Source organism: Paenibacillus sp. fava2 (assembly GCF_058313675.1).
In genome coordinates this window covers 85,001-200,343 of the sequence record NZ_CM177755.1, presented here as the reverse complement: position 1 = coordinate 200,343, position 115,343 = coordinate 85,001, and the positions used below count along the sequence as shown (strand labels likewise).

The window sequence follows — 115,343 nt, the reverse complement described above, 5'->3', positions numbered from 1 at the left end:
AACCAGCGTTACATTGTTTGGCGGACTGGCTTCATGCGGCTGGAAAACATAGATCTCATTGCTGTCAGGTACCATTGCGGCTACATGCAGCGCGTCACCGTGACCTCCGGCTACTGTACCTCTCGTTCCGTTAGTGCTCCACACAATCGTTCCATCCTGATCGATCGTGATGCCGCCAAGCACAACCTCGTTATAGCCGTCAAAATCCACATCGGCCACCTTAACATTGTGATTACCCTGATTACTGCCAGCGTTCCAGTCAGCCAGTGTAAACGTCCAGATCTCCACTATTTTACCGTCAATAAACTGGTATGCCGCTACATACTGCGGGCCGTAGTGAGCGCGCACCTCAATAACGGTAGGATAAGGCTCTGCGCCATATTCGCCATTCTTCGGCATATAGGCAACGGCTCCGTTAAAGCGGTCGCTGCGGTTATTGTTGTTATCGCCCCAGTTTGAGCTGATGCTGTACGGTGCAAAATAATCAACCGTATCAACCGGCTTCCCGGTTTCCCCGTTAAATACCGTAAAGGTTTCCGGGCCGGATGCGACTCTGCCAAGTGCCGTATTGTTGATCTGGTTATCTTTTGCCGGATTCTGAAGGCCGCCTACCCATACCGCTTCCGGGTCACCCAATACCCAGGCAGGAGTGTCCGTCAGATCATCAATGGTACCGTCCGCTTTAGGGAGATAACCCCTTGTTCCGTCTGCTGTCTTAACTGAAAATTCCGCTTTTCCGTCCTGATCCAGATCATAGAAGTTAAATGCGCTGTGATGGGCGCTGGACACGATATTGATACCCAGGTTGATTCTCCACAGCAATTTTCCTTCAAGCGTATAGGCATCGAAAATCGTTTCGCCGGTATGCCTGTTGGAGAGCCCCGGATCTGTAGCCCCGGACGGATACCATTTTACAAGAATCTCATACTGGCCATCACCGTTAATATCCGCTACAGAGGTATCGTTGGCAGTGTAGGTAATGGGCTCGGCACTGGATGTTGCACCGTAAGCAAGCGCCGGGTTGGGACGGTCCGCCGGTCTCTGCAGCGGAATGTCAATGTAATTATTGGCCCATGCCGTTGCAGGCTTGCTCATCGCACCAGTGTTTATAGTCTCTACTTCGTATCTGTCTCCGGTTTTGCCGCCTGCATCCACATAATCCAGCACAGTAACCGGTAACGTGTTAATCTTGTCGCCGTTTCTATAGACATTAAAGGTTAAGCCTTTATTGTATTCTGAAGACAGCAGACGCCATGTTACAAGCACACCGTCGCCGCTGTTCACCGGAACGGCTACCACGCCTCTGTCCAGCCACTCCATTGAGATCGGCTCCGCAGTAACCTTGTCTTTATGCCGGTTCTCGATGTACAGCTTCGCCTTTAATCCCATTCTGTTAACGGCTACGTCAGGAACACCGGTAAGTGTCCCGGCATAGGAGAATACGCCCTGTTTATCTGCCTTATAAACCAGATCTGCAGCCGCTGTAGACCATGGGGCTTCTGTTAAAGCCCAGGTTACGCCTACCTCGGCAGTAGTGCCGTCCGCAAGCTTAACCTTAACCGTTGCCGGCAGATCAAGCCCTGCCTCATCAGTCACATCCCCGATGTATACGGTCTTGAACCAGCTCTGCAATGTATTGCTGTCTGCTGTTCCCGGAAGTTCCGGCAAGAATGCATACGGCAGCACTTCGACTATTGTGTCCGCTGAAAGCTGCTTAGTAAAGAAGTACAAATTATCAACGCCATTATCCACTACACCCACGTTATTTCCGCCTGCACGCTCACCTGTAAGGACAAACGAGCTGATCTGGCTTCCTTCAAAAGGAATAGTCACCACCGACGGTACAGCTTCGGCAGCATCTCTTGGAGCAAGGGAAACCGTAGCGAGCATTGTATCAAAATCAAACTCTACGCCTACCGTATACCATACATTCACATCGTTATAAGTAAAAGCGTGGTAACGGTCACTGCTCCAGAAGTTAGCCGGATTGGGCCCGGTCGGCCCTGGCAGGCTCCCTGCAAACGCACCTATCGTTCTTGCCCCGTTATAAGTACCTGTTCTTAAGCTAAGCAGAACGTTAGAACCGTCCTGGAAGCTCAGGTTAAACGTGTTCTGCAGGGTGGTAACCGCCGGAACCTTCCAGTCCAGGTTAACATAGACCTTGCTACCGGAAACGGCTTGCGGTAAATCTCCCTTACCTCCGCGGTTGCCTGAACCGGACGCGTCAAATCTGAAATAATTATTCACCTGAGGAGCTTCTTCTCTGGCAAGCGTGTGGTAGGTACCGCCTGCAAATATCCATAGCGGAGCTGCCCCGCCAGCGGCAAAGTTACTCCCGAATTCCTGTGTGTACCCTTCCGCTAACAGTGCAGAAAAGTCCGGAGCCGGCTCAGTAACAGAAGGAACATGTTTTACATGAATCTGCACACTGTCCTTGATAGCCCCGTCCATGGTGGACACAGCCGTAAGAGTGGCCTCGCCTGCACCGACTGCGGTAACGGTTACACTTTTGTCCGGATTTACTGCTATCGCAGCAATCTTCTCGTCACTGATTGACCATGTAAACGTCCGGTCCGTTGCATTAATAGGCATTACAACCGCGCTGAATGTGGCCGAATGCTTATCGGCAAGGGAACCTTCCCCATATTCCAGACTGGCAGCGGAAGCCGGAGATATTGTTAGCTCGCCCGGTTTAATAACCGGTTTAACGCCTCCGGTCGAAGCTGCCCTGAACAGGATATTGTCAACGCGCATGCCATAGGTATCTTCATTCCAGTCAACACCTGTAACCGCGTTAAATCTTGCCCAGTTCTGTCCGCTTGCCCGGCTTGCACCGATGCTCAGGCTGGTCAGTTTATCAGAGCCTATGGCTATCGGCTGAGGCGTGGTATATACCCTTGAACCGCCGTCAGTAACGCTGATTGATGCCACTTGTGCCAGGAGATCAAGGCTCAGGGTCGCTGAAAGTTTGGTCAGTCGCGGCACGCCTGTTAGTGCAGTGACTGACGCCCCTGTTGCCGGGGCATTAGCCGCATTCATATTGCCGGTGTAATAGGATATGGTCGCCGGTGAGTCCGCATTTGTCCCGCCTCCGGCAGTCCGCAGCGTTACCACTTGATCCGTTCCGTCATTAAGACGAATATCAAGCGAATTTGCACTTGGACGGGTAATATCAACCCACCAGTCAAAGGATACCTCAACCTGATCTTTGCCGGTAAGGTCATACTCACCGCTGTTTAAGGGGAGAGTCCACCAGTAGCTGGCTTGTTTGGCCTCATTTGAATCTGTATCAGATGGAGGCTGAACGCGGAGTGCCTTGTTAGATTCATAAACCGCTACCGTAACAGAACCGGAGCCGGTAGTTGCCGGAGCGCCGGTTACAGTACCTGCTAACTCGCCATCTTCAAAATCCAGTACACCGCCCACTTGTGCCAAAGCTGCAGCTGCAGCTGCGTTACCGCCGCCTTCCGGCGCACCCAAAACCGCAGAGGGCATCAGCATAAATGCCATAGAAACTGTGAGAACTACAGACACGTACTTTTTGAGCTTGCTCTTCAATACCTTCACTCCTCGTCGTAAAATCATGAAGCTGCCAAGTCCTGCTTAATTAAGCGCTTTCAATATAAATCAGTAAAATAAAGCGCTTTCTCTCTTCCACCCACCTCACTTCACCAGTAATCTATTAGACCGAATCCAGATCTTCTTGCATCAGCAAAGATATGTCAGATTGTAAGCCTTTACATATTCCCTTGTAAATCATGGCTACTGATTTCTATAGTCATTTTTGATTTTGTATCAAAAGTGAATGTTAAAAGCATAATACAATCAATTTTAACGAATATTCAGGATGCTTTTTGGCGTTGCCCTTGACTGATCCCCCCATAATTACTTACACTGCTGCAAATTATCCTGGGTTGGACTTTTTAGACGAGTTGCTACTATTTTGAATTTCTGTTGAAACTGTTCCGGCACACCAAAAAGCGGTAAGAGTTCTGCCTCCCACCGCTTCTCTAGCATTACTATATTCATATTCACCCCAGCAGAGGATAGGAGCTATGCTCTCAGTCGCCCTTATAAGCCTCTTGTAATGCTGCAATATCGAACTTCTTCATCTGCAAAAAAGCCTTCGTAACCCGCTCCATTTGCTCAGGTGTTCCCTTTTCCAGCAGCTTATCCAGCGCCGAAGGTACAATCTGCCAGGACACACCGAACTTGTCTTTCAGCCAGCCGCACTGCTCAGCTTCGGGAACTGCAGAGAGCCTCTCCCAGTAATGATCAATTTCCTCTTGCGAATCGCATTTTACCATAAAGGAGATAGCCTCGTTGAAACTGAATTTATGCTCATGCGCACTGTCCATTGCGGTGAACCACTGATTCTCCAGCATAAAGTCAGCGAACATAATGGTTCCTTCCTGGTCAGGCTCCAAGCCTTTGGGATAGCGGGCAACCGTTCCCTGCCGCGAGTTCCCGAATACAGATAAATAGAGAGACATAGCCTCTTCCGCCTTACCGCACTGATCACCCACAAACAAAAAGGACGGAATGATCGCCGGACGCTCCTCACCCTCCGGATTTGTAAGCATCAGCTGCCAGGACACGCCAAACTTATCCTGAATCCAGCCGTACCGCTCACTGAACGGATATTTATCAAGCGGCATTAGTGCTTGTCCGCCTTCAGATAATTTGTTCCAGACCTCATCTATTTTCTCAGCTGCATCCTTATCGCGTGACGGATCAAAATTAACGAAGAAAGACACGGACGGATTTAATTTAAAATACGGCCCTGCACTGATCGCCATAAACTTCTGTCCCCATATTTCAAAAGAAACCTGATCACAGTCGCCTGAGGGCGTGTCACGAAGTGTTGTAACACTAGTAACCTTTGATTCCGGGAAAACAGTTGCGTAAAAATTAGCCGCTTCTACCGCTTCTTTGTCATACCATATATGCGGCACAATTGTTTGTTTTGTATTGGTCACAAATCATTCCCCCTCACTGAGACATTCACCTGAAAAGTAACACCGAACCTGTCCTTAACAATCCCATACAACGGGCTCCAATCTGTCTTCTGCAGAGGCATGACCACCTGGCCGCCGTCTCCCAGCGCAGCAAAAATCTCCCGCGCCTCTGCTTCCTCTGTTGGATGAATCGCAATCTGAACCGTATCCCCGTCCGCCTGATGCGCAGTACCCGGAAAAGTATCAGAGAACATGAGATCTGCATTACCGACCTTCAAATGTGCATGCATAATGAGGGACTTCATCTCTTCAGTCAGCGGATGATCCGGATTCTCCGGCAAATCGCCGAACGTCATAATCCCGACCACACTCCCGCGCAGCGCTTTTTCATAAAAATGCAGAGCTTCTCTTGTGTTTCCATTAAAAACAAAATACGGGTTCAAACCGATTGACATCATGCTTCATCCCCTTTGGAACAAGTTGGCCAGTCAGCTTTATTATACACAAAATTTTAGGAAAATAAACGATTTTAACGAACATATGATCGTATTTTTTCACTCATTTTCTAATCACAATGAACCCCTGTCCGAAGATAACGGCACATAAGTTTCTACGAGTGTAGTCACGGATTTGATGTCACCCTAGAAGTTTGCCTTTTAACGAATCGCAATACTAAAATATTGCAGATGATTATATACATATTTTTCATTCAAGTACAATTACAGAAAAAACTAAACAGCCTCAGTTCCAATGAATTCAGAACCAAGGCCGCTTAGCTATCCAGAGAATCAATCTAAGTGCTTAAGACTCTTTAATTACTCAAGATTGAAGTAAAGGTATGAATTGTCATCAGAATCTTCCTTAGCATAGTTTTTGAAATTGACAATTAGATAGTTTTTCATCCCTTTATATACAGGTACGATTACAAGACCTTCTGCCGAATAGCTGTAACTTTCACCCACCTTAAGCTTTTTAAAATCGGTTGCTTCATCAATAGCATCGTCTAAGGAGCCAGTGAAACCAGAATCTGTTACACCGATGATACTTTTTCCGTCTGAAGTTTTAGAACCCCAGAGGCTTGGTACGAGATCAACCGAAACATAAAGACTTTCGTTTTTATCATCAGAGATAAGCTTTCCGTTATTTAAAACGAACTTCACTTTAACCAATTTATACTCAGTCAAGGCGTCTGCTTCAGGTTCTCTGAAACCAAGAGCTGCAATTTCACTTCTTGAAATTGACTTTACTGAACTTACAGAGAAAGTATAGTTTGCTGTGTTCGAAAAACCTTCATAACTAAAAGGATCATCAAATGTAACCGACTTACCAATTGGAATTGCAGAACTAACGGATTTACCATTATTAGCCGAAGAAGTCGTCGTTGCTGGAGGCGGCGTAATTGTTGGAGCCGGGTTAACAGGTTCTTTCGAGGTCGGTGCCGTACTGGCATCTTTATACGGAATACCACTACCACCTGAACCATCAATGGATATAGTTAAAGAGGCTGCATTAAAATCAACTTCTGCTCCAAGAGCTTCTGAAACAGATCTCAAGGGAACATATGTAGAACCGTTATATACCAAAGCGGATAAGTTATTACCCGATTGATCTTTTGGAGTCCATTTGGAACCGTTAAGAACAAACTTGATATCATGGTTCAACTTTGCCTTTATCGCTTCAACACCATTTCCTGCAAATACCCCTACTGAGCCAAACAGTAGACTTGAAACCACAATAGATGAAACAAAAACAGATTTTCTCATTTTAATTAACTTCATTCTTGAAATCCTCCTTCAATCTATTTAATGCTGCATGTACTACCATATCCGTAAGATACTTTACTCTTTACTGCTCACAGACGCTTCTTGTATCAAAATCAAAAATTAATACCTATTTTGTGGGACTGTAGTCTTGATATACCGACAGCCGCCTGGCAACTAAGCTCTATGACCTAACAGGCAGAGCCCTTTGGATTAGCTATGTATGTTTTTATTCCGTAATTCTTTTACCTTCACTATCTATAAACAAACAAAATAGCATACTGCATAGAACTATTTATAATTTTTACCACAATTCTATCTCCCAGTAAAAATATGTATCTCCATATTTATCGGAACAATAGGGAAGAATTGTTAATCATTAACCTAAAATTTTCAAATTCGTCCCAACGGCGAGATATTTCTTGGTGGATGCAGTGGATATGCAAATGAAAACCTCCTACGATCTGGCAATAAAAAGGGAGCATCCGCTCATAGGACGCTCCCTCATTCTTTAGAAATGACTCCCTGATCTGTTAAACCTGTAGCCTTTACATTACATGGTCATTATGTCATGATTCAAATCATGCATGTTCTTTAAAGCTTCAGTGAACTCACTGTATCCTTTAACAGCAAGTTTCAGATTCCACGTCATAACAAGCTTTTTAACCGCTACGTAAAATTCAAAACAACCGCTAAATTGAAAAAAGACACCAATTAAGGTGTCTTCTACTTTACTCCATATGGAGCCGAGGGGAGTCGAACCCCTGTCCGAAGATAACGGCACATAAGTTTCTACGAGTGTAGTCACGGATTTGATGTCACCCGAGTATCGCCCCGTACGACACCATAATACAGAGAAAAGCAGCTTATCGGCAATCCCTTATAAGAAATTCCTTACCTCTTCACATTCTACAGGTTTGCTTATTAAATATCCCTGGACATCATCACACTCCAGTTCACGCAGCAAGTTCAATTGTTCCTCCGTCTCGACTCCTTCCGCCACAACTTTTAAACCGATGCTATGAGCAATGAAAATGATAGCTTTCACAATGGACACATCATTGGATTGGCTCTGAATGTTACGAACGAAGGACTGATCAATTTTAAGGAAATCGATTGGGTAGTTCACAAGATAGTTCAATGAAGAATACCCAGTACCAAAATCATCAATGGAGATCTTAACGCCTAACTTTCTTATCTCCTGTAAAGTGGAGAGTACCTGTTCTCCATTGTTCATACTTATATTTTCAGTAATCTCCAGCTCCAAGTATCGTGGATCAAGCTGGGTCTCGTTCAAAATGCCAGAGATGTTCCGAACCAGATCCTTATCCGTGAATTGCCTTACGGATAGATTAACGGAGACACAGACTGGCTTGTAGCCCTCATTCTGCCAAGCTTTATTTTGCGAACAAGCTGTCCGTAACACCCATTCTCCAATGGGGCTAATTAGACCGTTTTCTTCGGCAATCGGTATAAATTCCGCGGGGCTAATCATACCCTGAACCGGATGGCGCCATCGAATCAGAGCCTCTAGTCCGATAATTTGGCCTGTCTTCAATTCCATCCGGGGCTGATAGAATAGTTCAAACTCATGATTATCTAAAGCTTTATGAAGCATAGTCTCCAAGCTCATTTGGTTTGACAATGACGTATTAAGCTTCCCCTCATAGAAACTGTAACCATTACGCCCTGTCTTTTTAACCATGTACATCGCTTGATCTGCATTCTTAATAAGTTCCATCTCACTGTCTCCATCCCCTGGAAAGAGGCTGATACCGATACTTGGTGTGGTATACACCTCGTGATCACTTAGCGAAATGGGTATCTTAAATGCCGCAAGAAGAGCTTGGGCAATTTGTTCCGATTGTTCGCGGGTCACGTTGGGAAGTAAGACGATGAATTCATCTCCACCCATTCTTGAGAGGATCGCATCCTGACCAAGACATTCTTGAACCCTCACAACTACCAGCTTTAATAACTGATCGCCATTTGTATGACCGAACGTATCATTTACCATCTTAAATCGATCTAGATCGATGAACAGGACTGCGGCTGTGTGACCATGGTCGCCGGCTTCCTCCAAGTAAGCTTGTAATCGTTGATTAAAGTAGACTCTATTGGGCAAGCCGGTCAGGCTGTCGTAATAGGCGAGAAGTTGAATTTCAGCAAACATGCTTTGAAGTCTCGCGGCAGTATCCCTACTGTTAGATATAAGCGTATTAATTTCTTGTATAAAGCTTCCTTTCCAGTTCACGATCTGGTTCTTGGCTATTTTCTCAGGTAAATTGGTGGTTGTGTTGGTTAAAAGCTTAATCGGTCGAACAATGATTCCACTGATTACATTAGAAATAAAAATAAATATCAGTCCACAGGCCAATAAAATACTGAATATTTTTATGTAGTAGCTATATAAGCGGTCACGATAGGGGGCAATCGGTGTCTCGACAATAATACTCCAATCACCCATTTGCGGAATTGTCATGATCTTGAAATAGGAGGATTCTCCCCATCTGATCATTGGATTTTTGATAGCATCCGGGAACCAATAATACAAACCATCAATTATTTCACTTACTTCGCCCCCTTCTGCCCAGTTATACGGGTTCATAACGGCTAGATCATCACGAGTACTCGCAATAACCTTGTCATGCCGATCTACGATTGTGATATTCATTAGTCTATTATTCGCCAGCTTTTTTAACTCCGTTGTAACATAGTTAAGATTTAGAGCACCTACGGCCACCCCTGTAAACTCGCCGCTAATCAGAATAGGGGAGCCTACAACCACAATGGGTTCGTTAACGCCACCTCTTCCAAGAAACACATCGGAAACAACGAATTGGTGTTTTTCTTTCATATATTCAAAGTAAGGCCGATCCGAGAAGCTTAAGCCAATCGTTGACTCTCCTTTGTCATTCAGTAATGGAGAGAACAGCTTTGTAACTCCGTTACTATCAGCAATGTATGAAGTAATAAAATCGGGATATAACGCCAGTAGATAAGCCACATGGCGCTGCAAGGAATCCATCCTTTCCATCCTATTTTCAGCCGCCACCATCGATAAAGTATTCACTGCGGCAACATGAACTTTTCCCCACTCAGTGAGATCATCGCGGATGATAGCGGAATCTCGTTCAGTCTCTGACTTTATTTTTTTATTTATGTTGTGATACTGTTCATGGCCAATCATCACTGTCACCAGAAGCAAAGTTATAAAGGTAAGTGTGACAAATATGTTGAAAAGCACATCATGAAGAGAGCTCGACATTTTGCTTTTTTGGAATGATGGCCATTTAATAAGAGGCAGATACGTAAAGATTAAACTGGAAATTAATACATTTAAAATACCATTTACGGCATCCTTAAGCACAACCAGTAGGGAAGCGGTAAAATTCATATCCAGGGCATAACGATAGAATACCCATATGAGGGGCATCCCTAAAATCATCCAATATAGGCTATCAATAAGAACAATCCTTTTCCCTCTGTAGAAGAAGCCGACAAATAAAGTTTCCAGTACAAAAACAAACATAGCGTAAGGATGATGCCAAAGAAACAACGTGTAACCATTTACAATAGCCGATGCCATTAAAGCCCATTTAAGACCATATATCCGCAATATCAAAAAGGTGAATATACTGCCGAAGATAAAATTGACCCCCAGCAGTAGGGATAGGTTGAGCATATTACCTAGTAGTCCAAAAACAATCAGAGCTATGATTAATACAATCGATTTTTTAAATACACTCAATGTTCTCCCACCTTATGAATCAGGCCCATTGCAACAAAAAACCTCTCCCGAAAAGGAGAGGTTTCCTTGCCTTCGGTAACTGGCTGGCATAACATATCCAAATTTGAAATGTAATAGCCCCTGTAGTTTTGCGACCCCGTTTTTCAACGAGTGTGCCATATTATTATTGAGATTATCTGAAAAACAATACATTATTCGACATTAATCTACAAGCTGACATTAATTATAGTTTATACTTCTGGGTGTTACAACCAATTTCTGCATTTCTGTATGATACCGTTCATCTCAACTTATAACAAGTAGGAGTGCTCAGACTGCAACGATCTCTTCGGTCAATATCGAAGGGCGGATGAAGGGTGTGGAAGGCGAAAGCACACCGAAGGGGGAGCATATTAATCACGGGTTACGTGGAGGCCAAAGCCACCGGTCTCCGTATAGCCTCAGTGAGCCTCATTGTATCTGTTAACAGCACGTCCCAGAAACCGCGTCATTATAGGATTTTTAACCGCCACGTATAATCCAGAACAGTCGCAAAACGAAAAAGACACCTTCAAAGGTGTTTAGGTGTCTTTTGCTTTACTCCATATGGAGCTGAGGGGAGTCGAACCCAGTCCGAAGATAACGGCACATAAGTTTCTACGAGTGTAGTCACAGTTTTGATGTCACCCGAGTATCGCCCCGTAACCGGCTATACGTTGGGTCAGCCTGATTATCTTCTTCTGCTGACCCCAGGCGGAGACCAGACAGCGTATCCCACTACTTGTTAGCCCCTATCCCTGTCACATGGGCGATGCAGGGTAGAAGCACGCGCACAGTTTCTTAGGCTGCGAAAGCATAGTTGTTTTGTTGTTTGCCGTTTAATAGGCTTTAGCGTTGATGAAGCGGACGCGTCCCCAAAGTAGAAAAGTATTAATACTCTTTCTGGTCTGAGTTCCAAAGCTTACTTCAAAATCCCTTTTTATGGTCGGTGTGATCTAGAGTTTGAAACTAATATTTATGATTTATCAATCCATTGAATATAATCGCCATTCTCCTTATATAACTCATACAGTTTTTTAGATAACAAACTTTCCCTGTCTTTTATTGTAATAATCAGTGTATCAATTGCTCTAGTAAGTGGCATTAATGACCATAGACTAACGAATTTATTTTTTCTTTCTTCTTCAGTTTCCAAAATATTCTCATATAAAATATTTTCTATTTCAAATGTTTCATATTTATACTTGATGAATTCATCTAATTCAAGGCAAACAACTGTCCATCCCTCAAGCCCTCTACAAGAATCATATTGTAGGACTCTATGTTCTTTTAGATCAATAGGATATTGGCTCCTTAGTTCTTTGTTTGTCCCATCCCATATTTTTATTCCATTTAATTCAAAATTTGTCATTAATTTAAATGAACTTTTTAATTTCGGCTTTCCATACTTATCTAACACTTTCTCCTTATTAACTAATGAAGGGGGAACTAAAAACAACATTTCGTATGCTGAATTCCCCTGTTTTACTAGATTATCAAATTCACTCTTATGAATTTGATAGTCATAGTCGCCATTAATTATAACTACTTTTCCACCTATCATCTCTTTCTCAGATTCTAAGTCCCAAAGAATATTTGATTTAGATGCATATTGAGTTACAAAATTCAGCAAATTATCTTTTTGCCTTAACGATCTTCTTTCATAGGTCTTTGTTATTTGGTCTTTGCTTAAATCCTGTGCCCAATCACATCTAATCTGACTTCTCACTAATTGATCTATTCCATCTGCAACAATCATTTTCTTATACCCAAATATTTTGTATAATACTTGCTTCTCTTTTAAACTCCAATCCTGTGATTCATCTATTAAAATATAATCCCAAGATAATGTCTCATGAAATTTCTTCATTAAAGATTGAATATCAGAATGGTTTATTAAACCTTTGTCAAGATACTCGTATATTTCATCTAAATAACTTTCATACTTGTTTAGATAATCGTTTTGAAGTTTTTTCTCATTCTCAATCTCAAATCCTATGATTAGTTTGCGAATAAACTTATGTATAGTTTCGATACCAACAGTATGTGTATCAAATCCATCAGAAAAACCAGCTAAAGCTAACATTCTTTTTATGTCACTAGCTAATGCATAATTATAAGTAAGTATTAAACATCGACTAGTTGCTTGATTCGCCAAATCACTTGCTATGCTTAACAACTTTATAGTCTTTCCTGTGCCTGCTCTTCCTGAAATAATAACCAGATTTTCTCCAATTGCTTTTGCATAGTTCTGCTTATTTAATAATTTTTTAGTCATACTCTCAATTTTTTCCTTGTTAGGTCTCCAACCGCTTGAATATTTCTTTCAAAAACATTAAAAACATCTTCAATACTCTTCATATCTACACTCTTCATTGATGAAAATTTACCATAAGTCTCATTTGACTCACTAACATAAGGTAAACATTGATTGCATGCAAGTCTGAATAGTTCAGCCACATCAAAAGAATTAGCTAATAGATTATGGCTACGTAAACCAACTAAATTAGAAATTGTATTTATACTACGGAACCAGATAAAGTTACATATGTAAGGAGATTTTATTTGATTAGTTTCAAAAAAATTTTTCAAAGAATATTTTTGCTTTTCACTTTGACTAGTTACGTCATGAGGTTTACCTTGGTAATTTACAACTAGTGCTAATCCGTCCATTTTAATATCTGCAGCTAGTTGTCTTTTAGTCTCAAATACAAAACAAAAATTTCTCACTGTAATATCTCTACTGGTTGTCGGTAGTTCTTTAAAGCTCTTCCCCTTCTTAGCAGGAACATTTAGTTTCAGTTTATAATTTTCTAAGTAACCAGTCACAACTAAATCTACATCCTTTACTTCTTGACCAAATAATGTTGCATTGCTCATTATTAATATCTTCCCATTAATTCCTTGAGGAATATCTCTCTCAAAAATTAATTTTAAATCTTCTGCATCTGAATATTCTTTCTTCTCTTTATCACCTTTTATTATTATTTCAAGAGTCATATCATGTCTCCTAATTTATGTTTTCTCACTAAATGAATGGTTTGAGTTTCACTATATTTCATCACATAAGAATCCCACTGCAAAAGTCAATTTTCAAATTGTTCAAGAAGGTTGGTGTGAATTTCGTCTAATTCACTGCAATAAAGTGCTCTAAATTAGAACAATGCCTTTAATTGTAGAGCTTAGCTTTTTTTATTAAAAAAAATTATAAATTTTGTAAATATATTATAACTATAAACAGAAAAATCCGAATAATTAAATGAATCAGTTTTAATTATTAAGTTAATAGGAAAGATCCTTTCTTCTATTTTGGAGAATAGATTTATGTAACTAACAATACCACAAGCAATTGGCTCTTCGCTATATTGCGTGGTTAATGATACATTTAATAGGTTTATAGATCGATTTGACATGAAGCCTCTGAAGGCATGAGTACTCGCGAAAGCCGCGAAGCATAAGGACTTTGTGATGCTAACCAGCTTATCATGCCCGCCCCTCCAAATAAATTCGCAATCTATTTCACCCACCCCGAGTAGCGAAGGAGAAATAACTTCCTTATTTAAAGAAGGAAAAATTCCAGTTTATTGTATCCCCCCCCCCTTTTCTCTCGCATGTTCATGGCGGTTCACCCAACACCAGAATAAACCTTATGAGAGAGACTCATGCTATTCATGGCCAGCATTGCTCGTAAACACAGTGTTATCAAGGCTTCCCTACCACAATGCACCCCCTGATTACCTTCTGAAAACATGAAAAAAGACACCGATTAAGGTGTCTTTCACTGATACTCCATATGGAGCCGAGGGGAGTCGAACCCCTGTCCGAAGATAACGGCACATAAGTTTCTACGAGTGTAGTCACGGATTTGATGTCACCCGAGTATCGCCCCGTAACCGGCTATACGTTGGGTCAGCCTGATTATCTTCTTCTGCTGACCCCAGGCGGAGACCAGACAGCGTATCCCACTACTTGTTAGCCCCTATCCCTGTCACATGGGCGATGCAGGGTAGAAGCACGCACACAGGTTATTAAGCTGCGAAAGCGTAGTTGTTGTTTTGTTTGCCGTTTAATAGGCTTTAGCGTTGATGAAGCGGACGCGTCCCCACTACTCGCTGCTCATGTTCGAACTACCCCCGTCGAATCCAAGAACGGCCCCTCATTAAAAAGGGCGCTTCGGATCAAGCGGATCTTCTAAGCAAGAGAGATCCAATCTGCAGCCTCTAACCTGAGGACTGCCACGAAGCAAAAATCTTACTTAAACAGTATAGCACATTTATCAACACTTTAACACGTGGGTTAAAGGAATTGAAGGGGCAATCTGGAATTCCGTCTTCCGGTAACACCCGTTACCAGGTTATCTGGCGATTTTCTGCTTCTCACGCAGCGCGCGCTGGATATCGCGTTGAGCGTCCTTTTTGGCGGCAGAGTCGCGTTTGTCGTATTGCTTCTTACCTTTACCGAGGCCGATCAGCAGCTTGGCATAGCCGTTACGCACATAGATCTTCAGCGGCACTATCGAGTAGCCGTCCTGCTTGGACAAACCGAGCAGCTTGTGGATCTGCACCTTATGCATCAGCAGCTTGCGCGTACGCGTAGGATCGTCAGGATTGGAACGGTTACCCTGCTCAAAAGGGCTGATATGCATGTTGTGGATATGAATCTCACCATTACGGATGGTAGCGAACGCATCACCGATGTTAGCGCGGCCATTACGCAGCGATTTGATCTCTGTACCGGTCAGCACCATACCCGCTTCAAAAGTGTCCTCGATAAAATAATCATGGGAAGCTTTTTTGTTCTGGGCGAGCACTTTCCCGTCTGCTTTTTTACCCATGAAAGTCACTCCTTGAATCGATTTCCCCGCAGGAAGCGGAGTTAGTGTCAGATCTATATTGTATCAAAATGGATCCGGTGAACGCAAGGAAACACGTCTATTGGCATTGCAGGACATCGACTTATTCGCCGGCCTCCATTTTGACAACTGTATGTCAGGTAGTTTGATAAAACGCTATGACAGAGGCCAATATTGTCCCACATTTTAGTAACACATAAGGTCACTGGAGTCCGCAACATGCTGCAGGAGGGTAATATGCTGAGAATCTGAGTCCGTTAGAATCGTTGTGACGTAAGCTCGGCACATCTAAGTACGCCAGATAATTGCGGAAGGCAAACAACAGACAGTATGTACAGATTAAGACATCCGTAGACAACAGGACTTGCAAAAAAGCGCCCGAAGCAGCCATATAAGCTGCTTCGGGCGCCCCTCAGTCTCAGTCTATTCCTGAGACTTCTTCTTCTTTTTCTTGCGGCGCACGGCGTTCTCCGCGTTGCCGCCACCCTGGCCGCCCGGCGTGACAGCCGGGCTGGTGAAGACGCCGCCTTTCTTCTTGCGGCGGCCCTTATCCTTGCCGCTGCTGCTGCCGCGGCTTTCAGCCCCGCGATCCTCCCGGCTCGTGAACCGGGTGTTCGCGTCAACCCCGCGCAGCTCGCCGCTGCCCGCGCCGTCTCCGAGCGGCGCGCCGTAGCCGCCCTTGCCGGAGCCGAAGCTGAAGCTGATGCCGCGCCCTGCGGCATCGCCTCCAGCCGCTCCGCCGCGGCCTCTTCCGCCGCCGCTGCGCTCACGCGGCGCACCACTGCCGCCCGCTTCGCCGTTCAGGGCGGCAAAAGCACGGCGCGCGGCCTCAGCCGGGCCGCCGCCCCCGCGCTTGCCGCGCGCAGGCGCATCCGCCGGCGCGCCGCTGCCAGGCGCCGCTTCGCTGCGCGGCGCCGTCTCCCAGGTGCCGGTGGTCACGGCACCGGCTTTGCGCTTGCTGCCGGCCTTGCCTTTACCGGCAGCACCGCCTTTAGCTGCGCCGCCAGCCTTGCCTTTACCGGCTGCGCCCGGTTTGCCAAAGCCGCCGCGGTCCTTACCGCCGCGGCCGCCTTTACCTCCGGCGAAGCTGCCGCCCTTACCGGAGCGCCCGCCGTAGCTGCGGTGTTCACCCGCTGCACGCGGCTTCATGTCAACCAGCTCGAAGTCGATCGTGTGGTCGTCCATATTCACCTTGGCGACACGGATCTTCACCTCGTCGCCGATGCGGAATACCTTGGAGGTGCGCTCACCGATCAGCGCCATATGGGCTTCGTCGAAGTGGTAGTAATCATCCGTCAGGGCGCTGAGACGGATCAGGCCTTCGACGGTATTTTCAAGCTCGATGAACATCCCGAAGCTGGTCACGCTGCTGACCATTGCCTCGAACTCCTCACCGACCTTATCCTGCATATACTCAGCCTTCTTCAGCTGTTCGGTATCACGCTCAGCTTCAACCGCCACGCGCTCACGCTCCGAGGATTGCTGGGCAATATCCGGCATCCGGCTGGCCAGATACTCATGCCGTTTCTCGGTCAGCGCCCCGCCGTTCTCAAGCACCTCACGCATTACGCGGTGAATGACAAGGTCAGGATAACGGCGGATTGGTGAAGTGAAATGGGAATAGTATTCGGCAGCCAGTCCAAAGTGGCCTGTACTCTCGGCATCATACTTCGCCTGCTTCATCGAGCGCAGCATCATGGTGCTGATTACCGTCTGCTCCTTCGTCCCTTCGATCTGCTCCAGCAGATCCTGCAGGGCACGCGGGTGAATGGAATTTCCCCGGCCTTTGACATGGTAGCCAAAGTTGGCAGCAAAAGCCATAAAGTTCTGCAGCTTCTCCTGATCCGGGTCCTCATGAATCCGGTACAGGAACGGCACCTTCAGCCAGTGGAAATGCTCGGCTACCGTCTCGTTAGCCGCCAGCATAAATTCCTCAATGATCTGTTCCGCCACGGAACGCTCGCGTTTTACGATATCAATCGCTTTGCCTGTCTCATCGACGATAATCTTGCTTTCTTCAAAGTCAAAATCAACCGCGCCGCGCCGCATCCGTGCCCCGCGCAGCTTCATCGCCAGCTCTTTCATCAGACGGAAATCCTCGATCAGCGGGCTGTAGCGCTCCAGAAGCTCCGGATCTTCATCCTCCACAATTTTGCGGACATCAGAATAGGTCATTCTTTCTTTGGTCCGGATAACACTCGTAAAGACATCATGCTTCACGACCTTCATGTGCTCGTTGAACTCCATCTCACAGGACATGGTGAGCCGGTCCACCTTGGGATTAAGACTGCAGATCCCGTTCGACAGGCGGTGCGGCAGCATCGGAATAACCCGGTCTACCAGGTAGACGCTGCATCCCCGGTCATAGGCTTCCTTATCCAGCTCTGAGCCCTCACGCACGTAATAACCGACGTCAGCAATATGAACGCCCAGCTTGTAGTTTCCGTTCTCCAGACGCTGCACATTAACCGCATCATCAAGGTCCTTGGCATCTGCGCCGTCAATGGTCACAATGTTCAGTCCGCGCAGATCGCGACGGCCCTGCTGTACAATCTCTTCTTCCGTAATAGAATCCGGAGCCTGCTCAGCTTCCCGCATTACTTCAGCAGGAAAAGCCTCCGGCAGCTGATGCTTGCGGATAACGGAAAGAATATCAACCCCCGGGTCATCCTTATGCCCGAGAATCTCGATAATTTCGCCCTCTGCCGCTGCCCGGCCCTCCGGATAATTAACGATGCGCACAACAACCTTTTCACCGTCAACCGCACCGCCAAACGACTGCTTCGGAATAAAAATATCACGGTTAATCCGCTTATCATCCGGCAGCACAAATCCGTAAGTCTCCAGGCTCTGGAACACGCCTACAGTCTGCAATACGCCGCGCTTGACGATCCGCACCACTTCACCTTCCATCCGCCCGCCGGACGGACTTTTGGAGGTAATCCGGATCAGCACAATATCGCCATTCATAGCACCTTTGAGATCATTGGCATGAATGTAGACATCAGGATGGTCGCGGTCATCAGGAATCAGGAAAGCGAAGCCCTTAGCATGCGCCTGCAATCGCCCGCGCAAAAGATCCATCCGTTCCGGTACACCATAACGGTTATTCCGGGTCAGTACAATCCGGCCGTCCTGCTCAAGCTCGGAGAGCAAGTCCTCAAACGCCTTAAACGAAGCGCTGTCCTCTATCGCAAAATGGCTGACCAGCTCATCGTAAGTCAGCGGTTTATAAGCGGTTTCCCGCATAAAATCAAGTAATATTTCCTGTGCTATCAAATAAGTCACCTCGGCCCTTTCGCAGCATCGTATGCTGCCGGCAAATATGTACGTCTTGTCCTCTTTGGTTTTTCTTGCATCAAGTAAATTTTACCTCTATATACTTCATACCCTAGTATACACGAAATCAATCCCGCCCATCCCTGTTATGATTATCTCAAGGTTAACGCAGGCTCAAAAATCCAAAAATAAAAAGCCCCCGCCCCATTCCTTACAGAACAGGGCAAAGGCTTTGTGTATGAAGATTTAGTCAACAAAAACGGCAACAATGATTGACATGATGAAGAAACCGGCTGCCAGTCCAACTGTTACACGCTGCAATACGAGTTCCATACCGCGCGCTTTGGTTTTACCGAAGAGATGCTCAGCACCGCCGGAGATGGCACCGGAAAGACCTGCGCTTTTCCCTTTTTGCAGAAGAACGACCGCAATCAGACCGACGGAAAAAATCAGGAGCACAATTTTCAAAAAGATATCCATTCACTTCCACCTCCTACGTCCAAGCATCACTATCTATGGTAATTTAGATTTCACGGATTCATAAACAGCATTCTTATTTTATCATAGCACCAAAGGGATTACAACCTTTGATATGACAAGGCTTACGCCCTCCTTCTTAGCAAGACTAAGGTCAGCAAAATTATAGCGGAGCTGATTATAACAGGCGTTGCAAAAAAGGCATAGGCAATACCTTGCCAGCCCCTAATCACTAAGAAACTGAGCAATAGCAGGACCAATCCACCCGACAGTCCAGTAATTGCTAAATAATAGATAAAACAAAAAAAAGCCTGCCGGAAACCGGCAGGCTCTGTAAAGCTATGTCAAAAGAAATTATCTTTTGAGGTTGTAGAAGGATTTCAGGCCGTTGTATTGAGCCAGTTCACCCAGTTCGTCTTCGATGCGAAGCAATTGGTTGTACTTAGCAACGCGGTCAGTACGGGAAGGAGCACCTGTTTTGATCTGGCCAGCGTTGGTAGCTACAGCGATGTCAGCGATAGTGCTGTCTTCGGACTCACCGGAACGGTGGGAAATAACAGCAGTGTAGCCAGCGCGTTTAGCCATTTCGATTGCATCGAAAGTTTCAGTCAGTGTACCAATCTGGTTAACCTTAACCAGGATGGAGTTACCGATACCTTTTTCGATACCAGTTGCAAGACGCTCAGTGTTAGTAACGAACAGGTCATCACCAACCAATTGAACTTTGTCACCCAATTTTTCAGTGAGCAATTTCCAGCCATCCCAGTCGTCTTCGGACATACCGTCTTCGATTGTGATGATTGGGTACTTCTCAACCCAAGAAGCCAGCAGGTCAACATACTCAGCGGAAGTGTAGGATTTGCCTTCGCCAGCAAGTGTGTACTTACCATCTTTGTAGAACTCAGTGGAAGCAACGTCCATACCCAGGAATACGTCAACGCCTGGTTTGTAACCGGCTTTTTCGATCGCTTCGATGATTGTAGTGATTGCTTCTTCGTTGGAACCAAGGTTAGGAGCGAAGCCGCCTTCGTCACCTACAGCAGTGTTCAGGCCTTTGGACTGAAGTACGGATTTCAGGTTGTGGAAGATTTCAGCACCTGTACGCAGAGCTTCTTTGAAGCTTGGAGCGCCTACTGGCAGAACCATGAACTCTTGAACGTCGATGTTGTTGTCAGCGTGCTCACCACCGTTGATGATGTTCATCATTGGTACTGGCAGTGCCTTAGCGTTGAATCCGCCCAGGTAAACATACAAAGGAATATCCAGAGCTGCTGCAGCTGCGCGGGCTACTGCCATGGATACAGCCAGGATTGCGTTGGCGCCCAGCTTGCCTTTGTTAGGAGTTCCGTCCAGAGTGATCATCAGCTTGTCGATGCCCACTTGGTCAAGAGCGTCCATACCGATTACTTCTGGAGCGATGATTTCGTTTACGTTCTCAACAGCTTTCAGAACGCCTTTGCCCATGTAACGGGATTTGTCGCCGTCACGAAGCTCTACAGCTTCATGAGCGCCAGTGGAAGCGCCAGAAGGAACGATAGCGCGGCCTTTAGCGCCGGATTCCAGGTAAACGTCAACCTCTACAGTAGGGTTACCGCGGGAGTCAAGGACTTCGCGTGCATATACATCAGAAATAATAGTCATGTAAGTTAATCTCCTTTTAACAATGGTTTTTGTTATTGCAAAGCGTTCGTTAGGCTCCTGCTTATTTGCGGCTGGCAATCATGGATTGTCCGGTCATTTCCGCAGGCTGCGGAAGTCCCATCAGATCCAGAATAGTCGGTGCTACATCGGCAAGGATACCGGATTCGCGCAAAACAACATTCTCAGTGGTTACAATGAACGGAACCGGGTTGGTGGTATGAGCGGTGAACGGACGTCCCTGCTCGTCAAATACCATATCGGCATTACCGTGGTCGGCAATGATGATCGCAACGCCGCCCTTGGCAACAACTGCATCTACGACTTTACCCACACATTCATCCGTTACTTCAACCGCCTTAATCGTAGGCTCCAGCATGCCGGAGTGTCCTACCATATCGGGGTTCGCAAAGTTCAGGATAATGGCATCCTGTCTGTCGGCTTCGATTTCCGCTACGCAGGCCGCCGCCACTTCGTATGCGCTCATCTCAGGCTGCAGATCATAGGTTGCCACTTTTGGCGAGTTAATCAGGATACGGGTTTCGCCTGGAAGCTCTTCGTCGCGTCCGCCGCTGAAGAAGAAGGTTACGTGCGGGTACTTTTCAGTTTCCGCAATACGCAGCTGCTTCTTGTTGTTCTGTACAAGCACTTCGCCCAGAGTGTTATCCAGGTTCTTCGGCGAGTAGGCTACATAGCCCTGCACCGTTTCACTGAATGTAGTCAGGCACACGAAGTGCAGATCCTGCGGGAACAAAGGACCACGGTCGAACCCGCGGAAATCGGAGTTCGTGAATACCTGCGACAGCTGGATCGCACGGTCAGGACGGAAGTTCAGGAATACGACGGAATCGCCGCTTTCCACCACTCCTACCGGCTGGTCGTTGCTGTCCACGATTACACTAGGCTCTACGAATTCATCATACACGGAATTCTGGTAGGATGCAGTGATAGCCTGCAGAGCATCGGTATATTTAGGGCCTTCGCCATACACCATTGCCCGGTAAGCCTTCTCTACACGCTCCCAGCGCTTGTCACGGTCCATCGCGTAATAACGTCCGGATACCGTAGCAATTGTACCTACGCCAACTTCTTCGATCTTCGCGATCAGATCCTGAACGAACTTCTGTCCGCTGTCAGGCGCAACGTCGCGTCCGTCCATGAAAGCATGGATATACACTTCGTGCATATCTTCTTTCTTGGCCAGATCGAGCATGGCGAACAGGTGATTGATGTGACTGTGCACGCCGCCGTCGGATACGAGCGCATACAGGTGAAGCTTTTTGCCGGTGGACTTGGCGCTTCTTACAGCTGCAACCAGCGTTTCGTTCTCAAAGAACTCACCGTCACGGATCGACTTGTCAATACGGGTCAGATCCTGGTATACGATCCGGCCTGCGCCGATGTTAAGGTGTCCTACTTCCGAGTTGCCCATTTGTCCTTCAGGCAGACCTACAGCTTCGCCGCAGGCGGTAAGCGTAGTGTTCGGATATTGCTTCAGGTAACGGTCATAATTGGGTTTATTGGCTTGGGCAACCGCGTTGCCTTCATCCGTATTCCTCAATCCGAATCCGTCCATGATGATTAATGCTACAGGTCTTGGAGATGACATCCTTACAATGCCCCCTCAACGAGTGAAACGAAGGAAGCAGGCTGCAGGCTGGCACCGCCGACGAGAGCGCCGTCGATGTCGCTTTGACTCATATACTCCGTTACATTCTCAGGCTTCACGCTGCCGCCGTATTGGATACGGACAGCTTCAGCTGTTGCTTCATCGTACAGGTCTTTTACAAGGGTACGGATGTAAGCAATAACTTCGTTAGCGTCTTGGGAAGTGGAGGATTTACCAGTGCCGATCGCCCAGATTGGCTCATAAGCGATAACAACCTGAGCTGCCTGTTCAGCACTCAGACCGGCAAAAGCACCTTCAGTTTGAACCTTGCAAACTTCCTTGGTCTGGTCAGCTTCGCGCTCTTCAAGCTTTTCGCCGACACATACGATTGGAGTAATGCCGTGACGGAATGCCGCGTGCATTTTTTTGTTTACAATTTCATCCGTTTCGCCGAAATAAGCGCGGCGCTCGGAGTGGCCGATGATAACGTAGTCTACACCCAGATCTTTCAGCATAACGCCGCTGATTTCACCTGTGTAGGCACCGTTGTCTTCGAAGTGCAGGTTCTGTGCACCGATTTTGATGGATGTGCCTTTAACCGCTGCTACCAGTGCAGGCAGGTTGGTGAAAGGAGCGCAAATGACAGTTTCCACGCCTTCTACTTCTGCCTGGCCTTTAACTTCAGCGATAAAGCCTTCTGCTTCCGGAACGGTTTTGAACATTTTCCAGTTGCCGGCGATAATAGGTGTTCTGCTCATAATCTTGTATTGCCTCCTTCTTTGCCTCTTACTTGTCGTTCAGTGCTTCTACGCCAGGAAGTGCCTTACCTTCCATGAACTCCAGGGATGCGCCGCCGCCAGTAGAGATGTGATCCATTTGGTCAGCCAGCTGGAATTTTTCTGCTGCAGCTGCGGAATCGCCGCCGCCGATGACAGTGTAGCCTTCAGTTGTTGCGCAAGCCTGCGCTACAGCCTTGGTTCCTTCAGCAAAGATATCGATTTCGAATACGCCCATAGGTCCGTTCCAAACAACCAGCTTGGAATCTTTGATGATATTGGCGTAGATTTCACGGGTTTTAGGACCGATGTCCAGACCTTCCCAGTCAGCAGGAATTTCAGTAACATCTACAATTTTGGTGTTGGCATCTGCACCGAACTTGTCAGCGACAACAACGTCAACCGGAAGTACGAAGTTTTTGCCCAGTTTTTTAGCCTTCTCGATGAATCCGAGCGCAGCGTCGATTTTATCGTTGTCTACCAGCGATTTGCCGATTTCATAGCCTTGAGCTTTGGTGAATGTATAAGAAAGGCCGCCGCCGATCAGAACATTGTCAGCCAGGTTCAAGAGGTTGTCGATAACGTCGATTTTGTCCTTAACCTTGGAACCGCCGATGATGGCAGTGAAAGGACGCTCAGGGTTCGAAAGAGCTTTGCCCAGTACGGACAATTCCTTCTCCATCAGAAGACCGGATACAGCCGGCAGGAAGTGAGCGATACCTTCAGTAGAAGCATGCGCACGGTGAGCCGCGCCGAACGCGTCATTTACGAACAGGTCAGCCAGTTCAGCGAACTGCTTAGCCAGTTCAGGATCGTTCTTTTCTTCGCCCGGATAGAAACGGACATTCTCAAGTACAAGCACGTCGCCGTCATTCAGCTCAGCGATTTGCGCTTTAACAGCCTCGCCGACAGCTTCATCAGCTTTGGCTACCGGCTTGCCGAGCAGCTCGGACAGGCGCTCTGCAGCAACGGTAAGACGCATGGAATCAACGAATTGGCCCTTTGGACGGCCCATGTGGCTGGCCAGAATGACCTTAGCACCGTTTTCGATCAGGTACTTAATCGTTGGAAGGGTTTCGCGGATACGGGTATCATCAGTGATCTTGCCGTCTTCCACCGGAACGTTAAAATCGACGCGCACGAATACGCGTTTGCCTGCTACTTCTACATCACGGACGCTTTTTTTGTTCATGATTAGTCTTCCTCCACACCCAAATTTAGAAAGAGCGGAAACAAGGAACTTCTGTTTCCGCTCTATAGATGCTGCTTATGTTAAGCCGGTCTTACTTAGCCAGTTTTGCGAAGTGTTCCAAAGTGCGAACCAGCTGTGCAGTGTAGGACATTTCGTTGTCGTACCAAGCAACAGTTTTAACCAGTTGTTTGTCGCCAACAGTCAGGACTTTGGTTTGTGTTGCATCGTACAGGGAACCGAAAGTCATGCCCTTGATGTCGGAAGATACGATTTCATCTTCAGTGTAGCCGTAAGTTTCTGGATCGGAAGCTTCCTTCATTGCTGCGTTGATTTCTTCAACAGTTACGGATTTTTCAAGAACAGTAACCAGCTCAGTCAGGGAACCTGTAGCAACAGGCACGCGTTGTGCTGCTCCGTCAAGTTTGCCTTTCAGTTCTGGAATTACCAGACCGATTGCTTTTGCAGCACCGGTAGTGTTAGGGATGATGTTCTCAGCAGCTGCACGAGCGCGTCTGAAGTCACCTTTAGCGTGTGGAGCATCAAGAGTGTTCTGGTCGCCAGTGTAAGCGTGGATTGTAGTCATCAGGCCTTCAACCACACCGAACTTGTCGTTCAGGACTTTTGCCATTGGAGCCAGGCAGTTGGTTGTGCAAGATGCGCCGGAGATAACTGTTTCGGAACCATCAAGGATGTCATGGTTAACGTTGTAAACAACAGTTTTCATGTCGCCTGTAGCTGGAGCAGAGATAACTACTTTTTTAGCTCCGCCTTTAAGGTGCTTTTCAGCAGCTTCTTTAGTTGTGAAGAAGCCTGTGCACTCCAGAACGATGTCTACGCCGAGGTCGCCCCAAGGCAGTTCTTCTGGGTTACGGTTCGCAAGAACCTTAACTTCTTTACCGTTTACTTTGAAGAATCCGTCATGAACTTCAACGTCTCCCTGGAATTTACCTTGAGTTGTATCATATTTAAGCAAATGAGCAAGCATCTTAGCGTCAGTCAAGTCGTTGATTGCTACCACTTCGATACCTTCTACATTTTGAATACGGCGGAATGCAAGGCGTCCAATACGTCCAAAACCGTTAATACCAACTTTTACACTCATTGAATAGTTCCTCCTAGATTTCGTTTTATTTATTCAAGACAAGCCGTGAAGCTCGTCAAGACAACAATGTTAAGTATAATGCAAAATAACTGCGAAAGCTCCCCATATCCTGGAATCTATAGCACATGCTGCAACTCTGTGTCGATTTCTTTGCCGATTTCGACGGCAGCTGCCTCATCAATAACCAGAATATCCTCTTGCCCGAAGCGCAGCATTGCGTGGATTGCTTTGGCTTTGCGTTTGCCCCCTGCGATCCCGATGACGACCTCTGTACGGAGTATATCCTCTAAACGGAGCCCGATCGTACGCATGGTATGGACAACCTCGCCGGCTTCATTAAAATAGTAACCAAACGACTCGGCAACCGCACCTTCGGCCTGAATCTCCGAGACCGTAGTCTCATCCAGCCTGCGGCGGCGGGTCATTTCCAGGGCATCACCGATCCCATGGACAATGATACGCGATCTGCGGATAATTTGTACAATCTCGCCGATGTTCGAGTCATGCCCCAGCGACTGGTAAGCTTCCTCGCTGAGCAGATCCGGCACATGCAGCAGACGGTAATTAGCTCCGATCCGCTTAGCCATGGTAGAAGCAATCGTATTGGCCTGAATCTCCATGCTCTCTCCAAGCCCTCCGCGTGCAGGGACAACCCATGCATTCTTATAGGAGGCGGATAAAGGCAGGGTCAGCTGATCGGCCATCTCAGCCAGTGTAGAGCCGCCTGTTACGGCAATGGTATCGTCACCGCGCAGTACACCGAGAAAGGCCTTGGCGCCTGCACGTCCCAGCTCACGCTTGGTGAACGGAGATGATTCACAATCCCCAGGCACGATAATAACTTTACTAAGATCATACGTTGAGCGGATCTTCTCTTCCAGATCATCCAGGCCGAACAGGCTCTTGGCGATCGGCTCCAGCAGGTCAAGCGTTCTGCGACCGGCATCGCTAATACGCATGCCGACACTCTCGATCTCAATGAGCCCTTGCGATTTCAGAAGATCCGTCTCGGCACGCAGTACCCGCTCGGTCATATCCAGCGACGCGGCCAGTGTTCTGCGCCCAATAATATCGGACAGCATGATCTGATGTAGAATCGTGTAACGTCTCTTAAGGGTTTCCATGAGATCCGGCAGAAGCTGCTTTTGGATTTCCAATAAATTGCGCATGCTTTCACTCCTGCAACTTCGTCTTTCTCTATTCCCTTGTTCGTGGTCTCAAAATGTCCCGGGTTAACTTTTTAAGTCCCACTCATATTCTAACCAAATATTACGCGGAGTGCAAGTCATCCGAGAGTATAATTCTCAACCGCTTTTCATCTTATACATCTGTCACAGGGTGTAAGAGACGGACATCCCTTTGGGCACAGCCGAAACAGCCTGTCCTCTTCACGGATGAACGGAAACAGAATGTTTGGAGCCTTAAAGTTATTTTCGAGGACATCTTCAATGTTTATTGCAATTTATAAGTTCATGTATTATAATAAATTCTGTTGCGCCCGTGGTCCAATGGATATGACGTAGGCCTCCGAAGCCTGAGATCCAAGTTCGATTCTTGGCGGGCGCGCCATTAATTTCATGTTTGTACATAATTTAGCAGTAGTCCTACTGTTAATTAACCAAAGAGCCGCTTGTCGGCTCTTTTTTTTAAAACTAAGTTTGACTTTCTTTGACTTTTTGTTTGATTTTGTTTATCATGTGGTTAATACGGTAACAGTAAAAATGAACACATTCCGAAGAACCCATTCAAGGAGGTTTTACACGTGAGTTATATTCCTATGGTAGTAGAACAGAGCAACCGCGGCGAACGCGCTTATGACATCTATTCCCGCCTGCTGAAGGACCGCATTATTTTCCTTGGAACGGATGTTAATGACGTTGTAGCCAATTCCATCATCGCACAAATGCTGTTCCTGGCCGCCGAAGACCCGGATAAGGACATTCACCTGTACATCAACAGCCCGGGCGGTTCGATTACAGCCGGTATGGCTATCTTTGATACAATGCAATACATCAAACCGGATGTATCCACGATCTGCGTGGGTATGGCGGCTTCCATGGGAGCATTCCTGCTGAATGCCGGAGCCAAGGGCAAACGCTTCGCGCTGCCTAACAGCGAAATCATGATTCACCAGCCGCTGGGCGGGGCTCAGGGCCAGGCAACGGATATTGAAATCCGCGCCCGCCGCATCCTGAAGCTGCGCGACAAGCTGAACCGCATCCTCTCCGAGCGTACCGGCCAGCCGCTGGAACGCATTGAGAAGGATACAGACCGCGATTACTTCATGAGCGCTGCTGATGCAGCCGAGTACGGTATCGTCGATAAAGTTATCGAGAAGACACTGCCAGCCGGCGTGTAAGCTGAATAACAGCACAGAAGGCTGCCGGGACCCTCAAGGGTCCCGGCAGCCTTCTTTTACATTCTTATATATTCAGTTCCAGACCCGTATAAACTTAACCAAGCCGCCCGTAGCCCAGACCGTTCAGCTTGCCGGCAATAATCCGGTAGCCCCTGCTATTAGGATGGATATGATCAAGAAACAATAAACCGCGCTCATTGCCTGCAAACTCATTGTATATGGAGGCAAACCCGCAGACCCGGCTGCTGTAGCCGGCAGTATACCGGTTGAACTGCCGGACCCATTCCGTGGCTTCATCTATCTGCGGATAGGGATTGTACAGTCCGACAATACGGATGATGTATGGCTTACTCATGCCGGCCTTGAGCTGTGACAGCGTACCCATGATATCACTGATATTCCGTTTGCAGTCCCGCAGAGCCTTCTGCAGCAGCGGTGACAGATCACCGGGACGGCTGCCGGCTGCCTTGGCAGCTTTGATCAGGTCATTCCCGCCGATGGAGATTGTGATCAGGTCAGCCTCCTGTACGGCCAGGCGGAAATTATAATCGCCCTTCAGCCGCTGCTCCAGACCTTCCGTAGTCAGTCCGTTTACACCAAGGTTCGTCAGACGGATTGGCGTTCTCAGGCGGGCCTCCGCCATTCTCCGGTAGACCGGTACGAACCCGTTTCCGGGCAGCGCCCCGAAGCCTGTCGTCAGGGAATCTCCGATCGCTGTGTACTGATAGCTCATCCTTTTCTTCCCCCTTCCTGTTAAGCGGTACTTTCTACAGCTTATGAACAGGAGAGGCACCCCGTAACGGCAGGGCGTCCTTATACACAGATGCGGATACCTTCTAAGAGTAAAGAGCCCTCCGGCTTCCTGTAGGGAAGCGGAAGGGCTCTTATATTCCCAGGCTGTGCCTGCCTTATTTTAACGAAGCGAACGGGCTGCTACCGTCGGGCAGCAGTTCCTTGAAGGTAAAGTCAAACTGCGGGAACCCCGAAGCATATGCGGTGTACTCATACAGCTGGAAGAACACGACAAGCTTGCCTTCTTTTAAATAAAAATATTTCTCTGTGTTCAGTCCGGTAAATCCGCCAAGGTAGCCGCCCTCAGCCTTAATCCGCTTAGACAGCTTGGTGTTGAGCTCTTTTTTATAATTCGGATTGGCCTTCAGCAGATCACCGATCAGCAGGCGTTTACCGTCCTTCAGCGAGAAAGTAAAGGCATTGCGGTAGGTCATTCCGTGTGCTCCGCCTGTATATCCGTACTGTTCTGTAACCAGACTGAGTACCCCGTCCTTATTGTACGTAACCACATATCCGCCCTGAAAATCATAAGGCCGGTCATCCTCCGACCTGTTAGCGATCTGTTTCTCGGCATCTGCCGCATAATTAAGGACTAGCTGCTTGATCGTATCATTGATTGACTTCTGCGCCGCAGCATTAGCCAGCCCGCTCACCTGCGGGTAATCCAGCTTAATCGGAGCATCCTCTGACTCCTTGACGAAGCTCTCGGTAGTAATTGTAATGGCATTCTGCTTCTGCTTCATTACGTTCAGACGGCCGGTAGCTGCGCTCCAGTCGCCCTGGTAGCCCAGATAATCCGTCATCAGGTCAAACGGTATATACAGCCGGTTATTTATATTTTTGGCTTCATAGTCGCCCAGAAAATAATTATTTACAGAAATAGCTGTGCTGTAATCCGAAACCATCAGCTTGGTCAGTGTGTTGCCTTTGCCGATGGAATATATCTTATCCGCTTTATCATAGGTCACGGGCATACCCAGTGAATCCCGCAGAAAGCTGACAGGTATCCATATCTTGCCCCCGCTGAAAATGCCGGTCTGCTGTGTAATGCTGCCGTTCCATTTCAGCACTACCGTTGACTGATCCGACTTAGCCTGTACTGCAGTCGGTGCTGCCTGAGCGGCTCCTGCTGACAGCACTCCACCTCCGAGCAGCAGGCTTGCTGCCATGATTCCCGTTCCCCATTTGCGCGCTTGTTCCTTAATTATAATATTCATGCCGATTTCTCCTTCCGCAGGTACGATGATTGACTTGATGTTCCCCCTAAGACCCGGAAAGCCTGGCCCCCTGGTCCACTCCTCTTATTATAGAGAGTAGGGCTGCCGTGATTGTTACAAATTCCCTTACAGTTTCTTAAGCATTTACAGCATATTTAAAGGGTCTTGTTACCTTTCCTTAAACAAAATGAGAGAATTTCTACCCGAAAGTGTCTGATTAGCTAAAAAAAGAACCCCGCTACGCCATTGACGGCCGAAGCAGGGTTCCGTTATTCCAATTCCTATTTCAATTCATATACTACGCTGAGCTGGGTAGTAACCTTAACCTGGCCCGGTTCAACCGAAGTGCCTCCGGCAGTATCTGCAGCAGCCTTGCTCATTGCCGCATTTTCCATGTAGTACACAGGGTTATTGCCTACATCGTTCTGGGTTACGGTAACAACCTGGCCCAGGCTGCGTTTTGCCGCTTTAGCGATAGCTGCTGCTTTTACATCCGCGTTAGCCATAGCCTTTTCGATAACCTGCGCTTCAAAAGCGGAAGGATCTTCAATTGCAAACTGCGCGCTGCCGATGTTGTTTGCGCCTGCAGCCGAAGCAGCATCGAGCAGTGCTCCAACCTTGGTCAGGTCACGGTAAGCCACCTGCAGTGTGTGCTGTGCGATGTACCCTTTTACCTGCTGTCCGTCTTTTTCACTGTAAGTGTAGTTAGGCTGAACGCTGAACTGGGTGCTTTGGATGTCCTTATCGGCGATGCCCCAGGTTGTTTTGAGCTGTTCTGTCACTTTGGCGATTTTGGCTGCATTGGCCTTCTGCGCTTCCTGCGCCGTTGCGGCGGATGAATTCGCTCCGATCGACAGATAGACGATATCCGGCTTGATCGACAACTCGCCTTTGCCTGTTACGCTGACGATATTGCGGGTGATCTCTTCAGCGGCGTAAGCCTTCTCAGGTCCTTTGAACACACTGCTCAGCCCCATTCCTCCAACAATTAAACTTCCTGCCAGCAGTACCGCTCCAAGTGATTTGCCCCATTTCTTCATGCTTAACTTCCCCTTTCAGATCCTTTATTTGTTTGGTATCCTCTAGACGGGCCTCTTTGGTAAAAGTTGCATTCATATGCGCATTTTATAAACATTTTTTCGTAAAAGTAAAAAAAGCCCCGTTGGGGGCTTTTTGTAACTACATCGTAAGCAAGGCGGAAACCTATTGGTTCTCCAGCTCTTCCTTGCTGACAAGACTTGTCAAAGCGGTTACAGCCTGATCCGCATCGGCGCCATCCGCGCTGATATAAATCTCCGTGCCGGAACTGATCGCCAGGCTCATAATGCCCATGATGCTTTTGGCGTTAACTTTTTTATCGTCTTTTTCCACGAAAATCTCCGACGAAAACTTGTTGGCTTCTTGCACGAACAATGCTGCCGGCCGAGCGTGGAGCCCCGTCTTCAACCGAACAACTACCGGGTGCTTTGTCATGAAACGCTTACCCCCTATTTGAGATCTGCCCAAAAATTTCACATTAATTTTATAATATTATATCATTATAACCGCATCCACACTAGAAAAAAAATAATTAGCCGCCGCGGACTTTCTCCGCCAGCTCATCAATTTTGCGTAAACGGTGGTTTACTCCCGATTTACTGACATTCCCCTTCAGCATCTCACCGACTTCCTTCAGGTTGATGTCCGGGTGTGCCAGCCTGATTTCTGCGACCTCACGCAGCTTATCCGGAAGGCTCTCCAGCCCCACCTCACGCTGCAGCAGCTTGATGTTCTCAATCTGCCGGACAGCGGCACTGATCGTTTTGTTCAGGTTGGCCGTTTCGCAGTTGACGATGCGGTTTACGGAGTTGCGCATGTCACGCATAATCCGCACATCCTCAAATTTGAACAGCGCCTGGTGTGCACCGATCAGGTTCAGGAACTCGATGATCTTCTCGCCTTCCTTAATGTATAGGATAAAGCCTTTTTTGCGCTCTATGCAGCGGGCGTTCAGGTGAAATTCACCAGCCAGATCCACAAGCGCTTTGCAGTGCTCTTCATACATGGAAGCGATTTCCAAATGATAGGACGAGCCCTCGGGATTGTTTACCGACCCGCCGGCCATGAAGGCTCCGCGGAGATAAGCCCGTTTGCAGCAGTTTTTTCTGACGATTTCCTCGTCAATTCCATCATTGAAGATGAAACCCTCGGATACAATCCGCAGGTCCTTCAGGATCTCCTGCACCCGGCTGGGGATTCGGACAATATAGACGTTATTTTTCTTCAAACGCATTTTTTTACGCACGAGCAGCTCGATATGGACCTGGTAATATTTCTTAAGCAAAGAATATACCCGCCTTGCAATCGCGGCGTTCTCCGTCGAGATGTCCAGAACCACCTTTTTGCTTGAAAGCTGCACAGACCCGTTCATCCGGATCAGCGCCGACATCTCTGCCTTCTCGCAGCAGGGCGGGCTCTCCACCATCGTCAGCTCTTTTTTGGTAAGTGCCGCAAAAGACAAGGGGCTCACCTCTTTCATGTTCATTGAAGCTTGTTTATCTGGAAATCCAATCCTTCACCAGCTGGTAAATATGGTGGCTGAGCTTATCCGTATCATGCCTCAAATAGGTCTTGAACAATACCAGCTTATCAGCAATTACCTTATACCCGTTACCGTCAAGCACATCCCGGTCAAGCAGCACGGGGCGTGCGCCCTTCTCAGCATATTTGACCTGAACCTGCTCCGGGATCTCCCCGTCGTTGACAATCACATAATCGAACAAATGCAGCCCGATATGATCATATACGGCCTGGAGATGATCGCTGACGGTATAGTTGTCTGTCTCGCCCGGCTGGGTCATTACATTGCAGACGAAGATTTTGATCGCATCCGATTCTACAACAGCCTCCGCCAGCTTAGGCACCAGCAGGTTGGGCAGGATACTGGTGTACAGGCTGCCCGGACCGCATAGAATGGCGTCAGCGCCACGGATCGCTTCCAGCGCCTCCGGCAGCGGTTCCACATCTGCGGGCTCCAAAAACACCTGTTTGATCCGGCCGCCGGCTTCGGGTATTTTGGACTCCCCCGTAACAATGGTACCGTCAGCCATCTCGGCATGCAGGACCACCGCATCCCCGGCGGCGGGCAATACACGTCCGCGGACAGCGAACAACCGGCTCAGCTCCCGCACCGCAGTCACAAAATCACCCGAGATATCAGTAAGCGCCGCGAGAATGAGATTGCCGAGACTATGCCCGGCAAGTCCTTCTCCGCTGCTGAAGCGGTATCTCATAATCTGAGCCATAAGCGGCTCTACATCCGCCATGGCTGTCAGTACGTTGCGGATATCGCCGGGAGGCGGCATCTGCAGCTCACTGCGCAGAATACCGGAGCTGCCTCCGTCATCTGCCACAGTTACAATTGCTGTAATATCAAGCGGCTTCTCTTTCAAACCGCGGAGCATAACAGAAAGTCCTGTGCCGCCGCCCATTACGACGATCCGCGGACGTTTCTCTTGTTCTTCGGACACTTAGACCCCTTCTCTCGTTAATGCCGGTCACGCTCGGAATCCCGATGGCTGACCGCTACCGTCTCCGTCTCGCTGACTCCCAGCATTTTACCCAGATACTCGGATATGGCGACTGAACGGTGTTTGCCGCCGGTACAGCCGATGCCGATAATAATCTGGGACTTGCCCTCTTTGCGGTACTGGGGAATCAGGAAGTGAAGCATATCCAGCAGCTTAGTCAGAAAAGCCTGCGTTTCGGGCCATTTCATTACATAGTCATATACATCGCTGTCCTGGCCGGTCTTGGGCCGCAGTTGATCCACATAATGCGGATTCGGCAAAAAGCGGACATCAAACACGAGGTCTGCATCAATCGGAATACCATACTTGAATCCAAACGAAGTAATATTAACGGAGAGTGTGCTTTTGCCAAGGTGAGAAAATCTGGAGACAATCTTCTCCTTCAGCTGGGCCGGCTTCATGCTGCTTGTGTCAAGACACAGGGTAGCCGAATTCTTCAGCTCATCCAGCATCTGGCGCTCCAGCCGGATGCCGTCAAGCGGCATCCCCTTGGGGGCCAGCGGATGATGCCGGCGGCTCTCCTTATAACGCTGCACAAGCACGGAGTCCGTAGCATCGAGGAAGAGAATTTCGCAGCCGATCGTTGACTCATTTTTGATGTAGGTCAGCGATTCAGAAAGCGCCGTAAAAAATTCCCGTCCCCGCAAATCAATAACAAGTGCCACTTTGGCGATCTTGCCTTTGGACTGCTCAATCAGTTCAGCAAATTTCGGTATTAGCACCGGCGGCAGATTATCCACACAGAAAAAACCAAGGTCTTCCAAACTCTGAACAGCAATTGTTTTGCCTGCGCCTGACATGCCTGTAATAATGATCAGGGTGGCGCCGGCCGTTTCGGAGTGCTCCAATTCGGTCATGAGAGCGTTCCCTCCCTAAGATTAGTATATGAATAAGTCCCGCTTATTAAGAACGCAGCAAGAGACCCGCCGCACCAATAATGCCGGCATCATTTCCAAGCTCCGCAGGCACGATGGTAACGCCTTTCTGCAGCGGCTCTGGAGCCAGCTTGGCAAACACACGGCGCACCTCATCAAACAGAATGTCGCCTGCCTTGGACACTCCGCCGCCGACGATAAAGACTTCAGGATTCAGCACGGCAGCAACTGCCGCCATGGACTTGCCCAGGTAAAATGCGGCACGGTTAACAATGCGCAGCGCAACTTCGTCGCCGGCTTTTGCAGCATCGAATACTTCCTTCGCTGCAATCTTCTCCACAGCAGAAAGCGAAGTACGGTCTCCGCGTGCTACAGCGTCGTTAGCCATACGGATAATGCCGGTGGCCGAGGATACGGTCTCCAGGCAGCCCATATTGCCGCAGCCGCATTGGATGGCTTCCAGGTCAGGCACAACCGAAATATGGCCCAGCTCTCCGGCCAGACCGCCGAAGCCCTGATATACCTTGCCGTTAATGATAATACCGCCGCCGACACCGGTTCCCAGTGTGTAGCAGACGCAGTTCTCAATGCCGCGGCCTGCGCCGCTCCAGGCTTCACCCAGCGCAGCCACATTGGCATCATTGTCTATTTTGACAGGCTTGTTAAGGCGTCCTTCCAGGATGGAACGGATCGGCACATCTCTAAATCCTATGTTAGGCGCAAGAATGATGATTCCTTCACGAATGTTCGTAAATCCGGCAAGGCCTGCTCCCACACCGGCAAGCTGTTCCCAGGAGTACGGGGATTCTTCCACAATCAGGCGCACATACTTCTCGATGTTATCGATAACGGTATCGACGCCATCTGCAGTCCCCGTAGGTCCCTCGTAAGTATGCAGCAGGGTTCCCTCGGCATTGCAGATTCCAACCTTAATCGTGGTTCCACCTAAATCCACGCCAACGTAGATATTCTCAGACATGTAACAAGCCACCTTTTTCTATGCTAAAATAGTTAATCCTACGTACCCACTATAATAGAAGCCTCCCCTGCGGTCAAGGAAAGGCGGCACACCCGGCTATATACCCTACTCTAAAAACTAGGCTGGATAAAAGGAGGCTGGCAGAGCCGGCGTCGGGGGGTCCTTTTTCGGGCATATTAACGTTGTATGCGTTATCACTATAATCTATGACTTGTACACTGGGACAGGCATCCTCTCAGATGGGTTACAATCAAAAAATAGAATCAAAGGCATTTTTGCCTTTCATTTCGGACATTCCGCCCCGTTGGCGCAAATCAAGGGCATTTTTGCCTTTCATTTCGATCATTCCGCCCTGTTGGCGCATATTAAGGGCATTTTTGCCTCTCATTTCGGACATTCCGCCCCGTTGGCGCAAATTAAGGGCATTTTTGCCTCTCATTTCGGACATTCCGCCCCGCTGGCGCAAATCAAAGGCATTTTTGCCTCTCATTTGGGGTATTTCGCCCCGCTGGCGCAAATCAAAGGCATTTTTGCCTCTCATTTCGATCATTCCGCCCCGTTGGCGCAAATCAAGGGCATTTTTGCCTCTCATTTCGGACATTCCGCCCCGTTGGCGCAAATCAAAGGCATTTTTGCCTCTCATTTCGATCATTCCGCCCCGTTGGCGCAAATCAAAGGCATTTTTGCCTCTCATTTCGGGCATTTCGCCCCGCTGGCGCAAATCAAAGGCATTTATGCCTCTCATTTCGATCATTCCGCCCCGTTGGCGCAAATCAAGGGCATTTTTGCCTCTCATTTCGGACATTCCGCCCCGTTGGCGCAAATCAAAGGCATTTTTGCCTCTCATTTCGGACATTCCGCCCCGTTAGCACAAATCAAAGGCATTTTTGCCTTTCATTTCGGCCTTTGCGCTCCATTGGCCACTTTTGTAGCATCCGCTAGCTCATTAACAACGGACCGGCAGCTATAGCCGCTTAACATTACGATGGCTACACTCTTTAACCAGCAGAAAAAGGCGCAGGCCCTGAGGCCCGCACCTTATGAAGAATTAACTCTATTCCGACAAAATCCGTTTCTGGCCTTCCAGCGCGCGAATCGGGGCGATATTCTGGGTGAACTCCAGCGTTCCCATGTAACGGCCGGCTTCATCCCGGACTGCGAAGTAACGGATATAGATGAACTTATCCTTTATATTAATCCAGAAATCCTCGGCATCCTTGCGTCCTGCCTTGAAGTCTTCCAGCAGCTTCTCCACGACATGCACGCTTTGCGGCGGATGGCAGTTCTGGACGGTACGGCCGATTACCGCTTTGGTCCGGGCAAATATGCGCTCCTTACCGTGCGAGAAATAACGGACAACATCGTTCTCATCGATAAAGGTCAGGTCAACCGGCAGATGGTTCATGATGCTCTCCAACTGGTGCAGCGACAGCAGGCCGGTTTCAAACCGGATAAAGCCCTGCGGGCTTTCGCCTGCCTGCTGCTCCTCAGCAGAGACTGCTGCACCTTCCGGTTCAGGTGAACGTTCCGGTATCCACTCCTGCTCCGGCGCCGTCAGACAGAAGCCGATCTCGTCGCTTTCGCGGGCTATTTTAACCCACTCATCCTCAGTCAGCTTGTCGAGCGCCATCGGCAGCAGAATATTTTCTTCCTTAAAGATCATTTCGTTAACTTCCTGAATAATCTGGGCCAGCTGTTCACCGATCTCTTCCTTGTTGCCCTTGTATGAGCTTAGCTCTGCCTTGGCTGCTTTGATCATCGCCCGGATGCCGTCATCCACACCCCACATAACTTTAGTCGGCCCGTAGATACCGTACTTCTCCAGATAAGGGAACAGCAGATTCTCCTTGCGGCTGTAGTGCTTGTCAAGATCAAGCAGCAGACTCAGATCCTCCAGCAGCTTGAAAATCATTTCGTCGCCGTCATTCTTCAGGAACTTGCCGGCATGCAGCTCCAGACGGAAGTTAACCAGCCGCTCAATTTCACGGTTCTCCAGCTTGAAGGTGTGCACCGGATGACCGGGCTGCTCTTCCGGCTTCGAGGAACGGTGGATCTGCTCGATTGAGCCTTTAAAGATTGCGGTATGGACCGAACACAGCCGCTGGACCTCTTCTACCGGAATACCTTCCTCCGTCATCAGCGAGTGCTCCATTGCAGAAATTTCAGCTACTGTCACATCGCCAACCGCTTCAGCAAAACGGGCTTTGACCTCATCTACACTTTTACCGGCATGCAGCTCTTTAATAATTTCCTTGAGCATCGCCTGGCGGCGGGTCTGTTCAGGTACATCCACTTCACGGTTGTTAATTAATTCACTCATTATACTCTCTCCTTTATATGCGGAATGCTTCTATTCAACAATCTCGAAACCATGACGGACAAAAGTCTGCCTTACTGTTTCAGGATCCATTTTTTTCAGTTTGATTCCCTTCGACAGGGTCATGAACCGGCCTGCGGTCTGCAGCATCCCCGGTTTGGCAATATCCTGAAACCCCAGCTCCACCATAATGCCGGTTACCTCGGGATGCCGGCTCACCAGCTCGAATATGGACTCATCCATCTTCAGCACTTTGTTCATGGACACCATTCCTTTAACCCACTTATTGAGAACTCTTCTCAACATCAGCTTAGCATAGGCCATAACCGCAGATTGTGATTGCAATCACTAAGTTGCGGCTGGTATGTATTTTATTTTTTAAATAAATGAACTGCCGCCTGTGCCTTGCTGTTGCGCGGTTTACCGTCCAGGTTAATCAGCCGTTCCACGCACAAAAAAACCGGTAACCCGCATAAGCGGAATTACCGGCTTGATCCTGTAGTGATACTTCAAACTTTACTTATCGAGGCTTTCGCTCCAGTCATGCACCATTGTGCCTTCCAGATACTTCTCGGCATCCATAGCGGCCATGCAGCCGGTTCCGGCTGCAGAAATCGCCTGCCGGTAACGTGTGTCCTGAACATCGCCGCAGGCAAATACGCCCGGAATGTTCGTCTCCGTGGTACCCGGGTTCACTACAATATACCCGTTAGCATCTGTAGTAATCTGGCCTCCCAGGAAGCCCGTGTTAGGAGTGTGGCCGATTGCCACAAATACGCCGTCTGCTTCAATGAGCTCTTCCTGGCCTGTCTCATTATTGCGGACGGTTAATCCTTTGACTCCCATACCTTCGACTGTCACTGCCAGCGGGGTGCGGTTCAGCGCCCAGGACACCTTGCTGTTGTCGCGTGCCCGGTCCTGCATGATCTTGGAAGCACGCAGTTCCTCACGGCGGTGAACCAGCGTTACGCTGGAAGCAAAGCGGGTCAGGAAGCTGGCTTCCTCCATAGCGGAGTCTCCGCCTCCGACAACAATAATCTTTTTGCCGCGGAAAAAGAATCCGTCACAGGTGGCGCATGTGCTTACTCCGCGCCCTACATTCTCCTGCTCGCCCGGAATTCCCAGATACCGCGCGGAAGCGCCGGTTGAAATGATGACCGATTCCGCCTCAAGCACACCCAGCCCATCCACCTTCACTTTGAACGGACGCTGTGAGAAATCAACCGATTCCACCCAGCCGTTCTTGAACTGTGCACCGAAGCGCTCAGCCTGCTTGCGCATATTCTCCATCAGATCAGGACCGAGAATTCCCTCAGGAAAGCCAGGAAAGTTCTCCACTTCTGTCGTCGTTGTCAGTTGTCCGCCCGGCTGCAAGCCTTCAATTACGAGCGGGCTGAGATTGGCGCGGGCTAAATAAATAGCGGCAGTCAGCCCTGCCGGGCCTGTTCCGATTACAATCGTTTTGTACATCACTATGGCCTCCTTACGAGTAGGTAATGATTTATAAGAAGAAACAGCGGTGGGGCTTCAGAAGAAACCCTCTCACTGTTTCGCGTAAACAATATAAGGATGCAGAATCCCGCTTCATTTATACCTGCTTGCTTATATTACCTTGCCGGGGTTATACCTTCTCTGTTGAAGAAGGCAAATCCCCCTGCGCCATTTCCTGCTCTTCTGCCGAAACAGGATTTTCCTTCAGGCTGCTTCCGATCAGCCGCTGCAGGCTGATCAGCGCCGCTTCCTGCAACTTCTCCTCCTGGAGCGGTTCCTGCTGCAGCAATTCTCCGAGCACCTCGGACATCTCCTCGTCCTCAATCCAGCGGAGCGCCTCGGTAACCTGCACTCTGGTCCCGGAATCGCCGTAGCGCAGCGCCCAGAAGAAGGAGGCCCGCAGCAGCGGATTGCTGCGTACTTCAGCTGTGAAGCTGCTGGCATTGTTCTTCCACTGCTTCAGCTGCTCCTGAAAAGGCAGTTGATAATTATAGCTGACCGGCGACATTGCCGGGCCCTCTGCCAGCGCCTGCTGCAGCTGGGCGAGGAAAAAAGCCGGTACGGGCGATGCCGGATCAAGCTTGGCGGCCTGCCGCCAGCAGCGCAAGGCGTCGCTGTGCAATCCGCTGTTGCTCGCAGCAGCAGCGCAATAATGGAACAGGCTCGCGTCTGCGCCAACCTCTTCATCCTTCAGCAGGCGGCGGAAGTGACTATAGGCTGTCTTGTGCCGGCCCAGAATGCCCATCGTGGTGGCCATTTTGAACACATGCTCCTTATGGAAAGGCACGGTGGCCTCAAGCCTTGCAAGCAGCGTATCCAGCTGTTCACGATCCCCGGCATACTGCAGGAAAATAGCCATATTGCACAGGGCATGCAGATTTCCCGGGTCCTGCTCAAGCACCTCTCCGAGACATTCCTTCGCTCTTGCAAAACGGCCCATATAGAAATAGGCCAGTGCCAGATTGTTATGGGCTGCCAGAAAGTCCGGAGTTGCCTTGACGATCTCCTCCAGCAAATCCACCGCCTGGGGAAACTTTCCTTCCTCCAGCAGGGCCCGGGCACGGTCGTGCTCCACAACCCCTTCACGGCTGCGGATCTTGATCAGCGGAGCCGGACGGTCCAGCTCATACTGCAGCAGCTCCATCAGCTCCTCGGACTCCGCCAGATACTCACCGGCGGCATCCTGCTCCAGATACGTCATCAGCGAGCGCTCTGCCTCCTCGAAGCTCTCCATATTGGCATAATTGTTAGCCATGTAGAAGTGGCATTCGGTCATCGCCGGGTCGATCTTTTCCAGCACATGGGTCAGAATATCGTTGGATGCTTTATAATTACCCATCTCCGATAAGATGCCTGCCATGTTACAATGATTTACCGGATTCTCCGGCTCATATTCAACAGCTTTGCGAAAATTCTTTAATGCCTTATCATATTGAAAGCGGTCCAGCGACCGAACGGCTCTTTCAAAGAAAAAATTGGCATCCAGAGTCACCGGAATGACATTGCTTAACTCCGTCTCATCTGAAGTTCTCTCAATCATGGAAGCAAGGCACCTCCCTTTGTAAGCTTCCTTATCCTCACGCAAAAATAGGAGAGTTGTGCCGAAAGGGCACTCCGGGCTCCTATCCTAAAGCAGTCTATCGTTTCCATCTCTGTGCTTAGCTGCTTCACACAGTATAACACAAGTGAGCGGAGGATTCTCAAGCTAAGGGAAGGTGGCACCTAAGGAAAATAGATGAAGCGGCTTCTGCACCGCCGCTGGCACAGCAAAAAACGCGGGAATCAAATTCCCGCGTCTCTGAACAATTTATCAATAGATCCGCCTTCAATGATAATGCGTGTGGCTTCTGCCAGCATCGGTGCAACGGACAGCACTTTATAGCGGGTAGAGTGGTCGTCAGGCAGCGCAATCGAGTCAGTGACAACAATCTCATCAATATTGTCATGATCCATGCGTGTCAGCGCATCACCGGAGAACAGCCCGTGTGTCGCACAGACAATACTGTTGCCGGCTCCCCGCTCCTTCAGGCCCTCAACCACATTCACAATTGTCGTGCCGGTATCGATCAGATCCTCGATGATGATTGGCGTTCTTCCCTCAACATCTCCTATCACATGCGTGATGACAGATTCATTATGTGCCGGACGTTTCTTGATCATAATTGCAAACGGTGAATCCAGACGGCTGGCCAGCTTCTCGGCCATGGAGGCACGTCCTGCATCCGGGGAAACCACCACAGGGTTCGAGATATTCTTAACCTTCAGGTAACCGCTGATCAGATCAAGCGCAGTCAGATGATCCACCGGAATGTTGAAGAAGCCCTGAATGGCGGCCGCATGCAGATCAATGGTAATGACCCGGGTCGCCCCTGCGGTGGTCAGCACATCGGCAACCATTTTGGCCGAGATCGGCTCGCGGGGTGCAGATTTACGCTCCTGCCGGGCATAGCCGTAGTAAGGAACGATAATATTCACCGTTCTTGCCGAGGCGCGTTTGGCGGCATCAATCATCACAAGCAGCTCTACGAACAGCTCATTAATAGGATGAGCGAGGGATTGCACCAAAAATACGTCGCAGTTCCGGATGCTCTCCTCATAATGCACATAAATCTCACCGCTCTTGAAACGGGTCAGCTTAATCGGGCTGAGGGGTGCACCAAGACGCTCCGCAATATCTGCGGCCAGCTTCGGATTTGACGAACCGGAAAAAATACGCAATTGATGATGCTGCATAATACCCTCCTGGGATCATAATTTAGATCATAATTTAAGCTCAAACGGTACCGATGAACGGCGCCGGCCTTCAAACACCGCCAGCTCGCGGAAGCCGGTATTCCATAGCAGGCTGCGGGCTTCCTGCAGCCCGTCACCCAGCTTGGCCGGGTCGTGGGCATCAGAGCCGAGTGTAAGCGGAATGCCCAGCGTAAACGCCTCCTGCAATACATGCTCCGCCGGGAACATTTCGGCACAGGGCTTGGTCAGGCCGGAAGCATTCAGCTCCATGGCAATCCCGCTTGAGGCGATCGCCTTCAGCGCGCTAAGCTCCAGTTCCCTGGCTTCAGCCTTCTCCTCCGGAGTCTGCGGGCCGTAGCCAAACCGTTTGATCACATCCATATGTCCTATAATATCATATAATCCCGATAACGCCGACTTCCGTACGGCATCATAATAACGGCGGTATACCTCCATTACATCCTTGCCTTCCCAGCCGCCGGTCTGCCGGTGATCCGTAATATCCCACTCCCCGAGAAAATGCACAGAGCCGATCAGATAATCCCACGGATAGGGTGACAAAAGCTCACGGATCTGCTCCTCATAGCCTTCAATATAATCCGCCTCCAGCCCTACACGCAGATCAATGATTCCGCGGTAGCGCTCCTTCAGTGTCAGGCATTCCTCGACGTACCGCGGAAGCTCGGACAGCGGCATTGCCATTTCAGGGTAGTAGCTGTCCGGATCCACATGAATCAGCGGCAGATGATCGGACAGGCCCAGCTGCTGCAGGCCCAGCTCAATCCCGCGCTGCACATACTCCTCCAGCTTCCCTACCGCATGACCGCAGCGCTCATGATGGGTATGATAGTCGATATGCATCCTTCTACCTCCTCCTAGTCGCGGCGCGGACGTTCGTGGCGGGCGCTCAGCTCGTCCAGAATCTCATCCAGCGGCAGCTTGCGCTCCTGCAGGAGCACCAGCAGGTGATAGATCAGATCACTCACTTCGAGGCGGAGCTCGGCATTGTCTTTATTTTTGGCGGCGATAATCGTCTCGGAAGCTTCCTCGCCCACCTTTTTAAGGATCTTGTCTACACCTTTATCAAACAGATAGGTGGTATAAGCACCCTCCGGACGCTCGGCTTCCCGCTCCGCAATCACCCGCTCCAGCTCGCCCAGTACGGCAAAACGCCCTTCATCTGCACCTGCGGTGCGCTGAGGCGCAGCTGCCGCCTGACCGGTAAGCGGGATTTCGCGGTAAAAGCATGTATTTTCACCTGTATGGCAGGCAGGTCCCTCTGGAACCACCTTCACCAGCAGTGTATCACTGTCACAGTCGTAATGAATGGAAGTAATCGCCTGGGTGTTGCCCGAGGTTCCGCCCTTGTGCCACAACTCACTGCGGGAACGGCTCCAGAACCAGGTCTGGCCGCTCTCAAGCGAGAGCCGCAGCGACTCCGGATTCATGTAGGCGAACATCAGCACCTCCAGCGTACGTGCATCCTGAACAACAGCAGGCAGCAGCCCGGATTCGTTCCAGCGGATATTTTCAATAATGGCTTCTTGTTCTTGGCTCATCGGATTTCTACCCCTTTAGACTTCAAGTCTGCCTTCAGATCATGAATTGCAATTTCTTTATAATGAAAAATAGTAGCGGCAAGCCCTGCATCGGCCTTACCTTCGGTAAATACATCGTAGAAGTCACCGATCTTCCCGGCGCCGCCGGAAGCGATGACAGGAATGCCTACCAGGCTGCTCACCGCCGCTGTCAGCTTCAGGTCGAATCCGTCCTTGGTTCCGTCGGCGTCCATGCTGGTGAGCAGAATCTCGCCGGCGCCCATCCGTTCAGCCTCTTTCGCCCAGGCCAGCGCCCGGATACCGGTTGGCTTGCGCCCGCCGTGCGTGTACACTTCCCATTCGCCCCAAGCCTCATTATATTTGGCATCCATTGCCACTACAATACACTGGGAGCCAAAGCGGCGCGCCCCTTCAAGAATAAGCTGGGGATTGTTGACTGCGGCCGTATTGATGCCGATTTTATCGGCACCGGCGCGCAGAATCCGCTTCATATCGTCCGGAGTCGAGATGCCGCCGCCGACCGTAAAAGGAATCGCGATCTCCCCGGCGGTCTGGCGGACAACCTCCACCATGGTCGCCCTCCCTTCCACTGAGGCGGAAATATCCAGGAACACCAGCTCGTCAGCACCTTCACGGTCATAAATCGCCGCCAGCTCCACCGGATCCCCGGCATCGCGAAGATTAACAAAATTCACACCCTTGACTACCCGCCCGTCCTTTACGTCCAGGCAGGGAATGATACGTTTGGCTAACATGCGGCATCCCTCCAAAAGTAAAACCTTACCGTGTAAAATTTTCAGTAAAAATACTTAAAATCAAAAAAATTCGATCAAACCAACCAAACCTAGAGGCTTTTTCGATTAATAAAAGACTGGACCTTTAAGGCTTTTTTGATCAATAAAAGACTGGACCCTTAAGACATTTTCGATCCCCCTAAATCCCCCTTAGCCAAGGGGGACCCCAAGGGCCCCGGCCCTCTGGACACCCGGATAGCTGTCTTAGGAGAAACCGAGGCGCACCCGGCAACAAGGAGCATGCAGCGTAGCCCCTGCGGGGCCGCTCAAACAATAGGTGCTCCTGCCAATTTGCAAAACAGCAAAAACGAAGATTGGAAACTGCAAAACTGCAAAGCTGCAAAGCTGCAAAACCCTTTAAATTCTACTTGCTTCTATCTCTGCCCAAGCGCCGAAAGCGCTTCGGTCAAATTGATATTGCCGGTGTACAGCGCCTTGCCGACGATGGCCCCGCCGATTCCGCTTCCGCTATGTAAGTTAAGACGCAGCAGGTCATCCAAGACGGTAACGCCGCCGGAAGCAATGACTGTCCGTCCGCTGGCAGCAGCCATGGAGAGGATACCTTCAATGTTCGGGCCCTGCATCATGCCGTCGCGCGAGATGTCGGTGTAGATGAACGTTTCCGCCCCCTTGCCCGCGAGCTCTTTTGCCAGGTCCTCGGCACGCACTTCCGAAGTGTTGAGCCAGCCGTGGGTTGCCACATATCCGTTCCGGGCATCGATCCCGATAGCTACCTTATCCCCATACTTAGCCAGCACAGCTTCCGTAAAGGCATGGTCATTGATGGCTGCCGTTCCGATAATCACCCGGCTGACGCCGAGCCCGAGCAGCTTCTCCACATCAGCCAGCGAGCGCAATCCGCCGCCGACCTGTACAGGAACATTCGCGTTTTTGGCGATAGCGCCGATGATAACATCATTTACCGGATGGCCGGCTTTGGCACCGTCCAGATCAACGAGGTGGATGAATTTCCCGCCTTGCTCTTCCCACGATTTTGCCACCTCAACCGGACTGTCGTTGTAAATCGTCTCTTGGGCATAATCCCCCTGCTGCAGTCTTACACACTTTCCATCCCGGATATCAATTGCCGGATATACGATAAAAGAAGACATCTGGCGCCCCTGCTTTCCCTATAATAGATTAATAGCGTGCTTACGCCCGCTTCTGCCCGTTCTTGATCTGCAAAAAATTGCCCAGCAGCTTCATGCCCAGCTCCCCGCTTTTCTCCGGGTGAAACTGCATGCCGTACACGTTATCCCGTCCGACTACTGCCGTTACCGGATGCCCGTAATCTGTGACAGCAATCAGGTCACTTTCCTGCTCCACCTGTGCATGATAGGAGTGGACAAAATACACATGCCCTTCTTCAAGCCCCTCAAGCAGCGGACTTTGCGGCTGGCGGAAGCTTAAGCGGTTCCAGCCCATATGCGGCACCTTGAAGCCTTCACGTGCAGCGAAGCGGACGACTGCTCCAGGAAGCATATCCAGTCCGGTATGCTCTCCGTGCTCCACGCTGCTGCTGAACAGCAGCTGCATGCCCAGGCAGATGCCGAGTACCGGCTGGCCGCCGGCGGCAGCCTGCTTCACGATCCCGTCGAGACCGCTTGCCCGCAGCTGCTCCATTGCATCGCCAAACGCACCGACTCCCGGCAGGATGACGCTGTCCGCTGCAAAAATCTCTTCAGCCTTGCCTGTCACCAGACTTTCGTAGCCCAGCCGCTCCACAGCTTTGCTGACACTGTGCAGGTTGCCCATGCCATAATCGACGATTGCAACGGTCATGCTACAGCACTCCCTTCGTAGAAGGCACACCCTTTACTCGCGGATCGATCAGTGTCGCCTCATCCAGCGCCCGGCCCAGCGCTTTGAATACTGCCTCAATCATGTGGTGGGTATTGGAGCCGTAGTGCACAATAACGTGCAGTGTAATCCGTGCCTCCAGCGCGAACTTCCAGAGGAACTCATGTACAAGCTCCGTAGAGAAGCTGCCCACCTGCTGTGACGGATACTCGGCGCGGTACTCAAAATGCGGCCGGTTACTGATATCGATCACAACCTGCGCCAGTGCCTCATCCATCGGAACAAACACGCTGGCATAACGTTTGATTCCTTTTTTATCCCCCAGCGCCTCACGCAGCGCCTGTCCCAGACAAATGCCGATATCCTCGACAGTGTGGTGGTCATCAATATCAATGTCACCGCGGGCCTGCACCGACAGGTCGAACTGGCCGTGCTTGGCGAACAGATCCAGCATATGATTCAGAAAAGGCACATCTGTTTCCAGCTCGGCAACACCGCTGCCATCAACGCCAAGCGACAGCTTAATGTCCGTTTCATTTGTTGTGCGGCTAAGGCCGGCCTTGCGTTCCGCCAGCTCCTTATTGTTATTCTCCATCTTCTGCTCCACCCTTCGCTTCGTTCTCCAGTCTGATTTGAATTGCCCTTGCATGGCCCTCCAGACCTTCACGTCTGGCCAGCTCCATAATCGTCTCCCCGTCACGCAGGAGCGCTTCCTTACTATAGTAGATCAGGCTTGATTTTTTTATAAAATCGTCCACATCAACCGGCGAAGCAAACCGCGCCGTACCGTTGGTCGGTATAATGTGGTTCGGTCCGGCAAAATAATCGCCCACCGGCTCCGAGCTGTACGGGCCGAGGAAAATCGCCCCGGCATTCTCGATGCTGCCCAGCAGGCCCATCGGATCAGCCGCCACAACCTCCAGGTGCTCCGGTGCCAGCCGGTTGACTACCTCAATGCCTTCCTGCAGCGAGTCCACGACGATAATCGCGCCGTGGTTCTCGACGCAGGCGCGCGCCACTGCCTCGCGCGGCAGCTCCTTAAGCTGCCGCTCCACCTCGGCAGCCACGCTGTCCGCCAGGCTCTGCGATGGCGTCACCAGAATGGCCGAGGCCATTGCATCATGCTCGGCCTGGGAGAGCAGGTCGGCCGCGACGTAGGCCGGCTCGGCGGTATCGTCGGCGAGCACGACGATTTCACTCGGTCCGGCGATGCTGTCGATATCGACAGCGCCGTAGACCTCGCGTTTGGCGAGGGCAACATAGATGTTGCCCGGCCCGCAGATCTTATCGACCGGCACGATGCTCTCTGTGCCGAAGGCCAGGGCGGCGATGGCCTGGGCGCCGCCTACCCGGTAAATCTCGTTTACGCCCGCTTCAGCGGCGGCAACGAGAATGTAAGGGTCAATCCCCGCCTTGCCGCCCGTGGCCGGCGGGGTGACCATGACGATCTCCGGCACACCGGCAATCTGTGCCGGAATGACATTCATCAGCACGGACGACGGATAAGCCGCCGTGCCTCCGGGAACATAGACGCCCACCCGCTTCAGCGGGCGGATGATCTGGCCGAGGATCGTGCCGTCCGGCTGCAGATCCATCCAGGAATTTCGCTTCTGGCGGGCGTGGAACGCCCGGATGTTAGCCGCTGCTGCGCGGATCGCGGTAACGAATGAATCCTCCACCTGGCTGTACGCAGCCTGCAGTTCCTCAGGTGTCACCCGCAGCTCGGCTGCAGTCAGCACCGTGCGGTCAAACTGCTCCGTGTACCGGAGCAGCGCGGCATCGCCTTCTTTTTTTATAGTAGCTACGATTTGTTTTACGGTCTCGTTCTGCTCCGGCGTTCCGTACTCCACATCCCGCTGCAGCTTAAATTCCTTGCTCGACTTCACCTTCACCGCCGCTTCCCCCTTTTGCACATGTAAAGCTTTGTTCCTGTATCCCAGCGCCTTCTATCTTCGTGAGGCTGGCTGTTGCTTAGCTTCCCGTTATTATTTCAGCTGTAGCCCCGGCTCGCCGATAACGGCCTGCAGACGGTCGCACAACTGCTGGATTTCATTATTTTTCATCCGGTAGCTTACCCGGTTAGCCACTAGGCGGCTCGTAATTTCGAAAATGCTCTTCATCTCGACCAGCCCGTTATCCTTCAGTGTCTGGCCCGTCTCCACCATATCGACGATGCGGTCTGCCAGACCGATCAGCGGCGCAAGCTCAATGGAGCCGTTCAGCTTCACAACCTCTACCTGCTGGCCCTGCTCCCGGAAATAACGTGAAGCGACATTCGGATATTTGGTGGCTACCCGCTGCTGAATGCCCGGCTGCCAGTTAGGCAGGCCGATAATCGACATCCGGCAGCGTGCAATGCCCAGATCAAGCAGCTCATACACATCGCGATCCTCTTCCAGCAGGACATCCTTTCCGACGATTCCAATGTCCGCTACGCCATATTCCACATAGGTAGGCACATCAACGGGCTTGGCCAGAATAAATTCCATCCCTGCTTCAGGCAATGATATGACCAGCTTGCGCGACTCCTCCCCGTCCGGGGGAATCGGCAGGCCCGCCTGGCGGAACATCTCCGCCGCTTTATTGTAAATCCGGCCTTTCGGCATGGCTACCTTCAATATCTGCCCCATGTCACTTGCCTCCGTTTCTTATCACTCTTTACTACTGTATAAGTTCATCCGATCCTCTTCAGCTCAGCCATGCTCGCTTACAAAAGACACGAAGGTATAGATCTCACCGTACTGCCCGCCATCTGCCAGAACCCGCTCCGGGTCAAGCCGTTTTACGGTCTTCAGATCCTCCGGGCCTGCGGCAAGTCGGGTCACCACCATGTGCCCCTCGGACCGCAGCCTTGCGGCTTCCGCAAGTCCTTCTGACCGCCGCTGCGCGTCATACTGGATCAGAACCGGCAGCTCCTCTTCCTCCTGCATACCCGTCACCCCGTCCAGAATCCGGTTCGTTTTCAGGGAGAAGCCTGTTGACGGAACCGCCCGGCCGAACTGCTGCAGCAGGTTGTCGTAACGCCCCCCGCTGCATACCGGGAAGCCAAGCTCAGACGCATAGCCCTCAAATGTCATTCCGGTATAATAGGAGAAATCACCGATCATGGTCAGGTCGATCAGCACATGCTCCGACACTCCATAGGACACGAGCACTTCCCACACCTTGCACAAATGCTCGATGGAGGTACGTGCCAGCGGATGGCTGCTGAGCTCCAGCGCCTGCCCGCAGATTTCCTTGCCGCCGCGCAGGCGCAGCAGTCCGTACAGCTCATTCTTCTGGGCATCCGTCAGGTCCAGCCGCCGCAGCGTATCTCTGAAGGCTACATAGTCGCGGCCGAGCAAATGGCTCTTGAGCTCCTCCTGCGCCTCCGGCAGGTTCGGTACTGCTTCCTGGAACAAGCCGTCAAGGAAGCCCACATGGCCCATGGCAATCTTGAAGGACTTCACGCCTGCTGCCTGCAGCGAGGCAATCGCCAGCGCAACAACCTCGGCATCCGCCTCAGGAGAATCATCACCGACCAGCTCCACACCGGTCTGGAAGAATTCCGCCTCCCGGCCCGCCTCCTCTTCAATAGCCCGGAAGACATTGGCGTGGTAAGACAGGCGCAGCGGAAGCGGCTCATCCTTGAGCAGGGAGGATACCACCCGCGCTACCGGAGCTGTCATTTCTGAGCGGAGCACCAGCGCCTGCCCCCGGTTGTTCAGCAGTTTATAAAGTTTCTGGTCGGATGTAGAACTGGCCACACCAACCGTATCGTAATATTCCAGTGTAGGGGTTATCATCTGCTGATATCCCCAGCGGCTCATGCAATGCAGCACATCGTGTTCAATCTTGCGCAGCTTCTTGACTGCGCGCGGCAGATAATCGCGCACACCCGCCGGTTTTTCGAATCCCTTCGGCTTGGACATCTTCATTAGTCACCTCGTCAGAGTTCATAAAATATATATGTAATTCGCTTTACTATGGTAAAGTGGTAGTAAAGTAAAGTGGTGGGAACATCGTATCATGGACTGTCTTCCTACGTCAATAATACCTTACCTTTACGCGGATAACACCTGTCCTTCCGGCCACTCTCTTTACTTACCCAACTTCATACTTCATATCTTTGCCACTATGCTGAACGGATACTATAATGAATGATATAAATTGAACGCTATATTTGCTGTATAGGGATAGGACGTGACTCCAGAGAATATTTGGACTTCCGGCCGCTGTTGTCTACAGATTTCTTAATTTATACCGTTCTTAACGGTTGAAATCCCCAGACTGATTATGCTTACGTAGCGAGCTTTTCTGCAAAAAGCTTTCAGGCGGTCGCTAACGCTCCTACAGTTCCAAAATTCCCCTCCGCCACTTAACCCTTTTTTTAGTTTCTAGTTCAATTTATATAATATAAATCCACAGCATTTTTTGCATTCAGCGTTCCAAGTATCTATTCTCAAGCAGAAAGAAGGACTGTGAACTTGAATCCATCGTATATGATCGGCGTTGATATTGGAACTACAAGCACCAAGTCCGTCCTTTTCAGAGAGGATGGAAGCATCGTCACTCAGGCGAGTGAAGGTTACCCGCTGCATCAGCCTTCGCCTTCAGTCGCCGAGCAGGACCCGGATCAGATCCTGGATGCTGTCCTTCATACGATAGCAGCAGTGATGCAGCAAAGCGCAATCCGTCCGGACGGGCTGCTGTTTCTCTCCTTCAGCTCCGCGATGCACAGCGTAATCGCTGTTGATTCTGCCGGCAAGCCCCTTACCGCCTGTATCACCTGGGCCGATAACCGGAGCAGCGCTGCTGCCGCCCGTCTCAAAAATGAGCTGAACGGACATGAGCTGTACCTGCGCACAGGCACACCGGTTCACCCCATGTCACCTATTACCAAGCTGATGTGGCTGGGTGAGGAGCAGAAGGAGCTGTTCCGGCAGACTTATAAATTCATATCCATTAAGGAATATGTCTTCGCCAAGCTGTTCGGTAAATATGTTGTCGATCATTCCGTTGCTTCCTGCACCGGCATGTTCAATCTGGAGAACCTCGACTGGGACCCGGAGGCACTGCGTATTGCCGGAATAACCGCTGACCGGCTGTCCGAGCCTGTGCCGACTACCCGTGTAATCCAGGGGCTGCTTCCCGGCTTTGCAGAGCAGCTTGGACTGCTTGATTCCACACCATTCGTTATCGGAGCAAGCGACGGGGTACTGTCCAATCTTGGCGTAGGCGCAATTGAACCTGGTGTAGTTGCTGCTACCATCGGTACGAGCGGCGCCATTCGTACAGTAGTCGACCGCCCGCTGACTGATCCGAAGGGCCGGATTTTCTGCTATGCGCTGACCGAGAATCACTGGGTGATCGGCGGTCCGGTGAACAATGGCGGCATGCTGTTCCGCTGGGTGCGCGATGAGTTCGCCGCCTCGGAAGTGGAAACCGCGAAGCGCCTCGGTATTGATCCTTACGAGGTACTCACGCGTATAGCCGAACAGGTGCCTCCCGGCAGCAACGGGCTGCTGTTTCATCCCTATCTCACCGGTGAACGCGCCCCGCTATGGAATCCGGATGCACGCGGCTCCTTCTTCGGGCTGAGCATGACCCACCGCAAGGAGCATATGATCCGCTCCGTGCTGGAGGGCGTCATTTTTAACATGTACACCGTACTCCTGGCCATGGAGGAGCGCATCGGCCGCCCAAGCCGGATTCTCGCTACCGGCGGATTTGCCCGCTCCTCCCTCTGGCGGCAGATGATGGCCGATATTTTTGACCAGGAGGTCATCATACCGGAGAGTATTGAGAGCTCTTGTCTTGGAGCCGTCGTGCTGGGGCTGTATGCCACCGGGCGGGCCGGATCGCTCGATATTGTATTTGATATGATCGGCTCTACTTACCGGCATGAACCCGTAGAAGCACATGCCAAGATCTACAAGCAGCTCCTGCCTATCTTTATCTCTGTCTTCCGCAGCCTGGAGAGCCAGTATGAAGCTATAGCCCAGTTCCAGCGTGAACAGGCCGGAGAATAGGCAGCTACCCCTCCATAATGAAAAAGCGCCGGCATAGTCTGTATCATACAGACCATGCCGGCGCTTTATTTGTATTTAAACGGCTGCTTTGGATTTCGGTTTCTGCGGCGCGGAGCCGAAGAGCACCCAGGCCGGCTTAACATAACGGAAGGCTACAGCTACAACCACCCATGAGAGCAGGAGTGCCGCCAGAAAGCCCCCGGCGATAGCCGCCGTATAGGCCAGCGAACCGCCGTGAAACGGGATTTTCCGGTAAATAAACAGAACCGCCGGATGTACGAGATAAATACCGAACGAGCACGCGCCCACTGAGATCAGCATACGCGTCAGCAGGCTGCGGCCCGCTCCATAGAGCAGGAAAGACAGCTGCAGCAGCACCAGACAGGACAGCAGCGCATGAAGGTTAGAAAAGCCCTCATACCAGAGGCTGTTAATCACTGTCTTCTTGGTATAATTGTTGAACCACAGCTGCACATGGATAATGCCTGCCGCCGCCCATAACAGCCACAGTGCAATCCAGGCCCCGCCTCTGCCGGATTTCCAGCCCTCACGGGAAGGGATCAGCCATTTTTTCAGAGAGCTGTAGTACACGGCAACCGCCGCTCCCAGCAGGAAATAGGAGAAATAAGTGATCGAGAGACTGCCCTTCGACAGCTGCCAGTATCCGTTGTTCGTCATATATTTGTTCAGCAGCACGAAGCCCCATTGCAGGGCAAGCCCAATGACCGGTGCCCAGGCTGCAAGCTTTCGGGCCTTTTGCAGGCACCACAGCATAAGCGGAAACAGCACGTAGAACTGGATAATAATAATGATGTAATACAGATGGGTATAAGCCGTTCCCGTCCAGAGGTACTTCCACAGCTTGGCTGCCATATCCTCCAGCGGCATGTTCCAGGTATGCCCGGCCGTCATTTTCAGGATGAAATACAGCAGCGAAAAAATGAAATAAGGCACAATAATATAAATCAGCCGCCGGCTATAAAATTTCCCCAGTGTCTTCCCGCTGAGCGGACGGTCGATATAGTTATAAAACAGTACAAATCCGCTTAAAAATACAAAAGACGGCACTGCAAACTGGCTGAATTTATTGATGAACAAAAACGGATGAAACATGCCTGTGTCCAGTGTCTCCGATAATGTCCGTGAAGTGGCGTGAATCGCCAGTACCGCAAAAATTGCAATTGCCCGGAAAATATCCAGCTGCGGAATTCTTTCCTTTTGTCCCATTTACCTTCCTCCTGTTAAGCTCCGCATCTCTGATGCTCATAACCCAGCTTATAATTAGTCCCTTTTACAGCCCGTGATTCTCTTTCATCTCAGAGCGCACCTGCCCGCTTCCCGTCTGTCTCACCTTAGCATCAGGGGACAGCGAACGCGGCACATTGCCAAAAGCAATCCAGCCTAGCGGAAATCTGCGGAAGGCAAACTGCACAATAATCCAGCTGCCAGCCAGCGCAACCAGAAGTCCGCCATAGATAAATCCTACATAGAGCAATGAATCAGGCGAAATGCCGTAGCGGAACCGTCTGTACACAGCGAGCAGCAGCGGATGAATCAGATAGATTGCGAACGACAGCTCCCCCAGCCTTGTCAAAAAAGCAACCAGCCTGCGCGGAGCCTTCCTGTAGAGCAAAAAAGTTACGTACAGCAGCACCAGCGCCGACAGCATTGTATGCACGTTCCACAGCAGCTCGTACCACAGCGAATCAGTCCAGTTGCCGAAGCGGCGGGCTTCATACCATAACTGGACGTGGATAAAAGCTGCCGCCAGCCACGCGGTAAACAACAGCACTGTCAGCCTTTTATGCAGAGCCGTAAGTCCCCTCCAGGACGGCATCAGCCATTGCTTCACCGATTCGAAGTGAATGGCAATATAAGCACCAAGCATATAGTAAGCCAGGTAAGAAATCGCCAGACTGCCCTTCTCCACTATATGAAGCTGATATTTGTTCCAGAAAATAAACCCCCACTGCAGCGTCAGCCCAAGCGGAAAAGCCCACTTTACCCAGAATCCTGAACTTTGCAGCAGCTTCAATAATAAAGGAAACAGCAGATAGAACTGGATACTGATAAAGACAAAATACAAATGCGCATATGCTGACCCTGAAAAAAGCGCTCCAAGAAAGCCGGACAGGTTCTCTGACGGCTGCTGCATCAGTACCCCATTCACATATAATGTCAACGCATAGTAGCCGATTGAGGCAAGCAGATAGGGCAGCAAAATGTACTTCAGCCTGCGCCGGTAAAAGCTGCCGATCAGACTTTTCGAAACCGGACGCCCGTAATAATTGTAGAACAGCACAAAGCTGCTGAGAAAAATAAACGACGGTGTCCCGAACTTGAAAAAGATATTGATCCAGTTAAGCCAGTAATAAAAGGGTGAATTCAGCGCCTGCTCCCCGGCGGCAAAAGATGAAGAATGCACATGCAGAACGCCTGTAATCGCCAAGGCGCGGTAAATATCCAGCTGCGGCAGTCTTTCCTGTCTGGCTTCATTCATGATAATTATCCTCTTCTCTGCTTATTATGGCTGTTCATATAGACGCCAAGCGAGCGGAACATGATGACTGAACCCATCAGGAGGCCTTCCTATGCTGTTTATTCATTCTGATGTACATTCTGCAGCGTCCTTGTGTCAGCTACACCTTTATCATAAGTACAAGTATACCGCTTCTTTCGCTGCCGGGGCACTTAAAGCTTTCTGAATTTTTTAAGACAGATTAGTGAGTATCCGCTATAGCTATAGGCGATGTACATTAAAATAACCCTGCAGCTTCTGCGCCGGTACACGCATTCTGAAACTGCAGGGCTATTCCGGTATCCTGTCTGTTATTCTTCTTCCTGCAGCACTCCTGCGGAAGCCGGACGCAGCTCCCGGAGCGGATTACCACCGACAAAGGAGCCGGGGGCCACGTCCTTATGTACTACCGAGCCTGCGGCAACAACGGCCCCGTCCCCAATCGTAACGCCCGGCAGAATGGTCGTGTTCGCTCCGATCAGTACATTTTCACCGATAATGACCTCACCCAGACGATACTCCTTGATGAGATACTCATGCGCCAGAATCGTCGTATTGTAGCCAATAATTGAATTTTCACCGACCGTTATCTTCTCCGGAAAAAACACATCGACCATCGCCATAAGGCCGAACGCCGTATGCTTTCCCACCTTCATGCCGAGTATGCTGCGGTAAATCCAGTTTTTGACCGGCAAAATCGGACAGTACCTGGCAATCTGGATAAAGATGAAATTGCGCACACCCTTCCAGGGACTGACCGTACGGTAAATATACCAGAGCGAGTTATGCCCCTCGACCGGATAACGGGTAACTTTTCTCACGGTTCATTTCACCCTTGCTCCACAATAGTCAGTAAATCGGTCATGTCATGAATGATATAATCCGGATTATATTTACGCAGCGTCTCTTCCCCTTTAAGCGACCACGAGACTCCGGCAACACGAACGCCGGCTGCCTGGGCTGATTGGATATCGACTGCACTGTCCCCGACCATAAGCGTATGCTTCGGATCTGCATTCAGGTTGCGAAGTGCTGTCAGCACCGGCTCCGGGTGTGGCTTGGCGTGTTCTACGTCGTTCACGGTAACAATGGTCTCCATGTACTTGAGCAGATCAAACATCTCCAGCGCTCTAAGAGTAGTCGGCCGAATCTTAGTAGTGACAATACCCAGCTTGATCCCGCGTCGCAGCAGCTCGTCCATCGTCTCATTCACACGCGGAAAGGCTGCAATCAGCTCATCATGGTGAGCGTTGTTATAAGCACGGTAAGACAGTTCAAGTACACTTGTATCCACCAGCCCGGAGAAGGTGCTAATCTGCTGCTGCAGCGTTGTCCCCATATGAGGAATAATCTGCTCCCGGCTTAGCGGGGGCAGATTATTCTCCTTGAGCGCATGCATAAAGGAGTTGATGATCAGCTCGTTAGTATTAACAATCGTTCCATCCAGATCGAACAACACATATTCTATCATTTCAATATTTACTCCTTACGTTGCTCATTCTCCGCTTTGTCTGCTTCAGACTGTACATCCTGCGGGGCTTTCTGCGTAACCGCGGCATGCTCCGGCACAACCGGTTCACTGGCTGCAGCCTTGGTGCTGACAATAGGGTCAGAATAATAAGCATTCGCCTGGCCGGTCACTCTGCGTACGACAATAATGATAATCGCCGCGATGATAATCAGCAGGGCAAGCAGCTGTGAGATACGGATGTTCCCGTATGCCGGATCGAAATAGCCCTGTTCAAAGCCCAGCCATTTCATCGGGCTCCAGAGCCCGTCAATCAGTGAAGCTACACCGCTGCTTCCGTTGAAGCCCAGGCTGTCGGTACGCAGCGCTTCAATGAAGAAACGTCCAATGGAGTACCAGATGAAGTAGGACAGGAAGATCTCACCGGCCCGTACGAATTTCTGGCGGCGCAGTACCATCAGCAGCGCAATCCCCAGCAGACTCCACAGTGATTCATACAAAAACGTCGGATGGTGAAACGCATCACCTATGTACATTTGATTAACAATGAAGTCCGGCAGATGCAGCTTGTCACGCAGGAAAGACTCTTCGATCGGCCCGCCATAGGCTTCTTGATTAACAAAGTTGCCCCAACGGCCAATCATTTGTCCGGCAAGCAGACTCGGTGCGCATATATCCACGATTCGCCAGAACGGATAACCCTTATAGCGGAAATAGATAATGCCACAGATAATAGCTCCGATTAAGGCGCCGTATATGGCAATACCGCCGTTCCAGATTTTAAAGACATCAATCAGGTTGTCCTTGTAATCGTCCCACATGAAGGCAACGAAGTAGATCCGCGCACCGATAATGGCCGAAGGCACACCCAGCAGCAGCAAATCCATGAAAAATTCCTGCGGAATATTAAACCGTTTACCCTCCCGGATGGCCAAAAACAGGCCTACAAGCGCCCCGGTCCCCAGGATCAGACCGTACCAGTGTACCGGAAGCGACCCGATGGAGAAAACAATGGGATTAATCGCCAATGAGAAAAACATGTTCACATACTCCTCCTAGTCCAGATCATCCATGTCCTCAGAGATGGTGGCTGTAAGTTTATTGGTAAACTGAAGAGCTGCGTTAAAGCCCATTTGCTTCAGACGGTAGTTCATGGCCGCAACCTCAATAATAACGGCAAGATTTCGTCCCGGACGTACCGGAATGGTTACAAGTGTAACATCCGTATCTATAATCCGTGTGGTCTCCTCGTCCAGTCCCAGACGGTCATATTGTTTGTCCTGCTGCCATGCTTCAAGACGTACAACAAGCGTTATCCGTTTGTGATTACGGATGGCACCTGCACCAAACAAAGTCATTACATTAATAATCCCGACCCCGCGGATTTCCAGGAGGTGGCGGATCAGCTCAGGCGCGGTTCCATGCAGCTGATTATCCGAGGTTTGGCGGATTTCCACTGCATCATCGGCAATCAGGCGGTGTCCGCGTTTAACCAGCTCAAGTGCCGTTTCACTTTTACCGATACCGCTGCTGCCTGTAATCAGCATCCCCACACCGTTAACATCGACTAGAACCCCATGAATGGTTGCAGTAGGAGCCAGTCTGCCTTCCAGGAAGCTGGTCAGCCTGCTGGAAAAAATCGTTGTCGCCATCGAGCTGCGCAGAACCGGAAGCCCCTTCTCATTACTGGTGTCAATCAGCTCCTGCGGTACATCCAGTGCTCTTGTAATTACAATACATGGTGTATTGTCAGTGCAAATTCCCTCGATGCGGCTCTTACGCTCTTCCTCGGGAAGCATGGAGAAGAACGCCAGCTCTGTTTTGCCGAGCAGCTGCACGCGCTCTTCTGGGTAATATTCGAAATAACCGGCCATTTCCAGCCCCGGACGGTTGAGGTCATCCACTGTTATCGGTCTTTTGAGACCTTCATGCCCGGAAACCACTTCTAATTGAAAATGCTGTACCAATTCAGATACTTTTACCTTCTTAGCCATGTATGTTCTTCCTTTCGTCGCCTGCGGTAAGTCCGCTGTCCGCGTCTGGATAGCTATTCTTATAAACCCAACCGTAGGTAATTCTCCTGCTATCTTAATGGATAATGTCTATGAATGCAATCTTAATGCCTGTCTCTCTGCTTATTCCCGCCGGGGCCAACATATCAAAAAGGCCGCCCTTTCAGGCGGCCTCTCTCAAGCAGGGAAGATACTGCTATCTTAGCCCAGCAATACGTTCAGTTCGGATTCTTTATCGAAGATATGAACTTTGTTCATATCGATTGCCAATTTTGGCTTGCTGCCTTCACGGGTAGTGGAACGTCCGTCTACACGGGCGATTACAGTTCCTGTGCCCACGCCGCTCAAGTAGAGGAGCATTTCGTGACCAAGGTTTTCTGTAACGTCTACCAGGGAAGAGAAGATTGTGTTAGGGGAAGCTTCCAGGAATACTGGCTCTTCATGGATATCTTCCGGACGAAGACCAAGAATTACTTCTTTACCGATGTAGCCCTTGCTGCGCAGGATTGTTGCTTTGCCGCCTGGAACTTCAACATCCAGGTTTTCAGCGCGGAAGCGAACTGCACCGTTAACATCGCTCAGGGTACCATTGATAAAGTTCATTGTAGGGGATCCGATGAATCCGGCTACGAACAGGTTAGTAGGCTCATTGTACAGCTCTTCAGGGGAAGCAGCCTGCTGAATGATACCGTCGTACATAACTACGATACGGTCACCCATTGTCATAGCTTCTGTCTGGTCATGCGTTACGTAGATACAAGTGGTTTCAAGACGTTTAACCAGCTTAGTGATTTCGGCACGCATCTGACCACGGAGTTTAGCATCCAAGTTGGAGAGCGGCTCATCCATCAGGAAGACTTGCGGATCGCGGACAATCGCACGGCCCAGAGCGACACGTTGACGTTGACCACCGGACAGAGCCTTAGGTTTACGTTCCAGCAAGTGCTCGATATCGAGGATCTTCGCAGCTTCGCGTACTTTCTTGTCGATTTCTTCTTTCTTCACTTTACGCAGTTTCAGACCGAATGCCATGTTCTGATATACGCTCATGTGCGGATACAATGCGTAGGATTGGAATACCATCGCGATGTCGCGGTCTTTAGGAGCAACGTCATTAACTACACGGTCGCCAATGTACATTTTTCCTTCAGAGATTTCTTCCAGACCTGCGATCATACGCAGTGTTGTGGATTTACCGCAACCGGAAGGACCAACCAGTACGAGAAATTCCTTATCTTTAATATCAAGATTGATATCCATTACTGTTGCTTTATCGGAACCCGGGTATTTTTTGAAAATGTGCTCTAAACGTACGCCTGCCATTGTATTTCCCCCTCGAGTTAATTAATTAGGATAAAAATAAATCGCTTTCTTGTACATTTATCTTACCCCAGACGTGCAGAACTGGCTATTTGTAACGTTCACAAAAAACCTATTTTCTTTTCGTCACTTTATACAATAACATGGCTAACTTCACAATGGCCGCATCTCCGAAGCTCCGTACATCAGCTCCCGTTTCCTGCTTGATCTTATCCAGCCTGTACAGCAGTGTGTTGCGGTGGATGTACAGCTTCTTGGCCGTCTCACTTACATTGCAGTCCATTTCAAAGAACGTCTCCAGTGTAAGAAGCATCTCCTTGTCCGCCAGTACAGAAGAATAATCGCCGATCTGTCCAAGCAGCTGCCGCCGCCGGCTGTCGGGAATGCTATTGATCAGGCGCTCCATATGCAGCTCCCACGGTAGATGGATATAATCACCGACCTGAAAGATCCGGCCAAGCACTATAGTCTCACGCAGAAGAGCCACTGAGCCTGTCAGGCCTTTTACCGGAATAATTGCCGGGGCCACAGCCAGATGGAATACCCCCACCCACTCACTGGCAATCAGCTCATGCAGTCCCATGCAGGTCTGTGCCAATATCTCATCTTCACTTTCTTCCTCGTCTTCCTTATCATCTCCGCCGGTGAGCAGTTCCTTACGGGCCAAAATTAGCCATTCCTTCTCCTGCAGGGGGATAAGCAAAATTTCATTTTCGAAATAATTGCGCAGCAGCTTCATTAATGTGCGGTAGGTCATCTGCGGGTTATGCATATTTTCACTGACCAGCAGAAAAGGAATCATATCTCCGAATAAACGGCCCTTAAGTGCCATATCATCAGGTATTTCTGCATCAATCTTTTCCTGCTCCAGCTGGGAGTTAAGCCAGACGCTGAGCTGACGCGCCTCTACCTCGCCCTCTTCCTTAATGCCGGTAGCCTTGAGGGCGACAGCATAATTACGAGCCGCATAATTGACCAATTGCAGCTCCAGCGGAGACAGACCTTCCATCTCGACCCAAAGTGCGGTGAACCGGCCCTCATTCTCATACAAAGGAACCCATAGATGTCCTTCATGCGTAACCGGCTGGTCCTGCTGTTCAGTACCTGCACCAAAAAGGGAAGCCGAATGCTGCCTCCCGAGCTGTTTGATTCCGGTTCTTTTTCCCGTGAGCTGCTCCAACCTTTGACGCAAAGCCTCACTATCCATAGTCACCATGCTCCACCACTTTTGCTCTTTTCGCCTATTTTATCATATTTTGCAATAAGATGCGGCAAGGCCCTTCTAAAGGATATTGAGATCTAACATGAATTCTTTTAATCAGTGCTTTCATTACTGTAAACTGCATATTTGGACATTGGAAGTTTAGGGGGATTAAGCTTTTTAAGCACTTTATTCATCCAGATTCCGGCAATCGCCCCTTCACCCATAGCAACCGTAGCCTGTTCGGCATGAACAGCAAGATCACCAGCTACCCAAAGATGCTCGACATTTGTCATTAAAGAGCGCTTATTGGCTTCCACATGTTTATTCTTATGGAGTGTTACTCCCAACTGGGTAGCAAGCTCCGAATGAACGGGATTTTTGCCAAAAGCTATAAACCCCCGCTCAGCCGGAACCGTTTCCCCATCCTTCAGAACAACCTGCCTGATATATCCGTCATTTTCATGAATAACCTCTGCAGCTGCCTTTTCAATGTACCTGATTCCCTCATCAAGGAGACGGTCTATATTTTCTTGAGAAACAGGGTCACGTTCATGATTGATATAAGTAAGATCCCCGGTACGCTCTCGTAAAACAAAAGCCATATTCGCACCGGCATCACCAGAGCCCAGAAGGACCGTCTGCCGGTTCTCAATTTCGTAGCCGTCGCAGTCAGGACATACGTAGAGGGTTCTGCCCATGGTTGCTTTTATTCCCGGAACTTCCGGGAAACGGTCCATTACCCCTGTTGCAAGCAGCACGGTTGTCCCATTATACTGTTGTCCCTGCTGTCCTGTTAACAGGAAGTGATCCGCCCTCTTTTGCGCCGTAACGATTCTGTCCGTTATAAAGTCCACACCTGCTGTCTGAGCTTGCTGCCTGCCTCTATGGCGCAGCTCCTCACCCGATATACCATCCGGCCAGCCAAGTATATTATGATAGCTCCGGCACAGCGTTGATCTTCCCACGCCCGCATCAATGACCAGTACACGGTGCACAGAGTAGCGTCCTAATTGTATAGCTGCTTGAAGGCCGGCAAACCCGCCTCCAACAATAATCGCATCATATCTCACTGGAATACCCTCATTTCTGTTCGTTATTATAAACTTATAATTAAACGAAGCAGAAATTTTTAAACTGGATATTGAAATAAAATGAAAATGTTCCAGAAAACACAAAAAAGCCACCATCCGGAGATGATGACTTTCTGTTTGGAATGAGCCATGAAGGACTCGAACCTTCGACACCCTGATTAAAAGTCAGGTGCTCTACCAACTGAGCTAATGGCTCATAAAACTGGTGGAGGCTGATGGATTCGAACCACCGAACACGTACGTGAGCAGATTTACAGTCTGATGCGTTTGGCCACTTCGCTAAGCCTCCACAATATGGTGGCGCGGGAGGGAATCGAACCCCCGACACAAGGATTTTCAGTCCTTTGCTCTACCGACTGAGCTACCGAGCCATAAAAACAAGCCGAAAAAATAAAAATGGCGGAACCGACGGGATTCGAACCCGCGATCTCCTGCGTGACAGGCAGGCATGTTAGGCCAACTACACCACGGTTCCGCATTTGTAAAAAGAATGGTGCCGGCGAGAGGACTTGAACCCCCAACCTACTGATTACAAGTCAGTTGCTCTACCAGTTGAGCTACACCGGCACGGTGTAAAAGTGTACTAATGATGAAAATGGTGGAGGCTGAGGGGATCGAACCCCCGACCCTCTGCTTGTAAGGCAGATGCTCTCCCAGCTGAGCTAAGCCTCCGGGAATATGGTAGCGGCAGAGGGGATCGAACCCCCGACCTCACGGGTATGAACCGTACGCTCTAGCCAGCTGAGCTACGCCGCCACAATAATTAGGTTATGGATTTAGGAATGGCGGAGAGAGAGGGATTCGAACCCTCGCACCGCTTACGCAGTCTAACCCCTTAGCAGAGGGTCCCCTTATAGCCACTTGGGTATCTCTCCAAACGATCTGGTGCCATGTAAATCCATACAGGAACTTGATTCCTGAAAACTGAATCCGAAACGAATCTGCGATTTATCTATTGGATAAGCCCTCGACCGATTAGTATTGGTCAGCTCCATGCATTGCTGCACTTCCACCTCCAACCTATCTACCTCGTCGTCTTCAAGGGGTCTTACTAATTGGGAAATCTCATCTTGAGGGGGGCTTCACGCTTAGATGCTTTCAGCGCTTATCCCGTCCGTACGTAGCTACCCAGCCATGCTCCTGGCGGAACAACTGGTGCACCAGCGGTACGTCCATCCCGGTCCTCTCGTACTAAGGACAGCTCCTCTCAAATTTCCTGCGCCCACGACAGATAGGGACCGAACTGTCTCACGACGTTCTGAACCCAGCTCGCGTACCGCTTTAATGGGCGAACAGCCCAACCCTTGGGACCTACTTCAGCCCCAGGATGCGATGAGCCGACATCGAGGTGCCAAACCTCCCCGTCGATGTGGACTCTTGGGGGAGATAAGCCTGTTATCCCCAGGGTAGCTTTTATCCGTTGAGCGATGGCCCTTCCATGCGGTACCACCGGATCACTAAGTCCGACTTTCGTCCCTGCTCGACTTGTAGGTCTCGCAGTCAAGCTCCCTTATGCCTTTGCACTCTTCGAATGATTTCCAACCATTCTGAGGGAACCTTTGAACGCCTCCGTTACTCTTTAGGAGGCGACCGCCCCAGTCAAACTGCCCGCCTGACACGGTCCCCGTACCCGTTTAGGGTACCAGGTTAGAACCTAGATACGATCAGGGTGGTATCCCAACGGCGCCTCCACAGAAGCTTGCGCTCCTGCTTCTACGGCTCCCACCTATCCTGTACAGATCGTACCCAAATTCAATATCAAGCTGCAGTAAAGCTCCATGGGGTCTTTCCGTCTTGTCGCGGGTAACCTGCATCTTCACAGGTATTAAAATTTCACCGGATCTCTCGTTGAGACAGCGCCCAAGTCGTTACGCCATTCGTGCGGGTCAGAATTTACCTGACAAGGAATTTCGCTACCTTAGGACCGTTATAGTTACGGCCGCCGTTTACTGGGGCTTCGGTTCATAGCTTCGGGTTACCCCTAACCACTCCCCTTAACCTTCCAGCACCGGGCAGGCGTCAGCCCGTATACTTCGCCTTGCGGCTTCGCACAGACCTGTGTTTTTGCTAAACAGTCGCTTGGGCCTTTTCACTGCGGCCCCCTCGGGCTATTCACCCTACCGAGGCACCCCTTCTCCCGAAGTTACGGGGTCATTTTGCCGAGTTCCTTAACGAGAGTTCTTCCGCGCGCCTTAGAATTCTCTTCTCGCCTACCTGTGTCGGTTTGCGGTACGGGCACCTTCTCCTGACTAGAGGCTTTTCTTGGCAGTGTGAGATCATGACCTTCGCTACTATAATTTTCGCTCCCCATCACAGCCTAGCCTTACGATGTGCGGATTTGCCTACACACCAGCCTCACTGCTTAGACGGACATCCATCAGTCCGCGTCACTACCCTCCTGCGTCACCCCATCGCTCATAACGGATTACGGTGGTACAGTAATTTCAAACTGTTGTCCTTCGACTACGCCTGTCGGCCTCGCCTTAGGTCCCGACTTACCCTGAGCGGACGAGCCTTCCTCAGGAAACCTTGGGCTTTCGGCGGATCAGATTCTCACTGATCTTTTCGTTACTCATACCGGCATTCTCACTTGTATGCTGTCCAGCGCTCCTTACGGTACACCTTCAACCCACATACAACGCTCCCCTACCCCTGATGCAAAGCATCAAGCCATAGCTTCGGTGGTGTGTTTAGCCCCGTTACATTTTCGGCGCAGAGTCACTCGACCAGTGAGCTATTACGCACTCTTTAAATGGTGGCTGCTTCTAAGCCAACATCCTGGTTGTCTGTGCAACTCCACATCCTTTCCCACTTAACACACACTTGGGGACCTTAGCTGATGGTCTGGGCTGTTTCCCTTTTGACAATGGATCTTAGCACTCACTGTCTGACTCCCGGCAAGAAGTTAATGGCATTCGGAGTTTGACTGAGCTTGGTAACCCTTGCGGGCCCCGCACCCAATCAGTGCTCTACCTCCATCACTCCATTCACCGAGGCTAGCCCTAAAGCTATTTCGGGGAGAACCAGCTATCTCCGAGTTCGATTGGAATTTCTCCGCTACCCCCACCTCATCCCCGCACTTTTCAACGTACGTGGGTTCGGGCCTCCAGTGCGTGTTACCGCACCTTCACCCTGGACAGGGGTAGATCACACGGTTTCGGGTCTACGTCCACATACTAAGTCGCCCTATTCAGACTCGCTTTCGCTGCGGCTCCGGCTTCTCACCTTAACCTTGCATGTTAAACGTAACTCGCCGGTTCATTCTACAAAAGGCACGCCATCACCCATAGATCGGGCTCTGACTTTTTGTAAGCACACGGTTTCAGGTTCTATTTCACTCCCCTTCCGGGGTGCTTTTCACCTTTCCCTCACGGTACTGTTTCACTATCGGTCGCCAGGTAGTATTTAGCCTTGACAGATGGTCCTGCCGGATTCATACGGGGTTTCACGTGCCCCGCACTACTCGGGATCCGTCTCGGAGAGAACACAGTTTAGGTTACAGGGCTTTTACCTCTATCGCGGGCCTTTCCAGACCTCTTCACCTACCATATTCCTTTGTAACTCCATGTGAGACGTCCCACAACCCCAGGAGGCAAGCCCCCTGGTTTAGGCTGTTCCGCGTTCGCTCGCCGCTACTGACGGAATCACTATTGTTTTCTCTTCCTCAGGGTACTTAGATGTTTCAGTTCCCCTGGTCTGCCTCTGCGTATCCTATGTATTCAGATACGAGTAACTGCGAATTACCACAGCTGGGTTTCCCCATTCGGACACCCCCGGATCAAAGCTTGCTTACAGCTCCCCGAGGCAGTTTCGTTGTTCGCCACGTCCTTCGTCGGCTCCTGGCGCCTAGGCATCCTCCGTGTGCTCTTATTAGCTTAACCATGCGTTTTCCGTTAGGGAAATCGCCAGCATCACTATTAATTCAAAACTTGTTTACACAAGTTCAGCTTAAAGGAATGTTCTAAAACGCAAATTCGTTTCGGTATCCAGTTTTCAAGGATCAAGATATTACAAGTATTCAAGTAAATCATTATGGTGGAGCCAAGCGGGATCGAACCGCTGACCTCCTGCTTGCAAGGCAGGCGCTCTCCCAGCTGAGCTATGGCCCCATAAAGTATAATGTTGTAGATGTTATATGGTGGGCCTTGGTGGACTCGAACCACCGACCTCACCCTTATCAGAGGTGCGCTCTAACCAACTGAGCTAAAAGCCCATATAACATAACATGGTTTCAACCATAGAATGGTTGTCCGCTTGGCAGCGTCCTACTCTCCCAGGACCCTTCGGTCCAAGTACCATCGGCGCTGGAGGACTTAACGGTCGTGTTCGGGATGGGTACGTGTGGAACCCCTCCGCTATCGCCACCAAACGGGATGAAAGGATTGACCTTTCAAAACTGAACACGAGTGAGTAACTAACCGACCGGTTAGATTTAAGATTTGAATGTCATCATTGCAGATGACGATTCTCCATAGAAAGGAGGTGATCCAGCCGCACCTTCCGATACGGCTACCTTGTTACGACTTCACCCCAATCATCTACCCCACCTTCGGCGGCTGGCTCCCTTGCGGGTTACCCCACCGACTTCGGGTGTTGTAAACTCTCGTGGTGTGACGGGCGGTGTGTACAAGACCCGGGAACGTATTCACCGCGGCATGCTGATCCGCGATTACTAGCAATTCCGACTTCATGCAGGCGAGTTGCAGCCTGCAATCCGAACTGAGACCAGCTTTGCTGGGATTGGCTCCACCTCGCGGCTTCGCTTCCCGTTGTACTGGCCATTGTAGTACGTGTGTAGCCCAGGTCATAAGGGGCATGATGATTTGACGTCATCCCCACCTTCCTCCGGTTTGTCACCGGCAGTCACTCTAGAGTGCCCAGCCTTACCTGCTGGCAACTAAAGTCAAGGGTTGCGCTCGTTGCGGGACTTAACCCAACATCTCACGACACGAGCTGACGACAACCATGCACCACCTGTCTCCTCTGTCCCGAAGGCCGCCCCTATCTCTAGAGGATTCAGAGGGATGTCAAGACCTGGTAAGGTTCTTCGCGTTGCTTCGAATTAAACCACATACTCCACTGCTTGTGCGGGTCCCCGTCAATTCCTTTGAGTTTCAGTCTTGCGACCGTACTCCCCAGGCGGAGTGCTTACTGTGTTAACTTCGGCACCAAGGGTATCGAAACCCCTAACACCTAGCACTCATCGTTTACGGCGTGGACTACCAGGGTATCTAATCCTGTTTGCTCCCCACGCTTTCGCGCCTCAGCGTCAGTTACAGCCCAGAAAGTCGCCTTCGCCACTGGTGTTCCTCCACATCTCTACGCATTTCACCGCTACACGTGGAATTCCACTTTCCTCTTCTGTACTCAAGCCACCCAGTTTCCAGTGCGACCTCAGGTTGAGCCCAAGGTTTAAACACCAGACTTAAATAGCCGCCTGCGCGCGCTTTACGCCCAATAATTCCGGACAACGCTTGCCCCCTACGTATTACCGCGGCTGCTGGCACGTAGTTAGCCGGGGCTTTCTTCTCAGGTACCGTCACTCCGGTAGCAGTTACTCTACCGGACGTTCTTCCCTGGCAACAGAGCTTTACGATCCGAAAACCTTCATCACTCACGCGGCGTTGCTCCGTCAGGCTTTCGCCCATTGCGGAAGATTCCCTACTGCTGCCTCCCGTAGGAGTCTGGGCCGTGTCTCAGTCCCAGTGTGGCCGTTCACCCTCTCAGGTCGGCTACGCATCGTCGCCTTGGTGAGCCGTTACCTCACCAACTAGCTAATGCGCCGCAGGCCCATCCCTTATCGACAGATTGCTCCGCCTTTTATCCTTCCCTCAGGCGAGGAAAGGGATTATCCGGTATTAGCTACCGTTTCCGGTAGTTATCCCAGGCTAAGGGGCAGGTTGCCTACGTGTTACTCACCCGTCCGCCGCTAAGCTCACCCCGAAGGATAAGCTCCGCTCGACTTGCATGTATTAGGCACGCCGCCAGCGTTCGTCCTGAGCCAGGATCAAACTCTCCAATATAGTATTGAAAAGAGCGATTCGCTCATTTTGAAACATCTGACGAGAATTTACATTCTCAAGATGAATTTCTAAAGCGTACAAGACGCTGCAAAAATCATCAGTTTTGGAATCACCGAAGTGATTTCCGATACTCACTCGTTGTTCAGTTTTCAAAGATCAATTTGTCGCTTTTCTTCAGTGTCGCGCTTGTCAGCAGCGACCTTTATAATATATCATAACACCTTCGATTAAGTCAAGCGTTTTTTTAATTTCTTTTTCCGCTTTCCTTTTGAACAAGTTATTGATGATTAGCTTGTCCGAAGGGCCGAGAATTAATGTACCATAAATCCTTAGGCCCCGTCAACCTTTAAAACAAAGTTATTTTTAAACCAAGCAGCATCAGTACTCCCGGCAGTCCTAAAACCGTTACTGCGCCTATCGTCGCCGGATTTATGGGTATATAGACTTCAGTTAGCAGACCTGAAAAATTAACAATATAAATCCCTACTGCCGCAAGCACCAGGTGAGTTCCGAACACAGTAAGCCAGCCCAAGCCCAGCTTTTTACGGAATATAATTAAGCCCAGCAGAAGTAATGACCCGACCAGAACAGCTAACGCAATTGTCCGCATCCCTCTCTCTCCCCACTCATATAAATTAGCCAACCGTATCACAACCGGCTACGGTTAATCCCCAGGATTTTTGCGTGCTTAAGATGGATCTGATACTTACGCTCGGCAGCCTCAAGAATAAATATGGCGTAATCAATCTGGTCCTGGCCCAGAGCCTCATTAAACATCAGGTGTGCCCTCTCCCACTCCAGCTGAGCATTACGAACCTCCAGGAACACACGCCAGTCCTCATCCACACTTGAATGCCGGAAAATTTTATCGCTGCTTTCCTGCCTGGCACTCCCCCACCACCGCATACTATACTCCCCCTTATGAAGAATTGAGCCTTTGCAGGCCAAACTGAACCGCTGCATATTCTCATTCATATCGGCGGGAGGACAAACTTAGAACTTAAAAGCGTAAAGCTCCAAATACATTGATGGCAACACTTAAAGAAAAGGAGCAGCGTTTAGTTATAAACAAAAAAAGAAGCCCCGCGGGGCTTCTTTTCTGCATACAGCTATAGCATATCCGTTACAAGGCGCCTCACAGCTCCCGTCGGCCCTCCAGAGCTTTGGACAAGGTCACTTCATCCGCATACTCTAAGTCGCCTCCAACGGGCAATCCGTGGGCTATTCTCGTGATTTTGATATCAAACGGCCGGACAAGACGGGAAATGTACATAGCTGTAGCTTCCCCTTCGATATTCGGGTTGGTCGCCATAATAAGCTCCTTGACCCTTTCGTCGCTCAGCCGTGTCAGGAGCTCTTTAAGCCGGATATCGTCCGGACCAATCCCCTCCATCGGAGAGATTGCCCCCTGCAGAACATGATAATAGCCGTCAAACTCCTTGGTCCGCTCGATGGCAACAAGATCCTTGGACTCCTGAACCACGCAGATTACCGAGGAATCGCGGGTTTTGTCCTGGCAAATCCGGCAAGGATCGGTATCGGTAATATTACAGCAGACCGAGCAATAGTGAAGATTTCGTTTGACGCTGACCAGCGCCTTGGCAAAATCAATAACTTCGTCCTCTTTCATGTGCAGCACATGAAAAGCCAGCCGGGCTGCTGTCTTTGGCCCGATTCCGGGCAAGCGCGTAAAAGCATCAATCAGCTTGGCTAGCGGTTCTGGATAATACAAAGTGATGATTCTCCTTTAGGCTAGAGTGTAGCGGGCCTAGAACAGTCCCGGGATCTTCATTCCGCCAGTGAATTTGCCCATGTCATTGTTAGCCAGTTCTTCCGCTTTGGTAAGTGCATCGTTAACAGCAGTGATCACAAGATCCTGCAGCATTTCTACATCATCCGGATCTACAGCTTCCGGTTTGATCTGAATGGACAGTACTTTTTTGTGTCCGTTAACCTGTACGGTAACTACTCCGCCGCCGGATGTTCCTTCGATGGTTTTGCTGCCCAGCTCTTCCTGTGCCTTGAGCATTTGCTCCTGCATTTTCTTGACCTGTTTCATCATTTGATTCATATTATTCATTGGTCGTCTCTCCTTTGGAATGCGCTTGTGCGCTGATAGGCTTAAAGGTTACTCCTTTATGACAACAAGGTCTTCCCCAAACAGCTGGATCGCCTCGTCAATCCATGGTTCACTCTTATCTTCCGCGGCATCGTGCTCATGTTCCAGCCGCAGCTCCTCACTTCCCGGTTTGGCAGCTGATTTCTGCGAGGCCTCATTCCAGTCACGCAGCATCATTGTCACCAGTCGATACGGCTTGCCCAGACGCGAAGCAAACACATTCTCGATTACCTGCCTGTTAGCCGGCTTCTCGGTAGTATCCCGGTGGATAGTATTCTTAAAAGCCACCAGCACCGCATCATCCATCACCGATACCGGCTCCCCGTCAACAAACCAGGCGTGAACCGTAACCCGTTCTTCCTTCACGGCCTGGAGCACATTACTCCACTGTTTATAAACAGCATTAGAGTCAGAGCTATCCTTACTGGCAATGAATTTATCAAGCTGCGGAGGCAGCTTGGAGGATGAAGAGACACGCGGAGCCGGGCTTGCAGCAGGGGTCTGGCGCTGCGCAGCACCCTGATCCCGTCCGCCCCCGGATACTCCGCCCGCTTGAATAGCCTGCTCAAGCTTCTTCTCCAGCGCGGCAATCTGACGCTTCAAGGCTTCCAGTTCGCCCGCAGCTGCAGGCTGGCCGCCGGCCGCCGGCTCCCGCAAAGCATCAGCCGCTGATGAAGAACCCGATAACGGCGGTACAGCTTCCTGCTGCATGGTGCACAGCTTCATCAAGGCTACCTCAAACAGTGTCTGGGGATGGGTTGCATATTTCATCTCACCAAGATAGCGGTTTAAAGTCTCAACGATCTGAAACAGCCTTTCACGGGAGAAACCATTGGCCATATCACGGAACTCTGCAGGATTAAGCACACGGTCCGTAAGCTTATCGGCACCAGGGACCATCTTGATCATCAGCAGATCCCTGAAATAGTACAGCAGATTCTCCAGACACTTATCAGCGCTCTTACCTTCCTGCATAAGCTGCTCCACCAGTTCCAGCAGCCGCCCCATATCTCCTTCAAGAATGGCAGTGGCGAGCTTTGCGAACTGTTCGGAAGGAATGCCCCCGGTCATGCCGAGCACCTGCTGATAGGTCACTTGGCCGTCTGTAAAGGACGATATCTGGTCCAGTATGCTGAGCGCATCGCGCATCCCCCCGTCGGAGAGCCTAGCGATATACTGGAGCGCATCGGCATCTGCGGTAATACCCTCTTTCTGGCAGATCTCGTTCAGACGGCCGCTCTGTTCCTCCAGAGATACCCGGCGAAAATCAAAACGCTGGCAGCGGGATATTATCGTTGCCGGCAATTTATGGGGCTCTGTCGTGGCCAGTATAAACATTACATGCGGAGGCGGCTCCTCCAAAGTCTTCAGCAGGGCATTGAACGCCTCTGTTGTCAGCATATGCACTTCATCAATAATATACACTTTACGGCGTACTTCGGTAGGCGCGTATTTCACCTTATCCCGCAGGTCGCGTATTTCCTCAACACCGCGGTTGGACGCCGCATCAATCTCCTGAACGTCCATGATATTGCCCGAAGTGATCCTCAGGCAGGAAGGACATTCATTGCACGGCTCCGGGCCCGGCCCGCGCTCACAGTTGACCGCTTTGGCGAGCACCTTGGCCGCACTGGTCTTGCCGGTTCCCCGCGGGCCGCTGAACAGGTAGGCATGAGAGACCCGCTGTTCACGGATTGCATTCTGCAGCGTCTGGATAATATGCTGCTGCCCTACCATGTCCTGAAACGACTGCGGCCGCCAAGCACGGTACAGCGCGATATGTTCCACTATGCATTACCCTCTCTTAGACTGCCGCTTTCCGGCATTTGTCGCTAATTTATTATACTATATTCACCAGACTTTGACCAAAAACAAAAAGCATCTTCGCTTGTGGCAAAGATGCTGTTAATTAGCTGATATTAAACCGTGCACCTGTTATTGATGACTGCGATCCAAGCGGCAACCCTACGGAACTGCTCGGGCTAGGCCACCCTCCGGCACAAGAGTAAACTTGCTTATGGCTGCTTCCTTCCGGACCTGACCAGGTTCACAAGCACTCATTGCGGAGGACCCAACCGTCAACACAGCCCATAGGAACCAAGGCCTCACATCGACAGCACCTCTAACAGGAATTCAACCTCGCTACAGCGGATTGCGAGTTACAGGGCACCGCTACCTCCCCGTCTAGCACGGCGAAGATAAGTATAGCTCACACCCCGGCAAAAATCAACCTCTCCCTGGAAGTGGCAAATAAAAACTCCCCGGATATTTCATCCGGGGAGTCATCCAATGCTAAGCCGCAGCCCAGCGCTGGTAATTAGATACCGTATTTCTTCTTGAATCTATCGACACGACCACCAGCATCCAGGAATTTCTGCTTGCCAGTGAAGAACGGATGGCAGTTGGAGCAAATTTCGACGCGCAGTTCCTGCTTAACAGAACCGGATTCGAAAGTGTTGCCGCAAGCGCATGTCACATTAGTAACGTGGTACTTCGGTTGAATGGCTTCTTGCATTTCAATTTCACCTCTCTTGCCCTAGGCCTCATGCGGACCCAGAGTTATTAAACACACAACGACATTTTAGCACGAAATTTGGGACACTGCAATATCTTTAAAACAGAGCATCCCAGATCCGCTCAAAGCGTGATGCGCCGTTCCTTCACGCGGGCCAGCTCAGCCGGGGGCACATGTGTATAAGAGCCAATCACCACATCCGGCAGCTCCTCGCGGAAGATATCAAGCATGGTCTTCATCCCCAGAATCTCCCCCCGGGCAGGAGGAATAAGTCCCAGGTAGCTCTCAGGGTCAATATTAAGATTGCGCATCTGAATCAGCTTGAGATCGGAGCGTCGGCAAAATTCAACCATCGCTTCAATCTCTTCCTCCCGGTCTGTTACTCCCGGGAAGATCAGATAGTTAATTGAAGTATATACACCCTGGGAAGCTGCATATTTCAGTGACTTCTCTACATTGGCAAGCGTATATCCGCGCGGCTTGTAATAGGCATTGTAGTGATCGTCCAGTGCACTGATGGTGCTGACCCGCATCAGGTCAAGCCCTGCATCCACAATCCCGCGGATGTGGTCGCTGAGTCCGGCATTTGTATTGATATTGATGTATCCCATATCTGTAGTTGCCCGGACTTCACGAATCGCTTCAATAATCAGTTTAGCCTGGGTGGAAGGCTCACCTTCGCAGCCCTGCCCGAAGCTGATAATGGACTGCGGTGTCTTCAGGTGCTCCAGCATGACCTGAGAGATTTCGCTCACTGTTGGCCGGAAGTTCATCCGGGTCTGCGGAGAGACAAATCCGCTGTCGTCAGGCTGTTCTGAAATACAGCCGAAGCAGCCGGCATTACACGAGTAGGAGACCGGGACAGCTCCTTCCCAACGGCCCAAAAAGGTATTGGAGGAGGTAAGGCATTCATAGCCGAGGGCACAATTCGAGAGATGGTCATACAGGCGGTTATCCGGGTATTTGGCCCGCAAATCACCTACCCCCACTTCAACTTCTCCCCGGTCACAGTTGAGGGGGTTCCACTTCTCCGGATCATCCGTCGGATCTGCAGCAACATAAAAGCCGCCGTCCTTCCACACTACAGCTGAATAGCCGAAGAGCGGAAGCTTATACGACTTGTCTGTCTTGACATAGCCGGGAAGGCACAGTCTCGTATAACCCTGCGGCAGCAGTGCACCGACTGCTTGTGACCCCTCCGGCAGCGGCAGCATTTCGCCCGTCTCAGGATTCATGCCTACTGCACGGGTGCTTGGCAGCCCTACGAGGGTAGCTCCTTCCGGCAGCGGGATCAGCTCCTCCTCCAGCATCTCAACGATCATATCGCCGCTGCGGGCAAGACCATACAGCTCCGGATGATCATATACATTTCCTTGTTCATCGGCATATACCAGATACATGTTAATCTCCTCTTATTCTCTATTCTCAGGTTGTAGGGACAGAAGGTGTCTTGGGCCGCGAAGTACGCCGTGCAGATGCACCGCTATTGGAGGTTCCACCGCTGCTTGCAGTACCGTTTGGTGCCGAATCCTTGCTTCCCGCCACATCGAACGAGGCCAGGAATTCAGCGTTAGTCTTGCTGTCGCGCAGCTTTTTGAGGAAGCCTTCCACGAAGTCATACGACTCGTTCATATTTTTGCGGATAGCCCAGATGGTATCCAGTTCTTCCTTGCTCAGCAGCACTTCTTCGCGGCGTGTTCCGGAACGCCGGATGTCGATAGCCGGGAAAATACGGCGTTCCGCCAGCTTGCGGTCTAAGTGAAGCTCCATATTGCCCGTACCTTTAAATTCCTCATAAATAATATCATCCATACGCGATCCGGTATCAATCAGTGCTGTAGCAAGTATCGTCAGGCTTCCGCCCTCCTCCACATTGCGCGCAGAACCAAAGAACCGTTTTGGACGATGGAAAGCAGCAGGATCAATACCTCCACTGAGTGTACGTCCGGATGGAGGAACCACAAGGTTATAAGCACGTGCCAGCCGTGTAATGCTGTCCAGCAGAATGACAACGTCCTTCTTATGCTCAACCAGACGGAGAGCGCGCTGCAGCACAAGCTCAGCAACTTTGATGTGATTCTCAGGCAGCTCATCAAATGTAGAGGCAACTACCTCACCTTTTACCGAGCGCTGCATATCCGTTACTTCCTCGGGGCGTTCATCAATCAGCAGTACAAACAGTTCAATCTCAGGATTATTAGTGGAGATACTGTTGGCAATTTCTTTCAGGAGGAGCGTTTTCCCTGCTTTGGGAGGTGCTACGATCAAACCGCGCTGCCCCAGGCCTACAGGAGCAAGCAAATCCATTATTCGGGTAGACAGATGGGTAGGGGATGTCTCAAGCGGCAGCTTGTCTTGCGGATAAAGAGGTGTAAGCGCCGGGAAATGCAGGCGTTCCGCTGCACTGGCAGGATTCTCGCCGTTAACGGCATTCACTTGAAGCAGACCAAAGTACCGTTCATTTTCTTTGGGTGTGCGGCATTTTCCTGATACAAGATCGCCGCTTCTAAGATCAAACTTACGGATTTGCGAGGCTGAAATGTAAATATCCTCCGGACTGGGCAAATAGTTAATTGGCCTCAGGAACCCGTATCCTTCCGGCAGAATTTCCAGCACGCCCTCCATAAACATCAGCCCGCTCTGCTCCGCCTGTGCCCGGAGAATAGCGAAGATCAGCTCCCGTTTCTTCAGCTGTCCGTAGTAAGGAATCTGGTATTTCTTGGCCAGCTTATACAGCTCGGTCAGCTTCATTTCTTCCAGATCGGAAATTTGAAGATCCATGTAATAACCACCTATTCAATTTTTATAAAATATAAATCTATTAAATTGCTCATTAGGATAGGATTACCCGATTTGGAAGGAGATATGCAGCACTTTCACAAAAATCCCCTTCAAAAATCAGATAATCCTATGATTTAATCTTCCTCGCGCCAGATTTCAGCACCAAGATCACGCATATTCGTTACCAGGTTGTCGTAACCACGGTCGATATATTCTACGCCTGTCACTTCCGTAATTCCGTCTTCAACAGTCAATCCGGCAATAACAAGCGCTGCACCAGCACGCAAATCAGCCGCTTTTACCTTGGCTGCATTAAGCCTGCCGCCCTCAATAATCGCCGAACGCCCTTCAACACGGATCTTTGCGCCCATACGCACCAGCTCGGGAACATGCTTGAACCGGTTGCTGTATACGAAATCACTTAATACACTGACCCCTTCAGCCTGGGTAAGCATACTTGTCATAGGGGACTGCAGATCCGTAGCGAAGCCCGGATAGATCAGCGCTTTTACATCGACATGCTCATATTTGGGTCTGCCGATAACGCGGATGCTCTCATCCAGCTCCTCAATACCAACCCCCATCTCCAGCAGCTTGGCCGTCAGCGCCTCCAAGTGTTTGGGGATCACATTATCTATCAGCACATTGCCGCGCGTTGCCGCCGCAGCAATCATGTATGTTCCAGCTTGGATCCGGTCGGGAATGATGGAATGGCGGCAGCCATGCATCTCGGTAACGCCCTCAATCCGGATGGTTTCTGTACCGGCGCCTTTAATAACAGCGCCCATTGAGTTCAGCAGGGTAGCTACATCTATAATCTCAGGCTCTTTGGCCGCATTTTCGATAATTGTAGAGCCTTTGGCCCGTGAAGCCGCCAGCATAATGTTAATGGTTGCACCGACGCTGGATACGTCTAAATAAATTTTTGCACCGCGCAGTTCCTTGGCATACAGATGAATAGAACCATGATCGTTGGTCACGGTTGCCCCAAGTGCCTCAAAGCCTTTGATATGCTGATCAATCGGACGGGGCTCGAAGTTACAGCCTCCAGGCAGACCTATAGTCGCCTCTTTAAATCTTCCAAGCAGCGCTCCCATCATATAATAAGAAGCACGAAGTTTTTTGACTGGTCCGTTAGGCATGGGAATGGAAAGAATACGGGAGGGGTCGATTCTCATCTGGCTGCCTGTCCAGGAGACAGTCGCGCCAAGCTCTTCAAGAATTTCGGAGTAAACGGCTACATCACTTAGGGACGGCAAATTATCCAGAACAACTTCCGATTCAGCTAAAATAGCAGCAGGAATAAGCGCGATCGCGCTATTCTTCGCTCCGCTGATGGTTACAACGCCCTTTAGCGGACGTCCACCGCCAATCATTAATTTTTCCATAGAATTATCTGTTTCCCCCTACGTGTATTGCAGCTTGCCCTGGCAATACCTGCTGTGGCTTATTAGTGTGAAGAAGAAACGGCTGCGCCGCCCTTTAAATAAGGACGGCACACGTTTCATTAAAAAGAATATCCATATTAGACGGTCTACAATATTAAACAGCTTGTCCGCCTGGGGCGAGTCAGCTTAGGCTTTGTTGCTGGAACCGAATTCGCGGATTTTGCCGATAACGGTCTGTTTGATAGCTTCACGGCCTGGTGCAATGAATGTACGAGGATCGTAAGCATCTGGTTTAGCAGCCAGCACTTCGCGAACCACTTTTGCGAATGCAATCTGGTTCTCAGTGTTTACGTTGATCTTGGAAGTTCCCAGGGAGATGGACTTCTGGATATCGTGCAATGGAATACCGGTACCGCCGTGAAGAACGAGCGGAAGCTTAACAGCATCGCGGATTTCTTCCATTTCTTTGAATCCGAGGTTAGGCTCGCCATGGTAAGGGCCGTGTACGGAACCAAGCGCCGGAGCCAGAGTATCAACGCCGGTTTCTTTAACCAGAGCAATACACTCGTTCAGGTCTGCATATTGAATGCCGCCGATAACGTCATCTTCCTGTCCGCCTACAGTACCAACTTCGGCTTCAACGGAAACGCCTTTAGCATGTGCGTACTCAACAACTTTTTTGGTCATTTCGATATTTTCAGCGATTGGATGGTGGGAACCATCGATCATAACGGAAGTAAATCCGGCATCAATAGCGTCTTTACATTTGTCAAAGCTGGAGCCGTGGTCCAGGTGAATGGCAACAGGAACAGTGATCTTCATGTCGTGAATAAGTCCTTCAACCATCTTCACTACAGTAGTGAATCCGCCCATGTGACGCGCAGCGCCTTCAGAAACACCAAGGATTACCGGGGATTTCTCTTCTTCAGCTGCACCAAGAATCGCCTGAGTCCACTCCAGGTTGTTAATGTTGAACTGGCCTACTGCATATTTTCCTTCAAGTGCTTTGTTTAACATGTCAGTCATCGATACTAATGGCATGGTTTCAATCCTCCTAAGAATGTTGGTTGCTTATATATAAGCCCACATCACATACAGGCTTATTATAGCACATCCTGTGTCAAATACTAAATAGGGTACACAAAAAAATGTCCCGGTGGGACGATATTTATCCAACCCTTAAAAAGGGCAGGCTTATCCTGATTTAGCTTATCCATAGAAGACCCTCACCAAACCATTAACACCAACAATGCTGCGGCATATTAACCGGCTTGCCCCTGAAGGTGCGTATTTACCGCCACCCGCATTTCATCAATGTCAAACGGTTTGGTAAAATGCATTAATGCGCCAAGCTTTGTTGCCTCCTTGATCATATCGAGCTCACCATATGCTGTCATCATAATAACCTTTATAGCCGGATCGAGCTCTTTCAGATGCTTGAGGATTTCCAGTCCGTCCATACCCGGGATTTTCATATCCAGCAGAACCAGGTCCGGGGATTCCTTCTGGACGATTTCAAGCGCCGCCTTTCCGTTAGCAGCCTGATAAGTGACATACCCTTCGCTATTAAATACTTCCATCAGGAGAATCCGGATTCCGTTCTGATCATCGACGATTAATACTTTTCTCTTTTCCATATCATACCCTCCCAGATATAAGGCAGATTGTCTATGCCGCGCCCTCTCACAGCTGACGGCCCGTTATGACTGTTCAGTCTATACGAAACCTATAATTCGTGCTTTGTTGCCAAAATCCTGCTAATTGGATAAAAAGGGTAAATACATTCCATTAAATGGTGGAATGCCGGCTTCTGGGTTCGGTCATTTCTGCTTCTATATCTAAAAGAAGACCTCCTTGCGGAGGCCTTCAGCCGGCTATCAGTACCGGCATAACATATACGTAAAGACTGGTTTATGACTTACAGCTGCTCTGAATGTGTCAGGGAAGCTTTGACAAACTCGCGGAACAGCGGCTGCGGACGGTTCGGACGGGAAGTGAATTCCGGATGGAACTGCACTGCCAGGAACCAAGGGTGTCCCGGAAGCTCCACAATTTCGACCAGGCGTCCGTCCGGTGATGTTCCGGAGATAATCAGGCCCGCCTTTTCAATCTCATCGCGGTAAGCATTGTTAAACTCATACCGGTGACGGTGACGCTCATACACCAGCTCATCATCATAGCAGGACATTGCCAGGGAATCCGGCAACAGTTTGCATGGATACAGGCCAAGGCGCATGGTTCCGCCCATATCTTCAATATCCTTCTGCTCCGGCAGCAGGTCGATCAACGCATGCGGTGTAGCCGGATCGATCTCCGAGCTGTTCGCACCAGCCAGTCCCAGAATGGAACGGCCGTACTCGATTACTGAAACCTGCATCCCAAGGCAAATGCCGAAGAATGGAATGGACCGCTCACGCGCATAACGGATTGCGGAGATTTTACCTTCAATCCCCCGGTCTCCGAAGCCGCCCGGAACGAGGATGCCGCCGATGCCGCCAAGCAGCTCGTCCACATTCTCATCCGTGATCAGCTCAGCGTCAACCCAGCGGATTTTGACTTCTGCGTTGGCTGCAAAGCCGGCGTGGGACAGAGACTCCACAACACTCAGATAAGCGTCATGCAGCGCCACATATTTACCGACAATGGCAATTTCAACCGTGCGCTCAAGCTGCTGAATCCGGCTCAGCATGCTCTCCCACTCACGCATATCCGGCGCCGGCGTAGTCAGCTTCAGGTGGTTGACTACAATTTCGTCCAGGCCTTCGTCACGCAGATTGAGCGGAACTTCGTATAGAGTGGAGGCATCGCGGCACTCTACTACGGCATTCTTGTCAATATCACAGAACAGGGCCAGCTTAGCCTTCATGTCATCAGTCAAAGGATACTCCGTACGGCATACAATCACATTCGGCTGAATTCCGATGCTGCGCAGCTCTTTCACGCTGTGCTGTGTCGGTTTGGTTTTTACTTCACCGGCAGCCTTGATATAAGGAATCAGGGTCACGTGAATATACATTACATTTTCCCGGCCGATATCGCTCTTGATCTGACGGATCGCTTCCATGAACGGAAGACTCTCGATGTCCCCTACGGTACCGCCGATTTCAGTGATAACTACGTCAGAGCCTGTCTCGCGTCCGGCACGGAATACGCGTTCCTTGATTTCATTCGTGATGTGAGGGATAACCTGAACCGTTCCGCCCAAGTATTCACCGCGGCGCTCTTTGCTGATGACCGAGGAATAGATCTTACCTGTCGTCACGTTGCTGTTCTTGGACAGATTAATGTCAATAAACCGTTCGTAGTGTCCAAGGTCAAGGTCTGTCTCCGCACCATCATCCGTTACAAATACTTCCCCGTGCTGATAAGGGCTCATTGTCCCCGGGTCTACGTTAATGTAAGGATCGAATTTCTGGATCGTCACCTTAAGACCTCTGTTTTTGAGCAGCCGGCCCAGCGAAGCGGCTGTAATGCCCTTGCCCAGGGAGGACACGACGCCACCCGTTACAAAAATATACTTTGTCACTGTAAAACCCTCCTAAATAAAGTCCAGAAATTCAGGCGACGCTTCTGTTTATCGTAACCCTTTTTTCCATCATCAAACCGGGGGAAACCAAAGTTACTTCCGCCGCCCAAAATGAAAGGCGATCATCCCAAGTAGAAACGGCTTCGCCGTTCTTCAGGGAAGGCGGCATCCGTTTCTGCAAGAAATATCAGACCTGTGTAAGTCCCTAGACATATACTGCTGATATTTTGAAAAACACGGAAAAACCATCTAAAAAAATAAAAAAAGTGACACCCGTAGAGCCGGGGCACTTTTTATTTTAGAAAACATATTAACTTTCATTAGAAGCCCATGCAATAGTTTACTCTGGCGGTACCACCCGTGTCAAGGGAGGAATTAAGCCTTCTTACGATATTAATAATCGTCGTCTCCGTCGCCGTCAGCATCCCCATTGTCATCTTCTTCAGAATCCTCTTCGTCCTCGTCTTCGTCGATGTCGTCATCATCAATAACCACATCGTCGTCAACTTCCTCTTCGCTGTCGTCGTCGGAATAGAGGTCGTCGCGGTCTTCGTCGATCGCATCGAAATCCTCTTCCTCAGCAGAGTAGTTATCATCCTCTTCGGTGAAGTCATCGTCTTCCAGATCGTCGTCCTCATCGTTGATGATACGCGGACGCTTGGAGTTGCCGACTGGATCATCGGAGCGCTCAAGCGGATACCAGCGTTTGAGTCCCCACAGGTTGGTTCCGACACAGGCAAAACGCCCGTCGATGTTGATCTCGGTATATAACTGGGCAATCGTATCGTTGGTTTGTTCTTCGGTCATACCGCGCAGCTTGGCCACTTCAACCATAAGGTCACGGTAATAATAAGGCGTATTAGCCGCCTTGAGCACCAGGAAGGCCAGGTCGACCATCGGCATTTCTTTAACTTTCTCAGGGTCCAGCTTTAAATTGAGTGGCGTACTCACTAAAGGACACTTCCTCTCACGCATATTAACAAAACTAAGTAAAACCTATTTGAGTGCAAAATGCAAGTCAAATGCGGCAGGAAGACGGAAATGAACAGGAATAATATGTAATATGCCCGCAGTCATTAAAAAGGCGGAGGATATTCCTCCGCACATGACTGTATCCACGCCAAGGATCGGCTCCTTACGGGATGTTGCAAAGAGAACTGAATATCTCTTCTGTTTATTTTATGTGATGCACCGCTTTTTGACACGATGGGCAGCCTATTTCGCTAAAAAAGGGCAAGTTCCCATTCGGACGTCTGCCTCCCCTCATACAATATGGCAGCACGGCAGCGAGGAGGGGACGGCGTAACCTATGGATTATTACGGATTTTGGCAGTTGCTGCTTGAGGAGATTTCGGCTGCCCCCAAAAATGCGGAGCGGCGCATTGTGACCTTCAATGATCACCGCCAGTATGCCGGAGCTCTGTCACAGTGGAAATCCCTGAAGGCGAAGCGCCCGGGGCTGCGGCAGGTTCAGGTCTCAAGTCTGATCAAGGCTTTTTTTGTACCGGCCGCAGGAGCGGAAAAGCTGATGGACAAATTCGCCGCCTCCTTAAGCATAGAAGAAGACCTCAGAATCCAGGTTCACTCCCTGGCGGGTGAAAAAACAGGTGCCGCGATGATGCCATGGGGCGTGAAGGCGATTCATGCCCCCCAGGCCTGGTCCAAATCCACCGGCGTCCATGTGAAAATCGGTGTCATTGACACAGGGGTCGATTACCGGCACCCCGATCTGAAGCATTCGCTCGCCTCCGGCGTCAATCTGCTCCACCGCGGCATGCTGCCGCTGGATGACAACGGGCACGGTACACACATTGCGGGCACGCTGGCGGCAGCAGGCGGCACCCGCGGCATGATGGGCGTGGCCCCGCGGGCCTTGCTCTATCCGGTCAAGGCTTTTGACCATAACGGCTCTGCCTATGTGTCCGACATTGTGCTCGGCATCGACTGGTGTGTGCAGAACAAGATCGACATCATCAATATGAGCTTCGGCATGAAGACGCGGAGCAAGGCCCTGCATGATGTGGTGATCAAGGCCTACCGGGCCGGAATCGCCATCATCGCCTCCTCCGGCAACGACGGCAAGCGGGGCGGGGATTACCCGGCCCGCTATCCCGAGACGATTGCCGTCGGCGCCCTTGACCGGAGGCACCGCGTCGCGGCCTTCAGCAACCGCGGCCCGTATATCGATGTATACGGGCCCGGCGAGGGCGTGCCCTCCTGCTGGCTGCGGGAGGGCTACAAGGAAATGAGCGGCACCTCCATGGCGACCTCGCATGTCACCGGTGCCGCGGCCCTGCTGCTCGCGCTGCGTCCGGCGCTGACGCCGCGCGAGCTGAAGCAATTGCTGCGCCGCACGGCCCTGCCGGTGCGGCTGCGCAAGGGCCAGCGCCGTGCCGCCCTCGGCGGCGGCGCAGCAGATGCCCTGCGCCTGCTGCGCGCAGGCGCAAGAGCCAAACAGGCCGCCGCCGCTGCCGCGAAGGCGTAGGCCCGTAGAGGCCCCGCCGCGCACTGCGGCGGGGGACAGCCGCCGGGCGCAGGGCCGGCGGCACCAAAAAGCACCGCCTCCCCGTGGAACGGGGGGCGGTGCTTGGTGTGCTGAGCGGGTGTTACATCCGCTCAGGAGCAGTTACGCCAACGAGACGCAGGACGTTGGCGATGGTGGTGCGGGCCGCGCCCAGCAGGGCGAGGCGGGCCACGGTCTGGGCAGCGTCGTCAGTGATGACGCGCTCAGCCTTGTAATAGCTATGGAACTGCGCAGCCAGATCGTACACGTAGCGGATCAGGCGGTGCGGCGCATAGCTTTCGGAAGCAATAGCAATTTCGGCAGGAAGCTCGCCGATCTTGCGCAGCAGGTCATATTCATGAACAGCTGTCAGCTTGCTGAAGTCAATCTGATCGATGGCAGGCACGGTAATGCCCTGCTCCTCAGCCTGGCGGAAAATACTGCAGATCCGCGCATGCGCATACTGCACATAATAGACAGGATTCTCATTGGATGTGGAAATGGCCAGATCCATGTCGAAATCAAGATGGGAATCCATGCTGCGCATAGTGAAAAAGTAGCGGATCGCGTCGAGGCCGACTTCTTCCATCAGATCTTCCATTGTAACGGCCTTGCCGGTACGCTTGGACATTTTGACTTTCTCGCCGTTCTGGAACAGGCTGACCATCTGGGCAATCAGCACGACCAGCTTCTCAGGGTCATTGCCGAGCGCAGACATCGCTGCCTTCATCCGCGGGATATAGCCGTGGTGGTCGGCGCCCCAGATGTTGATCATGGTATCGTAGCCGCGCTCATACTTGTCGTTATGATAAGCGATATCCGGTGTCAGGTAAGTGTAGGTGCCGTCGTTCTTGATTAGCACGCGGTCCTTGTCATCCCCGTATTTGGTTGTATTGAGCCAGGTAGCGCCGTCCTGCTCGTATACCTCGCCGCGGTCGCGCAGCTCATCCAGCGAGCGCAGCACCTGGCCGTTCTCGTACAGCGAGGTCTCGCTGAACCAGATGTCGAAATTGACGCGGAAGCGTTCAAGGTCGCGTTTGATCTTGTTAAGTTCCTTCGTAAGCCCGTAGGTACGGAAAAATGCCGCACGGTCTCCCGGAGTCATCTCCAGCAGGCTGTCGCCCTTTTCGGCAACGAGCTCCTTGGCAAAGCCCTTGATGTCCTCACCGTGGTATCCGTCCTCCGGCATTTCCGCCGGCTGGCCGAGCTCCTGTAGGTAGCGGGCCTCGATCGATTTGCACAGATTGTTCACCTGGTTACCGGCATCATTAATGTAGTATTCGCGGGTTACCTGGTAACCGGCAAAATCAAGCACATTACACAGGGCATCGCCGACCGCAGCGCCGCGGGCATGTCCAAGATGCAGGCTGCCGGTAGGGTTCGCGCTGACAAACTCCATCTCCACCTTTTTGCCTTTGCCTGTCTCAATCCGGCCATAATTGTCGCCCTGCTCTGTGACAAGACCGATGACCGGATAAAGGTAGCTCTTGGAGAGCGTGAAGTTGATGAAGCCCGGACCGGCGATCTCCGCTTTTTCAATAGAGGCTGAAGCAGTGTCCAGATGCTCAATAATAGCTTCCGCAATTTGACGCGGATTGCGCTTGGCGATCTTGGTGAGCTGCATAGCTGCATTGGTCGCCAGATCTCCATGAGCCTTGTCCTTCGGCACTTCCAGCGCAATGGCCGGAAGCTCTTCCTGTGTTACGAGACCGGCCGCCAGAATAGCATTAGCAACCGCTTCTTTGACCCGCTCATTGGCAAGCTGCAGCGGATTTAAACTTTGTGTCATGATTGTGGTTCCTCCTGTATATACAAACTGATAGCGAACTGTCCTGATAACTCCCCGTAGACGTACAAGTCATACTCCCACGAGACCTCCAGCGAACGTCCATTACGCGTAATATCCAGCTTCCGCGTGTCGGTCGAGAGATTAAACTGGGCGTACGGGGACCGGTAGAAGCCCGGCAGGAGCCGTCCTGTCTCAAAAGACTGCTCAGACTCAATGCTCCCGTGCCGGATCAGCTTCAGTTCACGGCCCGTAATCTTGATCATCGTACGGACAGATACAGCCTCTCCCTGCGGGCCCTGCTCCGCTTCTTCATAACGGATAAACAGCTGCTCCCCTTTGGAGATGACTTCACCGGCAGCCTTAATCACATTCTTCTGCCCGTCCTGCCGGCTTTCCAGCGTAACAGTAACACCATATTTGGCGGACTGTAGTTCAGACATGCTCTGTTCCTCGCTTATCGTTCTATTCATAAATTCAAGGCATATTCGCTTACCCATTGTACACTAAATCCAGTCCGGGTGAGCAATACAATTGAACTTTTATTTTCCCTTTAGGATCAGCCGTGGCTCCAAAGAATGTTTGGACTTCCGGCCGCTCCCCTTCTTCAAATTTCTTCAATTCATTTAGTTACAACGGCAGCAGCCGCAAGGTATCCTTGGCCCGCAGCTGCTCTACCATGGCATGCCAGGCGGCTGGCTTATCTTCGAGCACCGCATAATAGCGGGTCAGGAAGTCAGCCACCAGGGAGGCCTCTACCGACTCCAGCCCCTCTTGTCCGGGCATGAAGCAGAGATCCAGACCGGTTACAGCTTCGCCGTCGCCCTGCCAGGACGGGTGGACATAAGGGAAATCAAGCCGCTCATACCCGAGATGGGACAATACCTCACGGCGGACAAACGGATCCATCGGCTTAACGCCGCCGAAGCCGAAATCCTCCACCCGGTACGGATCATAAATCTCCGCGAACATGCCGTACAGCTCCTTGCCGTTATCTGCTGCAAGCTTCCCCAGATCCTTCAGGCGGCTCCCGGCCAGAAAACGCCCGATCCCGAGGCCCTCACGGCCGATTACGGTGAAGTCGGTCATCGCTACGTTCCAGTCCGGATAGTAACGGTATTCTGTAGTCCCGACAACGTTGCCTTCATGGACGGCTGCGAACGCACGGATTCCCGGGTCTTCCAGCGGCTCCTGCCACAGGCTGTATTCCAGCACCTCTTCCGGCGGGAACACCTCGCTCAGCAGATTATGTACTTGTCTGAATAGCGGATCAGAAAGGCTCGTAATTCTTACATATTCCATAGTAGAATCTCCTCCTGTGTTATTCTGATTGGGCTCTGCTTTTAGCCTGTCTTTTCTATAAAAAAGGATTGCGCCACTCCATTAGCGCAGCGTAATTGCAGGACTCCTCATCCTCCAGGTAGTCCGCTGCCACACCAAGCGGCGACCGCCCGCAGCGCAGCAGGAACGTTATGACCGGATCAGCCAGCTGCCCGCCGATAACCTCAGCAAGATACGCCTCTGCCGATAGCCGGGAGGCCTCTTTATGATAGCCGGGCATTCTTCCCGCACCCAGCAGCCGCTCAAGCTTCTGTTCTACGACCACATGATACAGGGACTGTACCAGCTCCTTGCCCAGTCCCAGCTTGCGAAATTTGGGGCGTACACACAGATCCGCAATATACAGCGTATTGCCGTCCGGCTGATGTGTGGTGATATATCCGTCTGCTGTTACTTCAGACCAGGTATGACTGTGATGTGCCGATTCTTCATTAAAAAGAATTTTGAGGCTCGTAACCGACCCGGCCAGTTCACCATTCACTTCTGCGCAGAGCGCCCCCTCCGGGAACAACTCCACATGATTGTGCAGCTGCTCCCGGTTCCACAGAAGCTCTGCCGGATAAGGAGGCGGAAAAGCTTCCGATTGTATCGTAATCAGCTCGTCAAAATCCGCCGCCGTATAATTCCGGATAACCGCAGGAACCGGCACTTTACCGTCAAAGGCATAAAAGCTTTTAGTATACATCCTTGCCTGACTCCTTTATGTCCAGTCTGTGTACAGGTCCGTTCTCCGGTCACGCCAGGTGGTTACCGAGCCGCGCTCACGCACCCGGTACAGCAGCTCCAGGTCCAGATCAGCGGTAATAATCATATCATCGTTAATCTCACCTTCGGCCAGCAGCCCTTTTGGCGGAAAAGGAACATCATTAGGTGTGATAACAGCAGCCTGCCCGAAGTTCGCACGCATCAGATCAACGGTTGGCAGCGACCCGACGGTTCCAGTCAGCACAACATAAATCTGGTTTTCGATCGCACGCGCATGGCTGGTATAGCGGACCCGGTGGAAGCCGTGGCGGTCATCCGTGCAGGACGGGCAAAAAATGACGTCAGCCCCCTTGGCTCTCGCCATCCGCACAATTTCCGGGAATTCAATATCGTAGCAGGTCAACATGGCAATGGTTCCTTTATCCGTCTGAAAGACCTCCAAACCTTCTCCGGCCCCCATATTCCAGCCTTCTACCTCAGCGGGGGTAATATGAAGCTTAGCCTGCTCGGCAATTTTTCCGTCCGGATAAAAGAGGTGCGCCACATTGTACAGCTTGCCGTTCCGGCGCAGCACATGGGTGCCTCCGATGATGTGCACATTATATTTGCGGGCAAAACCGGAGAACATCTCCCGGTACTGCTCCGTAAACTGCGGCAGGTCCTCAATACCCAGAGCGTTACCCTGCCCGTCCCCGATGGACATCAGCTGAGTTGTAAGAAACTCCGGAAAAAGGATAAAATCGGTGCTGAATTCCTCAGCCGTCTTAATGTAATGCTCACACCGGGCAGCAAACTCATCAAACGAAGTTATCGTATGCAAATGATATTGAACCGCGGATACGCGAAAGGCCACTCTGCATTCCTCCTAGCATTTGTCCACAGGCTCCGCAGATACACGGCACATTCCTGTTAAAGTAAATCAAATTTTATCATACTGGCGGCCAAAATCACACTCGGCGGAAAAACGTAAAAAGGCCCTCTTGTTATCCGCCCGCAAAAAAAGCGGCCCCGGAGGAGCCGCACTGTCATTAGTATAGAGTCGTTATTTTGTTATTTTTATTTTCCTTTAAAAGCAAACATCTCCGTCCAGGTCATGCCGCCGTCCTTGGTCGCATAAAGGGATGAAGTGTCGGCGCCCTTGACTGCCATCCAGCCCGCTTTGCTGTCGGGGAAGGAGATCCTTGCTTCATATCCGGCAATTGCCGGCAGGTTGCTCCATTGCTTGCCCGCATTCACTGTGCGGCCGACAGCCACCTGTTCACCTGCAGGCGAGTAGCCGGCCAGAAAGGCTGTGCTGCTGCCGGCCAGCTGCATGTTGGCCGGTTTGCCGGAGGCAGGGCCTTTCTTCAGCTGCGCTGATCCGCTCCCCGGTGCGGGACCGCCCCCTGCCGTCTCCTGGGCGATTACGCGGGCCCAGCTCTTTCCCTGATTACCGCTGGCGTACAGCGAATACGAGGTCTGGGACATGCCCGATCCTCCGTACAGGAGTGCATATACCTGATCACCCTTGGCATATACCTGTCCGTACTCCGGGTAAGCAAAAGGTGATTTGAGTGCCAGCTTCCAGGTCGATCCGCCATCAGTGGTTTTCATAACCCGGTAGCCTTCGCCCGGTGCCACCACAACTGCCCAGCCGTTATTGCGGCTGGTAAACTCTGCACCGCGCGTGTTAGCCGGAGTCTTGATCTGGCTCCAGCTCCGTCCCCCGTCCTCTGTATAATACGCAAAGGCACGGACATAACCGAAGCCGTGCTTGCTGTCTGTAAATGCGATCCGTTCAAAGCCTACCTGTGACTCCGAAATTCTCTTCCAGGTTGATCCGCCGTCCGATGTGCCGATTAGATAGGCCCCGTTCTGCTCCTGAACCGATGCTAATGCCCACCCGTGCACATTGTCTGGGAAGGAGATCTGCCGAAAGTTCCACTGGCCTTCATAGATTTTCTGAAAATGGCTGCCGCCGTCCGATGTGCCGATCATAAAGCCTTTACCTGCAGCCCGTCCTGTATCTGCACTGAGAAATGCCAGATCATTGAAGCTGAGCGGTGTCTCTTCAGCAGCCAGATACTTGGCCTGCAGCTGCTTCAGCAGACCATGGTCTCCGGCGCCCGCCGGTGCCGCTGTTGCATGTACCGGAGCTGCTGCACCCCAGGACGAAACCGCGAGCAATCCCGCGGAGAGAATGGTTAGTGCTTTTAGATGTATCTTTTTAGTCCAATTCATGATGACACCTCCTGTGATATATATACCCTTTCCTGTCAGCACTACTCTGTTATACTCCCCGTCCGCAGTTCTATCTACCCTGAGAAGGTCACAAAAAGAAGACAATTTGGTTACTGCTGCCTCCGGCTCTGAATATCTGCCCGTTTCCTTTCCCATAATGAGAACTAACCGGAACTATCCTAGCGGATGAAGCCGCCGGCCGTTTTGATTCTGAGAACAAGGAGCCTGAAGCCATGCCGCGCGATTCTGCTAACCCGAAAGTCAAGAGACACCGCCTCCGCCGGCTGATCCGGCTGGCAGCTGCCATGACTGTGCTAATGGTGCTTGCTGCCGGAGCACTACTGGGCTATCTGTATAACAAACCTCTTCCGCCGATCGGCGATGATATCCGCTCCCGGCTGCTGGATGCCAGAGGCAATGTGCTGAGCACCTTTACGACCGACGGGCGCAGCCGTAACCCGGTATCGCTGGACCAGATCGCCCCTGAGCTTATCCAGGCTACCCTGGCCGTAGAGGACCGCAAGTTTTATAGTCATTCCGGTTTTGACCTGAAAGGCATGGCGCGGGCGGTGCTGGCCAACCTGGAGACAGGCGAGCGCTCCCAGGGGGCCAGCACGCTGACCCAGCAGCTGGCGCGCAACCTGTACCTTACCCATGAAAAAACCTGGACCCGCAAGGCCAAGGAAGCGGTCTACACCATGCAGCTGGAGATGAAATACAGCAAAGAAGAGATTCTCAATATGTATTTAAATGAAATCTACTACGGTCACGGGGCTTATGGCATTGAAGCAGCCTCCCGCATGTATTTCGGCAAAGCGGCAGCAGATCTGAATCTGGCGGAAAGCGCACTGCTGGCCGGCATCCCCAAAGGCCCGACCTATTATTCACCTTACACCCATCCGGATAACGCCAAAAAGCGGCAGAGCATTATTTTAAACTCTATGGCCCAGGTAGGAGATATTACAGAAAAACAGGCCGAGGAGGCCGCCCGGACCGTTCTCAGCTTTAAGCCGCAGGGCCAAAAGGATACCGTCGTGCTTGCCCCTTACTTCCGTGATTATATACGCGGGCTGGTCACCGACACGCTGGGGATCAGCAATGACGAGCTGGAACTGGGCGGGCTGAATGTGTATACCACGCTTGACCCTGATATGCAGCAGGCAGCTGAAGAAGCCGTGGACAAAGGGATGGACCCGGCCAGTGAGCTGGAGACCGCCCTCGTCTCCATTGACCCGCGCACCGGCTATATCAAGGCAATGGTCGGAGGGAAGAACTACCGTTCCAACCAGTTCAATCATGCCCTGGCCACTACCCGGCAGCCCGGTTCATCCTTCAAACCGATTATGTATCTGACTGCGCTATCCTCCAAAACGATGACCGGCCTGTCGGTTTTTAACAGCCAGCCGACTCTGTTCCATTACGACAACAACCGTAAAACGTATCAGCCGAAAAATTTCGGCGACAAATACCTGGGCGAGATCAATATGCGCCAGGCCATCGCCGCTTCCGACAATATCTATGCTGTAAATACGATTTTGAAAATCGGCGCGGACCATGTCGCAGAAATGGCTTCCAGGCTGGGGATAAAAAGCCCGCTGCAGAGCGTGCCCTCCCTGGCGCTCGGCACCTCACCTGTCAGCCCGCTTGAGATGGCTTCCGCCTTTGCCGTTATCGGAGGCGGAGGTGTCCGCCAGCCGGTGACGGCCATTCTGAAGATTACAGATTCCAAGGGGAATCTGATCTACGAAGCCCCTCGGGCCGGGGGGGAGCAGGTTGTTGAGCCTGCGGCAGCCTATGTCCTGACCCGGCTGATGGAAGGCGTCTTTGAGAGCGGCGGCACCGGTAACCGGGTAGCCTCTATTATCAAGCGCCCCGTAGCAGGCAAGACCGGAACTACAGACACCGACGGCTGGATGGTCGGCTTTACCCCCGAGCTGTCCACTGCAGTCTGGGTGGGATATGACAAGGGACGCGATATCGCTACAGCTGACGGTAGACGGGCTGCACCCATTTTCGCCGAGTATACCGAAAAAGCGCTGGCCAATGTGCCTCCCAAGATTTTCCCGATTCCTGACGGCGTTGTGAGTGTCTACATTAATCCCGAATCCGGCAAGCTGGCCACAGCCGCCTGCCCGGAGAAGGAGCTGGAGACCTTTATCAGCGGCACGGAGCCAACAGAGTATTGTGATGAGCACGCCACCGGCGGGGAAACGGCCCCTGCTGAAGAATCGCCGGCTGCGCCGGCCAAGGAAGAGCACTCTCTGTGGAGTGATATCAAGCGCTGGTGGCTGAACTAGCAGCAGTTGCAGCAGACCGGCCACTGGGGTACGATGAGCCCATAAGCGGCAAGCTGTGCTTGCCGGGAAAGGTGCCATCCCGATATGAACCGTAAAGATAACGAACCTGCAGGGTACGGGCTTGTCCCGCCTGAGCTGTACAGGCTTCCGGCTCTGCAGGCTGCACCGCTTCTCCTGGGCCAGCACCTGGTGCGGCGCACAGAGGACGGGGAGATCCGCTGCCGCATTGTAGAAACAGAGAGCTACGGGGGCTTAGAGGATAAGGGCAGCCATGCCTTCGGCGGCCGCCGCACCGCCCGGACGGATGTAATGTTTCAGGAGGGCGGAACTATCTATGTCTATCTCATATATGGCATGTACCATTGCCTTAATGTCGTTACAGCCGGGGAAGGCGATCCCCATGCTGTACTGATCCGGGCTGTAGAGCCGCTGACTGATGCCGATGCGGCTCTGATGCGCTTTTACCGCGGCAATGCCGGCCGCAATCCGGCCGGGCTCTCCGGCGGGCCCGGCAAGCTATGCCGTGCGCTGCGGATCGACAAGAGCCTGAACGGGCTCCGGATTGACTGCGGAGACAGCCCGCTGCGGCTGGAGCAGGGTGAACGTCCTGAAGCCCTGGATATTGTTCAGGCTCCGCGCATCAATATTCCCTATGCAGGAGAATATGCAGGGCTTCCCTGGCGCTTTTATCTCCGGGATAATCCTTATATTTCAGTCAAGGATAAGCTGGAAACACCCTTTATTCTGGGCTGAATCCCGCCTCTTCGTTTCCGCCTGTTTCGGTGCCCGTATATTGGGTAAAAGGAATAGAACCCTAATAAGCCGCCTGCTCTGGTTGACCAGAGCAGGCGGCTTCCCTCATGTTCACCCAATTGATAAATGAATGCGCTTTCCCCGTTCTCTAAACTTACAATTACTGCTATAATCGTAGATATCCGCAAAAAAATATAAAGATGTAAATGAGGGACATGAGATGAAGGATACAGGCATGATCCGGAGTTTAGACAGTCTTGGCAGAATTGTGGTTCCTGTAGAAATCCGCATGACACGCAACATCGAAATTGGAGATCCCATCGAATTTTTTATCCTGAATGATGAGATTATTGTACTCCGGAAATACACTTCGACCGAATGTACGTTTTGCAGGAGCCTTGACCATGTGACTTACTACAAGGATCAGTTTATCTGTAATACCTGTCTTAAGGAGCTTGGCGATCCCGGCCGTATTCCGGAAGAAGCCGAACCTCTGCAGGAGGCTAATGGAGAGAGCTCTGACCCTGCCCGCAGCGGCCGCCGGACCAAGACTGAGGAGATGAGCCAGCGTCTGGAGAAGGCTATGGCCGAGCATCCCTATGCCAACCAGAAGGCGCTTGCAGAGGTGCTTGGCATCAGCCAGGCCAGAGTAAGCCAGCTCAAGCGCAAAATCAGTTCATCCGGCAAGTAGAAGCACTGCCTACATCCATGATCCCTCAAGAATTATAATAAGGGCTTGAACCTTCCCGTTGTGAAGGTTCAAGCCCTTTTGTCCGTCTAACCCGTTATCCGGCTGCCTGCTATTCACTCAGCGCGTTTTTTAGCTCATCAGAGGTGGCTGCCCACCAGTCCGCATTATGGGACATCAGCAGTGATTTCAGCGCCGCCTTCTCCACCGGTCCCAGACCATCGAGAATGATCTTGCGCTTCAAGGCAGCATCCAGCTTGTTCACATGGTCGGCAAGAATCTTCCAGCCCCGCCGTGCCTCGGTATCGATCCACATTTCACAGGCCGTTATGCCGCCGTAGAGCTGTCCTTCCGGCGTGCGGTCCACCGCGACCCAGACTACCCAAACCTGTCTTCCGTCCGGTACCTCATCACGGTTCATTGAAAATTTGATGCCTTTCTCTACCTTGCTCTTGGCATGCATGGCACCAATGTCGATAACGGCTTCACCGCCGTCGATAATAACCGGCGATACATTGTTGAGATCAATGGAGCCGGCACCAAAGCCTTTATGCTTGCTTTTTGCGTTCACAATATTCAAGGCAATCTGCTTTTTGCCCTCCGGTTGTACGTTATCCACAAGTGCACATCCTTCCCTTTTACTATATAAGATGAACTTGAGAATGCCAAAATCAACATTCTCAAGTTCACGTTCTACAATAATTTAATTTTAGCTAATAATGCGGCGATTGCAAACATATACATCCCGTAGATGCTTGTCACGGGAGGAATCACAGTATGAAGCCACTGTCATTAAGGTTCATGATCATCTCTGCGGCCCTGGCCGCCCTCATCCTGCTGGGAGGCTCCCTCTGGCTCCTGAGCGGGCTCAGCCCTGCCGCACAGTCTGCCGCTGCCCCAAAAGAGGCCAAGTCCCCTGCTGCCGTGTCTCAGACCAAGGCTGTGCAGCCTGTTCTTCCCGAGAGCAAGCCGCTTCCGGTCTCTGAAGCATTAAGCCAGCGGGTAACCGAGTATCATATCGATGTGCAGCTGGACGCGGATGCCCGGGCGCTCCAGGGCGCAGAAACAGTTACCTGGATTCATCCCGGCCAAAAGCCCGTACAAGAGCTCTATTTTCACCTGTATCCCAACGCTTTTGCCTCTGAAAAAACAACATTTATGAAGGAATCAGGCGGTGAGCTGCGCGGTGATACCATGCCGGAGAACGGGTTCGGCAGCATGACGATAACGGACCTGCGCACTACCGAAGGGGTATCCCTCATGCAGCGTATGCAGTATGTGCAGCCCGATGACGGCAATGTCAACGACAAGACCCTCGTCAAGGTTCATCTGCCGCAGCCGGTAAACGGCGGAGAAAGTGTCACGCTTAAAATCCAGTTTGAGGTCAAGCTGCCCAAAATATTCGCCCGTATGGGGACTGCCGGCAATTTCGTGATGGCCGGACAGTGGTTCCCCAAGCTCAGTGTATATGAGCCCAAAGGAACAAGAGGCGTTCAGGAGGAGGGCTGGGATCTTCACCAGTACCACGGCACTTCAGAGTTTTACAGCGATTTCGGCATTTACAATGTAACGGTCTCCGTTCCTGCCAACTACATCGTAGGCGCTACCGGCTTTCCGGTCAAAAACGCCCAGATCAGGCAGGACAGGAAAATCTATCAGTTCTACGCTGATGATGTCCATGACTTTGCCTGGGCTGCGTCCCCTGATTTTGTCGTTGCCGAGGAGGCCTTCTCCGCCCCGAATGTGCCGGGTGTACGGATCAAGCTGTATTTGGACCCGCTGCACAAGGATCTGCAGGAGCGGTACTTCCAGGCTGCCAAGGCTGCACTGACTGCTTTCAGCAAATGGTATGGTCCTTACCCTTATTCAACCTTATCAATTGTGGTTCCGCCCAAGGAAGGGAACGGGGCTGGCGGAATGGAGTACCCGACGCTGATTACTGCCTTCGGCGCAGCCGAAAGCTCCCCCGGCATGTCGCTTGAGCGCACTGTCATTCATGAGATCGGCCATCAGTACTTCTACGGCATGGTGGCCAATAACGAATTTGAAGAGGCTTGGCTGGATGAAAGCTTTACCTCTTATGCCGAAGACCGCCTGATGGAACAGGAGTACGGGGTCAGTTCCAGCGCTGCCCTGCAGGCCAGCATGGTCACAGCACCTCAGCAGCTTAATCTCGAGACCTGGAAATATAGCGCCGCTGACGGGTATACCCGCAATGTATATATCCGCGGCAAGCTGGTCCTCAAGGATATCGAACAGCAGGTCGGCACCAAAACAATGGATGCAATCATGCTCGCCTATGCCCGGAAATACAGGTTTAAGCATCCTTCCACAGCCGATTTTCAGAAGATTGTCGAAAAAGTAACCAAGCAGTCGTGGCAGGATTATTTTGACCAGTATGTCTACAGTGGCGGTGCCCCTGACTTCTCCGTTGACCGCATCACCACCGGCGCTGGAAAAAACAGTACTGATGGAGAAGAGGCCCGCTATGAGGCAACGGTGGAAGTGAGCAATAAAGGCAGCGGATATGCCAATGTGCCGGTAAAATTCACTTTTTCCGACGGTTATACCGTACAGCAGTTCTGGAACGGAGAACAGAAAACAACTGCTTTTCAGCTATCCTACAAGGCGCCTCTTGCTTCTGTGGATATCGACCCCGGACACTCCATCCTTCTGGAGAGTAAACATCTTAACAATTTCATGCTGGCGGAGCTTGCGCCCAAGACGCTCTCGCGCTGGACACTCAGTGTAACCAAATTGCTTGAAACTCTGCTCGGAACTCTAGTCTGGTGAGGTGAAGGATAGTGAAAAGCGCGATTTCCCGCAGCTGGATCAGCATGAAGGAGCAATTTTATATCCTGATTCTGCTATTTGTCTACCGGCTGCTCTGGGGCTATTTTTTGTACAGGTTCGTCAGGTCGGCTGTCATTCCGGTTCTGCTTCGCTATCCGGATACCCATGCCGGCGGCAGCGGACTGGGCAGGCTGCTGTATTATATCGAAGGGCAGGCGGCCTTGAACGGTGACCCGGCGGTGCAGCGCTGGCTCTGGCTGCTGCTCGCGCTGTCGCTGCTGCGGCTGCTGATCTCCCCCTTTATCCGCGCCGGTCTGCTGCATGAGCTGCATCAGGAGCGTAAGGGTGAACGCGGATTGTTTTTTTTCCCGGGGATGAGACTTTACGGGCTGCCGGTGTTTATCTTCAGTCTGGCGGAATGGCTGCTGTCTGCGCTCCCGCTTTACTGGCTGCTGCCCAAAATGTATACACTGCTGTTAGGCGGTTTATTAGATTATAAGCTCCTGCTGAAGCTTCTGCCCTATCTGCTGGCCTGGATGCTGTATCTCTACATCGTCCGTACGGTGCTACTCTACATGCAATTCGGCTATACTGCCGGGACAGGCACGTTCTCCGCTCTGCTGGCCTATCTCAGGCTGCTTGCTCCTTCAACCGGTGCTTCACTTGTGCTTGGCGCAGGAGGGCTGCTGACGTGGCTGCTGTCGGCTGTAACCGCCCTCTTCTATCCCGGACTGCCGGCGCTGCTCTTCCGCCAGTTCGCACCGCTTCCATCCACCTTATTCAAAATGTGGGGAATCGCCGCCCAGTACCAGCTATGGAGCAGCAAAACATTTCCACAATAATTTTCCGCCAAAACGGCATATTAAAAGAGTCACTGCCTCTGTTTCAGGGGTGTGACTCTTTTGTGCTTAACAATGAATTAACGTAGAGTTTGCAAAACATCAAAACCTCTGATACAATGATGCCTGTACCACTGGTAACAACTTTGTAATCTTTTGAAACTATTTCGACTAACTGTATGTACCTTATACACTTCAACATTGCCAATCAACAGTCACTGTTCTGGTGCATAAAACGCCAAATTCCCAGCACCGGGAAGTGGGGGAACCATATTTTGGGTGAATTGATCTCGCTTTAGAGGGGTCATAGGGGAACCTTCTACCGAATCCTTAAGCTAACCTCGCAGGCCTTGGAAGGAGTACATCTTTTGAAAAGTCACAATTTGTTCCGCACACATTTAAAAAAGAAATGCACCGCAGCAGCACTGGGTCTTGTGATGGTATTCACTATGGGCGCCACCAGCGTCTCAGCTGATTCCAAAATGGACGCAGTTATCTCCAAAACCATCGGAGTTTCATACAAAACCGGAGGTACAAGTACCTCGGGATTCGATTGTTCGGGATTCACCAAGTACGTATTCAAGAGCATCGGCCTTACCCTGCCCCGCACCTCCAAAGCACAGTACAGCATTGGAACAGCTGTTTCCAAAAGCAATCTGCGTGCCGGCGATCTTGTATTCTTCAATACGCTGGGTAACGGAGTTTCCCATGTAGGCATTTACGTCGGGAACGGCAAATTTGCACAGTCCTCCAGCTCAAAGGGTGTAAACATCAGCTCGCTGAGCCAGGCTTACTGGGCCAACCGCTACGTTGGCGCCAAACGAGTAATGAGCACAACAGCTTACCAGGCTGTTGCTTACGATTGAACTTTCCCCTCACATTTAACCTCTGACACATAATTGTAACTAAACTGGCCCGGATTTGATTATTGCCGTAATCATTCCCGGGTTTTTCCTTTTTGTTTCCTTATTCTACCTTTTACACACATCCAGGGCTTATGAAACACCCCTCTTACTAAAAATTCCAACATTGTTTCAGAAAAAGCTTACTTTCCACGTAAATTTGAGTCTTTTTAAGCAGAAATCTCTCTTAAAAAACGCAAATATTATGCACTAATATGTTTTAAGTGATTGCCAACGGCCTCTGTCTTTGCTACAATTATCGCAGTGAGCGTTTAGTAACATTTTTGTAATTAATCAACCGGGTTTTTCAAACGTTTTGTCATAATGTTCTGCCAGCTAATCCTAATCAACAGTCGTGCCGAGTTCCCTTACGAAATAAGGGAAACGGGGGAACCAATTTTTGGGTGAATTGACCTCCTATTCACAGAGGGGTCATAGGGGACCTTCAACCGAACCCTTAAGCTAACCTCGTAGGCATTTGGAAGGGGTATTTACTTTTGAAGAAGAAGTTAGCCGCCGCACTACTCAGTTTTTCTATTATGCTTACCATTGGAGCAGGAAGCGCTTTCGCGGATTCCAAAATGGATAAAGTCATCGATAAAGCCATCGGAACCAAATACGTGTCCGGCGGAGTATCGACCAACGGCTTTGATTGCTCCGGATTCACCATGTATGTCTTCGATAAGATTGGCATTAACCTGCCGCACCAGTCCGGCTCCCAGTACCAGATGGGCACTGCCATCTCCCGTGATAATCTGCGGGAAGGCGATCTTGTATTCTTCAATACAAGCGGCCGCGGTGTATCTCATGTCGGCATTTATGTTGGAGAAGGCAAATTCGCACATGCTTCAAGCTCAAAGGGTGTAACCATCAGCTCGCTGAGTGACAGCTACTACGTCAACCGCTACGTTGGCGCGAAACGGATCATGAGCACAGATGCTTACCATGCAGTTGCAACTGATGTTGAAGACAACGATGATGTTCAATAAGTAATGATTAGACAGGTGCTTTTCCAGGATTTTTGCCGAAATCTTGGAGGGCTCCTGTTTTTTTGTCTATAAAACTACTTACCCCTCCCCTAACGCATAAAACACCTTAAATCGCTTTTTTCCGCTATTTCATAAAATATTTTTTGCGGTTTGTCAAGTTTCTGCCGTCCTGCTAATTTCCTGAGTTGAACCCGCCCTGTTTTGTATATAATTAAGTATACGATATAGAAACGCGCCCCCCTGAAAGGAGGCCTGTGGCCTTATGAGCAGTTACGCTGTCACTTTTTACGTGGTGCCGATGGAGAGCAGTCATGCCGAAGATATTTGCGGATGGGATTACAGGCCGCCTTATAATATTTACGGATGGCTGCCATGGGAGCAGATGCAGGCGCTTGGCATTGAATTTGGAGATCCGCAGCTGCGTACAGAGCAGTATGTATCTGTTGTAGACGGAGAAGGGGATCTGTGCGGATTTGCGCAGCTGTTTCCGATGGAAGGCGTGGTCCGGCTGGGAATCGGCATGCGCCCCGAGCTGTGCGGGCATGGAAGGGGGCATTCCTTTATGAATGCAATCGTTCAGGCGGCCTTGGAGCGATATCCCGACCGGGAGATTGATCTGGAGGTGCTCACCTGGAATCAGCGGGCTATCCGGACATACCAGAAGTGCGGATTTACGATTACTGATACGTACGAACGCCGTACACCAAGCGGAGATAAGCCATTTTATTGCATGGTCTATAATAAATAACTCCATGCTGGGGTTGAAGCCCACAGCCGCACAATAATCGTTCATTTTTTTGACACAAACTCTATGATAACGCTTTACCTTTCTGTATAATGAAGGAAGCAGCTTACACGGAGGGGACGATGGAGATGCAGAAATGGATCATGAGCGGTTTGTTTTTTGCCGCGTGTGCTTTTGCGGTAGTGCTCTTATTCACATTGCCCGGCAAAGAGGAAGTCGCGGAAGAAAATAAGCCTACAATGCCTCAGGTTACCCTGGATGCCGCAAGTGCGGAAGCCGCTGTCAAAACCAACTGTATTTCCTGCCATGGCGATCAGCTTCAGGGCGGTGTAGGCCCAAGCCTGCAGCATGAAGGCAGCGAACGTGATGCCGAGAGCATCTACAGCATTGTGACCAAGGGACGCGGACAAATGCCATCCTTTAAGGATAAGCTGGCCCCTGAGGAGATCGCTAACGTTGCTTTATGGCTCGCAGAGAAAAAGTAGAAGATCGCATATTCATTAAAATGCCCGTACAAGGACTCCAGCTGGTCCTTTGTACGGGCGTTTTTGTGTGCAGCGGTTATATTAGACCGTGTCCTAACGTGCTTTGTCAAAGGCTTCATTGAATTCATGAGCCTGGCGGATATCAAGCGCCGCAAGGCCGCTCTCTTCTTTTGCCGATAAGCGCAGGGTGACGGTTTTGTAGTCAATCGTTATATGCGGATGATGATCAAAGGCCTCGGATATGGCGGCCACCTCATCCACAAAAGCAATGCCCTTCATATACTCGCTAAACATGTACTTGCGTACCAGCGTTTCTTGTTCCAGCTTCCAGCCCTCCAGCTTACCTATCTGCTCATGCAGCTCTTCCACTGATAATTGCAATTTGCTTCCTCCCTTACTTTATTAGCAGTAAAGTCTTTAGACGTATACTTTCTGATATTTTAAACAAAACATCCCTCAGCTTCTGAAAGTCCAAGGGATGCGCCAGGATGAAGGCTTTTTTTCGGTTTAATGTATTCTGAAATCCCGGCAAATAGCACTCGTCAGCTCAATTTTACCATGGCTGCATGGAGAGGGGCAAACCCGGGCCCATTGCTGCTGCCCCGCTAGACAAGTACTACCGAGGCCAAATCTTCCTCACCAAGCAGAATGTTGATCCTGTGGGTCTCTTTGTCATAGATGACAACTCCGCTGCCCACATGAATTACAGGCTCATTGCCGAGCCCGTAAAACAGATCCTCGGCCAGGGCTTCCCAAACCTCAAGCTTGGATTCCTGCGGCAGCTCCTGCCACTCGTCAGGTTCCATCTCAAAAAATTCATAACCGTCTGAAATACGGCTGACGGCCTCCGTCAGTTCCTTCAAAATTTCACTGTAATCTCTGCCGTGCTTAACACCCACGTCTATCACTCCGTTTTCTTCACAGATGAATAATAACTTACCCTATCCATTATAGCCGAAAAAATGACTTCACAAAAAAGGGAATGCTGTCGATAAATAAGAATATACGTGATTTCATTCCACACAGGGTGTCCCGCTGCTTTTCAAGGATGATACAAGCGGCTGTGACGGATCACTTTTTAATTCTCATGGACGAGGTGCATAATGGAAATTTCAACATTACTTGGTTTGATTTTTGGTCTGGTTGCTTTTCTTGGCGGGATGGTGCTGAAGCATGCCCCGCTCACAAGCTTAAATAACCCTGCGGCTTATGTCATCATTCTCCTGGGTACCGTAGCCTCCGTCTTTGTGGCCTTCCCGATGGCGGAGCTCAAGACAATCCCCAAGCTGTTCAAGCTGCTCTTCATTCAGCAAAAGATGGTCAAGAAATCCGATTTGATCACCACGTTCATGGAATGGGCATCCATTACCCGGCGTGAAGGACTGCTGGCACTGGAATCGAAGGTTGATGAAATTGAAGATGATTTCCTCAGAAACGGTATGCGTATGATCATCGACGGCAACGATCAGGAGTTTGTCCGTGATGTATTAATGGAAGATATTCATGCAACTGAAGACAGACATAAAGCCGGTGCCCTGATCTTCTCCCAGGCAGGCATGTATGCCCCTACGCTTGGGGTACTCGGAGCGGTTGTCGGACTGATCGCCGCCCTTGCGGATATGAGTGATATGGATGTGCTCGCCCACGCGATTGCAGGGGCGTTTATTGCTACACTGCTCGGTATTTTTACCGGTTATGTAATGTGGCATCCAATGGCCAACAAGCTTAAACGTATCTCCAAAAAAGAAATCCAGCTCAGGCTGATGATGGTGGAGGGGCTGCTGTCCATCCAGTCCGGGGTCTCAACCATTGCGATCAACCAGAAGCTGTCTGTCTTCCTTACACCGTCGGAGCGTGCCAAGCTGAGCGCAAAGGAGGGCGGCTTGAGTGAGCAAAAAGACTAGGCATGAAGAGCACGAAGAGCATGCCGATGAATCCTGGCTATTGCCCTATTCTGACTTGATGACGCTGCTGGTCGCCTTGTTCCTTGTTATGTACGCTATGAGCGCCACTGATGCCAAGAAGTTCGAGGAGATGAGCCAGGCTTTCAGCTCCGCACTGAACGGCGGTACAGGTATTCTCGACCAGCGGGCTGCTTCGCCCACACAATCACAGCTGGATCAGGGCAAACACGATAAGATGGATAATGTGGTTGCTCCCAATACAGGCGAATCCGAAATTGCCAAGCTGCGCAAGCAGGAGCAAGAGGAACTGGAGAAGCTAAAGAAGCAGTTTGACCAGTATATCGAGAAAAACGGGCTTACCGATCTGCTCAGCACCAAGCTGAATCAGTCACAGCTGATGATCACAATCAGTGACAACGCCCTGTTTGCTTCAGGTGAGGCCGATGTTAAGGATGAATCCCGTCAGCTTGCCAAATCGATTTCCAGTATGCTGCAGCAGTTTCCTGATTATAATGTACTCGTACAGGGGCATACCGACAACGTCCCGATTTCCAACAGCAGCTATTCATCCAACTGGGATCTTAGCGTAGACCGGGCCCTTCATTTCATGAAGATCCTCCTGCTGAACCCGAACCTGGACCCGGTAAAATTCAGCCCGATCGGCTACGGTGAATATCATCCGATCGCTGATAACTCCACGGCTGCCGGACGGGCCAAAAACCGCCGCGTGGAAGTCTCCATTCTCCGGAAATACACCGAATCAGCGGATACTACAAGCGTTGCTCCTCCTGCTCAATAAACGGGACTCCGCAAAGAATAAAGAGCAAAGAGCTGCCTCCCGGGATACCCGGGAAAGCAGCTCTTTCTTTGTAATGGCTGGCTATTGCAGCTCATAGCTGAGCATAGCCCCCAGCTCCTGTTTCTCCTGTATGGTCAGATCACGCCATTCCCCTGTCTTGAGCGCGCCCAGATGAATATTCATTATGCGGATACGCTGCAGGTGTCTTACCTCGTAGCCAAAGGCGCTGCACATCCGGCGGATTTGCCGGTTTTTGCCCTCGGTAAGAATGATGCGGAATACCCGCTCCGAGATCCGGGTTACTGTGCAGGGGAGGGTTTTGCCGCCTAGAATCTTTACCCCGCTCGACATTGCAGAAATAAAGGAAGGCGTAATCGGCCTGTCTACAGTTACTATGTATTCCTTTTCGTGCTTGCCTTCAGCCCGCAGTATTTTATTGACGATATCGCCGTCATTTGTAAGCAGAATTAATCCTTCGGAGTCCTTATCGAGCCGGCCAATCGGAAATATCCGCTCCTGATGCCCGACAAAATCAACAATATTCCCCTGGATATGCGCCTCTGTGGTAGAGGTGATCCCGACTGGCTTATTTAAAGCGATATAGACCACCTGGCTGCCTGTTTCAAGCGGTTTGCCATCAATCAATACCTGATCTCCCGGCACAGCCTGGCTCCCCAGTACAGCAGGTTCACCGTTAATTGTAACTCTTCCGCTTTCGACCAGCTTGTCTGCTTCACGGCGTGAACAGTAGCCTGTGTCACTGATGAACTTATTAATTCTCATTTCTGTCCTCACTCCGTTCCTTATTCAATCCTTCACTCAGGTCTGATTCTATGCAACCGGCAGTATAATTGTAATCTCGGCTCCGCACCCGTATTCACTGCGGATCTCCATGCTGCCTTTGTGAGCCTGGATAATCCGCTGGCTGACCATCAGTCCAAGACCGGTTCCCGTCTCCTTATTTGTAAAGAAGGGCTCTCCCAGCTTGGGCAGCATCTCTTCCGGAATTCCCTCTCCCTCATCTGAGATTACAATGATAACAGAATTTCCTTCGATCCGCTGCAAAACGGTAATAGTGCCGCCTGCGGGCATCGCTTCAATTGCATTTTTGACGATATTAATAAAGACCTGCTTCAGCTGGTTCTCTTCACAATGTACTCTGGCCGGCTGTACGGAGAGCTGTGCTTTGAATTCGATGCCGAAAAGATGTGCCTGGCTGTCCAGCAGAGAAATGACATCATTCAGAATATGCCGGATATCCTTCTCCTGAAAGTGGACAGCCTGGGGCTTGGCCAGGATCAGAAATTCGCTCACAATCAGATTGATCCGGTCAAGCTCGGACAGCATCAGATCAATATGAAGCGGTATAAGCACTCCCTTCTCCCTCTGAAGCTGCAGAAATCCGCGGAGAGTAGTCAGCGGGTTACGGATCTCATGAGCTACCCCTGCCGCCAGCTGTCCTACTGTCGTCAGTTTCTCTGAGCGTCTGAGCAGCTCCTCGATCCGGTTGCGTTCGGTCATATCACGCGATACATGTACAAAGGCCTGAGGACGGCCCTCTTCATCCCGGATCATTGAGGTGCTTACACTGACCTCAACTAAAGATCCGTCACGCTTCAGCCTGAGGGTCTCCACGGGCGGCAGAGCAGCACCTTCCTTAAGTTCCCTAAGTCTTATATCCTCCTGCCGCTGTACGGTCGCCGGCACAAGATAAGGCGGCTTGATTGCGGCATCAGCTGCATTCCAGCCGTACAGCTTCTCAAAGGCCTTGTTCGTGCTGGTGATCCGACCTTCCATATCTACGGTATGGATTGCATCCGACGTGCCGTTAATTACCGATTCCAGGTGCTCCTTCACAGCCCGGTTCTCTTCCAGCGCCCGTCCCAGCTGGTTGGTATGCTGATACAAGTGCTCAGCCATCACATTGATCCGGCTCGCCAGCTGGCCCAGCTCATCGCCGCTTGTTACATTTAGCGGGGACTCGAAATTTCCCTTGGCCACATCATTGACCTTACGCAGGATATCCTTAATCGGACGTGTAACGATGCCGGACAGCGCGTAGCTGCATATGAAAAAAATAACCAGTAGCAGCACCGATGTCGTAATATCACTTACCAGCTCCTCATTAATGACGGAGGAAATTACCGAGTAATCCATGACTACGCTGATGACATAATCATCGTTGCCGGGCAGAGCAATCGGAATGAAGCTTTTAAGCACTCTTTTGCCCAAGGCTGATGTATCAATGGTTACTGGAGCTTCCTTCCTCAGGGCTGTCATCATTGCAGACTTATCCTCGCCAGGATTGCCAAAAATGTACGTTCCAAAACGGATGGGACGGTTGCGCAGCTTATGATTGACACTGTCTGTACCGTCCGGCTGCATGGTTTCGGAACCAAAGGTCTTAGGATCCATCCCCGTAATCTCCAGTAGCCCCGGGTTAACCTCCTTGGAGCGCCGGACGATCTCTTCCGGCTCCATAATTCTCACGTAGTCACTGACAGCTGTACTCCGGATATACGGATCTATAATATAATTTCTTGACGGATCACGGTAATAGCCCCACTTCTCAATGTACTCCGGATTGGAGGTGGAGTACTCAAAGGGGCCGGACCAGAAATTATCAAGCGTCTGCCCCTGCTGAACGGATACCTTCTGGCCGGCAAACAGCTCAAGAAAAGCAACATACCAAAAACCCATACCCTTGGTAGACAACCCAAGCTCGGCAGGATCTGAGGACTTAGCTACTATAATATCATCTTCAGTCTGAACAAGGAGCGAAATATTAGACACCCCCAGCTTGTCCGCCAGAAGCTTCAGCTGTGAGTTTTTCACATTGCTGATGTCCGGGTCAAGCTCCTCAGCAGCCAGAATAGCAGCCAGCCGAAGATTATAGGCCATCTGCTGCTGCACGTAATTGGAGCTGTAATTGCTCTGCTCGACAGAAACGGCAATCTGCATGGCCGTAGTCTTCATATTATTCTTGCTCTCGGTAAGCAAATTATTCCGGGCCGCATATAGATTCAGCATCAGATTCAGTCCCAGTATTAACAGCACTGACCCGAAAATGATTGCCGATAATTTTGTTTTAATGGACAAGCTGTTTGTTCACCTCTTATCAGCTGGTAAAAAAATCAAGCGGAGCATTCATAAATATCATACCTTCTGCCCCTTCATTTGAAAAGAGATTTCAAAGGGGGTTATCCACGTAAAGCATTGAATTTTGAGGATGGTTTCTCTACAATAATGAAGGAAATCATGAACACCATCCACAGCATATACACATATAAACAGGTTATTAAGCTTTAATGTGTACAATAATGTGTATAAGTGGGCGGTTATCCACAGAGTTATGCACAATTTGTTCAGAGCGAATATTTGTTCGTTGTACAAGGATTGTTTGAGGAAAGGAAAGATGGGCTTGAATATATACAAGGATGAACTGTCGCCCGAGGAGCTGACCATACATGAGTTTTGGATGAAAGAGGCGATTGCCGAAGCGCGTAAGGCAGAGAGCCTGGGTGAAGTGCCTATCGGTGCGGTAATCGTTCGTCACGGGGAGATTATCGGGCGCGGCTACAATCTGCGGGAAACTACGCTCGATTCTACCGCCCATGCCGAAATGGTCGCAATCCGCCAGGCAAGTGTTGCACTTAATTCCTGGAGGCTGCTTGACTGCCAGCTATACGTTACACTCGAACCCTGCCCCATGTGTGCGGGAGCAATGGTTCAGGCCCGGCTGCCGCTAACCATATACGGTACTGCCGATCCAAAGGCAGGCTGTGCAGGCACCCTTATGAACCTGCTCGAAGAACCAAGATTCAATCACCGGACCGGAATCATTCAAAATGTACTTCAGGAGGAATGTGCAGAGCTGCTGACTTCTTTCTTCCGCCGGCTGCGCCGGAAGCCCAAGCTCTGAGGCATTAGCGTCCCTCCCCCCTGCCATACTGTTTCTATAATTATTATGGGAAAAGGAGAAAACCTGTTATGTCATTTAAGCTCTACAATCACGCGCAAGGTATCTATCTTTCATTACTGCAGCTGCAGGATGCACAGGAGCTTCTGGAGCTGCGTCTGCGCAACAAAGAGCATCATCAGCGGTTTGAACCGCTGCGCGAGGCTGATTATTTCACCCTGGAGAGCCAGCAGCTGCTGGTCAGCCAGCGGTTGAGCGACTCGGAGCAGGATAGGGCTTATATGTTCGGCATCTTCCTGTCTGACGGACAGCTGATCGGTCAGATTACACTTTCCAATCTGGTGCGCGGGGTAGCTCAGTATGCCGATCTGGGTTACTTTATGGATTATGCTATTCAAGGCAAAGGTCATATGACTGCCGCAGTAAGCCTGATCCTGGAGTATGCCTTCCGTGCCCTTGCATTGCACAGAGTACAGGCTTCCATCCTGCTGCACAACGATGCTTCTCGCCGGGTGCTGGAGAAAAGCGGTTTCCAGGCTGAAGGCATAGCCCGCCGGTACCTCAAGATCAACGGCGAATGGCAGGACCACCGGACCTATGCGATTCTGGCCGATGATTTTTTTGACAGCCCGCTCATAGCCCAGACATAACAAAAAACCTGCAGTGTGCACTCGGCACTCTGCAGATTTTTGTATAGGATAACGATTAATAAGTGCTCATTCCGCCAAATTGCTGCTGCAGCTCTTCCATTGTAACGACATCCTCACCCTGCGGGATACCGATCACGAAGGTCTGCTTCTCATTGATTTTGCTGTACTGATTAGTTCCGGTTAGTGCGAGATTGATATTCTGCCCTTGCTCGGGATCCTTAACTACCACATCCATCAGCAGATTCTGATACACTGGGAAATCATCCTTGTTGATGGCTGTGTTCAGCTGGAAGTTGTTAACTGTCAGATAGGAGTCCAGGTCAGCTAAGCCTTTATCGAACTCTGCCCGGGCCTCACCCGATTGGAGCTGCTGTTTAATATCCGCGAGCTTGGCTTCGTCAATCTGCAGCATTTCCTTGTACTCTTCTTTGCCCAGGATATCAATGATCTTAGGCAGTGCATTGTTCACCAAAATGGTAAGCGCCTCTTTGACATTGCTGTTTGTCACCTGGAACTGGACAACCTGCTTAGCATCGACGCCTTCAGGCAGTCCCGCATCCTCAGGCTTCACATTTTTGAAGTACGTCTCTTCGTCATATTCGCCCAGCAGCGTGCTTACTACCTCATTGGAAAGATCCTGGACTTTCTTGGTATCCACTGTCCCCGGCGTTACACCCACTCCCTGCTGTTCAGCAAGCTCTTTCGGATCAAGCTCCAGGAACTTGCCAACGATGGTCTCCGGAAGCGGCAGGAACGGGATCGACGGGATTTTGACATACATCTTATCTGTTGTCAGCACCATCGGAATGTTGAAGGACATGGCCATATCGCCCTTCAGATTCAGCACCATTGTTAATTCGGTCTGCATCGGATCTGACTGATGGACGCCATTAATGGAGATATCAGCGTTCTTAAGCATATTGAGCACCATGCCCGTAGTTTCATCCCCAGCCCCCGCAGGTGCATCAATCGTCAGATTGTTAATCGTAAGTACGCTCTTCATTTCGTAAGAAGTCATCGTTAACGCCTCTTTTGCAGACGACGATATCGCTTCTTTCGGTGACTCCTCTTTACTTGCACATCCAGGTAAAATAACTGCAGCTGTAAGCAGCAAAGCCGCTGCGGAAAGCCCCCATCTTTTAATCATTATTGTTCTCCTCTCCCATGTAAAAATATTACTTCCCCATGTTAATGATAAACCAATTAGCAAATATGAGAAACATTACGTTTCAGATACTGCCCGGGTTCCAATCTAACCTTGCGGGTTATTATGATCCACATGATTAGCCTGCTTTACCTTTTTGGAGCCTGATAACGGCTCGGGACCGGAAGAATGATGCTCTTGTCTGGACTTCCGATTTGTTTCCGTTCCCGGTACAGGCACGCTTTTTGGCTTACTCATTTTACATCTCCTCCTAAGGATTGGTCAGATTCTGCAGCGCCTGGGCGCATTCGTGAATCTGTCTGGTATACTTTTGCGCCAGCTGCTGGACAGCATCGGTACGCTCATCCGTATGACGCCCTGCTTGCTCCACATCAACCAAATCAACGGCAACCTCCCGGCTGTCCACATAGGTACAGCGAAAATCCAGGGAGTAAGCCTGATGGCCGGCAGCGTTAAAATGAATGAGCAGGCTGTTCTGGTCTGCCGCATCCCCCTGCAGGCTAAAGCTGTCCCCGTCTTGCATCAGCGCAGGCAGGCGTTCCTGCCAGGCTGAAATCAGCGTATTCTGGTCCAACTGCATTTCTCGGTTCATTGTTATGATCAGCCTCCTTCTCTATTACATTGCGGAGAAGCAGAGGTTTTTATTCCTGTCCGCAGCAAAGGTGCATGAATCCGGCATGGATCTCTATGACCGCCGGCAAGCATAAAAAAGCCGTCTTCCGGAGAAGACGGCTTCTATCTGCAGATCATTGTAATTGTAATAAAAGAAATGGCGGAGAGGATGGGATTCGAACCCATGTGGGCTTGCACCCTAACGGTTTTCAAGACCGCCCCGTTATGACCGCTTCGGTACCTCTCCATAATGCATCTAAATTTCACATGCATTAGGAATTGTACCACATTTCGCGAACAATATGCAAGTACTACTGAGAAACTTTTGGTGTAATTACTTTTGTGTTACGCATGTATGGCTGAAGCACTTCCGGAATCAGTACACTGCCGTCTTCCTGCTGATAATTCTCCAGGATCGCTGCCACAGTCCGTCCTACCGCCAGTGCCGATCCATTGAGGGTATGAACAAATTCCGGCTTGGCCTTAGGCTCTTTGCGGAAACGGATATTAGCCCGGCGGGCCTGGAAGTCTTCCGTATTTGAACAGGAGGAAATCTCACGGTACATACCGCTCTCCGGCAGCCACACCTCGAGGTCGTAGGTCTTGGCCGATGTGAAGCCCATATCACCTGTACAGAGTCCCAGAACGCGGTACGGCAGCTCCAGCAGCTGCAGCACGCGCTCAGCGTCTGCTGTCATCTTCTCAAGCTCCTCATAGGAGCTCTCAGGCGTGGTAAGCTTTACAAGCTCCACCTTGTTGAACTGATGCTGGCGGATAAGCCCGCGGGTGTCACGGCCTGCTGAGCCGGCTTCAGAACGGAAGCAGGAGCTGTAAGCGACAAAATACTTAGGAAGGTCCGCAGCAGTCAGAATCTCCTCACGGTAATAGTTCGTTACCGGTACCTCTGCCGTCGGAATCAGGTAATACTCTGTATCCCGCAGCTTAAACAGATCCTCTTCGAACTTCGGCAGCTGGCCCGTACCGTATAAGCTGTCCTTATTTACAATCTGCGGCGGCAGCATTTCTTCGTAATTATGCTCTCCGCTGTGCAAATCCATCATGAAGTTAATCAGCGCACGTTCAAGACGCGCTCCAAGCCCCTTATAGAACACAAATCTGGAGCCTGTGACCTTGGCGGCAGCTTCAAAATCCAGAATATCCAGCTGCTGTGCAAGCTCCCAATGGGATTTCGGTGTGAATCCGAACTCACGCGGCTGGGACCAGCGCCGGATTTCGACATTATCTTCTTCGGACTTGCCTACCGGCACCGATTCGTGCGGAATGTTAGGGATGCTCATCGTCAGCTCATCAATCTGTGCCTCAAGCTCACGGACTTCATCATCCAGCTCTTTAATCCGGTCAGAAACGGTACGCATCTCTGCGATCAGGTCATCAGCCGGCTCTCCGTTTTTCTTTTTCTTGGCTACATCGCCTGAAACAACGTTACGGCGGTTCTTGAGTCCTTCTGTCTCTTGCAGCAGTTCCCGACGGCGCAGGTCAAGCTGCGGGAATCCGGCAATCAGATCAAGCGATTTACCACGGTTGTTAAGCGCTTCTTCTACTTTAGCGTAGTCGTTGCGCAATACTTTTACATCTAGCACAAAGTTTCCCTCCTGAAAACAGCCTAGACTCTTTCAGATTGCCGTTTGCAGCATTGAAAGAGTCAGGTTGTTCTTATATGCAGTTCTATTGTGTGGCTGCAGCCTTAGCCTTCACCATATCGGCAAAGTACTGATGCAGCCGGTAATCCTCTGTCAGCTCCGGATGAAAGGAGGAAACCAGCAGATTGTCCTGCCGTGCTGTAACAATCTCATTATTATAAACGGTGAGCACATCAACCTCAGGACCTACTTCACTTATAAGCGGAGCACGTATAAATACAGCGCGGACCGGCTCGCTAATTCCTTTTACATCGAGGTCACATTCAAAGCTTTCCCGCTGGCGGCCGAAGGCATTCCGGGCCACCGTTATATCCATCAGCCCCAGATGAGAATCTTCGCCGCCGGCAATTCTCTTCGCCAGTACAATCATCCCGGCACAAGTGCCAAAGATGGGCTTGCCCTGGCCCGAAAAATCGCGTATAGCTTCAATAAAGCCGTACTTGCGCATCAGCTTGCCGATTGTTGTGCTCTCGCCGCCGGGAATAATCAGGCCGTCCACTTCCTCTAGCTGCTCAACACGCTTGATGGGAAGGCCTTCCGCTCCGGTCTTCTCTATACTGACAATATGCTCTGTTACAGCGCCTTGAAGCGCCAACACTCCTATTCTCATCCGCCAACCTTCTCTCTATTAACGGCCGCGTTCTGACATGCGTTCAGCCGGAGTCAGAGTGGCGATATCAATCCCCTTCATCGGGGTGCCGAGATTCTTGGATACCTCAGCAATCAGTCTGTAATCGGTAAAGTGAGTTGTTGCTTCTACGATTGCGCGGGCAAACTTCTCGGGATTATCCGATTTGAAAATACCAGAGCCTACAAAAACACCATCTGCCCCCAGGTGCATCATCAGCGCAGCGTCGGCAGGAGTTGCCACACCGCCTGCGGCAAAATTAACAACCGGCAGCTTGCCAAGCTCATGAACTTCGAGCAGCAGCTCATAAGGGACACCAAGGGTCTTGGCTTCATGGTACAGCTCATCCTTGGACAGGCCGGTAACTTTGCGGATCTGGCTGTTAATGTAGCGCATATGCCGCACAGCTTCAACGATGTTGCCTGTTCCCGGCTCACCCTTGGTACGGATCATGGAAGCCCCTTCGTTAATGCGGCGCAGAGCCTCTCCGAGGTCTTTGGCTCCGCACACAAAAGGAACAGTGAACTCGCGTTTGTCGATATGGAATACTTCGTCAGCAGGCGTAAGCACTTCGCTCTCATCCAGATAATCGACGCCCAGCGATTCAAGCACTTTTGCTTCAACATAATGGCCGATACGGGCTTTGGCCATTACAGGAATGCTTACCACTTTGAGAACTTCCTCTACAATAGTAGGATCAGCCATACGTGCTACGCCGCCTGCGGCGCGAATATCAGAAGGAACACGCTCCAGCGCCATTACGGCTACTGCACCTGCGGCCTCAGCAATCTTTGCCTGCTCAGCATTCATGACGTCCATGATGACGCCGCCCTTTTGCATTTCTGCCATACCTCTTTTTACCCTCGATGTTCCTGTTTCCATGTCCTGACCCCCCGATTTTATTACTATATCCCGCTAATAATTAGAACAGATCCTTAATTCCTGTAAACAAATCACCGAAAAAATCGCCGATTGCCCGCATCAGCAGCTTAAACCAGCCTGCTTTTTCTGCTTCCTCTGCTGTGATCAGATTGACCGTTTTCTGCTGGGCCTGTTCCATGCCTTCAATCTTATAGGTGTAAGTTACCTTTCCGACTGCGGTAGCATTGGCAATAGGAGCAACGAGAGTGGAGGCGTCGTTGACAGCAACAGCCGTTTCGATTGCCGGGTTCACCGTTCCTTTTGGCACAATAAAGGTTACACCGGCGTCTGTAACTACAGGTACGCTCTCGTTTTTGCCCTTTTGTACAGGTACGGTTTCGTTTCCTGCGATCACAGACTTGGCGGCTACTACCTGCTTGATTTCAAAATTATTGAAGCCATAGTCAAGCACCTTCTTTGTCTCTGTAAAGCGGTGTGCTTCCGAATCGGCTCCCATAACTACACTGATAAGACGCATACCGTCACGCACTGCCGTACCGGTAAAGCAGTTTCCTGCCTTGGTAGTGTGTCCTGTCTTAAGTCCGTCAAGACCGGGATATGCATAAGCCTTAAAGTTCGCTATGTCCTTATTGGCTTCGAGCATCCAGTTGTAGTTAATCATCGGTTTGGCATCGCGCTCACGGAACTTATAGGATTGGATCGTTGTAAACTCAGTAAAATCAGGATGTTCAGTTACTATATATTTAGCAAGTATAGCTGCATCCATTGCAGACATGACCGTTTCGCGGTCCGCTTCCGGACGGTACTTGGAAGGCATATCTGCCCGGTCAAGACCGGTCGAGTTAATGAAATAAGCCGTCTTCATCCCCATCTTCTGGGCGGTCTCATTCATCAGGGTCACAAATTGCTGTTCCGAACCGGAAACCAGCTCTGCCAGTGCAACAGTAGCATCATTGGCTGAGCCCACTGCCATAGCTATGTAAAGCTCTTTAACTGTATGTTGGTCACCCTGCGCCAAAAAAATCCGGGAGCCGACCTGCTGGGCCGCATTTTCCTGAATAGTAACCGTCTGATCCCAGGAAAGCTGTCCATTATTAACAGCTTCTGTCACAAGGTATTCTGTCATCATCTTGGTCATACTGGCCGGAGGCAGCGCCTCATCGGCATTATACGATAGAAGAACTTCTCCGGTTGTAGGCTCAATTAATACAGCTGAGCTCACATTAAGCCCCAGAGATTCTATCGAAGGAATTTTAGCTGCTGCTGTATTCGTCGCCGCCGTGCCTGTACCGGTTGTGCCTGCTTCTGTTGTAGCCGGAGTCTGAACCTCGCTGGCTAATACTGCGGAACTTACTGGAGAAGCTAACATATTTAAAAGCAGACCTACTGTCGCTGTCTTGATCACAAATTGCTTGCTGCTGAATTTACGCTTGTGCTTCAAAATCAATACTCTCCTTTGATCCTCATATCCATTGCTTGTTCTATTCTAACACAGGGGTATCTGCAAAAAAAGACAGGCAGAGCGAATTATGCCCTGCCTGCCCGTATTTTAGCGAATTGGCGCAATTACAAGGAGTAGTTAGGCGCTTCCTTGGTAATCTGCACATCATGCGGATGACTCTCACGGAGTCCTGCTCCGGTAATCCGGATAAAGCTGGTATCGTTCCGCAGCTCAGTCAAGGTCTTGGTACCGCAGTATCCCATACCTGAACGGAGTCCGCCGATCAGCTGGTGAACGGTATCGGAAAGCGGCCCTTTAAAGGCAACTCTGCCCTCGATTCCTTCCGGAACCAGCTTCTTGTCATCATCCTGGAAGTAACGGTCCTTACTTCCCTGCTTCATAGCACTCATACTTCCCATCCCGCGGTATACCTTGAACTTACGTCCCTGGTACAGCTCGGATTCTCCCGGGCTTTCTTCTGTTCCGGCAAACAGGCTTCCCATCATTACTGCAGATGCACCGGCAGCAATCGCCTTAGTAATCTCACCCGAGTATTTAATCCCGCCGTCTGCGATAATCGGTACTCCATACTCCCGAGCGACTGTTGCGCAATCATAGATGGCAGTAATCTGCGGTACACCGATACCGGCAATAACTCGGGTTGTACAGATCGAACCCGGTCCGATACCAACCTTAACAATGGATGCGCCCGCTTCGATCAGATCACGGGTAGCTTCACCGGTAGCTACGTTTCCGGCTACAATCGTGAGGTCAGGGTACTTGGCGCGCAGATTGCGAACTGCTTCAATAATATTGATATGGTGTCCGTGAGCCGAATCCACAACAAGCAAATCGACACCGGCGTCAATCAGGGCCTTGGCACGTTCATCGGCATCCTTCGAAATGCCGATAGCTGCACCTACGAGCAGGCGGCCTTGTGCGTCCTTCGCTCCGTTAGGGAACTGAATCGCCTTCTCAATGTCTTTAATAGTAATAAGCCCTTTGAGAATGTTATCGTCATCAACCAGCGGCAGCTTTTCAATCTTGTGGCGCTGCAGCATAACCTCTGCTTCCTGCAGGGTTGTACCGACAGGAGCGGTTACCAGATTATCACGGGTCATATATTCGCTGATCGGCGCACCGTAGTCATGAATAAAGCGCATATCACGGTTAGTAATAATGCCGACCAGTTTGTTGTTTTCATCAACAATCGGTACTCCGGAGATGCGGTATTTACCCATTAAACGTTCCGCATCGGATACCAGATGATCCGGTGTGAGGGAGAAAGGATTAGTGATTACGCCGCTTTCGGAACGCTTTACCCGATCGACTTCGCCAGCCTGCTGCTCTACAGACATATTCTTGTGAATAATGCCAACTCCGCCTTCACGGGCAATTGCAATGGCCATTGCTGCTTCAGTTACGGTATCCATTCCGGCACTGATAAGGGGAATATTGAGCTTCACATTGTTACTCAAAACCGCACTCAGGTCCACTTCTTTAGGCAGCACCTCGGATTTACGCGGTACCAGCAGCACATCATCAAAAGTCAGTCCTTCTTTACCAAACTTATCTTCCCACACCTGGGTCATTCCTCCTCGAATTGTCGTTCTAAACGTCCGCAAACTTTATAAATGAAGAAACTTCGGTCGGGCCAGAGTCCATATCCGATAGACACCGTCAGGAGTAGCGAAGCTGCATTAATGAATATCTTCAATTAAGGTTTGAGATGCTTGTCCAAAAATATATTATTGCCATCTTAGCAAAGGCCTTTTAGCCTGTCAAGAATATTACATCATCCTGGAAAGGTTTCGAAAAAAGCCTGCCGCGTAAGCGAATTCTTGGACCTTAGTCCATTCACAGTGGACATTTGGAAGGGAGATAACCACAGTTGTTTCTGCAATTAACAATCATTATAACAACAAAAAAACCATTGTCGATTACTCAACAATGGCTTCATGTGCTTGGCGGCGTCCTACTCTCCCGGGACCCTTCGGTCCAAGTACCATCGGCGCTGGAAGGCTTAACGGTCGTGTTCGGGATGGGTACGCGTGGAACCCTTCCGCTATCGCCACCAAACATGCGTCTGTGAAACAGACGCTGCCGCTAGACATTTCGTTCATCACCCGAAGTGCGAATAAATGTCGTTGCGTTACAGGCTTGATCACCTGAAAACTGAATCCGAAACGAATCTGCGATTTATTGATTGGATAAGCCCTCGACCGATTAGTATTGGTCAGCTCCATGCATTGCTGCACTTCCACCTCCAACCTATCTACCTCGTCGTCTTCAAGGGGTCTTACTAATTGGGAAATCTCATCTTGAGGGGGGCTTCACGCTTAGATGCTTTCAGCGCTTATCCCGTCCGTACGTAGCTACCCAGCCATGCTCCTGGCGGAACAACTGGTGCACCAGCGGTACGTCCATCCCGGTCCTCTCGTACTAAGGACAGCTCCTCTCAAATTTCCTGCGCCCACGACAGATAGGGACCGAACTGTCTCACGACGTTCTGAACCCAGCTCGCGTACCGCTTTAATGGGCGAACAGCCCAACCCTTGGGACCTACTTCAGCCCCAGGATGCGATGAGCCGACATCGAGGTGCCAAACCTCCCCGTCGATGTGGACTCTTGGGGGAGATAAGCCTGTTATCCCCAGGGTAGCTTTTATCCGTTGAGCGATGGCCCTTCCATGCGGTACCACCGGATCACTAAGTCCGACTTTCGTCCCTGCTCGACTTGTAGGTCTCGCAGTCAAGCTCCCTT

Annotated in this window: 96 protein-coding genes, 12 tRNA genes, 5 rRNA genes, 4 other RNA genes, 1 pseudogene and 3 riboswitches (2 of these 121 running past the window's edge); of the genes and pseudogenes, 17 read left to right on the top strand and 101 right to left on the bottom strand. The window is 50.6% G+C overall.

Going from position 1 to position 115,343, the window contains the following annotated elements; translation table 11 throughout:
• The 20 genes and pseudogenes from AC4G46_RS00980 to AC4G46_RS00885 all read right to left on the bottom strand — a co-directional run.
• Nucleotides 1-3,567 carry the 5' portion of a rhamnogalacturonan lyase family protein gene (locus tag AC4G46_RS00980; RefSeq protein ID WP_491126284.1) on the bottom strand. The gene continues 1,695 nt to the left of window position 1, outside the view, so only the first 3,567 of its 5,262 coding nucleotides appear in the window; it begins with the start codon at nucleotides 3,565-3,567; its stop codon lies off the left edge, out of view.
• Nucleotides 3,568-4,061: 494 nt separating this feature from the next.
• Nucleotides 4,062-4,979 carry a VOC family protein gene (locus AC4G46_RS00975; RefSeq protein WP_491126283.1) on the bottom strand — a complete coding sequence of 306 codons (918 nt, stop codon included), beginning with the start codon at nucleotides 4,977-4,979 and terminating at the stop codon, nucleotides 4,062-4,064.
• Complete coding sequence (locus AC4G46_RS00970) at nucleotides 4,976-5,413, bottom strand: VOC family protein (protein ID WP_491128760.1); 438 nt, start codon at nucleotides 5,411-5,413, stop codon at nucleotides 4,976-4,978. Before AC4G46_RS00970 ends, AC4G46_RS00975 begins: the two co-directional genes overlap by 4 nt.
• Nucleotides 5,414-5,773: 360 nt before the next feature.
• Nucleotides 5,774-6,736 carry a stalk domain-containing protein gene (locus AC4G46_RS00965; RefSeq protein WP_491126282.1) on the bottom strand — a complete coding sequence of 321 codons (963 nt, stop codon included), beginning with the start codon at nucleotides 6,734-6,736 and terminating at the stop codon, nucleotides 5,774-5,776.
• Nucleotides 6,737-7,456: 720 nt separating this feature from the next.
• Nucleotides 7,457-7,712, bottom strand: a transfer-messenger RNA (tmRNA) gene (gene ssrA / locus AC4G46_RS00960).
• Nucleotides 7,692-8,891: pseudogene (locus AC4G46_RS00955) on the bottom strand (putative bifunctional diguanylate cyclase/phosphodiesterase); the annotation flags it as partial. The gene ssrA (AC4G46_RS00960) and the pseudogene AC4G46_RS00955, both read right to left, overlap by 21 nt.
• A gap of 1,649 nt (nucleotides 8,892-10,540) precedes the next feature.
• Nucleotides 10,541-10,636, bottom strand: a riboswitch (cyclic di-GMP riboswitch).
• A gap of 416 nt (nucleotides 10,637-11,052) precedes the next feature.
• Nucleotides 11,053-11,404: a transfer-messenger RNA gene (ssrA, locus tag AC4G46_RS00950) on the bottom strand.
• Between the two features lie 59 nt (nucleotides 11,405-11,463).
• Nucleotides 11,464-12,765, bottom strand: coding sequence for an AAA family ATPase (locus AC4G46_RS00945; protein WP_491126281.1), 1,302 nt, complete (start codon nucleotides 12,763-12,765; stop codon nucleotides 11,464-11,466).
• A complete protein-coding gene (locus AC4G46_RS00940; RefSeq protein ID WP_491126280.1) occupies nucleotides 12,762-13,487 on the bottom strand; it encodes a hypothetical protein in 726 nt (241 codons plus the stop codon). The genes AC4G46_RS00945 and AC4G46_RS00940 overlap by 4 nt, the downstream gene beginning before the upstream one ends.
• A gap of 791 nt (nucleotides 13,488-14,278) precedes the next feature.
• Nucleotides 14,279-14,643: a transfer-messenger RNA gene (gene ssrA, locus AC4G46_RS00935) on the bottom strand.
• Nucleotides 14,644-14,841: 198 nt separating this feature from the next.
• Nucleotides 14,842-15,321 carry an SsrA-binding protein SmpB gene (gene smpB / locus AC4G46_RS00930; protein ID WP_039869079.1) on the bottom strand — a complete coding sequence of 160 codons (480 nt, stop codon included), beginning with the start codon at nucleotides 15,319-15,321 and terminating at the stop codon, nucleotides 14,842-14,844.
• Between the two features lie 441 nt (nucleotides 15,322-15,762).
• The gene (rnr, locus tag AC4G46_RS00925; RefSeq protein ID WP_491126279.1) at nucleotides 15,763-18,588 is read right to left on the bottom strand and encodes a ribonuclease R; all 2,826 of its coding nucleotides are present in this window, start codon (nucleotides 18,586-18,588) and stop codon (nucleotides 15,763-15,765) included.
• 276 nt (nucleotides 18,589-18,864) lie between these two features.
• Nucleotides 18,865-19,098 carry a preprotein translocase subunit SecG gene (secG, locus tag AC4G46_RS00920; protein WP_491126278.1) on the bottom strand — a complete coding sequence of 78 codons (234 nt, stop codon included), beginning with the start codon at nucleotides 19,096-19,098 and terminating at the stop codon, nucleotides 18,865-18,867.
• Between the two features lie 122 nt (nucleotides 19,099-19,220).
• Nucleotides 19,221-19,391: a YesK family protein gene (locus AC4G46_RS00915; protein WP_491128759.1), complete on the bottom strand. Its 171-nt coding sequence runs from the start codon at nucleotides 19,389-19,391 to the stop codon at nucleotides 19,221-19,223.
• A 58-nt stretch (nucleotides 19,392-19,449) separates the two neighbouring features.
• Complete coding sequence (gene eno / locus AC4G46_RS00910; protein ID WP_236336483.1) at nucleotides 19,450-20,736, bottom strand: phosphopyruvate hydratase; 1,287 nt, start codon at nucleotides 20,734-20,736, stop codon at nucleotides 19,450-19,452.
• A 61-nt stretch (nucleotides 20,737-20,797) separates the two neighbouring features.
• Nucleotides 20,798-22,342 carry a 2,3-bisphosphoglycerate-independent phosphoglycerate mutase gene (gene gpmI / locus AC4G46_RS00905; RefSeq protein WP_491126277.1) on the bottom strand — a complete coding sequence of 515 codons (1,545 nt, stop codon included), beginning with the start codon at nucleotides 22,340-22,342 and terminating at the stop codon, nucleotides 20,798-20,800.
• Between the two features lie 2 nt (nucleotides 22,343-22,344).
• On the bottom strand, nucleotides 22,345-23,100 hold the full coding sequence (tpiA, locus tag AC4G46_RS00900) for a triose-phosphate isomerase (protein WP_090718598.1): 756 nt from the start codon (nucleotides 23,098-23,100) through the stop codon (nucleotides 22,345-22,347).
• A 28-nt stretch (nucleotides 23,101-23,128) separates the two neighbouring features.
• Nucleotides 23,129-24,310: a phosphoglycerate kinase gene (locus AC4G46_RS00895; RefSeq protein ID WP_068721700.1), complete on the bottom strand. Its 1,182-nt coding sequence runs from the start codon at nucleotides 24,308-24,310 to the stop codon at nucleotides 23,129-23,131.
• Between the two features lie 91 nt (nucleotides 24,311-24,401).
• Nucleotides 24,402-25,412 carry a type I glyceraldehyde-3-phosphate dehydrogenase gene (gene gap, locus AC4G46_RS00890; RefSeq protein WP_277468789.1) on the bottom strand — a complete coding sequence of 337 codons (1,011 nt, stop codon included), beginning with the start codon at nucleotides 25,410-25,412 and terminating at the stop codon, nucleotides 24,402-24,404.
• 116 nt (nucleotides 25,413-25,528) lie between these two features.
• Complete coding sequence (locus tag AC4G46_RS00885; protein ID WP_221797100.1) at nucleotides 25,529-26,581, bottom strand: sugar-binding transcriptional regulator; 1,053 nt, start codon at nucleotides 26,579-26,581, stop codon at nucleotides 25,529-25,531.
• Between the two features lie 325 nt (nucleotides 26,582-26,906).
• Here AC4G46_RS00885 and AC4G46_RS00880 point away from each other — a divergent pair.
• Both AC4G46_RS00880 and clpP read left to right on the top strand, forming a co-directional pair.
• Nucleotides 26,907-26,981, top strand: a tRNA-Arg gene (locus AC4G46_RS00880).
• Between the two features lie 193 nt (nucleotides 26,982-27,174).
• Nucleotides 27,175-27,771, top strand: a complete 597-nt coding sequence (gene clpP / locus AC4G46_RS00875) for an ATP-dependent Clp endopeptidase proteolytic subunit ClpP (RefSeq protein WP_068721693.1) — start codon at nucleotides 27,175-27,177, stop codon at nucleotides 27,769-27,771.
• Nucleotides 27,772-27,865: 94 nt separating this feature from the next.
• On the opposite strand, the gene AC4G46_RS00870 is transcribed toward clpP, so the two are convergent.
• The 23 genes from AC4G46_RS00870 to AC4G46_RS00760 all read right to left on the bottom strand — a co-directional run bounded on the left by AC4G46_RS00870 (nucleotide 27,866) and on the right by AC4G46_RS00760 (nucleotide 49,808).
• The gene (locus AC4G46_RS00870; protein ID WP_491126276.1) at nucleotides 27,866-28,504 is read right to left on the bottom strand and encodes a GDSL-type esterase/lipase family protein; all 639 of its coding nucleotides are present in this window, start codon (nucleotides 28,502-28,504) and stop codon (nucleotides 27,866-27,868) included.
• A 175-nt stretch (nucleotides 28,505-28,679) separates the two neighbouring features.
• Nucleotides 28,680-29,780 (bottom strand): PdaC/SigV domain-containing protein, encoded by a 1,101-nt coding sequence (locus AC4G46_RS00865; protein ID WP_491126275.1) that lies wholly within the window; start codon nucleotides 29,778-29,780, stop codon nucleotides 28,680-28,682.
• Between the two features lie 281 nt (nucleotides 29,781-30,061).
• The gene (locus tag AC4G46_RS00860) at nucleotides 30,062-30,820 is read right to left on the bottom strand and encodes an SIMPL domain-containing protein (RefSeq protein ID WP_090718606.1); all 759 of its coding nucleotides are present in this window, start codon (nucleotides 30,818-30,820) and stop codon (nucleotides 30,062-30,064) included.
• Between the two features lie 163 nt (nucleotides 30,821-30,983).
• Nucleotides 30,984-31,253: an HPr family phosphocarrier protein gene (locus AC4G46_RS00855; RefSeq protein ID WP_019914358.1), complete on the bottom strand. Its 270-nt coding sequence runs from the start codon at nucleotides 31,251-31,253 to the stop codon at nucleotides 30,984-30,986.
• Between the two features lie 97 nt (nucleotides 31,254-31,350).
• A complete protein-coding gene (gene whiA / locus AC4G46_RS00850; protein ID WP_068721687.1) occupies nucleotides 31,351-32,280 on the bottom strand; it encodes a DNA-binding protein WhiA in 930 nt (309 codons plus the stop codon).
• A 34-nt stretch (nucleotides 32,281-32,314) separates the two neighbouring features.
• Entirely contained in the window at nucleotides 32,315-33,250 is a 936-nt protein-coding gene (locus AC4G46_RS00845; protein ID WP_491128758.1) for a gluconeogenesis factor YvcK family protein, read from the bottom strand.
• A 56-nt stretch (nucleotides 33,251-33,306) separates the two neighbouring features.
• Complete coding sequence (rapZ, locus tag AC4G46_RS00840) at nucleotides 33,307-34,206, bottom strand: RNase adapter RapZ (RefSeq protein WP_068721683.1); 900 nt, start codon at nucleotides 34,204-34,206, stop codon at nucleotides 33,307-33,309.
• Between the two features lie 46 nt (nucleotides 34,207-34,252).
• Entirely contained in the window at nucleotides 34,253-35,203 is a 951-nt protein-coding gene (locus AC4G46_RS00835; RefSeq protein WP_491126274.1) for an ROK family glucokinase, read from the bottom strand.
• A 250-nt stretch (nucleotides 35,204-35,453) separates the two neighbouring features.
• Nucleotides 35,454-36,059, bottom strand: coding sequence for a hypothetical protein (locus tag AC4G46_RS00830; protein WP_491126273.1), 606 nt, complete (start codon nucleotides 36,057-36,059; stop codon nucleotides 35,454-35,456).
• Between the two features lie 198 nt (nucleotides 36,060-36,257).
• Nucleotides 36,258-37,523, bottom strand: coding sequence for a DUF438 domain-containing protein (locus AC4G46_RS00825; protein WP_491126272.1), 1,266 nt, complete (start codon nucleotides 37,521-37,523; stop codon nucleotides 36,258-36,260).
• Between the two features lie 30 nt (nucleotides 37,524-37,553).
• Complete coding sequence (locus tag AC4G46_RS00820; protein ID WP_068721677.1) at nucleotides 37,554-37,781, bottom strand: DUF1858 domain-containing protein; 228 nt, start codon at nucleotides 37,779-37,781, stop codon at nucleotides 37,554-37,556.
• Between the two features lie 255 nt (nucleotides 37,782-38,036).
• Nucleotides 38,037-38,990, bottom strand: coding sequence for a thioredoxin-disulfide reductase (gene trxB / locus AC4G46_RS00815; protein WP_491126271.1), 954 nt, complete (start codon nucleotides 38,988-38,990; stop codon nucleotides 38,037-38,039).
• A gap of 151 nt (nucleotides 38,991-39,141) precedes the next feature.
• Nucleotides 39,142-40,551, bottom strand: a complete 1,410-nt coding sequence (locus AC4G46_RS00810) for a tetratricopeptide repeat protein (RefSeq protein ID WP_491126270.1) — start codon at nucleotides 40,549-40,551, stop codon at nucleotides 39,142-39,144.
• 242 nt (nucleotides 40,552-40,793) lie between these two features.
• Nucleotides 40,794-41,744, bottom strand: a complete 951-nt coding sequence (locus tag AC4G46_RS00805) for a ribose-phosphate diphosphokinase (RefSeq protein ID WP_039869041.1) — start codon at nucleotides 41,742-41,744, stop codon at nucleotides 40,794-40,796.
• 27 nt (nucleotides 41,745-41,771) lie between these two features.
• On the bottom strand, nucleotides 41,772-42,605 hold the full coding sequence (gene hisJ / locus AC4G46_RS00800; protein ID WP_491126269.1) for a histidinol-phosphatase HisJ: 834 nt from the start codon (nucleotides 42,603-42,605) through the stop codon (nucleotides 41,772-41,774).
• Between the two features lie 14 nt (nucleotides 42,606-42,619).
• The gene (gene hisIE / locus AC4G46_RS00795; RefSeq protein ID WP_491126268.1) at nucleotides 42,620-43,303 is read right to left on the bottom strand and encodes a bifunctional phosphoribosyl-AMP cyclohydrolase/phosphoribosyl-ATP diphosphatase HisIE; all 684 of its coding nucleotides are present in this window, start codon (nucleotides 43,301-43,303) and stop codon (nucleotides 42,620-42,622) included.
• On the bottom strand, nucleotides 43,300-44,058 hold the full coding sequence (hisF, locus tag AC4G46_RS00790) for an imidazole glycerol phosphate synthase subunit HisF (protein ID WP_491126267.1): 759 nt from the start codon (nucleotides 44,056-44,058) through the stop codon (nucleotides 43,300-43,302). The genes hisIE and hisF overlap by 4 nt, the downstream gene beginning before the upstream one ends.
• A gap of 413 nt (nucleotides 44,059-44,471) precedes the next feature.
• Nucleotides 44,472-45,209 (bottom strand): 1-(5-phosphoribosyl)-5-[(5-phosphoribosylamino)methylideneamino]imidazole-4-carboxamide isomerase, encoded by a 738-nt coding sequence (gene hisA / locus AC4G46_RS00785; RefSeq protein WP_491126266.1) that lies wholly within the window; start codon nucleotides 45,207-45,209, stop codon nucleotides 44,472-44,474.
• A gap of 40 nt (nucleotides 45,210-45,249) precedes the next feature.
• Nucleotides 45,250-45,879 (bottom strand): imidazole glycerol phosphate synthase subunit HisH, encoded by a 630-nt coding sequence (gene hisH / locus AC4G46_RS00780; protein ID WP_491126265.1) that lies wholly within the window; start codon nucleotides 45,877-45,879, stop codon nucleotides 45,250-45,252.
• Between the two features lies 1 nt (nucleotide 45,880).
• Entirely contained in the window at nucleotides 45,881-46,492 is a 612-nt protein-coding gene (gene hisB, locus AC4G46_RS00775) for an imidazoleglycerol-phosphate dehydratase HisB (protein WP_491126264.1), read from the bottom strand.
• Nucleotides 46,482-47,789: a histidinol dehydrogenase gene (hisD, locus tag AC4G46_RS00770; protein ID WP_491126263.1), complete on the bottom strand. Its 1,308-nt coding sequence runs from the start codon at nucleotides 47,787-47,789 to the stop codon at nucleotides 46,482-46,484. The genes hisB and hisD overlap by 11 nt, the downstream gene beginning before the upstream one ends.
• A gap of 93 nt (nucleotides 47,790-47,882) precedes the next feature.
• The gene (gene hisG / locus AC4G46_RS00765; RefSeq protein WP_491126262.1) at nucleotides 47,883-48,527 is read right to left on the bottom strand and encodes an ATP phosphoribosyltransferase; all 645 of its coding nucleotides are present in this window, start codon (nucleotides 48,525-48,527) and stop codon (nucleotides 47,883-47,885) included.
• A 63-nt stretch (nucleotides 48,528-48,590) separates the two neighbouring features.
• Nucleotides 48,591-49,808 carry an ATP phosphoribosyltransferase regulatory subunit gene (locus tag AC4G46_RS00760; protein ID WP_491126261.1) on the bottom strand — a complete coding sequence of 406 codons (1,218 nt, stop codon included), beginning with the start codon at nucleotides 49,806-49,808 and terminating at the stop codon, nucleotides 48,591-48,593.
• A gap of 570 nt (nucleotides 49,809-50,378) precedes the next feature.
• On the opposite strand from AC4G46_RS00760, the gene gntK reads away from it, so the two are divergent.
• Entirely contained in the window at nucleotides 50,379-51,908 is a 1,530-nt protein-coding gene (gntK, locus tag AC4G46_RS00755; protein WP_491128757.1) for a gluconokinase, read from the top strand.
• Between the two features lie 75 nt (nucleotides 51,909-51,983).
• Here the strand turns inward: gntK and AC4G46_RS00750 are convergent, their stop codons facing one another.
• The 36 genes from AC4G46_RS00750 to rpoE form a co-directional block, all read right to left on the bottom strand.
• Entirely contained in the window at nucleotides 51,984-53,135 is a 1,152-nt protein-coding gene (locus AC4G46_RS00750) for an acyltransferase (RefSeq protein ID WP_491126260.1), read from the bottom strand.
• A 64-nt stretch (nucleotides 53,136-53,199) separates the two neighbouring features.
• On the bottom strand, nucleotides 53,200-54,408 hold the full coding sequence (locus AC4G46_RS00745; RefSeq protein ID WP_491126259.1) for an acyltransferase: 1,209 nt from the start codon (nucleotides 54,406-54,408) through the stop codon (nucleotides 53,200-53,202).
• A 329-nt stretch (nucleotides 54,409-54,737) separates the two neighbouring features.
• Nucleotides 54,738-55,247, bottom strand: a complete 510-nt coding sequence (locus tag AC4G46_RS00740) for an acyltransferase (RefSeq protein WP_491126258.1) — start codon at nucleotides 55,245-55,247, stop codon at nucleotides 54,738-54,740.
• Between the two features lie 8 nt (nucleotides 55,248-55,255).
• Nucleotides 55,256-55,897, bottom strand: coding sequence for a pyrophosphatase PpaX (gene ppaX / locus AC4G46_RS00735; RefSeq protein ID WP_491126257.1), 642 nt, complete (start codon nucleotides 55,895-55,897; stop codon nucleotides 55,256-55,258).
• Between the two features lie 8 nt (nucleotides 55,898-55,905).
• The gene (gene lgt / locus AC4G46_RS00730; RefSeq protein WP_491128756.1) at nucleotides 55,906-56,934 is read right to left on the bottom strand and encodes a prolipoprotein diacylglyceryl transferase; all 1,029 of its coding nucleotides are present in this window, start codon (nucleotides 56,932-56,934) and stop codon (nucleotides 55,906-55,908) included.
• Between the two features lie 15 nt (nucleotides 56,935-56,949).
• The gene (gene hprK / locus AC4G46_RS00725; RefSeq protein ID WP_090718642.1) at nucleotides 56,950-57,888 is read right to left on the bottom strand and encodes an HPr(Ser) kinase/phosphatase; all 939 of its coding nucleotides are present in this window, start codon (nucleotides 57,886-57,888) and stop codon (nucleotides 56,950-56,952) included.
• 219 nt (nucleotides 57,889-58,107) lie between these two features.
• Nucleotides 58,108-59,229, bottom strand: a complete 1,122-nt coding sequence (locus AC4G46_RS00720) for an ABC transporter ATP-binding protein (RefSeq protein WP_068721650.1) — start codon at nucleotides 59,227-59,229, stop codon at nucleotides 58,108-58,110.
• Between the two features lie 109 nt (nucleotides 59,230-59,338).
• The gene (locus AC4G46_RS00715) at nucleotides 59,339-60,406 is read right to left on the bottom strand and encodes a PucR family transcriptional regulator (RefSeq protein WP_491126256.1); all 1,068 of its coding nucleotides are present in this window, start codon (nucleotides 60,404-60,406) and stop codon (nucleotides 59,339-59,341) included.
• Nucleotides 60,407-60,540: 134 nt separating this feature from the next.
• On the bottom strand, nucleotides 60,541-61,500 hold the full coding sequence (locus AC4G46_RS00710; RefSeq protein WP_491126255.1) for an NAD(P)/FAD-dependent oxidoreductase: 960 nt from the start codon (nucleotides 61,498-61,500) through the stop codon (nucleotides 60,541-60,543).
• A 144-nt stretch (nucleotides 61,501-61,644) separates the two neighbouring features.
• Nucleotides 61,645-61,717, bottom strand: a tRNA-Lys gene (locus tag AC4G46_RS00705).
• Nucleotides 61,718-61,724: 7 nt separating this feature from the next.
• Nucleotides 61,725-61,810, bottom strand: a tRNA-Tyr gene (locus tag AC4G46_RS00700).
• Nucleotides 61,811-61,816: 6 nt separating this feature from the next.
• A tRNA-Phe gene (locus AC4G46_RS00695) sits at nucleotides 61,817-61,892 on the bottom strand.
• A 26-nt stretch (nucleotides 61,893-61,918) separates the two neighbouring features.
• A tRNA-Asp gene (locus AC4G46_RS00690) sits at nucleotides 61,919-61,996 on the bottom strand.
• A gap of 16 nt (nucleotides 61,997-62,012) precedes the next feature.
• A tRNA-Thr gene (locus AC4G46_RS00685) sits at nucleotides 62,013-62,088 on the bottom strand.
• A 29-nt stretch (nucleotides 62,089-62,117) separates the two neighbouring features.
• Nucleotides 62,118-62,193 (bottom strand) — tRNA-Val (locus tag AC4G46_RS00680).
• Between the two features lie 7 nt (nucleotides 62,194-62,200).
• Nucleotides 62,201-62,277, bottom strand: a tRNA-Met gene (locus tag AC4G46_RS00675).
• 27 nt (nucleotides 62,278-62,304) lie between these two features.
• Nucleotides 62,305-62,396 (bottom strand) — tRNA-Ser (locus AC4G46_RS00670).
• A gap of 80 nt (nucleotides 62,397-62,476) precedes the next feature.
• Nucleotides 62,477-65,402: ribosomal RNA gene (locus AC4G46_RS00665) — 23S ribosomal RNA — on the bottom strand.
• Between the two features lie 152 nt (nucleotides 65,403-65,554).
• Nucleotides 65,555-65,630 (bottom strand) — tRNA-Ala (locus tag AC4G46_RS00660).
• A gap of 27 nt (nucleotides 65,631-65,657) precedes the next feature.
• A tRNA-Ile gene (locus AC4G46_RS00655) sits at nucleotides 65,658-65,734 on the bottom strand.
• A 39-nt stretch (nucleotides 65,735-65,773) separates the two neighbouring features.
• A 5S ribosomal RNA gene (gene rrf, locus AC4G46_RS00650) occupies nucleotides 65,774-65,890 on the bottom strand.
• Nucleotides 65,891-65,996: 106 nt separating this feature from the next.
• Nucleotides 65,997-67,544 (bottom strand): 16S ribosomal RNA (locus AC4G46_RS00645).
• Together the 16S, 23S and 5S rRNA genes with 10 tRNA genes alongside form the textbook arrangement of a ribosomal RNA operon.
• Nucleotides 67,545-67,890: 346 nt before the next feature.
• Nucleotides 67,891-68,154, bottom strand: a complete 264-nt coding sequence (locus tag AC4G46_RS00640; RefSeq protein ID WP_491126254.1) for a pro-sigmaK processing inhibitor BofA family protein — start codon at nucleotides 68,152-68,154, stop codon at nucleotides 67,891-67,893.
• A gap of 38 nt (nucleotides 68,155-68,192) precedes the next feature.
• Nucleotides 68,193-68,450: a hypothetical protein gene (locus tag AC4G46_RS00635; RefSeq protein ID WP_491126253.1), complete on the bottom strand. Its 258-nt coding sequence runs from the start codon at nucleotides 68,448-68,450 to the stop codon at nucleotides 68,193-68,195.
• 229 nt (nucleotides 68,451-68,679) lie between these two features.
• Entirely contained in the window at nucleotides 68,680-69,276 is a 597-nt protein-coding gene (gene recR, locus AC4G46_RS00630; RefSeq protein WP_090719015.1) for a recombination mediator RecR, read from the bottom strand.
• 36 nt (nucleotides 69,277-69,312) lie between these two features.
• Nucleotides 69,313-69,624 carry a YbaB/EbfC family nucleoid-associated protein gene (locus AC4G46_RS00625; RefSeq protein WP_090719013.1) on the bottom strand — a complete coding sequence of 104 codons (312 nt, stop codon included), beginning with the start codon at nucleotides 69,622-69,624 and terminating at the stop codon, nucleotides 69,313-69,315.
• A gap of 48 nt (nucleotides 69,625-69,672) precedes the next feature.
• Entirely contained in the window at nucleotides 69,673-71,451 is a 1,779-nt protein-coding gene (gene dnaX, locus AC4G46_RS00620) for a DNA polymerase III subunit gamma/tau (protein WP_491126252.1), read from the bottom strand.
• A gap of 136 nt (nucleotides 71,452-71,587) precedes the next feature.
• An RNA gene (ffs, locus tag AC4G46_RS00615) (signal recognition particle sRNA large type) lies at nucleotides 71,588-71,856 on the bottom strand.
• A gap of 124 nt (nucleotides 71,857-71,980) precedes the next feature.
• Nucleotides 71,981-72,178, bottom strand: a complete 198-nt coding sequence (rpmE, locus tag AC4G46_RS00610; protein WP_068722301.1) for a 50S ribosomal protein L31 — start codon at nucleotides 72,176-72,178, stop codon at nucleotides 71,981-71,983.
• Between the two features lie 122 nt (nucleotides 72,179-72,300).
• Nucleotides 72,301-73,578, bottom strand: coding sequence for a radical SAM family protein (locus AC4G46_RS00605; protein WP_491126251.1), 1,278 nt, complete (start codon nucleotides 73,576-73,578; stop codon nucleotides 72,301-72,303).
• A 25-nt stretch (nucleotides 73,579-73,603) separates the two neighbouring features.
• Nucleotides 73,604-74,959 carry a transcription termination factor Rho gene (gene rho / locus AC4G46_RS00600; protein ID WP_221803706.1) on the bottom strand — a complete coding sequence of 452 codons (1,356 nt, stop codon included), beginning with the start codon at nucleotides 74,957-74,959 and terminating at the stop codon, nucleotides 73,604-73,606.
• 134 nt (nucleotides 74,960-75,093) lie between these two features.
• Nucleotides 75,094-76,347 carry a UDP-N-acetylglucosamine 1-carboxyvinyltransferase gene (gene murA, locus AC4G46_RS00595; RefSeq protein ID WP_491126250.1) on the bottom strand — a complete coding sequence of 418 codons (1,254 nt, stop codon included), beginning with the start codon at nucleotides 76,345-76,347 and terminating at the stop codon, nucleotides 75,094-75,096.
• 186 nt (nucleotides 76,348-76,533) lie between these two features.
• Nucleotides 76,534-77,388 carry a class II fructose-1,6-bisphosphate aldolase gene (gene fba / locus AC4G46_RS00590; RefSeq protein WP_068722295.1) on the bottom strand — a complete coding sequence of 285 codons (855 nt, stop codon included), beginning with the start codon at nucleotides 77,386-77,388 and terminating at the stop codon, nucleotides 76,534-76,536.
• Between the two features lie 221 nt (nucleotides 77,389-77,609).
• Entirely contained in the window at nucleotides 77,610-77,984 is a 375-nt protein-coding gene (locus AC4G46_RS00585) for a response regulator (RefSeq protein WP_068722293.1), read from the bottom strand.
• 281 nt (nucleotides 77,985-78,265) lie between these two features.
• On the bottom strand, nucleotides 78,266-79,873 hold the full coding sequence (pyrG, locus tag AC4G46_RS00580) for a CTP synthase (protein ID WP_491126249.1): 1,608 nt from the start codon (nucleotides 79,871-79,873) through the stop codon (nucleotides 78,266-78,268).
• Between the two features lie 393 nt (nucleotides 79,874-80,266).
• On the bottom strand, nucleotides 80,267-80,824 hold the full coding sequence (rpoE, locus tag AC4G46_RS00575; protein ID WP_491126248.1) for a DNA-directed RNA polymerase subunit delta: 558 nt from the start codon (nucleotides 80,822-80,824) through the stop codon (nucleotides 80,267-80,269).
• Between the two features lie 358 nt (nucleotides 80,825-81,182).
• Here rpoE and AC4G46_RS00570 point away from each other — a divergent pair, with 358 nt between their 5' ends.
• Nucleotides 81,183-82,358 carry a S8 family peptidase gene (locus AC4G46_RS00570; protein WP_491126247.1) on the top strand — a complete coding sequence of 392 codons (1,176 nt, stop codon included), beginning with the start codon at nucleotides 81,183-81,185 and terminating at the stop codon, nucleotides 82,356-82,358.
• Between the two features lie 121 nt (nucleotides 82,359-82,479).
• On the opposite strand, the gene argS is transcribed toward AC4G46_RS00570, so the two are convergent.
• The 6 genes from argS to AC4G46_RS00540 form a co-directional block, all read right to left on the bottom strand.
• Entirely contained in the window at nucleotides 82,480-84,165 is a 1,686-nt protein-coding gene (argS, locus tag AC4G46_RS00565; protein WP_491126246.1) for an arginine--tRNA ligase, read from the bottom strand.
• On the bottom strand, nucleotides 84,162-84,605 hold the full coding sequence (locus AC4G46_RS00560) for a YwiB family protein (protein ID WP_491126245.1): 444 nt from the start codon (nucleotides 84,603-84,605) through the stop codon (nucleotides 84,162-84,164). Before AC4G46_RS00560 ends, argS begins: the two co-directional genes overlap by 4 nt.
• A gap of 187 nt (nucleotides 84,606-84,792) precedes the next feature.
• Entirely contained in the window at nucleotides 84,793-85,464 is a 672-nt protein-coding gene (locus AC4G46_RS00555) for a GNAT family N-acetyltransferase (RefSeq protein WP_491126244.1), read from the bottom strand.
• A gap of 55 nt (nucleotides 85,465-85,519) precedes the next feature.
• Complete coding sequence (locus AC4G46_RS00550) at nucleotides 85,520-86,188, bottom strand: GNAT family N-acetyltransferase (protein ID WP_491126243.1); 669 nt, start codon at nucleotides 86,186-86,188, stop codon at nucleotides 85,520-85,522.
• A 15-nt stretch (nucleotides 86,189-86,203) separates the two neighbouring features.
• A complete protein-coding gene (locus AC4G46_RS00545) occupies nucleotides 86,204-87,061 on the bottom strand; it encodes a carbon-nitrogen hydrolase family protein (RefSeq protein ID WP_491126242.1) in 858 nt (285 codons plus the stop codon).
• 203 nt (nucleotides 87,062-87,264) lie between these two features.
• On the bottom strand, nucleotides 87,265-88,428 hold the full coding sequence (locus AC4G46_RS00540; protein ID WP_491126241.1) for a WD40/YVTN/BNR-like repeat-containing protein: 1,164 nt from the start codon (nucleotides 88,426-88,428) through the stop codon (nucleotides 87,265-87,267).
• 233 nt (nucleotides 88,429-88,661) lie between these two features.
• On the opposite strand from AC4G46_RS00540, the gene AC4G46_RS00535 reads away from it, so the two are divergent.
• From AC4G46_RS00535 to AC4G46_RS00525, 3 genes are all read left to right on the top strand, one after another.
• Nucleotides 88,662-90,725: a transglycosylase domain-containing protein gene (locus AC4G46_RS00535; protein ID WP_491126240.1), complete on the top strand. Its 2,064-nt coding sequence runs from the start codon at nucleotides 88,662-88,664 to the stop codon at nucleotides 90,723-90,725.
• Nucleotides 90,726-90,809: 84 nt separating this feature from the next.
• Nucleotides 90,810-91,478, top strand: a complete 669-nt coding sequence (locus AC4G46_RS00530; protein ID WP_491126239.1) for a DNA-3-methyladenine glycosylase — start codon at nucleotides 90,810-90,812, stop codon at nucleotides 91,476-91,478.
• A gap of 220 nt (nucleotides 91,479-91,698) precedes the next feature.
• Nucleotides 91,699-92,169 (top strand): AbrB/MazE/SpoVT family DNA-binding domain-containing protein, encoded by a 471-nt coding sequence (locus tag AC4G46_RS00525; RefSeq protein WP_491126238.1) that lies wholly within the window; start codon nucleotides 91,699-91,701, stop codon nucleotides 92,167-92,169.
• Between the two features lie 109 nt (nucleotides 92,170-92,278).
• Here AC4G46_RS00525 and AC4G46_RS00520 read toward each other — a convergent pair whose 3' ends face one another.
• Nucleotides 92,279-92,785, bottom strand: a complete 507-nt coding sequence (locus AC4G46_RS00520) for a YwhD family protein (protein WP_128083729.1) — start codon at nucleotides 92,783-92,785, stop codon at nucleotides 92,279-92,281.
• Nucleotides 92,786-92,943: 158 nt separating this feature from the next.
• On the opposite strand from AC4G46_RS00520, the gene AC4G46_RS00515 reads away from it, so the two are divergent.
• The 6 genes from AC4G46_RS00515 to AC4G46_RS00490 all read left to right on the top strand — a co-directional run bounded on the left by AC4G46_RS00515 (nucleotide 92,944) and on the right by AC4G46_RS00490 (nucleotide 98,919).
• On the top strand, nucleotides 92,944-94,959 hold the full coding sequence (locus AC4G46_RS00515) for a M1 family aminopeptidase (protein ID WP_491126237.1): 2,016 nt from the start codon (nucleotides 92,944-92,946) through the stop codon (nucleotides 94,957-94,959).
• 11 nt (nucleotides 94,960-94,970) lie between these two features.
• Nucleotides 94,971-95,801, top strand: a complete 831-nt coding sequence (locus AC4G46_RS00510) for a hypothetical protein (protein WP_491126236.1) — start codon at nucleotides 94,971-94,973, stop codon at nucleotides 95,799-95,801.
• Nucleotides 95,802-96,024: 223 nt separating this feature from the next.
• Nucleotides 96,025-96,163: riboswitch (cyclic di-AMP (ydaO/yuaA leader) on the top strand.
• Nucleotides 96,164-96,235: 72 nt separating this feature from the next.
• Nucleotides 96,236-96,664, top strand: a complete 429-nt coding sequence (locus tag AC4G46_RS00505) for a C40 family peptidase (RefSeq protein WP_491128755.1) — start codon at nucleotides 96,236-96,238, stop codon at nucleotides 96,662-96,664.
• Between the two features lie 382 nt (nucleotides 96,665-97,046).
• A riboswitch (cyclic di-AMP (ydaO/yuaA leader) is annotated at nucleotides 97,047-97,192 on the top strand.
• A gap of 5 nt (nucleotides 97,193-97,197) precedes the next feature.
• Nucleotides 97,198-97,689: a C40 family peptidase gene (locus AC4G46_RS00500; protein WP_491126235.1), complete on the top strand. Its 492-nt coding sequence runs from the start codon at nucleotides 97,198-97,200 to the stop codon at nucleotides 97,687-97,689.
• Between the two features lie 262 nt (nucleotides 97,690-97,951).
• Nucleotides 97,952-98,437, top strand: a complete 486-nt coding sequence (locus AC4G46_RS00495; RefSeq protein WP_491126234.1) for a GNAT family N-acetyltransferase — start codon at nucleotides 97,952-97,954, stop codon at nucleotides 98,435-98,437.
• A 125-nt stretch (nucleotides 98,438-98,562) separates the two neighbouring features.
• Entirely contained in the window at nucleotides 98,563-98,919 is a 357-nt protein-coding gene (locus AC4G46_RS00490) for a c-type cytochrome (RefSeq protein WP_068728857.1), read from the top strand.
• Nucleotides 98,920-99,012: 93 nt separating this feature from the next.
• On the opposite strand, the gene AC4G46_RS00485 is transcribed toward AC4G46_RS00490, so the two are convergent.
• Entirely contained in the window at nucleotides 99,013-99,300 is a 288-nt protein-coding gene (locus AC4G46_RS00485) for a 4a-hydroxytetrahydrobiopterin dehydratase (protein WP_068728815.1), read from the bottom strand.
• Nucleotides 99,301-99,524: 224 nt separating this feature from the next.
• Entirely contained in the window at nucleotides 99,525-99,818 is a 294-nt protein-coding gene (locus tag AC4G46_RS00480; protein WP_491126233.1) for a hypothetical protein, read from the bottom strand.
• Nucleotides 99,819-100,022: 204 nt separating this feature from the next.
• Between AC4G46_RS00480 and motA the strand changes: the two genes are divergently transcribed.
• Both motA and motB read left to right on the top strand, forming a co-directional pair.
• Nucleotides 100,023-100,823, top strand: a complete 801-nt coding sequence (motA, locus tag AC4G46_RS00475) for a flagellar motor stator protein MotA (RefSeq protein ID WP_491126232.1) — start codon at nucleotides 100,023-100,025, stop codon at nucleotides 100,821-100,823.
• A complete protein-coding gene (motB, locus tag AC4G46_RS00470; protein WP_491126231.1) occupies nucleotides 100,807-101,622 on the top strand; it encodes a flagellar motor protein MotB in 816 nt (271 codons plus the stop codon). The genes motA and motB overlap by 17 nt, the downstream gene beginning before the upstream one ends.
• 81 nt (nucleotides 101,623-101,703) lie before the next feature.
• Here motB and rluF read toward each other — a convergent pair whose 3' ends face one another.
• A complete protein-coding gene (rluF, locus tag AC4G46_RS00465) occupies nucleotides 101,704-102,405 on the bottom strand; it encodes a 23S rRNA pseudouridine(2604) synthase RluF (RefSeq protein ID WP_491126230.1) in 702 nt (233 codons plus the stop codon).
• 48 nt (nucleotides 102,406-102,453) lie between these two features.
• A complete protein-coding gene (locus AC4G46_RS00460) occupies nucleotides 102,454-104,721 on the bottom strand; it encodes an ATP-binding protein (RefSeq protein ID WP_491126229.1) in 2,268 nt (755 codons plus the stop codon).
• Between the two features lie 322 nt (nucleotides 104,722-105,043).
• Between AC4G46_RS00460 and tadA the strand changes: the two genes are divergently transcribed.
• Nucleotides 105,044-105,544 (top strand): tRNA adenosine(34) deaminase TadA, encoded by a 501-nt coding sequence (gene tadA / locus AC4G46_RS00455; protein WP_491126228.1) that lies wholly within the window; start codon nucleotides 105,044-105,046, stop codon nucleotides 105,542-105,544.
• 68 nt (nucleotides 105,545-105,612) lie between these two features.
• Complete coding sequence (locus AC4G46_RS00450) at nucleotides 105,613-106,191, top strand: GNAT family N-acetyltransferase (RefSeq protein ID WP_491126227.1); 579 nt, start codon at nucleotides 105,613-105,615, stop codon at nucleotides 106,189-106,191.
• Between the two features lie 55 nt (nucleotides 106,192-106,246).
• On the opposite strand, the gene AC4G46_RS00445 is transcribed toward AC4G46_RS00450, so the two are convergent.
• From AC4G46_RS00445 to AC4G46_RS00395, 11 genes are all read right to left on the bottom strand, one after another.
• Nucleotides 106,247-107,338: a hypothetical protein gene (locus AC4G46_RS00445; protein ID WP_221803725.1), complete on the bottom strand. Its 1,092-nt coding sequence runs from the start codon at nucleotides 107,336-107,338 to the stop codon at nucleotides 106,247-106,249.
• A gap of 105 nt (nucleotides 107,339-107,443) precedes the next feature.
• Entirely contained in the window at nucleotides 107,444-107,593 is a 150-nt protein-coding gene (locus tag AC4G46_RS00440) for a small acid-soluble spore protein P (protein WP_221803726.1), read from the bottom strand.
• Between the two features lie 13 nt (nucleotides 107,594-107,606).
• The gene (locus tag AC4G46_RS00435) at nucleotides 107,607-107,948 is read right to left on the bottom strand and encodes a hypothetical protein (RefSeq protein ID WP_221803727.1); all 342 of its coding nucleotides are present in this window, start codon (nucleotides 107,946-107,948) and stop codon (nucleotides 107,607-107,609) included.
• A gap of 178 nt (nucleotides 107,949-108,126) precedes the next feature.
• A tRNA-Ser gene (locus AC4G46_RS00430) sits at nucleotides 108,127-108,215 on the bottom strand.
• A gap of 64 nt (nucleotides 108,216-108,279) precedes the next feature.
• On the bottom strand, nucleotides 108,280-109,569 hold the full coding sequence (gene serS / locus AC4G46_RS00425) for a serine--tRNA ligase (protein WP_491126226.1): 1,290 nt from the start codon (nucleotides 109,567-109,569) through the stop codon (nucleotides 108,280-108,282).
• Between the two features lie 85 nt (nucleotides 109,570-109,654).
• Entirely contained in the window at nucleotides 109,655-110,239 is a 585-nt protein-coding gene (pdxT, locus tag AC4G46_RS00420) for a pyridoxal 5'-phosphate synthase glutaminase subunit PdxT (RefSeq protein WP_068728797.1), read from the bottom strand.
• An 18-nt stretch (nucleotides 110,240-110,257) separates the two neighbouring features.
• Nucleotides 110,258-111,139 carry a pyridoxal 5'-phosphate synthase lyase subunit PdxS gene (gene pdxS / locus AC4G46_RS00415; protein WP_068728796.1) on the bottom strand — a complete coding sequence of 294 codons (882 nt, stop codon included), beginning with the start codon at nucleotides 111,137-111,139 and terminating at the stop codon, nucleotides 110,258-110,260.
• Nucleotides 111,140-111,179: 40 nt separating this feature from the next.
• Complete coding sequence (locus AC4G46_RS00410; RefSeq protein WP_491126225.1) at nucleotides 111,180-112,586, bottom strand: D-alanyl-D-alanine carboxypeptidase family protein; 1,407 nt, start codon at nucleotides 112,584-112,586, stop codon at nucleotides 111,180-111,182.
• A gap of 119 nt (nucleotides 112,587-112,705) precedes the next feature.
• The gene (gene guaB / locus AC4G46_RS00405; protein ID WP_491126224.1) at nucleotides 112,706-114,163 is read right to left on the bottom strand and encodes an IMP dehydrogenase; all 1,458 of its coding nucleotides are present in this window, start codon (nucleotides 114,161-114,163) and stop codon (nucleotides 112,706-112,708) included.
• 379 nt (nucleotides 114,164-114,542) lie between these two features.
• Nucleotides 114,543-114,659: ribosomal RNA gene (gene rrf, locus AC4G46_RS00400) — 5S ribosomal RNA — on the bottom strand.
• Nucleotides 114,660-114,786: 127 nt separating this feature from the next.
• Nucleotides 114,787-115,343: ribosomal RNA gene (locus AC4G46_RS00395) — 23S ribosomal RNA — on the bottom strand (it continues 2,369 nt past the right edge of the window).

What these genes read in the sequence shown, in the direction of transcription:
- AC4G46_RS00970 (WP_491128760.1), bottom strand. Translation starts at nt 5,413, where the DNA reads ATGTCAATCGGTTTGAACCCGTATTTTGTTTTTAATGGAAACACAAGA.
- AC4G46_RS00965 (WP_491126282.1), bottom strand. Translation starts at nt 6,736, where the DNA reads ATGAAGTTAATTAAAATGAGAAAATCTGTTTTTGTTTCATCTATTGTG.
- AC4G46_RS00945 (WP_491126281.1), bottom strand. Translation starts at nt 12,765, where the DNA reads ATGACTAAAAAATTATTAAATAAGCAGAACTATGCAAAAGCAATTGGA.
- AC4G46_RS00940 (WP_491126280.1), bottom strand. Translation starts at nt 13,487, where the DNA reads ATGACTCTTGAAATAATAATAAAAGGTGATAAAGAGAAGAAAGAATAT.
- smpB (WP_039869079.1), bottom strand. Translation starts at nt 15,321, where the DNA reads ATGGGTAAAAAAGCAGACGGGAAAGTGCTCGCCCAGAACAAAAAAGCT.
- rnr (WP_491126279.1), bottom strand. Translation starts at nt 18,588, where the DNA reads ATGCGGGAAACCGCTTATAAACCGCTGACTTACGATGAGCTGGTCAGC.
- secG (WP_491126278.1), bottom strand. Translation starts at nt 19,098, where the DNA reads ATGGATATCTTTTTGAAAATTGTGCTCCTGATTTTTTCCGTCGGTCTG.
- eno (WP_236336483.1), bottom strand. Translation starts at nt 20,736, where the DNA reads ATGACTATTATTTCTGATGTATATGCACGCGAAGTCCTTGACTCCCGC.
- gpmI (WP_491126277.1), bottom strand. Translation starts at nt 22,342, where the DNA reads ATGTCATCTCCAAGACCTGTAGCATTAATCATCATGGACGGATTCGGA.
- tpiA (WP_090718598.1), bottom strand. Translation starts at nt 23,100, where the DNA reads ATGAGCAGAACACCTATTATCGCCGGCAACTGGAAAATGTTCAAAACC.
- AC4G46_RS00895 (WP_068721700.1), bottom strand. Translation starts at nt 24,310, where the DNA reads ATGAACAAAAAAAGCGTCCGTGATGTAGAAGTAGCAGGCAAACGCGTA.
- gap (WP_277468789.1), bottom strand. Translation starts at nt 25,412, where the DNA reads ATGAGTGTAAAAGTTGGTATTAACGGTTTTGGACGTATTGGACGCCTT.
- AC4G46_RS00885 (WP_221797100.1), bottom strand. Translation starts at nt 26,581, where the DNA reads ATGCGCAATTTATTGGAAATCCAAAAGCAGCTTCTGCCGGATCTCATG.
- AC4G46_RS00870 (WP_491126276.1), bottom strand. Translation starts at nt 28,504, where the DNA reads ATGAGCTATCAGTACACAGCGATCGGAGATTCCCTGACGACAGGCTTC.
- AC4G46_RS00865 (WP_491126275.1), bottom strand. Translation starts at nt 29,780, where the DNA reads ATGAATATTATAATTAAGGAACAAGCGCGCAAATGGGGAACGGGAATC.
- AC4G46_RS00860 (WP_090718606.1), bottom strand. Translation starts at nt 30,820, where the DNA reads ATGAAGAAATGGGGCAAATCACTTGGAGCGGTACTGCTGGCAGGAAGT.
- AC4G46_RS00855 (WP_019914358.1), bottom strand. Translation starts at nt 31,253, where the DNA reads ATGACAAAGCACCCGGTAGTTGTTCGGTTGAAGACGGGGCTCCACGCT.
- AC4G46_RS00845 (WP_491128758.1), bottom strand. Translation starts at nt 33,250, where the DNA reads ATGGGCGGCGGCACAGGACTTTCTGTTATGCTCCGCGGTTTGAAAGAG.
- rapZ (WP_068721683.1), bottom strand. Translation starts at nt 34,206, where the DNA reads ATGACCGAATTGGAGCACTCCGAAACGGCCGGCGCCACCCTGATCATT.
- AC4G46_RS00835 (WP_491126274.1), bottom strand. Translation starts at nt 35,203, where the DNA reads ATGTCTGAGAATATCTACGTTGGCGTGGATTTAGGTGGAACCACGATT.
- AC4G46_RS00830 (WP_491126273.1), bottom strand. Translation starts at nt 36,059, where the DNA reads ATGTCCGAAATGAGAGGCAAAAATGCCTTTGATTTGCGCCAACGGGGC.
- AC4G46_RS00825 (WP_491126272.1), bottom strand. Translation starts at nt 37,523, where the DNA reads ATGAGTGAATTAATTAACAACCGTGAAGTGGATGTACCTGAACAGACC.
- AC4G46_RS00820 (WP_068721677.1), bottom strand. Translation starts at nt 37,781, where the DNA reads ATGAACAAAGTGCTGAAGATGGATGAGTCCATATTCGAGCTGGTGAGC.
- trxB (WP_491126271.1), bottom strand. Translation starts at nt 38,990, where the DNA reads ATGTACAAAACGATTGTAATCGGAACAGGCCCGGCAGGGCTGACTGCC.
- AC4G46_RS00810 (WP_491126270.1), bottom strand. Translation starts at nt 40,551, where the DNA reads ATGATTGAGAGAACTTCAGATGAGACGGAGTTAAGCAATGTCATTCCG.
- AC4G46_RS00805 (WP_039869041.1), bottom strand. Translation starts at nt 41,744, where the DNA reads ATGCAGCATCATCAATTGCGTATTTTTTCCGGTTCGTCAAATCCGAAG.
- hisJ (WP_491126269.1), bottom strand. Translation starts at nt 42,605, where the DNA reads ATGCATATCGACTATCATACCCATCATGAGCGCTGCGGTCATGCGGTA.
- hisIE (WP_491126268.1), bottom strand. Translation starts at nt 43,303, where the DNA reads ATGAGCCAAGAACAAGAAGCCATTATTGAAAATATCCGCTGGAACGAA.
- hisF (WP_491126267.1), bottom strand. Translation starts at nt 44,058, where the DNA reads ATGTTAGCCAAACGTATCATTCCCTGCCTGGACGTAAAGGACGGGCGG.
- hisA (WP_491126266.1), bottom strand. Translation starts at nt 45,209, where the DNA reads ATGTCTTCTTTTATCGTATATCCGGCAATTGATATCCGGGATGGAAAG.
- hisH (WP_491126265.1), bottom strand. Translation starts at nt 45,879, where the DNA reads ATGACCGTTGCAATCGTCGATTATGGCATGGGCAACCTGCACAGTGTC.
- hisB (WP_491126264.1), bottom strand. Translation starts at nt 46,492, where the DNA reads ATGGAGAATAACAATAAGGAGCTGGCGGAACGCAAGGCCGGCCTTAGC.
- hisG (WP_491126262.1), bottom strand. Translation starts at nt 48,527, where the DNA reads ATGGGGCAGATATTGAAGGTAGCCATGCCGAAAGGCCGGATTTACAAT.
- AC4G46_RS00760 (WP_491126261.1), bottom strand. Translation starts at nt 49,808, where the DNA reads ATGTCCAAGCCGAAGGGATTCGAAAAACCGGCGGGTGTGCGCGATTAT.
- gntK (WP_491128757.1), top strand. Translation starts at nt 50,379, where the DNA reads ATGATCGGCGTTGATATTGGAACTACAAGCACCAAGTCCGTCCTTTTC.
- AC4G46_RS00750 (WP_491126260.1), bottom strand. Translation starts at nt 53,135, where the DNA reads ATGGGACAAAAGGAAAGAATTCCGCAGCTGGATATTTTCCGGGCAATT.
- AC4G46_RS00745 (WP_491126259.1), bottom strand. Translation starts at nt 54,408, where the DNA reads ATGAATGAAGCCAGACAGGAAAGACTGCCGCAGCTGGATATTTACCGC.
- ppaX (WP_491126257.1), bottom strand. Translation starts at nt 55,897, where the DNA reads ATGATAGAATATGTGTTGTTCGATCTGGATGGAACGATTGTTAATACT.
- lgt (WP_491128756.1), bottom strand. Translation starts at nt 56,934, where the DNA reads ATGTTTTTCTCATTGGCGATTAATCCCATTGTTTTCTCCATCGGGTCG.
- hprK (WP_090718642.1), bottom strand. Translation starts at nt 57,888, where the DNA reads ATGGCTAAGAAGGTAAAAGTATCTGAATTGGTACAGCATTTTCAATTA.
- AC4G46_RS00720 (WP_068721650.1), bottom strand. Translation starts at nt 59,229, where the DNA reads ATGGCAGGCGTACGTTTAGAGCACATTTTCAAAAAATACCCGGGTTCC.
- AC4G46_RS00640 (WP_491126254.1), bottom strand. Translation starts at nt 68,154, where the DNA reads ATGCGGACAATTGCGTTAGCTGTTCTGGTCGGGTCATTACTTCTGCTG.
- AC4G46_RS00635 (WP_491126253.1), bottom strand. Translation starts at nt 68,450, where the DNA reads ATGCGGTGGTGGGGGAGTGCCAGGCAGGAAAGCAGCGATAAAATTTTC.
- AC4G46_RS00625 (WP_090719013.1), bottom strand. Translation starts at nt 69,624, where the DNA reads ATGAATAATATGAATCAAATGATGAAACAGGTCAAGAAAATGCAGGAG.
- rpmE (WP_068722301.1), bottom strand. Translation starts at nt 72,178, where the DNA reads ATGCAAGAAGCCATTCAACCGAAGTACCACGTTACTAATGTGACATGC.
- AC4G46_RS00605 (WP_491126251.1), bottom strand. Translation starts at nt 73,578, where the DNA reads ATGTATCTGGTATATGCCGATGAACAAGGAAATGTATATGATCATCCG.
- rho (WP_221803706.1), bottom strand. Translation starts at nt 74,959, where the DNA reads ATGGATCTTCAAATTTCCGATCTGGAAGAAATGAAGCTGACCGAGCTG.
- murA (WP_491126250.1), bottom strand. Translation starts at nt 76,347, where the DNA reads ATGGAAAAATTAATGATTGGCGGTGGACGTCCGCTAAAGGGCGTTGTA.
- fba (WP_068722295.1), bottom strand. Translation starts at nt 77,388, where the DNA reads ATGCCATTAGTATCGATGACTGACATGTTAAACAAAGCACTTGAAGGA.
- AC4G46_RS00585 (WP_068722293.1), bottom strand. Translation starts at nt 77,984, where the DNA reads ATGGAAAAGAGAAAAGTATTAATCGTCGATGATCAGAACGGAATCCGG.
- AC4G46_RS00570 (WP_491126247.1), top strand. Translation starts at nt 81,183, where the DNA reads ATGGATTATTACGGATTTTGGCAGTTGCTGCTTGAGGAGATTTCGGCT.
- argS (WP_491126246.1), bottom strand. Translation starts at nt 84,165, where the DNA reads ATGACACAAAGTTTAAATCCGCTGCAGCTTGCCAATGAGCGGGTCAAA.
- AC4G46_RS00560 (WP_491126245.1), bottom strand. Translation starts at nt 84,605, where the DNA reads ATGTCTGAACTACAGTCCGCCAAATATGGTGTTACTGTTACGCTGGAA.
- AC4G46_RS00555 (WP_491126244.1), bottom strand. Translation starts at nt 85,464, where the DNA reads ATGGAATATGTAAGAATTACGAGCCTTTCTGATCCGCTATTCAGACAA.
- AC4G46_RS00550 (WP_491126243.1), bottom strand. Translation starts at nt 86,188, where the DNA reads ATGTATACTAAAAGCTTTTATGCCTTTGACGGTAAAGTGCCGGTTCCT.
- AC4G46_RS00540 (WP_491126241.1), bottom strand. Translation starts at nt 88,428, where the DNA reads ATGAATTGGACTAAAAAGATACATCTAAAAGCACTAACCATTCTCTCC.
- AC4G46_RS00535 (WP_491126240.1), top strand. Translation starts at nt 88,662, where the DNA reads ATGCCGCGCGATTCTGCTAACCCGAAAGTCAAGAGACACCGCCTCCGC.
- AC4G46_RS00530 (WP_491126239.1), top strand. Translation starts at nt 90,810, where the DNA reads ATGAACCGTAAAGATAACGAACCTGCAGGGTACGGGCTTGTCCCGCCT.
- AC4G46_RS00525 (WP_491126238.1), top strand. Translation starts at nt 91,699, where the DNA reads ATGAAGGATACAGGCATGATCCGGAGTTTAGACAGTCTTGGCAGAATT.
- AC4G46_RS00515 (WP_491126237.1), top strand. Translation starts at nt 92,944, where the DNA reads ATGAAGCCACTGTCATTAAGGTTCATGATCATCTCTGCGGCCCTGGCC.
- AC4G46_RS00505 (WP_491128755.1), top strand. Translation starts at nt 96,236, where the DNA reads ATGGTATTCACTATGGGCGCCACCAGCGTCTCAGCTGATTCCAAAATG.
- AC4G46_RS00495 (WP_491126234.1), top strand. Translation starts at nt 97,952, where the DNA reads ATGAGCAGTTACGCTGTCACTTTTTACGTGGTGCCGATGGAGAGCAGT.
- AC4G46_RS00490 (WP_068728857.1), top strand. Translation starts at nt 98,563, where the DNA reads ATGCAGAAATGGATCATGAGCGGTTTGTTTTTTGCCGCGTGTGCTTTT.
- motA (WP_491126232.1), top strand. Translation starts at nt 100,023, where the DNA reads ATGGAAATTTCAACATTACTTGGTTTGATTTTTGGTCTGGTTGCTTTT.
- rluF (WP_491126230.1), bottom strand. Translation starts at nt 102,405, where the DNA reads ATGAGAATTAATAAGTTCATCAGTGACACAGGCTACTGTTCACGCCGT.
- AC4G46_RS00450 (WP_491126227.1), top strand. Translation starts at nt 105,613, where the DNA reads ATGTCATTTAAGCTCTACAATCACGCGCAAGGTATCTATCTTTCATTA.
- AC4G46_RS00445 (WP_221803725.1), bottom strand. Translation starts at nt 107,338, where the DNA reads ATGATTAAAAGATGGGGGCTTTCCGCAGCGGCTTTGCTGCTTACAGCT.
- AC4G46_RS00440 (WP_221803726.1), bottom strand. Translation starts at nt 107,593, where the DNA reads ATGAGTAAGCCAAAAAGCGTGCCTGTACCGGGAACGGAAACAAATCGG.
- AC4G46_RS00435 (WP_221803727.1), bottom strand. Translation starts at nt 107,948, where the DNA reads ATGAACCGAGAAATGCAGTTGGACCAGAATACGCTGATTTCAGCCTGG.
- pdxT (WP_068728797.1), bottom strand. Translation starts at nt 110,239, where the DNA reads ATGAGAATAGGAGTGTTGGCGCTTCAAGGCGCTGTAACAGAGCATATT.
- pdxS (WP_068728796.1), bottom strand. Translation starts at nt 111,139, where the DNA reads ATGGAAACAGGAACATCGAGGGTAAAAAGAGGTATGGCAGAAATGCAA.